Genomic DNA, 111,894 nt, shown 5'->3' with positions numbered 1-111,894 from the left:
TGCTGAGTGACGCTGACGATGCCGTCACGACCAATGGTGATACTCAGCGCGTTCGCCGGTATGGTGATCGCAGGCTGAACCTGGAAACCGCCCGCCGTCACCAGCTGGCCGTTCTGATCCACCTGGAACGAACCATCGCGGGTATAGGCGGAGGTCCCGTCAGGCAGCTGCACCTGGAAGAAACCCTGACCTTTAATGGCAACGTCTTTACTGTTGTTGGTCTGGGACAGGTTGCCCTGGCTGTGCAGACGCTCGGTGGCGACCGGGCGCACGCCGGTACCAATTTGCAGACCGGACGGCAGCGTGGTTTGCTCAGAAGACTGCGCCCCTGGCTGACGAATCGTTTGATAAAGCAAATCTTCGAAAACCGCACGCTGGCGCTTGAAACCATTGGTGCTGACGTTTGCCAGGTTGTTGGCAATCACATCCATATTGGTTTGCTGTGCGTCCAGACCGGTTTTCGCGATCCATAAAGAACTGATCATAGGGAGTCCTGTTAACTCATAGCCAGAAGTTGGTTAGCCTTGCCTGCGTTTTCATCGACGCTGCTGATGATTTTCATCTGCATTTCGAAGCGGCGGGCGCTGGCGATCATGTCGGTCATGGCTTCCACCGGTTTGACGTTACTGCCTTCCAGCACGCCGGACATCACGCGGATGGTCGGGTCGGCCTGTAACGTGGCGCCACGCGTGGCCTGCGCCGCCTGGGTCAGACGGAACATCCCGTCATCGCCACGCTGCACTTCGTTGCCTTCCGCTTTCACCAGCTTCAGACGACCGACAGGCGCAACGGTGTTCGCCGGGTCGCCCGGGTTTAACGCCGAGATCGTCCCGTCTGCCGCAATGGTCAGCTCGGACCCTTCCGGCACCGTCAACGGACCGGCTTCGCCCATCACCGGATGCCCCTGAATCGTCAGCTGCCCGGTGGCGCTTACCTGGATATTACCGTTGCGGGTATACCCTTCCCCGCCGTCCGCCGTTTGCACCGCCAGCCAGCCGTCCTGCTGAAGGGCAACGTCCAGCGGACGCGCGGTGTAATCCATCTGGCCTGGCGTCATGTCGGCGCCCGGCGTGGAGGCGGTGACCAGCGTACGCGTAGGCAATGACAGACCTTCTACCGGCACCGCACGCAGCGCGTTGAGCTGCGCACGAAAACCTGGCGTGGAGGCGTTTGCCAGGTTGCTGGCGGTAACAGCCTGCTGATTGAGCGTCTGGCTTGCTGCGCCCATCGCTGTATATATTGCGTGATCCATTGCGCTTTCCCGTCAGCTGCTTAACGCAGGTTAACCAGCGTGTTGAGGATCTGATCCTGGGTTTTGATGGTCTGCGCGTTGGACTGGTAGTTACGTTGCGCGACGATCATGTTCACCAGCTCTTTACTCAGATCGACGTTGGAGGCTTCCAGCGCGCCGTTAGTCAGCGTGCCGAAGTTACCGGAACCCGCGGTACCCAGCAGGGCAACACCGGAAGACTGCGTGGCAGACCAGACGTTATCCCCTTCGGATTTCAGGCCTTCGTTGTTGGCGAAGTTTGCCAGCACGATCTGGCCCAGCACCTGGGTCTGTTCGTTCGAATAGTTACCGACAACGGTACCGTCATCGTTGATCTGGTAGCTCACCAGATCGCCCGGCTTATAGCCGTTCTGGCTCGTCGCCACGATGTTGTTCGCACCGGTGTTTTGCTGCATGGAGCTCTGGAAACTCAGAGAGAACACGGCAGGATCCGCACCGCTAATGGTGCCTGTAGTGATATTGATAGCTGGGGTGGCATTTGGCGTAGCGCTTATTACGCCAGCAGCATTGTAGTTGTAAACTCCCGCCAGGTTACCGTTGCTGTCGAAGTTCATCTGTGCTGCTTTTCTTGCAGAAGCACCCGCTACGCTTCCATCCTGGGTATACACATCCCATTTGTTGTCAGCTGTTTTGACATAAAACAGGTTCATGTTGTGCGCATTACCCTGGCTGTCAAACACCGTCACGGTGCCTTTCTTGTTGTAAGAGTCAGGGTTGGACGGATCGAAGGCGACGGTTGGCGCGGTATCGGTGGAGTTCAGGTTGATCTGCTGAGAGGCCGTGGTGGTGGACTTCGCCGCCATCAGCGTCGTTGGGATGGAGATCGCCTGCGGATTCGCACCGGTTTGCACCGTAGGCGGCGTGCCGGCAACCGGATAACCGGTTAACTGAAGCCCCTGCATGTTCACCAGGTTACGGTTTTCATCCAGCTTGAACTGGCCGTTGCGGCTGTAGAACACGGAACCGTTGGCATCCACCATACGGAAGAAACCGTTCTGGCTGATGGCGACGTCCAGACCGCGACCGGTGTTGGTGGTCGTCCCGTCGGTGAAGTCCTGGGTGATACCCGCAACCTTCACGCCCAGGCCCACTTTAGAGCCTGCAAACATATCTGCAAAAGACGCAGAACCGGATTTAAAACCATAGGTCGCGGAGTTGGCGATGTTGTTGCCAATGACGTCCAGGTTGGTGGCCGCAGCATTCAGGCCGCTGACCGCTTGAGAAAAGGCCATGACTTACTCCTGATAAGTATTAAGGCTTAGATAATCTGCCGAACTTCGTCGAGTGTGGTGGTACCGGAGGTACCCAAATCCAGTTTGTTGCCATCGCTACCCTTGATGACGCCCTGAACCAGGGCAAACTGTAGCGGCTGAGCCACCAGCTGAGTGGTGCCGTTGCTGGCGCTAATCGCAACCTGATACGAGCCGTTAGGCGCTTTAGTGCCGTCGGTCAGGCTGCCATCCCAGGTAAAGGTATGAACGCCCGCTTTAAGCTCGCCAATCTCAATCGTGCGCACCACGTTGCCGCTGGCGTCTTTGATTGTGGCGGTGACTTTGTCGGCCGGCTGCTGCAACTCAACGCCAAACGGCGTCGTGGTGGTGGTGGACGTGCCATCGGTAGTGCTGGTGCCCGCCAGAATCGTGGTCCCCGGGATCATCACCCCGTGACCGATCAGGTTGGCGGCCTGCAAGGACTGGCTGTTATCGATTTGACCGGAGACCGAGCCGAGCGTGGTGTTCAGTTTCTCAATGCCGCTGACGGTACTGATCTGCGCAAGCTGCGTGGTCAGTTCGTTGTTCTGCATCGGATTGGTCGGGTCCTGATTTTTCAGCTGCGCCACCAGCAGGGTCAGAAAACTGCTCTGTAAATCGGAGGCATTGCTCCCGGTGAGAGAGCTGGAACCGGTCGCACTGCTGGTGCTGTTGACGCCGGTATTTGTCGGGTCATTCACGTTTACGGCGATGGACATGCGTGTCTCCTTTACTGGCCGAGAGTGAGTGTTTTGAGCATCATGCTCTTCACGGTATTAAGCACTTCGACGTTTGCCTGGTAGCTACGCGACGCGGACATGGAGTTCACCATCTCCCCGACCACATCCACGTTCGGCATTTTCACGTAGCCGCTGGCATCCGCGAGCGGGTTGCCTGGCTCGTAAACCAGCTTGTCGGGTGCCTGGCTCTCAACCACGTCCGCCACTTTTACGCCGCCCGTTGCCGCACCCGGTGCAGCATCAACCTGGAAGACAACCTGTTTAGCGCGATACGGTTGCCCGTCAGGGCCGGTCACGCTGTCGGCGTTGGCCAGGTTACTGGCGGCCACGTTCAGTCGTTTGGACTGCGCCGTTAATGCCGAACCGGCGATATCAAAAATATTCAGCAAGGCCATTTACTAATTGCCCCCCTGTAGGACGGTCATCATGCCTTTAATTTGCCCGCCGAGTAGCGTCAGACCTGTCTGGTATTGCAGGCTGTTATCGGCAAACTGTGTGCGCTCCCGGTCCATGTCGACGGTATTGCCATCAAGTGAGGGCTGATCGGGAATACGGTAAAGCAGGTCGGTCGTTGGCGCGGTCATCGCCTGAGCGGGAATATGACGTGAGGATGTCAGGGCCAGTGAGACACCCGTTCCTTCGGCACGTCCACGCTCCATCACTTTTTTGAGTTCACTGGAAAAATCAATATCGCGCGCCTGATACCCGGGGGTATCCGCGTTGGCGATATTGGCGGCTAAAATCTCCTGCCGCTGGGCGCGTAAATTGAGCGCTTCCTGCTGAAAACGTAACGCGGCGTCGAGTTTATCGAGCATGTCTCCTCCGCTGATGAGAAAATTTCAGTTCACAGCTTAAATCTCACCCCGTCTCCCCTATCGACGGAATAAGCGCAAAATGCGTCGCTATTTGTTGCGTTGATGGAAAACCACTGCGGGTAGAATTTGCTAAATTCTGGACATGGTGGAACGTGCGATGCGGACTTTTAAACGTGGCCTGGCGGCGACCCTACTGCTTTTAAGCCCTCTGGTGCAGGCTGAGGGGTTAGAGGACCAGCTCAATGCATTCTTTGCGCAGAAGCTGGCCGGTTTCAGCGATGACGTACGCGTGACCGTGCGCACCCCGCCTAACCTTTATCCTTCCTGCGAAGCCCCGTCATTTAGCGTGACCGGCAGCACCCGCTTATGGGGCAACGTGAACGTGCTGGCGCGTTGCGCCAATGAAAAACGCTACTTACAGGTTGCGGTTCAGGCGACGGGCAATTATGTTGTCGCCGCCGTTCCCATTCCCCGGGGCAGCCTGCTGCAACCTGACAGCGTAACGCTGAAGCGAGGCCGTCTGGATCAGCTTCCACCGCGGACGATGCTGGATATCAACCAGGCTCAGGAGGCGGTCAGCCTGCGCGATGTCGCTCCTGGACAGGCGATACAGCTATCCATGCTGCGCCAGGCGTGGCGGGTGAAAGCGGGACAACAGGTGATGGTGGTCGCCAATGGCGAAGGCTTTAGTATCAACAGTGAAGGAAAAGCGCTGAATAATGCCGCAGTGGCGCAAAATGCCCGGGTCAGAATGTCCTCAGGCCAGGTGGTCAGCGGCACGGTCGGTCCTGATGGGAATATTCTGATTAACCTGTAATCTTTTTAAAGATTTCGCAGCGACTGCCGATAAATATTCAACAAATGATGATGTCAGGCGCAAACGCCGCGAACCCTCGATGAGGACAACACTATGAGCATTGATCGTACATCAGCCCTGAAGCCGGTTAGCACTGTACAACCTCGCGAAACGAATGAGGCTGCCCCGCAAAAAACGCGTCTGGAAAAAACGTCGACGGCTAACAGCACCAGCGTCACGCTGAGCGATGCGCAGTCGAAGCTGATGCAGCCAGGCAGCAGCGATATCAATATGGAACGTGTTGAAGCGCTGAAAACGGCTATCCGTAACGGCGAACTGAAAATGGATACCAGCAAAATCGCTGATGCGCTGATTCAGGACGCACAGAGTTTCCTCCAGAGTAACTAACCGTATGAGTCGACTGTCAGAAATACTGGATCAGATGACGGTGGTCCTGAACGACCTGAAAACGGTGATGGATGCAGAACAGCACCACCTCTCTTCTGGTCAAATCAACGGCAGCGCGTTGCAACGCATAACTGAAGATAAAAGCTCGCTGCTGGCGACCCTGGATTATCTGGAAAAACAGCGACGCGCTGAGCAAGACGCGAAACGCAGCGCCAATGATGAGATCAACGAACGCTGGCAGACCATTACAGAAAAAACCCAGCATCTTCGCGATCTCAACCAGCATAACGGCTGGCTGCTGGAAGGACAGATTATCCGTAATCAGCAGGCGCTTGAAGTGTTAAAGCCCTATAAAGAGCCGGGGCTGTACGGTGCGGATGGTCAGACGGCCACGGCACGTATCACGGGTGGGAAAAAGATTTCGATTTGACGCAGTAGCGGCACGTCATGAAGCGGGGAGCACCTTCTGGTGAACTCCCCTTTTGGCGTTTATACCGTGCGGCGGGTGAACTCTTTCACTTTGAAGCCAAGCACCGCCAGCGTGGCAAAGTACGCCACCACACCGACCACCACCACGGCCATCAGACGCATCAGGCGGTAAGGCATGGTGCCCTGCGCCCACTCAGGCATGACATACAACATGCCAACCAGCGCGGCCGCCATCACCACTACCGCAATCGCCAGACGCAGCAGGAAGATTGCCCAGCCCGGCTGCGGTGTGAAGATATCCTGCTTGCGCAGCTGCCAGTACAGCAGCCCGGCGTTCAGACAGGCCGCCAGACCAATCGACAATGACAGCCCCGCGTGTTTCAGCGGTCCAATAAACGCCAGGTTCATCAGCTGCGTCATGATCAGCGTCACAATGGCAATCTTAACCGGCGTTTTGATGTCCTGACGTGAATAGAAACCGGGCGCAAGCACCTTCACGACAATCAGCCCCATCAGCCCCACCGAGTAGGCTACGAGCGCACGCTGGGTCATAGCGGCATCAAAGGCGGTGAACTTTCCATACTGGAACAACGACACCGTCAGCGGTTTCGCCAGGATCCCCAGCGCCACCGCGCTTGGCAGCGCCAGCAGAAAACAGAGACGCAGGCCCCAGTCCATCAGGCGGCAGTATTCATCGTGGTTGCCGCTGGCGAAACTTTTCGACAGCGACGGCAGCAGAATAGTCCCCAGCGCCACGCCCAGCACCCCGGATGGAAACTCCATCAGACGATCGGCGTAGTACATCCAGGACACCGAGCCCGACACCAGGAAAGAGGCGAAGATGGTATTGATGATCAGAGAGATCTGGCTAACGGACACGCCGAGTATCGCCGGTCCCATCTGTTTGATAACGCGCATTGCGCCCGCATCTTTGAAATTAATGCGCGGCAGAACCAGCATGCCGATCTTTTTCAGGTGCGGAAGCTGGTAAGCAAGCTGTAACACGCCGCCGACGGTCACGGCCCAGGCCAGCGCCAGCACCGGTGGGTTAAAATGCGGCGCGGCGAACAGCGCAAAGCCAATCATGCTGACGTTGAGGAACGTGGGGGCAAAGGCCGGAACGGAGAAGCGGTTCCAGGTATTCAGGATGGCACCCACCAGCGACGCCAGCGAAATCAGCAGAATATAGGGGAAGGTTATACGCAGCAGTTGGGTGGTCAGGGTAAATTTATCCGCTGTGTCAGCAAAACCCGGCGCCGTCACCATGATCACCCAGGGCGCTGCCAGCATCCCCAGGACGGTCACGATCGCCAGCGCCAGCGTCAGTAATCCGGAAACGTAGGCCACAAAGACGCGGGTGGCATCTTCGCCCTGTTTGCTTTTATATTCTGCGAGGATCGGAACAAATGCCTGTGAAAAGGCCCCTTCGGCAAAAATACGGCGCAGCAGGTTTGGCAGCTTAAAGGCGACGAAAAAGGCGTCAGTCGCCATCCCGGCGCCAAAAACCCTAGCCACAATGGCATCGCGCGCAAAGCCAAGCACGCGGGAAAACATGGTCATCGAGCTGACGGCCGCCAGCGATTTTAATAAGTTCATTAACGTGAAGTTCCACAACCCTACGGATTTCCAGGACGGGCAAGCGTTAGCGCCACCCGGCAAAGCCAACAAGCGGCGCTTAGTCTAACCGGATTTCAACGAATTACTATCGGCAGATGTTACAACGCGTTATTCCGACATGGCTTCGCGCCAGAGTCGTTCCACAATGCGCTGCGCCAGAATAGCCTGCTCCCCGGACGTTTCAGGAACCGTCTGATTCTGCACGCAGGTGATGAAGTGACGCGCGCAGCCCATAAAGCCACGCTGCTCCAGGGTGCTTTGCCAGCCGGGAACCGGTAACGCGACCACGCCATTGCCCTTCTCTTCCCGCCACTCTCGCATATCGGTGACGTCATACAGCGCGCCATCCGTAACGGCCTGCACGGACTCGCGCTGGCTGCCCGCCCGACGATGCATGCTGGTCGTCACCTGCAAATGCTCAACGGCAAAATGATGTTCGGCGTAAACCATCTCACCCTGCTCGTTGGTCAGCAGCGTGCCGCTTTGCAGCTGGGCTTTTCCGTTACTCAGCCACAGGGCCGTATCCACGACGTGGAGATAATCATCCAGCAGCGTGAAGCGCAGGTCGTTAGGCCCCACGCTGTCGGTACGGTGCTTATCCATACGCAGAGAGGCGAACGAGCCGGACTGCGCTTTAAGCTGCTGATAGAGCGGCGCAAAACGGCGGTTGAAGCCGACCATCAGCGTCAGCTTTTTACGCGCGGCCAGCTCAATCAGTCGCTCAGCATCCTGTACATTTTCCGCCAGAGGTTTATCCACGCAGACGTGAACGCCTGCGTTCAGCAACTCGCTCACCACCTGGTAGTGCGTCGCGGTTGAGGTATGCACAAATACTGCATCACATTCACGGGCTAAATCCTGTAGCGAACCGGCATAAGGGATGCGCCAGGTTTTGCAGATGCGCTCTGCTTTCTCGCGGGTGGGCGACCACGCCCCTTGCAGCGTCCAGTCGGACGCGGCGCCTAAAACGGGCAGCCAGGCTTTTTGCGCGATCCCTCCCAGCCCCACAACACCAATGCGTAATGTTGTCACGATTAATCTCCCAGATGTGCGAGTAACGCATCCAGACGCTGCTTCAGCCCGGCAACCTCGTCTTCCAGGGCCGCCACGCGCGCGTTCAGGCTGTCGTTTGATGCTGGCGTGTCGGATTCTACGGCCAGCGCAGAGGGCTCAACGTCGCCGCTAAAAAGGTGCATGTAGCGGCTTTCACGCTTGCCCGGCTCGCGTGGCAGACGCACCACGTAAGGACCGTCCTCGCGTGAGGCTAATCGCTCCAGCGTCTGTTCAACGTCCTGCATATCCTGAAACTCATGCATGCGGGAGGCGCGCGTGCGCAGTTCACCCGGCGTCTGCGCCCCGCGCAGCAGCAGCGTGGTGATCACTGCCACTTCCGCGGCACTGAGTTTTAAATCGCCAAATTCGGAATTACAAAAGCGCTGTTCATATTTAGTGACGCGATTACCGAAGCCGCTGACGGTGCGCAGGTAGTGGCGCTTCACCAGCTCATCAAGGATATCCTGCACCTCGTGCTCGCCAAGGTTCATCACCGGCTCACGGTTCGTCTTCTGGTTGCAGGCCATCGTGACGGAATTCACGGACAGAGGATACTGTTCCGGCGTGGTGACCTGCTTTTCCAGAAGGCAGCCGACCACGCGCGCTTCGGCGCCATTTAACTGATATTTCATTTTTTCTCCTTAACGACCCGCGGTCCACTCCTGGGTGGTGAGCGCGGTGAGCACATGGTCCCGCCACTCGCCGTCAATCAGCAGATAATCTTTGGCATAGCCCTCTTTCTCAAACCCCAGGCGGGCCAGCAGATCGCCGCTGCGCTTATTGTGCGGCATGTAGTTGGCCATAATGCGATGGATATGTTGCGTGCGCTGCATGTAGCGAATCGCCGCCGTCAGCGCCTCAAACATGAGCCCCTGCCCCTGCCATTTCTGACCGATGGAATACCCGAGGTAACAGGCGTGAAACGACCCGCGTACCACGTTTGAAAAATTGGCAATGCCAACGATCTCTTTCTCTTCCGGATCGAGAAGCGCGAAATAAAACGCACTTCCCTGTTTATGAAATTCCGCAATCATACTGAGGCGCGCCTGCCAGCCAGAGGGGTAGCAGTGGCTCTCGTCCCGAACGGGTTCCCAGGGTTTTAAAAACTGGCGATTCTCGGCGTAATAATCCGCCAGACGCCAGGCATCACGCTCATGCACCAGACGAACGACCAGCCTGTCCGTCGTCAGACGCACTTTTGGCACATTACTGCGATAGCCAAACATCGTTACCACTCCTTCCCGTCGCTTCTGCTCTGCCTGTTAGCTTTACTATACCTGCGCCTGTGCCTTCTGTGAAAACAGTGACATACCATTTTGATCGCTTTTCACATTTTTCGATGAGAACTCTCTATCAAAGCACCTTTTTGATAAAAAAATATTGTCGCCAGCGGGTATGGGAAAAAGCCCGGCGACACCGCAGAATGTTAGCGTGCTCACCTTTTATTTTCCCTGGAGGGAAAATGTCCCGCGTATCACAGGCCAGGAGCCTGGGTAAATATTTCCTGCTCGTCGATAACATGCTGGTCGTGCTCGGCTTTTTTGTCGTTTTTCCGCTTATATCGATTCGTTTTGTCGATCAAATGGGCTGGGCGGCATTGATGGTCGGGATCGCGCTGGGTCTACGCCAGTTTGTACAACAGGGTCTGGGCGTGTTTGGCGGCGCAATAGCCGACCGCTTCGGCGCGAAACCGATGATCGTCACCGGCATGCTGTTACGTGCGGCGGGATTCGCCACCATGGCAATCGCTCATGAACCCTGGCTGCTGTGGTTCTCCTGTTTCCTTTCCGGGATTGGCGGCACCCTTTTCGACCCACCGCGTACCGCGCTGGTGGTTAAGCTTATCCGTCCGCAACACCGGGGGCGCTTCTTTTCGATTTTGATGATGCAGGACAGCGCTGGCGCGGTGGTGGGCGCCCTGCTGGGAAGCTGGCTGCTGCAATACGATTTCCGCCTGGTCTGCGCCACCGGCGCGGTGTTGTTTATTCTCTGCGCGCTGTTTAACGGTCTGTTTCTGCCCGCGTGGAAGCTGTCGACGGTGAAGGCGCCTGTGCGGGAAGGGCTTGACCGCGTGCTGAGCGATAAACGCTTCGTCACCTATGTGTTAACCCTGACCGGCTACTACATGCTCGCCGTGCAGGTCATGCTGATGCTGCCCATTATGGTTAACGATATTGCCGGCACGCCGGCAGCGGTGAAATGGATGTATGCCATTGAGGCCTGCCTCTCTCTGACGCTGCTCTATCCGATTGCCCGCTGGAGCGAGCGCCGTTTCCGGCTTGAGCACCGTCTGATGGCCGGGCTGTTGCTGATGACGCTGAGCATGATGCCCATCGGCCTGGTGAGTTCGCTTCAGCAACTGTTTATGCTCATCTGCACCTTCTATATTGGCTCAATCATTGCCGAGCCAGCCCGTGAAACGCTGAGCGCGTCACTTGCCGACGCCCGGGCCCGCGGCAGCTACATGGGCTTCAGCCGTCTCGGGCTGGCGCTTGGCGGCGCACTGGGTTACACCGGTGGCGGCTGGCTGTTTGATGCCGGAAAAGCGCTCCATCAGCCGGAGCTGCCGTGGGTCATGCTCGGCATGGTCGGCTTTATGACGCTGATTGCCCTCTGGTGGCAGTTCAGTGATAAACGCAGCACCCGCGGGATGCTGGAGCCTGGCGCCTGACCCCTTTCATTATCAGTTTTTTCTGCTGGTTTCTGTTGGATCACCCTGACATACTGGCGTATCAGGACAGATGCGCCGATTTTATGTTGAGGAACGCCATGAAAAAGATCGTTATTGCCGCTGCGTTAATTGTCAGTGGTCTGCTGGTGGGATGTAACCAGCTTACGCAGTACACCGTCAGTGAGCAGGAAATTAATCAGGCGCTGGAAAAACATAATAACTTTTCAAAAGATATCGGCGTGCCCGGCCTTGCGGATGCGCATATGGTCCTGACGAATCTCGCCAGCCAGATTGGGCGCGAGGAGCCTAACAAAGTCACCCTTTCCGGCGATGCCAGCCTCGATATGACCTCGCTCTTCGGCAATCAGAAAGCGGATATCAAGCTGAAGCTCAAGGCGCTGCCGGTCTTTAATAAAGAGAAAGGGGCCATTTTCCTGCAAGAGATGGAAATCGTCGATGCAGTTGTGACGCCGGAAAAAATGAAACCGGTGCTGCAAACGCTGATGCCGTATCTCAACCAGTCGTTGCAGAACTACTTTAACCAACAGCCTGCCTATGTTCTGAGCGAAGACAAGAGCAAAGGCGAATCTCTGGCGAAAAAATATGCCAAAGGGATAGAGGTGAAGCCGGGTGAAATCATCATTCCTTTCACCGACTAAACACTCCGGGCGCTCAGGCGCCCGTTTTTTTTAACGGAATAGTGTGCAAACGAAAACGTTTCCGCTTATGATTTGTGTCCGGCAAAAACAGCCCTCTTATGACTGATCTCTTTCAAGCCGGAGCTTCCATGACTGTACAATCCCAGGTTCTCAAAATCCGCCGCCCAGACGACTGGCATATCCATCTTCGTGATGGCGACATGCTGAAAACCGTCGTGCCGTATACCAGCGAAATTTATGGCCGTGCGATTGTTATGCCTAACCTGGTTCCGCCAGTCACTACCGTCGAGGCCGCGATTGCCTATCGCCAGCGTATCCTTGACGCCGTTCCGGCCGGACACGATTTTACCCCATTGATGACCTGCTACCTGACGGACTCGCTGGATCCGAATGAAGTTGAGCGCGGGTTTAACGAAGGTGTATTCACCGCCGCGAAGCTCTACCCGGCGAATGCCACCACTAACTCCAGCCATGGGGTGACCAGTATTGATGCCATCATGCCTGTTCTGGAGCGTATGCAAAAACTGGGCATGCCGCTGCTGGTGCACGGGGAAGTGACCCACGCTGACATTGATATTTTCGATCGCGAAGCACGTTTTATCGAAACGGTCATGGAGCCGCTGCGCCAGCGTCTTCCGGGGCTGAAAGTGGTGTTTGAACACATTACGACTAAAGATGCCGCAGAGTATGTCCGGGATGGAAACGAGCTGATTGCCGCCACCATCACCCCGCAGCACCTGATGTTTAACCGTAACCACATGCTGGTGGGCGGCGTTCGCCCACATCTGTATTGTCTGCCGATCCTCAAGCGCAACATCCACCAGCAGGCGCTACGTGAGCTGGTCGCCAGCGGCTTCCCGCGCGCGTTCCTCGGCACGGATTCCGCCCCGCATGCCCGTCACCGTAAAGAGGCGAGCTGCGGCTGTGCAGGCTGTTTTAACGCCCCGACCGCCCTGGCAAGTTACGCAACCGTGTTTGAAGAGATGAATGCGTTAGACCATTTCGAAGCCTTCTGCTCCCTTAACGGCCCGCGTTTCTACGGTCTGCCGGTTAATGACACGTTCATTGAGCTGGAGCGCAAAGAAAGCCAGGTTGAAGCGTCGATTGCGCTCACCGACGATACGCTGATCCCCTTCCTGGCCGGTGAAACCGTAAACTGGACGGTAAAACGCTAAAAAAATCGCGCCCCCTGTTGTCAAACCGACAATATAACTGTATAAATAAACAGTATATTACACAGGGGGCATTTATGCGTATCGAAGTCACCATAGCCAAATCCACCGTCCTGCCTGCTGGCGCACTCGACGCTCTGGCGGGTGAACTATCCCGACGTATTAACAGCACTTTTCCTGAAAACGATGGTGCCGTAACGGTACGTTATGCGACAGCAAACCATCTTTCCGTCATCGGCGGCGCGAAAGAAGACAAAGAACGCATCAGCGAAATTTTGCAGGAAACATGGGAAAGCGCCGACGACTGGTTCATCACTGATTAAAATTTGCTCCCTCATTGTGTTTTTTTGCCGGGTCGCCCCGGCTTTTTTTCGTTTCGTCTCCTGAAAGTTCAAAATATTTCAGCATCTTCTTAGAAAATCGTGAACAAGATGGCGTTTTATTGTTCGAACAATCCTAAAAAGCATAAAAATGTGTTGCTACCCGTTTATTTTTTCCTTCTGAACCCTTATTAATTGATATACTGAAATTGCTTTCAGAAAAACATGCATTGAACCTCAAAGTCGTTGTCTTCTAACACGCATTAAGGGGGTTATAATGGAAAAGAATAGTGAAGTCATCCAGACCCATCCGCTTGTTGGCTGGGATATCAGCACCGTAGACAGCTACGATGCGCTGATGCTGCGTTTGCACTACCAGACCCCAAATCAGCAAAACCGTGATGAAGCGGAAGTTGGACAGACGCTGTGGCTTACAACAGACGTCGCCCGTCAGTTTATCTCTATTTTAGAAGCAGGCATCGCAAAAATAGAATCTGGCGACTATCAGGAAAATGAGTATAAACGGCATTGACCTTATGCCCCTTTTCACTCAACAGGCACCCTCGCGGTGCCTTATTTATTTCGCTCTTGTATAAGCCCACTTAGTTAATTACTCTGCTAACAAAGCGTTAGTAAAGAGAAGCCTATGAAATACGATTTAATCATTATCGGAAGCGGCTCCGTAGGATCTGCCGCCGGTTATTACGCCACGCAGGCGGGTCTGAAAGTGCTGATGATTGACGCCCACCTTCCCCCCCACTCTGAAGGAAGCCATCACGGCGATACCCGTCTGATCCGTCACGCTTACGGCGAAGGTGAACGTTATGTACCGCTGGTGCTTCGGGCTCAGACGCTGTGGGATGAGCTGGCCACACTCACCGAAGATCGCATTTTTGAGCGCACCGGGGTCGTTAACCTGGGGCCAGCCAGCTCCACGTTTCTGGCGACCGTCGAGGAGAGCGCGAAAGCCTACCGCCTGGACGTCGAGCGTCTGGATGCAAACGGCATCATGGCGCGCTGGCCGGAAATTTCTGTCCCTGACGACTACATTGGGTTGTTTGAAGCCAACTCTGGCGTGCTGCACAGCGAAACGGCCATTAAGACCTGGATTGATCTCGCCGCCAAAGCGGGCTGCGCGCAGTTGTTCAACTGTCCGGTCACGGGCATCACCCACCATGCAGAGGGTTCAACCGTCACCACCTCTGAAGGTGAATATACCGCCACGCGTCTGCTGGTGAGTGCGGGAACGTGGGTGACGAAACTGCTGCCGGACCTGCCCATCCAGCCGGTGCGAAAAGTCTTCTCCTGGTTCCAGTCTGACGGGCGTTACAGCAGCCAGAACAAATTCCCGGCGTTTACAGGCGAGTTACCCAATGGCGACCAGTTCTACGGTTTCCCCTCGGAAAAAGACGCGCTCAAGATTGGCAAACATAACGGCGGGCAGGTAATTTCCTCTGCGGAAGAACGCAAGCCGTACGGCGCTTATCCGCAGGATGGTTCCGAAGCCTTCACGTTCCTGCGTAATATCCTGCCGGGCGTAGGCGGGTTGCTTTACGGCGCAGCGTGCACCTATGACAACACCCCGGATGAAGACTTTATCATCGACACCCTGCCGGGACACGATAACACCCTGCTCGTAACCGGGCTCAGCGGTCACGGGTTTAAATTTGCCTCTGTGTTAGGTGAAATCGCCGCCCAGTTTGCGCAGGGGATCGCGCCTTCGTTTGATCTCAAGCCCTTCGCGCTCTCGCGCTTTAACCGATAATACCTCTACAGGCTCCGAATAACCGGGGCCTGTTTAGCGAGAGGGGCATGATGCGCAGACTGGTGAATTACCTTATCAATAACATCCGCGAGCATTTCATGCTCTACATTGTTCTTTGGTCGCTGCTGGCGATCATTGACGTTATCTATATTGTATTCTTCTGAAAATTCTCGCTGACGTTTATTGACACTCCTTTAAATTTATTTAACTTATATTTTTTAAAAAACGTCACCTCAAATTTATTGAACGAAGCGATTGAAATACATTGCGGAAACACATTCAAATTCGCTGAAATAAATTAAATAAAAAACATTATTCATTTTTTTCAGTTGCATTATTTATTTAACCCGTCCATTTTTATTGCTCAGTCATTTGAGAACGGAAATTCATATGCAATGGCGTAACTCCTCCCGTCGCTACGGAATAATATCCATGTGTTTACACTGGCTATTTGCACTTGCCGTTTATGCCATGTTTGGTCTCGGCCTCTGGATGGTGACATTAAGCTATTATGACGGTTGGTATCATCAGGCCCCCGAATTGCACAAAAGCATTGGGGTTCTGCTGATGATGGGTCTGGTTTTTCGCGTGATCTGGCGACATATCTCTCCGCCCCCTCCAGCGCCCAAAAGCCATGGCCGACTTACCCGCATAAGCGCTGTTGGCGCACATATCGCACTCTATGCCCTGCTGTTCGCCATTCTGATCAGCGGCTATCTCATTTCGACCGCAGACGGTAAACCGATCAGCGTGTTTGGGCTTTTTGACGTCCCAGCCACATTGGCTGACGCCGGTTCACAGGCTGACACCGCAGGTGTGGTTCATCTGTGGCTGGCATGGAGCGTGGTGATCCTGTCTGTCCTGCATGGCCTTGCGGCCCTGAAACATCACTTTATTGATAAAGACGATACGCTGAAGCGCATGCTTGGCCGTTCGTCAGTTGACTCTGGAGCATAAAATGAAAAAACGCCTGTTGGGTATCGCATTAGGTTCGCTGCTATTTACCACCGGTTCGGCCATTGCCGCTGACTATAAAATTGATAAGGAGGGCCAGCATGCCTTTGTCAATTTCCGTATTCAGCATCTGGGTTACAGCTGGTTATATGGCACATTCAATGATTTCGATGGCACATTTACTTTCGACGAGAAAAACCCTGCTGCCGATAAAGTGAACGTCACCATTAATACCAACAGCGTCGACACTAATCACGCCGAGCGTGATAAACATCTGCGCAGCGCTGAATTTCTGAACGTGGGCAAATTCCCGCAAGCTACTTTCGCGTCGACAGAGGTGAAGAAAGACGGTGATAAGCTCGCTATTACCGGTAATCTGACGCTGAACGGCGTAACAAAACCGGTCACACTGGATGCCAAATTAATTGGACAGGGCGACGATCCGTGGGGTGGCAAACGTGCTGGCTTTGAAGCCGCAGGCAAAATTCATCTGAAAGATTTTAATATCACCACGGATTTAGGCCCGGCATCGCAGGATGTTGAGTTGATTATTTCGGTGGAAGGCGTTCAGCAGAAGTCATAAAACAGGCCCGGCAGGCTTTCGCGCCGCCGGGCAGTGTTTTACTCCGGGTCCGGAATACCCAGTTTGGTATTCAGTCGGCCCCGGGATTTATTAAAGATCTTATTCCCGTTCTCGCGTCCGGCACGGCGACGACGTTGCTCTTCTTCAGGCAAGATACTCTCTTCACTGCACAGCTCGCTACAGCAGCCATTAAACTTCTCGGCACATGCAGGGCACTGAATAAACAGCAGATGACATCCGTCGTTTTTGCAGTTGGTATGCGTATCGCACGGCGTACCGCACTGGTGGCAGTGCGCGATCACGTCCTCTGAAATTCGCTCGCCCATACGCTCGTCAAACACAAAGTTCTTACCGATAAAACGCACCGGTAAACCCTGCTCACGGGCGCGACGGGCATACTCAATGATCCCACCCTCAATGTGCCAGACTTTATTAAACCCGTTGTGCTTCATCCAGGCGCTGGCTTTTTCACAGCGGATCCCCCCGGTGCAGTACATAACGATCTTTTTGTCTTTATGCTCCTGCATCATCTCAACGGCTTTTGGCAGTTGCTCGCGGAAGGTGTCGGCAGGAATTTCCATCGCATTCTCGAAGTGCCCCACTTCATATTCGTAGTGGTTACGCATATCAATGAACACCGCATCCGGATCGTCGAGCATCGCGTTCACTTCAGCGGCCTTGAGGTACTCCCCCACATTAGCAGCATTGAAGCTCGGATCGTCAATGCCATCCGCCACAATACGCTCGCGCACCTTCATGCGCAGCACCCAGAATGATTTACCGTCATCATCCAGCGCAATGTTCAGGCGTACGCCGTTAAGCGCCGGATCAAACCCGTAAAGGAGGTCGCGGAAAGCACTGACCTTGCTTTCCGGCACGCTGATCTGCGCGTTAATCCCCTCACGCGCCAGATAGACGCGACCAAACACGTTCAGGGCGGTAAAAGCCTGGTAAAGCGCATCGCGGGTCGCCTGGGGATCATCGATGGTGAAATACTTATAGAAAGAGATCGTTGTGCGCGGTTCGGTTTCGGCCAACATACGCGCTTTCAACATCTCATTCGAAACGCGGTTGTGTAACACTGGCATGGTGTACAAGTCCTGCAATCGTTGAGAATTAAAAATCGGTCGGCATGATATAGCAAACAAAGACAATTTACATCCACACAATTTACGCTACATTTCAGTCAACCTGATTAATCAGACTTAACATTTGCATATTCTTTCATGTTTCGATGACAGACATTTTGGCTATGCCTTAAAAAATGAGACAATATCCTTTCAGGACGTTAGAACACAGGACAGACATGACCCAGTTACCGAAATTTACTGCCGCGCTTTTGCATCCCCGCTATTGGTTAACATGGTCAGGCATTGGCTTGTTGTGGCTAATTGTACAGCTGCCTTATCCCGTCATTTTCCGCATGGGTAAAGGACTGGGCCGCATTGCTCAGCAGTTTATGAAGCGTCGCGCCAGGATCGCGTATCGTAACCTTGAGCTTTGTTTTCCTCAGATGAGTGAATCTGAGCGCCACGGCATGGTGGTTAAAAACTTCGAATCTGTCGGCATGGGGCTGATGGAGACCGGTATGGCCTGGTTCTGGTCGGATAAACGCATGGCGCGCTGGACGGAAGTGGCCGGGACCGGCATGGAGCCGGTGCATACTCTTCAGGCTAACCAGACTGGCGTCCTGCTGATTGGCGTTCATTTCCTGACGCTCGAAATTGGCGCGCGCATGTTCGGCATGCAGGCGCCGGGTATAGGCGTTTATCGTCCTAACGATAATCCGGTGATCGATTTGATCCAGACCAACGGACGCATGCGCTCCAATAAAAGCATGATCGATCGCAAAGACCTGAAAGGGATGATCCGCGCCCTGAAATCAGGTGAAGTGGTCTGGTATGCCCCGGATCATGACTATGGCCCGCAATCCAGCGTGTTTGTCCCGTTCTTTGCGGTGGAAGATGCAGCGACGACCACCGGGACCTGGATGCTGGCGCGGATGTCCAAAGCGGCTATCGTGCCGTTTGTGCCGCGCCGTAAACCAGACGGTTCAGGCTATCAGCTCATCATGCTGGAGCCGGAACTCGCGCCGCCGCTGATTGATGCAGAAACCACCGCGCGCTGGATGAACGGCGTTGTCGAGAAATGCATTATGCTCGCGCCGGAGCAGTACATGTGGCTGCATCGCCGCTTTAAAACTCGGCCTCAGGGCGTCCCTTCCCGGTATTAACCTGCGTGCGGCCTTCCGGGCCGCATGTTGTTTTAGCTTTAAAAGCTCCCCGTCATTGCGGCAATCATACCCCGGGCGCATAATTAGCAGGCTTATTACCTCACTGTTCACGGTGCCCTGCACCTCATTATGCGGATAGTTATGTCCCCCACAGATGCTCCCATAAACTGGAAACGTAACCTGACGGTTGCGTGGCTGGGTTGTTTTCTTACTGGCGCCGCCTTTAGCCTGGTGATGCCCTTCCTGCCCCTCTACGTTGAACAGCTCGGCGTCACCGGACATAGCGCCCTGAATATGTGGTCCGGCCTGGTGTTCAGCATTACGTTCCTGTTCTCCGCCATTGCGTCGCCTTTCTGGGGTGGGCTGGCGGATCGCAAAGGCCGCAAAATTATGCTGCTGCGCTCCGCGCTCGGCATGGCGATCATTATGCTGCTGATGGGGGTGGCGCAGAATGTCTGGCAGTTCCTGATACTACGCGCGCTTCTGGGCCTGCTCGGGGGATTTATCCCTAACGCCAACGCCCTGATCGCCACCCAAATCCCGCGCCAGAAAAGCGGCTGGGCGTTGGGCACGCTATCCACTGGCGGCGTAAGCGGCGCACTGCTGGGCCCACTGGCGGGCGGGCTGCTGGCCGACCACTACGGACTGCGGCCGGTATTCTTCATTACCGCCAGCGTGCTGTTCCTCTGCTTCCTGGTGACGCTTATCTGTATCCGCGAGAATTTCACGCCCGTGGCCAAAAAAGAGATGCTGCACGCCCGGGATGTGCTGGCCTCGCTGAAAAACCCAAAGCTGGTGCTGAGCCTGTTTGTAACTACCATGATTATCCAGGTGGCCACCGGTTCAATCGCGCCTATACTGACGCTCTACGTACGCGACCTGGCGGGAAACGTCAGCAATATCGCCTTTATCAGCGGCCTAATCGCCTCTGTTCCCGGCGTGGCGGCGCTACTGAGCGCGCCGAGGCTCGGCAAGCTGGGAGACCGTATCGGCCCGGAAAAGATCCTGATCTGCGCCCTGATCGTCTCCGTCCTGCTGCTGATCCCCATGGCGTTGGTGCAGTCTCCGTGTCAGCTCGGCGTCCTGCGCTTCCTGCTGGGGGCTGCGGATGGTGCGCTACTCCCGGCTGTACAGACGCTGCTGGTCTATAACTCCACCAACCAGATAGCCGGTCGTATTTTCAGCTATAACCAGTCGTTTCGCGATCTGGGTAACGTCACCGGACCGCTGGTTGGCGCGGGGATTTCGGCCAGCTTCGGTTTCCGGGCGGTCTTTATCGTGACGGCAGGCGTCGTGCTGTTCAACGCCGTTTATTCGTGGCTCAGCTTATCCCGGGCGCTACGCCCGGCGCGAATAAGACCACATCGTGACGGCTAATTTTCGCATTCATACTTGCAAAATCACATAATCAGCTATTCTTTCCCTGAATACCTTCACGAAAAACAGGGAGACACCAATGACCATGTACGCCACGCTGGAAGAAGCAATTGATGCCGCTCGCGAAGAGTTCCTCGCCGATAATCCCGGCGTTGAGGAAGAAGATGCTGACGTGCAACAACTCAATATCCAAAAATACGTCCTACAGGACGGCGATATTATGTGGCAGGCCGAATTCTTTGCTGATGAAGGTGAAGATGGTGAATGTCTGCCGATACTCAGTGGTGAAGGTGCGCAGGCGGTATTCGACGGCGACTATGACGAAATTGAGTTACGTCAGGAGTGGCTGGAAGAAAATACGCTGCACGAATGGGACGAAGGTGAGTTTCAGCTCGAACCGCCGCTGGATACCGAAGAGGGTCAGGCCGCAGCGGACGAATGGGACGAGCGATAAGTCACCGCTACTCGTAGGGGCCGTGGCTGGCATCGATGGGCAGCAGTAGCGTGTCGAAAATCAGAGAAAACGGCAGATCGAGCACGGTGAGATAGCGCCATGCGGAATCACGGACATCCCACTGTACGCCGGGGTAGTACTGATTCCCGTGGCCCTGCCCGGGGATGGTGCGGCTGATAATGCTGCCGCAACCGCTGAGCAGGCATGCCATCATGACGACAATGATTACTTTCATTTCTGACCTCTAAAAAAATACCGGCGATTAAGCCGGTATTTTATTTGGCGGGTGGCGCTTCGCTTACCCGCCCTACTTAACAACTTACTTCGCCTTCAGGGCCAGCGGATTGAGCTTCACGTCCTTGTAGTAGTTCACCCACGAAGAGTATCTCTCCGGAGAGGACCACACGCGGTAGTGAAGCCGTGCCATCGTCACCGGATCGCTCAACAACACCAGACGACGGTCGCGGTTAAGCTTTTCTGGCGTCTCGTTCAGCGCCTGCTCAACGTGGCGATCGCGGGCGATCTCCAGCACCTGGCTGGCGCGGTGACGCGCCGTCGCCATCGCGGTTGCCAGCGCGTTGAATGACGGGTTAAACACGGCATGCATAAAGCCATCATCCAGCGTGCGTTTGCGGTTCTGCTCCAGATAGGTATCGGTATCCACCAGCACCTGCGGCGGAGAATACTCTTCCGGGATCAGGAACAGCTTCCAGCGTTTGGTACGCAGGCCCACCGTGGAACGGCTGGAGATCACCGATACAAACGGCGACAGGATCAGCGAGAATACAATCGGCGCAAGCCAGAACAGGAAACGCAGATCCAGCCAGGCCATACCAACGGCCCACACCAGGCCCAGCAGCAGCTGAGAGCCGTGGCGCATAAAGGCTTCACTCCACGGCGTAGAGTCATCGTCACGCTGCGGTGAATTCCACACCACTTCCCATCCCAGGAACGCGCTCACCACAAACACCGTATGGAACAGCATACGCACCGGCGCCAGCAGGACCGAGAACAGCACTTCCAGCAGCAGTGAAAGGGTCACGCGGCAGAAACCACCGTACTCCTTCGAACCTTTGCACCAGATCAGAATGATACTGAGCAGCTTAGGCAGGAACAGCAGCACCATGGTCGACGCGAACAGCGCGATCGCAAGCTCCGGACGCCACTGCGGCCACACCGGGAACAGCTGGCGCGGTTGCAGGAAATACTGCGGCTCCGTCAGGGCATGCACAACCTGCAACGCGGTTGAGAGCGCCAGGAACATAAACCACAGCGGCGCAGACAGATAGGACATAACGCCCGTCAGGAACACCGCACGGTGAACAGGGTGCATCCCTTTCACCAGGAACAGGCGGAAGTTCATCAGGTTACCGTGACACCAGCGGCGGTCGCGTTTGAGCTCATCCAGCAGGTTCGGCGGCAGCTCTTCATACGAGCCAGGCAGATCGTAGGCAATCCAGACTCCCCACCCTGCACGACGCATCAGCGCGGCTTCCACAAAGTCATGCGACAGAATGGACCCGGCAAACGACCCTTCACCCGGCAGCGGCGCCAGGGCGCAGTGCTCGATGAATGGCTTCACGCGGATAATGGCGTTGTGGCCCCAGTAGTGGGATTCACCCAGCTGCCAGAAGTGCAGACCGGCAGTAAACAGCGGCCCGTAGACGCGGGTCGCAAACTGCTGGCAGCGCGCATACAGCGTGTCCATACCGGACGCTTTTGGCGAGGACTGAATAATTCCCGCGTTCGGGTTGGCTTCCATCAGACGGACCAGCCCGCTCAGGCAGTCGCCGCTCATCACGGAGTCTGCATCCAGTACCACCATGTAGCTGTACTGGTTACCCCAGCGACGACAGAAGTCATCAATGTTTCCGCTCTTACGCTTAACACGACGACGACGACGACGGTAGAAGATCTGCCCTTCGCCCTGCACCTCGGCAATCAGCTCCATCCAGGCTTTTTGCTCCGCCACGCAGATATCCGGATTGTAGCTGTCGCTCAGGATATAGACGTCGAAATGCGCCGCGTTACCGGTCGCCTTCACGGACTCCCAGGTAGCACGCAGCCCGGCGAATACGCGGTCAACGTCTTCGTTACAGATAGGCATGATCAGCGCGGTACGGTGCTCAGGATTGAGGGGCTCATCCCCGACCGTCGACGCGGAAATGCTGTATTTGTCACGCCCCATCAGCAGTTGCAGGAAGCCCATCAGCGCCGTCCAGAACCCGGCGGAGACCCAACAGAACAGCACCGCGAACAGCAGAAGAATGCCGCTCTGTAAAATATACGGCAGCAGCTGCATGAAGGAGACCCAGATATCCTGGCCAATCATGTCAGCAGGGTTAATCAACGCCCAGCCCTGGTACGGCAGAATGGTTTTCATGTACCAGGTGGCGACAACCGTCTGCGCCAGCGTCAGCAGCAGCAGAATGTAACGACGAATCGTTCCCACGGTACGCCATTTCTGCTCGGATGCCTGCTGTTCTTTGGTCAGACGTGACAGATAGCGCGGCGTCACGTCACGCCCACGCAGGCGATCCCAGAAGCGGCCCACCGGGTTGGTGCGCCACGGATCGGGGAACATGGAGGAACGCGTGGCCTTCGGCATCGCCTGTAGCTGGTCACGCCCTTCGTCATCCTTGATTAGCTGCCCTTCTGCCAGCGAGTCCGGCCATGCCTGCTCCAGACGTGCCTTCACTGACCCCAGCGGCGTATCATCATCACGGGAAAAGTGACGATGTTCACCATCCAGCGCGGTGTGAACCGCGCGGATGTCGCTCGCAGGGAGTGCCGCTTTTTCAATGTCCGTCAGCGGCATGGCATCAATATATTCAGATGTATTATTCATTGGCAGGTAGCTGATAGCTCCAGGTTTCACTCAGCGGCTTATCGTTACTGACCAGCGCGGCGCGCATTTCAGTGGTCTGTTTCGGATCTTTCACCTTCACGCGCAGGGTCAAACGCCACCCTTTGGTGACCGGGTTGTAACGCACGGCGTTCTCAACGATTTCACCGTTATCGCCAATGCTGGCCTGTGCCGTCACGGCAGTATCCGGGGCCAGTTTTTTCATATCCTGCCCGGTGAAGTCCACGATAAATGCCAGCGTGCCATCCGGCTGACGAATCAGGTTGGACTGCTTCACGTCACCCGTCGAACGACGCGTCTGCATTACATACGCGTTATCCGGTGCGTGCAGTTTGTCTTCGTCACGGCTGAAGGTGATCGCATACTTGAAGTTCATCTCTTTACCGGCTTCCGGCAGCTGATCCGGTGTCCAGTACGCCACAATGTTATCGTTGGTTTCATCGTTAGTTGGAATTTCAACCAGCTCAACCTTGCCTTTACCCCAGTCGCCTTTCGGCGTAACCCAGGCGCTTGGACGCAGATCGTAGCGGTCATCCAGATCTTCAAAGCGGGAGAACTGACGGCCACGTTGCAGCAGACCAAAGCCCTGCGGGTTTTCCATCGCAAAGCTGCTGACGGCGAGGTGTTTCGGGTTGTTCAGCGGACGCCAGATCCACTCGCCGTTACCCGCATGAATGGAGAGGCCGTTGGAATCATGCAGTTCAGGACGGAAATTGGTCGCCGGAGAGGGCTGGTTCGGCCCGAACAGGAACATGCTGGTCAGCGGCGCGACGCCCAGTTTGCCCACTTTATCGCGCAGGTAAACTTTAGACTGTACGTCAACCACCGTGTCACGCCCTGGCATGATCACGAAGCGATAAGCGCCTGTCGCACGAGGGGAGTCCAGCAGCGCATAAATTGTCAGACGTTTGTCGGTTGGTTTTGGACGTTCGATCCAGAACTCGCGAAAACGTGGAAATTCTTCACCTGATGGCAGCGCGGTATCAATTGCCAGACCGCGCGCAGAAAGCCCGTACACCTGCCCCGCGCCAATCACGCGGAAGTAGCTGGCGCCAAGCATGCTGACGATTTCGTCGTTTTTATCTTTGCTGTTAATCGGGTAAAGCACCTTGAAGCCTGCGAAGCCGAGGTCTTTCACCGTGTCTTTATCGTGTTGCACATCGCCAAAATTGAAATAATCCGGGCTGTACTTGATTTTGCGTACCGCGGTCGCCGTCACTTCGTTGATGGCAACCGGCGTGTCGAAGTACATACCCTGGTGGTAAAATTCAAGCTTGAACGGGGTTTTAATATTGTTCCAGTACGCTTTATCGTGATTGAACTGGATCTGCTGATAGTCCGCGTATTTCATGTCGCGGAAAACGGAGGGCAGGTTACTTTTTGGCGCTTCGTAGCTCTTGCCCGCCATCGATTTAGCCTGTTTTGCGACATCATCGATGTTAAAGGCCAGTGCAGATGAGGTATACAGTGACAACAGCACTGCTACACCCAACCAACGCATTTTCATCATTTGTGGTTTATGTTTCATAATAAGTAAGCACTTCCCCCTTTGTGTGCTTATATCGATCCGATCCATTTTAATGGAAACTCAGGCAATCCGACAACATTATCACTGCTTTGTTCAGCTCGCTGGCTCATGGATTAAGCAAATGAAAGAACCCGCTTTTCACTTTGCGTGCTTATCCTGGAGACAGGGTGTCGGTCTTGGTGTAGGGTTGGCTCCGAATGTAACCATTATGAGCCTTAGGGATAAGGCGAAAAGTCTGAGAATGCGCAAAGTTATATGAGCACAACCCCTGTACAACGTGAATATTTCCTCGACTCGATCCGCGCATGGCTCATGCTATTGGGGATCCCTTTTCATATTTCACTGATCTATTCCAGCCACACCTGGCACGTGAACAGCCAGATGCCCTCCTGGTGGCTGACGCTGTTTAATGATTTTATCCATGCCTTCCGCATGCAGGTGTTTTTTGTCATTTCCGGTTATTTCTCTTACATGCTCTTCTTGCGCTATCCCCTCAAACGATGGTGGAAAGTGCGCGTGGAGCGCGTGGGCATACCGATGTTGACGGCCATTCCGCTGCTGACGCTGCCGCAGTTCATCATGTTGCAGCATGTTAAAGGCAAGGCGGAAAACTGGCCGAATCTCTCCTTCTATGAGAAATACAACACCCTGGTCTGGGAGCTGATTTCCCACCTCTGGTTCCTGCTGGTACTGGTGGTGCTAACCACGGTGAGTTTGTTGATCTTCAGCCAGCTGCGCCAGCGCGCGAGCACCGCATCCTCGACCTTCTTCGCCAACATCACCCTGGGCAAGCTATCTCTGCTGTTTCTTGCGCTGGGGGTCGCGTATGCCGCCGTCAGGCGTACCCTGCTCATTGTCTACCCTCCCATTCTGAGCGATGGGCTGTTTAATTTCGTGGTGATGCAGACCCTGTTCTACATTCCCTTCTTCCTGATTGGGGCGCTGGCATTTATTCATCCCCGGCTTAAAGCGCTGTTTACCACCCCCTCCCCCTGGTGTGCGGTGGGTGCTGCGCTGGCCTTTGCCGCCTATCTTCTCAATCAGCGCTATGGCAGCGGGGACGCGTGGATGTATGAGACAGAGAGCGTGATAACGATGCTGATGGGCCTGTGGATGGTTAACGTAGTGTTCGCCCTTGGCCATCGTCTGCTGAATTTTAAATCCAGCCGCGTTACCTATTTCGTTAATGCTTCGCTGTTTATCTACCTGGTTCACCATCCGCTGACGCTGTTTTTCGGGGCGTACATTACGCCGCATATCGCCTCGAATGCGCTGGGCTTCTTCACCGGCCTGGTCTTTGTGGTTGGCATTGCCATCGTGTTGTATGAAATCCATCTGCGGATCCCGCTTTTGCGTTTCCTGTTCTCAGGCAAACCTCAGGTTAAAGCGGGATAACAAAACGGCGCCTCCAGGGCGCCGTTTTTGCACTTCAGACATCAAAATGCCTGGCTGCGCGCGGTCAAAATCCGCTGATACAGGTCGGCGGTGTGCTCATCGAAACAGACAAAAATGACTTTTTCCGGCATGGGTTTGAGGGAAAGGTAGTGATAAACGGTATTCACGGCGATTGTAGCTGCCGCTTCCTTTGGATAACCGTATACCCCGGTGCTAATGGCGGGGAACGCCATGGTCTTATACCCGTTATCCGCCGCAAGCCGCAGGCAGTTACGATACGCCTGCTCAAGAATCTCAGCCTCATGGCGGTCGCCACCGTGCCAGACGGGTCCAACGGTATGGATCACCGCTTTGGCCGGGAGATCGCCTGCAAGCGTAATAACAGCATGCCCCGGCGGGCACTCTCCCTGCTGCTGACGCACGGTTTTGCATGCTTCAAGGAGTTGAGGGCCTGCGGCCCGGTGAATGGCACCGTCCACCCCGCCCCCACCCATCAGGGAGGAATTGGCTGCGTTGACGATCACGTCAACGTGTACCGTCGTGATATCGCCATGAATAACGTCGATTTGCGGTCTCATAAACACCCTCTGCAACCCGCCTTTTTCATCAGTGTATCGCAGAGGGAGAAGGAGAAAAACTGCCGTGAAAAAAACGTCGGTTAGCGGTAATCCACCTGAACGACCGCAAGCGTTTTCTGTTCATTCAGGTATTTCATGCTGACAGCGGCCAGAGCTGAATGAGGATGATGGCCCCGGAGCGCCTCGTCATAACTGATGGTATGCGTTTTCATACGGTTATTTTCCGGACAGGAGATCGCAAACTGCTGATGCCGGGGCGTGACTTCGCACGGGTCAGCGACCACCGCGCCACGAAAATGAATCACCCCACCATTTTCTATAGTTGCTGAATAAGCCGGAGATAAAAAAGAGGACAGGATCAGTCCCAGACCAGAAATAATACACGCTGCGGATTTGAACATTATTTGTACTCCTCAATGAAATTCGTCCTTGAGGGGTAAAAACGCTCCGTTATGACGTATCAATTTAAGCAACCCGATGACTGGGTTCTTGATATCAGCATAGCTTACCTGTGCAGCGCCGCCACTTTATTAAATCATTGATTTCATGAATTATTAAAGCGTACTTACCGGTGCGTTCCACTGCTGTGATAAATGAAGCGATTTTCCATCGGAAACGGTGACGATTATTTTTACCGCATCCCCTGAACGAATATTTAAACTGATTCGCGTTAAATCAATCGGCTGATTAGCGGGTATAAAAAGAGTATTTTTCTGCCGCGATGTACTTTGTCCCGCTTGCCCCTGTCGGACAGATAACACCTCAACCTGACATTCGCAGGCGTCTGCCAGCGTGACCTGAGGAATAATGGTTGTCATATTTGCCTGCTGTGAGGTGCTGAACGTTATCTGGCTGGCAAGCGCAGCAAGGAGAATGAAGGTGCTCATGAGATCCTCCCGAAAAAAAACAGGGCACATGCCCTGTTTTTTGGTACAGAATTGAATCAGTACTGATGTGCGGTCGCGTTGTTGCCAAAGCCAACCTGGTGCACAGTCACCGTTGAGCCGGACGCTGTCTGGTCTACCGCCGCGCCGTTGCCGCCGCCGAACTGTTTCACGTTGATAACAGAGTCTTTGCTATTCCACTGGTCGATGGTGGCGCTGTTACCAAAGCCTTTTTGCAGCAGATCGATAGAACTGTCATCAGAGCCCTGACCAACATCTGCGCCGTTACCGCCACCGTGCTGGGTAATGGTCAATTCAGAATCTCGGGCGTCCGTCTGCAAAGCAAGCGCGGAGTTACCGCCGCCGTACTGGTAAATGCTCAGGGTTGAGTCAGGGCCGTTATTGCCGCCACCCCAGCCACCACCGTGGCCGCCGCCAAATTGTGGTACCGCACCTGCGAAAGCACTGCCAGAAACTACGATTGCTGCAATAACTGCCACTTTGAAAAGTTTCATGGTAAACCCCCATCGGATTGATTAAGGCGTCACACATCGCTAGCGTTGAATAACGCGAATAGCCATTTGCGACTGTCTCTGTACTACAACTGCTGTTTTCTGCGTACCATACTGCGTTATATTCGCCCTGTTACCCGAGCCTTTCTGGATAATCATGGCGGTGTTGCCAAAAGCGCCCTGCTTAATACTCGCATCGTTGCCGTTACCGGTCTGAACGATATAAGCAAGGTTATACGTCCCTGACTGATCAACATGCGCGCGGTTATTCCCGCCCTCCTGGGAAATAATGGACAGCAATTTAGAACCGCCCTGGCGTACATCAGCATTATTACCTGAGCCCTGTTGACCAATAATGGCTGCCTGATTGTATGAAGCTTTACTTAATTCATTTATCGCAAAATTATATTCAGAACTGGCTAAATCTGAATCACCTGCGATTACAAACCCAGGCGCACCCAGTAATGTAAACATCATAAACAACATTTTGTTTTTCATGCTGTCACCCTGGACCTGGCTATAAAATAGGTATGTCTTTACCCGTTAACGCGATTCGTTTTGTTAACGCCGCGTTACGGAAAAGAGTATGTCTGCCGAAACATATTTAATATCTCACCCGTGTGCCTTATTTTTATATGCTCATTCACCTCAAAGTCGTAAATCTCGCCTGAAACGACGCGACACACCACTAATGCAGAAATAAATTCTTGTCTGAGCGCCTGGACAACAGCGAGACAGGCTGTCCAACCTGTACCGGCTTCTACAGACAAACACGGCAATGTCTTTTGCCAGGGGCGTGACACGAAGCAAGTTTTCTTAAGAAAAATTTCCAGCTTAGAGAAGTCTTAACTTTTTAGCTGAGTTCATACTTTTTACCGGCTGGCTTACAATAATTAAAAGCCCAATAATTCAATTCGTTATAATATATTGTATGACTTTCAAAATCTGTGCACGTTTATACACCTGTACAACTTTCCCCTTATCTTAAAATCTATTCACCCTGCAAAATACACAACTTAATATCGAATTTTACATTCTGTTACATGATTAACACTTGCTTTAAAGTTTGCAATAGCTAGATTGAAAACAGCAGTACGTTATTTGTTTTTAATTTTACCGCCTCCTTTGGAGGAAGGTTTTTTAACTACACACAGCAGTGCCACACCTGTCAGTACTTCTGGTGCCCTTTTCAATAATACGAGGGCAGCTGCCGGGTGTCATAAATAACGTGGGGTTTCATCATGTTTAATGAAGTCCATAGCTTACCCGGTCATACATTATTGTTGATCACAAAACCTTCCCTACAAGCGACAGCGTTATTGCAGCATTTAAAACAATGCCTCTCGCTTAACGGGAAACTGCATAATATTCAACGTCCTTTTGATGATATCGCTCCTGGCAGCATCATTCTTCTCGATATGATGGAAGCGGATAAAAAACTGGTCCATTACTGGCAGGATAATTTAAGCAGGAAAAACAATAATATCCGCGTATTGTTATTAAATACGCCTGATGAGTATCCTTTCCGCGATATTGAGAGCTGGCCGCATATTAACGGCGTGTTTTACGTCACTGAAGAAGAAAACCGTGTCGTGGAGGGTTTGCAGGGCATATTGCGGGGGGAGTGTTATTTCTCGCAAAAACTGGCCAGCTACCTCATTACCCACTCCGGAAATTATCGCTATAACAGTTCAGAATCTGCACTTCTGACGCACCGTGAGAAAGAGATCCTGAACAAACTGCGTATTGGTGCTTCAAATATTGAAATCGCCCGTTCGTTATTTATCAGCGAAAATACGGTTAAGACGCATCTTTATAATCTTTTCAAAAAGATAGCTGTTAAAAATCGCACGCAGGCGGTGTCGTGGGCAAACGATAACCTCAGGCGTTAATAGCATGAAACGCACCCTAAGTTGGATTGCCGCCGCAGGCATTATGCTTGCTGCCGGAAACCTTCAGGCTGTTGAGGTGGAAGTTCCCGGACTGTTGACCGACCACACCGTCACCTCTGTCGGACACGATTTTTATCGTGCCTTCAGCGATAAGTGGGAAAGCGATTATCCGGGTAACTTAACCATCAACGAACGGCCCAGTGCGCGGTGGGGAAGCTGGATCACAATAACCGCTAATCAGGACGTTATTTACCAGACTTTTTTATTCCCAACGAAAAGAGACTTCGATCAGAACGTCGCTTTCGCGCTGGCACAAACAGAAGAAGCTATTAACCGCCTACAGTTAGACAAAGCCCTTTTGAGCACAGGCGATTTAGCAAAAGATGAGTTCTAGCAACGACACCTATTTCGGAGGCTGTAATGCGTCTCGCACACACAGTGATTTCGTTAATGCTCATTGCGCCGTTGAGCTGGGCCGGAAATATGACATTCCAGTTCCGCAACCCTAATTTTGGCGGCAACCCGAATAACGGAGCCTTTATGCTTAACCAGGCTCAGGCTCAAAACTCCTATAAAGACCCCAGCTATGACGATGATTTCGGTATCGAGACCCCGTCGGCCCTGGATAATTTCACTCAGGCCATCCAGTCGCAAATATTAGGTGGCTTATTAACCAACATTAATACCGGAAAACCCGGCCGGATGGTCACTAACGACTTTATCGTCGATATTGCCAATAAAGACGGGCAGCTTCAGTTAAATGTGACAGACCGAAAAACCGGTAAAACGTCGACAATCCAGGTTTCCGGTTTGCAGACCAGTTCAACTGATTTCTAAACAACCCCGAAATAAGGACAATTATTATGCAGCGCTTTTTTATTTTAGTTGCAGTGTGCTTATTAAGCGGTTGTTTAACTGCCCCGCCAAAAGAAGCCGCTAAACCCACCCTGATGCCTCGTGCCCAGAGCTACCGGGATCTGACGCATCTGCCGGTCCCTACCGGGAAGATATTCGTCTCGGTCTATAACATTCAGGATGAGACGGGCCAGTTCAAACCGTATCCGGCCAGTAACTTCTCGACGGCCGTACCGCAGAGCGCCACCGCGATGCTGGTCACCGCCCTGAAAGATTCTCGCTGGTTTATCCCGCTGGAACGTCAGGGGCTGCAAAACCTGCTTAACGAACGAAAAATCATTCGTGCCGCGCAGGAGAATGGTACCGTTGGCGTCAATAACCGCATGCCGCTACAGTCTCTCACCGCAGCCAATATCATGGTGGAAGGCTCGATTATCGGCTACGAAAGTAACGTGAAATCGGGCGGCGCGGGTGCGCGTTACTTTGGCATCGGGGCCGACACGCAGTATCAGCTGGATCAGATTGCCGTCAACCTGCGCGTGGTTAACGTGAGCACGGGTGAGATATTATCCTCCGTGACCACCAGCAAAACGATTCTCTCTTATGAAGTGCAGGCCGGGGTGTTCCGCTTTATCGATTACCAGCGTCTGCTGGAGGGTGAAATTGGCTATACCTCTAACGAGCCGGTCATGCTGTGTCTGATGTCGGCCATCGAAACCGGCGTGATTTTCCTGATTAATGACGGTATCGATCGCGGCTTGTGGGATCTTCAGAATAAAAGTGACGTGAGTAATGCGGTGCTGGTGAAATACCGAGAGATGTCGGTGCCGCCAGAGTCATAATCGGCGGCGCATAAAAAAGGCGAGATTTCCGTCTCGCCTTTTTTTATTTACTTACCGCAGGAACGCTTCGGCTCTTCTCGCGTCGGGCCGCAAGCCAGAGGCCGCTGTTCTTCATGGCGTAGCCAAACAGTAATCCCAGCATGAGCGAAGGGACCACCAGCTTCCAGTCCCCCTGCCCCGCAAAGGTCGCGCAGGCACCCATGAACGTGCCGGGCACAAAGGACAACAGCAGATGTTTTGCCTGAACGCACATCAGGAAGGCCACAATGCCGGTGATGGCGTACCCCAGGATTTCCACATGCGGCGCCAGCGCGCTGCCTTTCATAATGACCAGCGCCCAAATCACACCGCTCATCAGAGTACAGCCGGAGATGAAGAGCCCTTTGAGACCACCCTGCGGGCAGGCGAAATAGGCCGTGCAGCCAAGAAAACCAGCCCAGCTCAACAAGCCGAGAGAGACAGCCACCCAACCCCAGAGGCCGGAGAGGATGCCAGTCGTGATTGCAATACAAAGTAGTATGTTCATGGTGCGCATCTTAGCAGATGCGCACCATAGAAATGAGATCAGAAGCACATTACGTGCAAGTTGAAATGTATCGTTGCAGGATTTTTGTGATTCAAATCACTCTTCGTTCTCTTCTTCCAGCTCGTCCCACATGGCAGCGATGGCGTCACGCGTCAGCGGAGCCAGCGCTCTCCAGAACGGCGAGGTGGCATGGGCTTCAACTTTACCCAGGAAGGTGCCAACCCACGGAAGCAAATACGTTTCGAACAGGGTTTCAATCGCCTCGTTCTCATCATCACCTGCATTATCTTCAATCCAGGAGGCCGCCAGCAGCAGGGTACCGATATGATCGGCAGGCATATCCGTCAGCGGCATGCCCCGTTCTGAAAGAAACGTCCGAACTTCCGCTTCGGTCGCACCTTCCTGCCAGGCAGAACGATACGGCGACACGCGACACTCTTCCCCCACAAACAGCGCGTTGTAATCCGTTGAAATCTGCTGCATATCACAGCTTTTTTGCACGCGTTCCAGCAACTCATCCTGTTCCAGCGGCCAGCTCTGCGCCAGTTTACCTTCACGAATCAGGGTAAACAGCGGAACCAGCAGCGGATCCTGCGGCTGGCGGTAATATAAGGTGCCCAGCACGCGGCAAAGGATGGAAAACTCATTCATGTTTTTATTCCGTTATTAATTAAAGATCGGCAAATTCATCAATCGGCGCCATGCCGCGCGACTCAAGGAAGTCGAGCATACGACGCGGCGTGACGTTCAGGATCTGTTCTTCCGGGAAATTCACGTCCCGCAATATTTTCAGGCACTCGCTGAAATCACCCAGCGTGAAGGCCGTGTGTGAATCAGAGCCCAGCGCCACCATGCCGCCCGCGTCACGCACGGCCGCCGCCACTTCGCGGCAGTTGGCTTCACTGCCCTTACGCGAGTGAACAAAGGAGGAGTTGTTAATCTCCAGCGCCACGCGGTGCTTCGCTGCCGCCTGCGCCACGGCCTGAATATCAATCGGGTATTTCGGATTTCCCGGGTGGCTGATAATGTGCACGTTGCCGCTGGCAATAGTGGCAATCATCGCTGCGGTGTTGGTCTCTTTATCCTGGGGCGCAAAGACCGGCTCGTGGAAGCCGGCGAGGATCAGATCTAACGAGGTCAGCATCGGGCCGGTGCAGTCAATCTCACCGTCAGTATTTTTGATGTTCGCTTCGATGCCGCGCAGTATCCCGATACCGTCCACCAGGCGTGGCCAGATACGCATATTCACAAAATGCCAGTAGTGCGGCGCATCCGCCATATCCGGACCGTGATCGGTTATCGCAAACAGTTTAATGCCTTTCAGCTTCGCCTGAGCGATATAATCATGGAGGTTACTGTAAGCGTGGGTACTGGCGACGGTGTGCATATGCAGGTCAACGGGATACATCTTTCTCTCCTCTGCGGTTTTTCCAAAGGATAGCAGTTATCAGCGGCGAATATTAGCAAAAACCCGGCGAACGCCGGGTTTCTCTCAGTAGCCTCGCTGTCTGTCGACCTGTCCGGTCACCGCGTTGCCCTTCTCTATTTCGCTGATGGTATGCGAGATGTACGCCACGGCCTCCGCCGGTCGCGTCACGGCCGCAATATGAGGCGTCATCGCCACGCGCGGATGTGCCCAGAGCGGGCTGTCTGTCGGCAGCGGTTCGCGGCTATAGACATCCAGCATTGCGCCTTTCAGTTTACCGCTATCCAGCGCTTTCAGCAGATCGTCTTCCACAACGTGTACCCCGCGCGCCAGGTTCATTAAGTAGCTGTCTTCTGCCAACTGGTTGAGGAGCGTGCCATTGATAATGCCGACCGTTTCCGCCGTATTCGGCAGCAGGTTAATGAGGACGCGAGTCCCTTTCAGGAACGCCGGGAGTTCGTCCGTTCCGGCAAAGCTCTCGACGCCTGGATAATCCTTACGGCTCCGGCTCCAGCAGCGCAGTGGGAAGCCCCACGGCGCGAGCGCTTCGGCGACTTTCGAACCCAGTACACCCGCGCCGAGGATGCCGATGGTGAAATCTTCATGCTGATAATCCGGAAGCGGTTCCCAGTGGGATTGCTGTTTAAACGCCTGATAATCGTCGAAGCGGCGGAACCAGTGCAGCACCTGGCTCACGGCATATTCCTGCATCTGCTGCCCCATACCGGTATCTTCCAGACGAAACAGGGGAATATCCTCCGGCAGCATTTCAGGGTGTGCCTTCAGCTTACTGAGAATGGAATCCACACCCGCACCAAGAGCAAACACCGCCTTCAAACGGCGTCCCTGAAGCATTTCGACCGGGGGATGCCAGACCAGCGCGTAGTCGGCATGTTCATTATCGCCCTGTTTCCATTCGCGAACGCGTGCGCCGGGCAGTGCCGCCGTGAGCGCGTTAATCCAGTAAGCCGTATCAAAAGTGGGGTGATAGAAGATAATATCCATAGTCATTGCCTTTTATTGCGCTGTTTTATTTTCATTTTCAACTGGCTTGCCAGCATAACAAATTTATCGCTAAACCGCGTTGCTGATAAAAGAGGCGCATTTCGCACATTTCGGAATCAGGTTGCCTGAAGTTTGTCTAAACACGCTAAATTACTGAAAAAGTGGGTTGACGGCAGTACGGCTTTTCCTTACATTAGCGCCCGTCCCGACAACAACGGGATGACAATATGGTGAGGTGTCCGAGTGGCTGAAGGAGCACGCCTGGAAAGTGTGTATACGGCAACGTATCGGGGGTTCGAATCCCCCCCTCACCGCCATATTTCAAGAAGAGCTTGCATGAAAATGCGGGCTTTTTTTTCGCATGTTGCACGCCTGTGGGGGATTCGAACTTTGCAGCCTCTGCGGTAATTGTGTCGGGTGGCGCTACGCTTACCCGACCTACAAAAAGCTAGTCCTCAACCATCTTTGCATACTCTTCAGTCAGAAAATCCACCAGCGTCCTGACCGATGGCAGCAGGCCGCGCCGGGATGGATACACCGCGTGGATCACTTCCCGTCTGGGTTCCCAGGCATTCAGCACCCGAACAAGTTCACCTGAAGCCAGCTGATCCTTCACCATCAAAATGGGCAGCTGTACCACGCCCACGCCCGCCATCGCCGCCTCCCGCAGCGCCAGCATGTCGGTAGTCACCAGGCGCGGCGTGAAGTGAATTTCTGCCTTTGCGCCCTCCGGCCCGCTCAATTCCCACTTATGCAGGTGCTTGCCCGCCCCCATACTTAACCCCGGCCACTCGCTGAGTTCAGAGGGCATCGCCGGGTTGCCCATCCGTTCAATCAGTGCCGGCCCGGCAACCAGACAGTGCCCCCTGTCCGCCAGCACCCTTAATACCAGATCGCTGTCATCAAACGGGCGCGGACGAACGCGGATCGCCACATCCACCCCCTCCGCCACCAGATCGACCCGGCGGTTGGTGGCTTCAAGCTGGAGGTTGATCCCTGGATAGCGCGCCATAAACCGTGCCAGCATGGGCCCCACGTGAACGTGCAGCAAGGTGACAGGACAGGTGATCCGGACCATACCGCGCGGCTCAGCCTGTAAAGCAGCCACCGCCTCCTCCGCAGCTTCAGCTTCCACCAGCATGGCTTTACAGTGCTGATAGAATGTCTGCCCCACCTCCGTCACCGCAAACTGCCGCGTGGTACGTTGTATCAACCGAACGCCCAGGCGTTCTTCCAGCTGCGCAATCCGACGGCTCAGTTTCGACTTAGGCTGATCGAGCGCCCGCCCCGCCGCCGCAAAGCCGCCATGCTCCACCACCTTCACAAACCATACGAAATCATTGAGATCCTGCATACGCCTCCATTGTTCCATTTAAGGAACAGTGAATGTCATTTTTGCTATCTACCGGGATATTAGCCCTGAATATAAGCTAATTCCATCAACAGGACATCAGGAGTTAATCATGAAAAACGTAACAGGCGTGTATACCGCACCTCGTCCGCACTGGGTCGGTGACGGTTTTCCGGTTCGTTCGATGTTTTCTTACCAGACGCACGGCGAGCCCCTGAGCCCGTTCCTGCTGCTGGACTACGCCGGACCGCATACCTTCCCGGCGGACGGCGCGAAACGCGGCGTGGGCGAGCATCCTCATCGCGGTTTTGAAACGGTGACCATCGTCTACTCAGGCGAAGTGGAGCACCGTGATTCCACTGGCAGAGGCGGCGTTATTGGCCCAGGCGATGTGCAGTGGATGACGGCAGGCGCAGGCATTTTGCACGAGGAGTTCCACTCCAGCGCGTTTTCGCAGAAAGGCGGTGAACTGAAAATGATGCAGCTGTGGGTCAACCTGCCCGCTAAAGACAAAATGGCGACGCCTGGCTACCAGAGCATCACTCAGTCGGATATCCCGGTGGTCACCCTGCCGGATAACAGCGGAACATTGCGCGTGATTGCTGGCCGTTTTGGAGAGGTAACCGGCCCGGCGCATACCTTCTCACCGCTGAACGTGTGGGATCTCGCGCTGCGCCAGGGTAGCCATCTGACGCTCAATCAGCCCGAAGGCTGGAGCACGGCGCTGGTTGTCGTTGAAGGCAGCGTGACGGTGAACGGCACCACGCCTGCCGGTGAGGCGCAACTGGTCGTGCTGAGTCAGAGCGGTGACAAACTGCATCTCGAAGCCAGCAGCGATGCCAAAGTGCTGCTGATGGCCGGGGAGCCGCTGAATGAACCCATCGTGGGCTATGGCCCGTTTGTGATGAACAGTAAAACCGAAATTGCCGAGGCTATTCGCGATTTCAACTCCGGCCGCTTTGGCCAAATCTAAACGTAATAAGGAGCGCATTATGTCTACCCCTGCAAACTTCAACGGTGCACGTCCCGTTATTGACGTAAACGATGCCGTTATGCTGCTTATCGATCACCAGAGCGGGCTGTTCCAGACCGTAGGAGACATGCCAATGCCTGAGCTGCGCGCCCGTGCAGCAGCGCTGGCAAAAATCGCCTCGCTGGCGAAGATCCCGGTGATCACCACGGCGTCGGTTCCACAGGGACCGAACGGCCCGCTTATCCCGGAGATCCACGCCAACGCGCCGCACGCACAGTATGTGGCACGCAAGGGTGAGATCAACGCCTGGGATAACCCGGAGTTCGTGGCGGCGGTGAAAGCCACCGGGCGCAAAACGCTGATTATCGCGGGGACGATCACCAGCGTCTGCATGGCCTTCCCGTCCATCAGCGCGGTGGCGGACGGATATAAAGTGTTTGCGGTGATTGATGCCTCCGGCACCTACAGCAAAATGGCGCAGGAGATCACCCTGGCGCGCGTGGTGCAGGCAGGCGTGGTGCCGATGGACACGGCTGCTGTTGCTTCCGAAATTCAGCGCACGTGGAACCGTGAAGATGCGGGTGAATGGGCTGAGGTGTACACACACATCTTCCCGGCCTACCAGCTGCTGATCGAAAGCTACAGCAAAGCGCAGGACGTGGTGAAAAATAGCGAAGTGCTCGATTCGCAGCGTTAATCCTGCGCGCTGCGACATAAGCTGATTAAGGCTTAACCGAACAAGCACGAATGCTGAAAATCTGCTTGACCGTTTTAGCGCAACTCCCTATAGTAGCGCCCCGTTGCCCCCCAAGCGGTCAGGCAGCAAAACAATATGGTGAGGTGTCCGAGTGGCTGAAGGAGCACGCCTGGAAAGTGTGTATACGGCAACGTATCGGGGGTTCGAATCCCCCCCTCACCGCCATATTTGAAGAAGAGCTCGCATGAAAATGCGGGCTTTTTTTTTCGCATGTTGCACGCCTTTGGGGGGGATGAGAACCCCCGACCGGGGTTCGACAACTGGCGGCAGCCAGTTGGACAGACTGAGAGCATAGCGAACAGGCTGCCCGCAGGGCGAGCGAAGCGAGTCAATCCCCCCCGGTGCGACACGAGCTGCCTCACCTACAAAAAAAAGCCCGTACAAAAGCACGGGCCTGTCTCAACCATTCCTCAGCTATTCAGCTTTCCAGCCGGTTGCTTTCCCTCGGGAGCAAGTCTCTGGCCAATATTCAAACCCGCTTCATCCTTACGCTCCTCCAGCCAGTAATCCGCATTTTTAATCCCCAGCCGAACCGGGTCAAAGTGTGGATCCAACCCCTGTGCATTCTGGATTTCATAATCCTTCAGGCTGGCAAACGCTTTTTTATGCAACAGAACGATGGCAATAATGTTGAGCCATGCCATCAGCCCTACGCCGATATCCCCTAATCCCCAGGCCAGATCCGCGGTGCGTACCGTGCCATATACCGTCGAAGCCATCAGACACAGCTTGAGCAGGAACGTCAGCCACGGGCGATGAATCTTACGGTTGATGTAGGCGATATTCGTTTCAGCGATGTAGTAGTAAGCAATGATCGTGGTGAAGGCAAAGAAGAACAGCGCGATGGCAACAAAGTAATTACCGAAGCCCGGCATCATACTTTCCATTGCCGTCTGGACATATCCCGGTCCTGCGGCCACGCCTGCTATTCCGGTATAGAGCGCTGCGCCGTCGACGCCCTGCACGTTATACAGCCCGGTGATCAACAGCATAAACCCGGTCGCGGAGCAGACAAACAGCGTGTCGATGTACACGGAGAACGCCTGAACCAGCCCCTGTTTCACCGGATGGCTTACGGCCGCCGCCGAGGAGGCATGTGGCCCGGTACCCTGCGCCGCCTCGTTGGAATAGACGCCACGCTTCACGCCCCACATGATGGCCTGGCCCAGAATAGCGCCAAACCCAGCTTCAAGGCCAAAAGCACTTTTCCAGATCAGCAATATAACTGAAGGAAGCTGATCAATATTGATAGCGATAATCACGCACGCGACAATAATATAGCCGAGCGCCATAAACGGAACCACCATGCTGCTAAAGCTGGCAATCCTTTTTACGCCGCCAAAAATAATAAAACTCAACAGCACAGCAAGTAACGCCGCCGTGACATTTGGGCTCAGACCAAAGGCAATATCCAGGCTCGCACCAATAGAGTTTGCCTGCACACCTGGCAGTAATAATCCGCAGGAGAAAATCGTTACGATGGCAAATAACCATGCGTACCACTTCACGCCTAACCCTTTCTCAATATAAAAGGCAGGACCACCACGATATTCGCCGTTAATTTTCTCTTTATAAACCTGACCTAACGTGGATTCGACAAAAGCAGAGCTTGCCCCCAAAAATGCCACTATCCACATCCAGAAAAGCGCACCGGGTCCACCAAAGGTAATGGCGGTCGCTACACCGGCAATATTCCCTGTCCCCACGCGGCCCGCCAGCGTCATCGTCAGCGCCTGAAACGACGACACGCCTGCCTCGGTAGGACGCCCCTGAAACATCAGGGTAATCATAAGTTTTATATGCCGTAATTGCAGAAAGCGACTACGCAGCGAGAAATAGAGGCCGACACCCAGACATAAAAATATTAACGCCGGGCTCCAGATAACACCATTAATTGCACTAACCAGTTCGTTCATGTATGACCCTTAGCGTGATGTTCCAGAGGAAACGATCCCCTGGCGAGTTTCTTTTTAGAATTTTGTCTGAACAAGTACGAAACATAGATAATTACCCAAAAGACACCAACTTAATTTTTACTGCTTAGTCATGTTCTGTGACAACATTCACGTTTAATTTTAAACCAATAATTAGCATGATCATTATATTCATAGATATTTTGTGGGTATTATAAATACATATCACATTTTCGTGACCTGTATAAAAAGCGTTCGCAGCAAATTAACAGTAATATTATTATTACCGCAAAACGGGGCGTAAATCCTGTTGAATGCTATAGGAAATAAATATGATTTAAAAAAGCCACGCGTGCAGAGGGAATAAAGGAAGCTTCCCGGCATAACGCCGGGAAGAAATGACTTAAAATGTGAAATGATCTTAGTCGGAGTACACTTCCAGCGTTCGTTGGCACAGCGCTGAGCGGACGCAGTCCTCTTTTGTGAAGCGGACCACCCCTATCATCTCATCTTCCTCAAAACGTGACATGGCATCGCTCAGGCCGGACTTCACGCCCGACGGCAGGTCACACTGGGTAATATCGCCGTTGACGATAACCGTCACGTTCTCCCCGAGGCGCGTTAAAAACATCTTCATTTGCGCAGCGGTCACATTCTGAGCCTCGTCAAGAATAACGACCGCATTTTCAAATGTACGTCCGCGCATATAGGCGAACGGCGCGATTTCCACCTTGCCAATCTCTGGTCGCAGGCAGTACTGCATAAAGGAAGCGCCCAACCGCTTCACCAGCACGTCATAGACGGGCCTGAAGTACGGGGCAAACTTCTCGGAAATATCGCCGGGCAGGAAGCCCAGATCTTCATCCGCTTGCAGTACCGGACGGGTAACGATGATCCTTTCCACGTCCTTATGAATCAGCGCCTCCGCCGCTTTGGCGGCGCTGATCCAGGTTTTCCCGCATCCGGCTTCCCCGGTTGCAAAGATGAGCTGTTTACTCTCGATAGCATTCAGGTAGTGCGCCTGAGCTTCATTCCGCGCCACAATTGGCGATGCATCGCGGCTGTCCCGCGCCATGCCAATGGATTCTACGCCGCTCATCTGCACAAGCGAGGTGACCGATTCTTCTTCACGCTGCTTATGGCTACGTGAATCCCGTCTCAGCACACGTTTTGCTTCACGACGAGCTTTGATCACTGCTTTCTGTCTTCCCATGGATAGCACCTTGAGTTGTTGGTATTCATCACACGCGCCAGCATCGGCACGATTATGCGCACGAACATCAGAGGGTTGGCTTCCTTGTAAGCCATTGCTTGCATTACCGGATGACGATATACAACGGCTACGCGCACCGTTATGCACGTCGGTAGAAAAAGGTTCTTGAGGTGAAGGAGAGAATTTGGTGGTGAAGAAATCGCTGCCGGAGTCTGAGCCTCCGCGCCGGGTACTGCGGTTGATGTGTTTACCTTGTCCAGTACAGGACGCAACCATTCGCGATCTCCATAGTGAGTTAGCATCACTGCCGGGAACTACCGCTGTCTTCTCTTAAGTACATCAGGAATTATCATAAATGCAACATTTATTTTACCTGAATGCAACTTTTAGGACTGCCCCTACATGGAAAATCAGTCTTATATAGAAATATTACAGAAATATAACAATAAGATAGTCCTTCGAAAAAATAATGTCCCCGCGAACTGTCGCAGGGACGATTATCAGGCTTCTATCAGACCCTGAGCGAGCCAGGCGTTCGCGTTACGCGCGCCGGGCAGGGCAAAGAAATAGCCGCCGCCGATGGGCTTAATATATTCCTCCAGCGCTTCGCCGTTGAGCCGCTTCTGCACGGTGAGGAATCCCTTCTCCAGATCGTGCTGATAGCAGACAAACAGCAGTCCCATATCAAGCTGACCGGAGTTGGTCACCCCCAGCGAGTAGCTGTAGCCCCTGCGCATCATCAGGCTGGATTGCGTCTCTTTGGTGCGAGGATTGGCGAGGCGAATATGGCTGTCCAGCGCGATGACATCCCCGTTCGGATCGCGGGCGTAGTCGGGTTCATCGTGCTCGTGCTTCATGCCGAGCGGTGCGCCGGTTTGCTTATCGCGACCGAAGATAGTTTGCTGCTCTTTCAGCGGCGTGCGGTCCCAGAACTCCACGTGGAACTGAATGATACGCACCGCCTGATAGGTGCCTCCGACCGCCCAGGCCGGTTCGCCCTGATCCGCCGTCACCCATACCACGTTCTTCATCAACGCGGTATTGCTGCTGTCCGGGTTGGCGGTGCCGTCTTTGAAGCCCAGCAGGTTGACCGGCGTCTCTTTCCCTTTACTGCGCGCGGCGTGGTCAGAGATAAAACCTTCCCGCTTCCAGCGCACGCTCAGCAGATCCGGGGTGTGCTTGATAATATCGCGCAGGGCATGGATCACCGTATCCTGGGTATTAGCGCAGATCTGCAACAGCAGATCGCCGTGGCACAGCGCCGCGTCGAGAGAATCATTCGGGAATCGCGTCATTTTTTGCAGCGTTTTCGGCTTCTGCTTCGCCAGTCCGTAGCGATCATCAAACAGCGATTCCCCCACCGACACGGTGATGGTCAGATTATCGGGAGCGATAAACGCGCCGAGGATGCCGGAATCCATCGGCGGCAGGCGCGGATTCGGTGTTTCCGGTGCGGGACCGCCGGCGGTGAGGAAGGCAATACGCGTGGTCAACAGCCTGAACAGACGCTCAAGGTCGGCTTTATCACTCGCCAGCGAATCGAAAGCCACCAGCATCATCGAGGCCTGCTGCGGCGTCAGGATCCCCGCCTGGTGCTCACCATAAAACGGCTGCGTTTCCATACGCGCATCCGGGGAGAGCGTGCCAGGGGCGCTTTGCGGTTTTGCCGCATGCGCCACCGGACAGCCTCCCGCCAGGGCAAACGCGCCGCCCAGCGCCCCTACCCCTTTTAACAACCGACGTCGGGAAGGTTCCGCCACGTCGTATTCGTCATGCTTGTTCATCGCTTAATCCAGACCCAGTACGCCACGCAGCAGGGAGAGATCTTCCGCCAGGGTGGTTATCGGGCCTTTCAGCGCGTTACGGTCAGCATCGGTCAGCTTGTCGTAGGTTTCGAACCCGTCTTTGGTGCGGTATTTCGCCAGGATAGCGTCAACTTTCTTAAAGTTGGCATCCACTTTCGCCAGCAGCTCGCCGTTCTCTTTTTGCAGCTGAGGCCGCAGCAGATCGACAATTTTCTGTGCGCCGTCGACGTTCGCCTGGAAGTCCCACAGGTCGGTGTGGCTGTAACGATCTTCTTCACCGCTGATTTTGCTGGCGGCCACTTCTTCAATCAGGCCCGCTGCGCCACCCACCACTTTCGACGGTGGGAATGCCAGCTCGCTGATGCGTTTTTGCAGCTCCAGCACGTCGCTGTTGAGCTGCTCGGCGTATTTCTCCATCCCACTGGTGGAGTTATCGCCAAACAGGGCTTTTTCCAGACGGTGGAAGCCGGTGAATTTCGGATCGGCGGCCTTCTGCTCGTAGTCGTCTTCACGGGCGTCAATGCTGCCATCGAGGTCAGAGAACAGTTCGGCAATCGGCTCAATGCGCTCGTAGTGCTGACGGGTAGGCGCATACAGGGATTTCGCTTTTTCGATGTCGCCTGCTTTCACCGCGTCGGTAAAGGCTTTGGTGCCTGCCACCAGGTCCGCTGTCTCTTTGGTGACGTAGGCTTTATAGGCGGTAATGGCGTCGCCGAGGCTCAGCAGCGCCGTGCCTTTGGCCGCGTCCGCCGTCGCTGCGCCTTTGACGATCAGCTTACCTTTCGGGTTAGTCAGCAGGCCGCAGGTCATGTCATATTCCCCGGGCTGAAGATTTGCGGTCATCTTCTGGCTGAAGCCCGGCGCGATATTCTCGCGCTCTTCCACCACCATCACCCCTTTCAGGATTTCCCACTCCAGCGCCTTCTGGCTGTGGTTCTGAATAATAAACTGCGTTTTACCGCTGTTAACCGTGATGGTCATCGGCTCGCACTGTTTATCGTTGACGGTGACTTTTACCTGCGGAATATCTGCCGCCTGAGCGGTGAAGGCAGACACGAACAGCGCGGCAATGCCTGCGCATAACGCACTACGACGGAACTGAATGGCCATGACTCTTCCCTTTAAAAGTATGTTGTAACTAAAACAGCACTTACGGCGCTACCCGCGACGTCTGCGAGCCGGTACGCGGCGGCATAGCGAACAGGATCAGCGCCGGAACCAGATAGATAAAGTACATCGCCACTTCGCTGACGCTCGGCGTTTCCTGGTAGCCGAAGATCCCTTCGAGCAGGGTACCGGTCAGTGAATGGGTCGACAGGACGTTGCTGAGATCGAACGCCACGTCCTGGAAGTGGTTCCACAGACCCGCTTCGTGGAAGGCGCGGATCGCCCCTGCCGCCAGCCCTGCGGCCACCAGCAGAATAAACAGGCTGGTCCACTTGAAGAACGCGCCCAGGTTAAGACGAATGCCGCCCCAGTAGAGCAGGAAGCCAAGCACAACCGCCGTGGCCAGCCCGAGCACCGCGCCCAGCGGCGGCCAGATGCCCACGTCCTGCTGAAAAGCCGCGAGCAGGAAGAACACAGACTCCAGGCCTTCACGCGCCACGGCGAAAAAGACCATCATGATCAGCGCCCAGCCGTGGTGGTTGCCTTTTTGCAGGGCGTTATCCACCGCCTGCTCAAGCTGTACCTTCACGTTACGGGAGACCTTGCGCATCCAGAACACCATCCAGGTGAGGATCACCACCGCAATCACGGCGACGATCCCTTCAAACAGCTCCTGCTCTTTCTGCGGGAACTCCCCGGTGGTTTCGTTGATGAGGATACCGAGGCCCAGGCAGAGCGCCGCAGCAAGGAAAACCCCAACCCACATGACGCCAATCCAGCGTCCGCGCTGGGTACGCTTCAGATAACTGGCGATAAGGCTAACAATCAGGGCCGCTTCAAGGCCTTCACGTAACATAATGAGAAAAGGAACAAACATGCCGACACCTTAAATGTTTATCGCGGTCAACTGATGCAAAGAAAAGTAAATTCTTGTGATAGTGATTATCATTACGGCAACAAGAAAAACAAGCGAAATGTGTTGCGTTTTGATGACCAGATGTAAACGCATTGCGGAGTAATAATTGCCTGAGTAACCGTTACGTTTATAAGGTATAACGAAAATGCCCATTTACGGTTAACCGGGGCTGTGGCTAAATGTCCGCCTCGAAAACCAACTGAAAATAAGCCATGTTTAAAATTGTCCATTTCCTGCTGGCGCTGGTGATTATTCTTGCGCTCGCCTGGCTGGTGAGTTTCGACCGCCGAAAAATTCGTATTCGTTTCGTTTTACAGCTGATCGTGATCGAAATCGCGCTGGCGTTCTTTTTCCTCCACGCAGAAAGCGGCCTGTTTATTATTAAATACGTTTCCGGTTTCTTTGAGTCGCTGCTTAAATTCGCTGCCGAAGGGACGAATTTTGTCTTTGGCGGGATGGGTGAAAAAGGGCTGGCGTTCATTTTCCTTGGCGTGCTCTGCCCCATTATTTTTATCTCGGCGCTGATTGGTATTCTTCAGCACTGGCGTATTCTGCCGATCTTTATTCGGGTGATCGGGACGCTGCTGTCAAAACTGAACGGCATGGGCAAGCTGGAATCCTTTAACGCGGTGAGTTCGCTGATCCTCGGTCAGTCGGAAAACTTCATTGCCTACAAAGGCGTGCTGGGCGATCTCTCCTCGCGTCGTCTGTTTACGATGGCTGCCACGGCCATGTCGACGGTTTCGCTGTCGATTGTCGGGGCCTATATGACTATGCTCGACGCCAGGTTTGTCGTCGCGGCGCTGATCCTGAACATGTTCAGCACCTTTATTATTCTTTCGGTCATTAACCCGGCCCGCCCGGAAGCGGAGCCGGATATCAGGCTGGAAAAACTGCACGAATCCCAGAGCTTCTTTGAAATGCTGGGCGAGTATATTCTGGCCGGTTTTAAGGTGGCGATGATTATTCTGGCGATGCTGATTGGCTTTATCGCCCTTATTAGCGCCATTAACGCCCTCTTCTCCGGCATATTTGGCATGAGCTTCCAGCAGATTCTGGGTTATGTGTTTTATCCGCTGGCGTGGCTTATTGGTATTCCGCTGAGCGATGCCTTAAGCGCGGGGAGCATTATGGCAACTAAACTGGTGGCGAATGAATTTGTGGCGATGATCGAGCTGCAAAAAATAGCCCATCAAATGTCACCGCGCGGGCTGGGGATTTTGTCCGTGTTCCTGGTATCGTTCGCTAACTTCGCTTCCATTGGCATTGTGGCGGGGGCAATAAAAGGTCTGAATGAGCAACAGGGTAACGTGGTGTCGCGGTTTGGTTTACGCCTGGTATACGGGGCAACGCTGGTAAGCCTGCTGTCGGCGAGCTTTGCGGGGTTGGTGCTGTAAGTTTTGTGCCCGGCGGCGCTTCGCTTGCACGGGCCTACGATACAACAACGGCGGGTTATCCCGCCGTTTTCATTAAAACTGCACGCACACCGGCTGGTCGACCCGCATCACCGACTCCTGCGCGAAGCGTGACTTATAGATCCCGCGCAACGCTTCGATATTCTTCTCACTCTGCGCGTCTTTAGCGTGGATCAGCATCAATGCCTTGCTCGGCTCGCGCGCCACTTTTCCATCATTCCCCAGCCACTGACCGCGCGCATCAAATACCGTTAAACCATCGCGAAAGCGTGGCGTCACGTCCTGGTCGACAAACTGCTGCCATTCGTTGCCTGTGATTTGCGCCCCGGCAGGACGGTTTAAGCCGAAATAAAGCGTGGTCTGCTGCATCTGATTTTCTGCTTTGCAGGTTTCCACCGCCGCGTGCTGTGCGGGTGCGCTACAGCCCGCCAGCATCACGAATGCTGCCACCATTAACCCTGTTTTAATTCTCATTGATGAAGACTCACATAGATGAAAGGACTATCCCCTCTCCCCACCGGGGAGAGGGTTAGGGTGAGGGGAAAATTACTCAGCCTGGAGCTTAGACGGCGGCGCTGAGTGATAGTGCGCGTCCGCCTCCGCAAAGCGTTTCTGCATAGACGCAGACGGCGCTTTACCCAGCAGGCTAAACACCACGATACCGAGGCTGCCGAAGATGAAGCCCGGAATGATTTCGTACAGGCCCAGCCACGCGAACTGTTTCCAGACGATAACGGTTACCGCACCGATAATCATCCCCGCCAGCGCGCCGTTGCGGGTCATGCGTGACCACAGTACAGAGAACAGCACCACCGGACCAAATGCCGCACCGAAGCCCGCCCAGGCGTAGCTCACCAGCCCCAGGACGCGGTTTTCCGGGTTTGCCGCCAGCGCAATCGCCACCAGCGCAACCACCAGCACCATAAAGCGCCCTACCCACACCAGCTCTTTCTGGCTCGCGCCCTTACGCAGGAACGCTTTGTAGAGGTCTTCGGTGATGGCGCTGGAGCACACCAGCAGCTGACAGCTCAGGGTGGACATCACCGCCGCGAGGATCGCGGAGAGCAGAATACCGGCAATCCACGGGTTGAACAGGATCTGCGCCAGCTCGATGAACACGCGCTCGGCGTTCTGGTTCACCGCGCCCGCCTGCGCCGGGTTGTTGTTGAAGTACGCGATACCGAAGAAGCCGACCGCACACGCCCCCGCCAGACACAGGATCATCCACGTCATGCTGATACGACGCGCGTGAACGATGGTGTGGTGAGAATCCGCCGCCATGAAGCGCGCCAGAATGTGCGGCTGGCCGAAGTAGCCCAGGCCCCAGCCCATCAGAGAGACAATGGCGACGAAGTTCAGCCCTTTCAGCATATCGACGTTTTCGATGCTCTTCTGCTTGATCACTTCCAGCGATTCGCCAAAGCCGCCGACGGTGAAAATGACAATCACCGGAGTCAGGATCAGGGCGAAGATCATCAGGCTCGCCTGCACGGTATCGGTCCAGCTTACCGCCAGGAATCCGCCCACGAAGGTATAGAGGATGGTTGCTGCGGCGCCGGCCCACAGGGCGGTTTCATAGCTCATGCCGAAGGTGCTTTCGAACAGGCGCGCGCCCGCCACGATGCCGGAGGCACAGTAGATGGTGAAGAACAGCAGGATCACCACCGCGGAGATAATGCGCAGGATACGGCTGTTATCTTCAAAGCGTCCGGTGAAGTAGTCCGGCAGCGTCAGGGCGTTGTTGTTGGCTTCGGTGTGCACGCGCAGACGGCCTGCCACCAGCTTCCAGTTGATCCACGCGCCGACGGTCAGACCGATGGCGATCCAGCTTTCGGAGATACCGGAGATGAAAATCGCGCCCGGCAGCCCCATCAGCAGCCAGCCGCTCATGTCGGAAGCGCCCGCAGAGAGTGCGGTGACCATCGGGCCTAAGCTGCGCCCGCCGAGGATGTAGTCGTCAAAGTTTTTAGTGGAACGCCATGCCAAAAACCCTATCAGGATCATGCCAAAAATATAAACGAGAAATGTCACCAGCATCGGTGTGCTAATAGCCATTCAAATTCTCCAAAATGTCGAGCGACAACCGTCCGGGTTGCCTTGTTATGTCATCACCGGAACGTAGTGATGTGTGTATGTGTTTCCGTTGGGCGCGCTATCCTGCCGTATACGCATCCCACTGACAAACGATTTAACACTGCATTTACATGAATTTCATCCCTGGTTTTATACGTCTTTCCTATAGGTTGCACTCGCTCACGCTTTTACGGGTTGCACCTTTAAAAAGTGTTAAGCACCGCATAAAAACTAGGCTCAGAAACCGCCGCACGTTCTTTTTCACAGCTAACTAATCGTTAACAATCCATTCATTTTCCAGCTTGCAGACCAGGTCACATTTAACACGGTTGCACAAAGTTGCAACATGGTGGATATTTCACGCTATCAACAGAACGCTATTACAGAACAACAGGAGTTTTGGCATGGGGATGACCACCATGGGGGTTAAGCTGGATGACGCTACCCGCGAACGGATTAAAACCGCTGCGACCCGCATCGACCGCACACCGCACTGGTTAATCAAGCAGGCGATTTTTAACTATCTGGAAAGACTGGAGAGTGAAGAAGGTCTGCCGGAGCTGCCTGCCCTGCTGGCGGGTGCAGCGAACGAAAGCGAAGAGGCCGCGACGGCCGTTGAAGAGAACCACCAGCCGTTCCTGGAATTTGCCGAGCAGATCCTGCCGCAGTCCGTCAGCCGCGCCGCCATTACCGGCGCTTACCGCCGCGCCGAAACCGACGCCGTGCCGATGCTGCTGGAGCAGGCGCGCCTGCCGGAAGCCGTTGCCGCCCAGGCGCACAGCCTGGCGTATCAGCTCGCCGACAAGCTGCGTAACCAGAAAACCGCCAGCGGACGCGCCGGTATGGTGCAGGGTCTGTTGCAGGAGTTCTCCCTCTCCTCGCAGGAAGGCGTGGCGCTGATGTGTCTGGCGGAAGCGCTGCTGCGTATTCCGGATAAAGCCACCCGCGATGCCCTGATCCGCGACAAAATCAGCAACGGCAACTGGCACTCCCACATTGGCCGCAGTCCGTCCCTGTTCGTTAACGCCGCCACCTGGGGCCTGCTGTTTACCGGCAAGCTGGTCTCCACCCATAACGAAGCCAACCTGTCGCGCTCCCTGAACCGCATCATCGGCAAGAGCGGCGAGCCGCTGATCCGCAAGGGCGTGGACATGGCGATGCGCCTGATGGGCGAGCAGTTCGTCACCGGGGAAACCATTGCCGAAGCGCTGGCGAACGCCCGCAAGCTGGAAGACAAAGGCTTCCGCTACTCCTACGACATGCTGGGTGAAGCGGCGCTGACCGCCGCCGACGCGCAGGCCTACATGGTCTCTTACCAGCAGGCGATCCACGCCATCGGTAAAGCGTCCAACGGTCGCGGTATTTATGAAGGTCCGGGCATCTCTATCAAGCTTTCCGCCCTGCACCCGCGCTACAGCCGTGCGCAGTACGACCGGGTGATGGAAGAACTCTACCCGCGCCTGAAGTCCCTGACCCTGCTGGCGCGCCAGTATGACATCGGCATCAACATCGACGCCGAAGAGGCGGACCGTCTGGAGATCTCCCTCGACCTGCTGGAAAAACTGTGCTTCGAGCCGGAGCTGGCGGGCTGGAACGGAATTGGTTTCGTTATCCAGGCCTACCAGAAACGCTGTCCGTTCGTCATTGACTACCTGATTGATCTGGCCAGCCGCAGCCGTCGCCGCCTGATGATCCGTCTGGTGAAGGGCGCCTACTGGGACAGCGAAATCAAACGCGCCCAGATGGAAGGTCTGGAAGGTTATCCGGTCTATACCCGCAAGGTCTATACCGACGTCTCTTACCTCGCCTGCGCGAAAAAACTGCTCGGCGTGCCGAACCTGATTTATCCTCAGTTCGCCACCCACAACGCCCACACCCTGGCGGCGATCTACAGCCTCGCGGGTCAGAACTACTATCCGGGCCAGTACGAGTTCCAGTGCCTGCACGGCATGGGTGAACCGCTGTACGAGCAAGTGACCGGTAAAGTGGCCGACGGCAAGCTGAACCGTCCGTGCCGAATCTATGCCCCGGTAGGTACCCACGAAACCCTGCTGGCCTACCTGGTGCGTCGTCTGCTGGAGAACGGGGCGAACACCTCCTTCGTTAACCGCATCGCCGATACCACCCTGCCGCTGGACGAACTGGTGGCCGATCCGGTACAGGCCGTTGAGAAGATGGCGGCGCAGGAAGGCCAGATTGGTCTGCCGCATCCGAAGATTGCCCTGCCGCGCGAGCTGTATGGTGCAGGTCGCGTCAACTCGGCGGGTCTGGATCTCGCCAACGAACACCGTCTGGCGTCGCTCTCTTCTGCCCTGCTAAACAGCGCATTGCAGAAGTGGCAGGCCAGGCCGATCCTTGAGCAGTCCGTTGAGGACGGTGAAATGCAGCCGGTGATCAACCCGGCAGAGCCGAAGGATATCGTCGGCTACGTGCGCGAAGCCACGGAAACGGAAGTGGAGCAGGCCCTGGAGAGCGCGGTGAACAACGCGCCAATCTGGTTTGCCACCCCGCCGCAGGAGCGTGCCGCCATTCTGGAACGCGCGGCGGTGCTGATGGAAGATCAGATGCAGCAGCTTATCGGCATTCTGGTGCGTGAAGCGGGTAAAACCTTCAGCAACGCCATCGCCGAAGTGCGCGAGGCGGTCGACTTCCTGCACTACTACGCCGGTCAGGTGCGCGATGATTTCGACAACGAAACCCACCGTCCGCTCGGCCCGGTGGTGTGTATCAGCCCGTGGAACTTCCCGCTGGCGATCTTCACCGGCCAGATTGCCGCGGCGCTGGCCGCAGGCAACAGCGTGCTGGCAAAACCGGCAGAGCAGACCCCGCTGATTGCCGCCCAGGGCATTAACATTCTGCTGGAAGCGGGCGTACCGGCGGGCGTGGTGCAGCTCCTGCCAGGGCGCGGTGAAACGGTCGGGGCCAAACTGACCTCCGATAACCGCGTGCGCGGCGTGATGTTTACCGGTTCGACCGAAGTGGCCTCCCTGCTGCAACGCAACATCGCCACCCGTCTGGATGCGCAGGGCCGTCCTACCCCGCTGATCGCTGAAACCGGCGGCATGAACGCCATGATCGTGGACTCCTCCGCGCTCACCGAGCAGGTCGTCGTTGACGTGCTGGCATCTGCCTTCGACAGCGCGGGCCAACGCTGTTCCGCCCTGCGCGTACTGTGCTTACAGGATGACGTGGCTGACCACACGCTGAAGATGCTGCGCGGTGCGATGGCGGAATGCCGCATGGGCAACCCGGGCCGTCTCACCACCGACATCGGGCCGGTCATCGACGCGGAAGCCAAAGCCAACATTGAAAATCACATTCAGACCATGCGTGCCAAAGGCCGTCCGGTGTTCCAGGCGGTGCGCGAGAACAGCGAAGATGCCCGCGAGTGGCAGACAGGCACCTTCGTGCCGCCAACGCTGATTGAGCTGGCAAGCTTCGACGAGCTGAAAAAAGAGGTCTTCGGTCCGGTACTGCACGTGGTGCGCTACAACCGTAACAACCTCAACGAGCTGATCGATCAGATCAACGCCTCGGGTTACGGCCTGACGCTTGGCGTGCATACCCGTATCGACGAAACCATTGCCCAGGTGACCGGCAATGCTAAAGTCGGCAACCTGTACGTCAACCGCAACATGGTTGGCGCGGTCGTGGGCGTGCAGCCGTTCGGCGGTGAAGGTCTCTCCGGCACCGGCCCGAAAGCGGGCGGTCCGCTCTATCTGTACCGCCTGCTGGCAAACCGTCCGGAAAATGCGCTGGGCGTGACGCTGGCGCGTCAGGACGCGGAATATCCGGTAGATGCGCAGGTGAAAGCCGTGCTGACCCAGCCGCTGGACGCGCTGATTAAGTGGGCTGAAAATCGTCCCGAGCTGCATGCGATTGCACAGCAGTACGGCGAGCTGGCGCAGGCGGGAACACAGCGTCTGCTGCCGGGTCCAACCGGTGAGCGCAACACCTGGACGCTGATGCCGCGCGAGCGTGTGCTGTGCGTGGCGGATAACGAGGAGGATGCACTGGTGCAGCTGGCAGCCGCAACGGCAACGGGCTGTGAGGTGCTGTGGCCGGAAGATGCCCTGCATCGCGACCTCGCCAAACAGTTGCCAAAAGCGGTCTCGGCCCGCATTCGCTTTGCGAAGGCCGATGCCCTGCTGACCCAGCCGTTTGACGCGGTGATCTACCACGGTGATTCCGACCAGCTGCGCGAACTGTGCGAGCAGGTGGCGGCCCGCAGCGGCGCGATTGTCTCGGTGCAGGGCTTCGCCCGCGGGGAGACCAACCTGCTGCTGGAGCGCCTGTACGTTGAGCGTTCGCTCAGCGTTAACACCGCGGCGGCGGGCGGTAACGCCAGCCTGATGACAATCGGTTAATCGTGTAAACTCTCCCCGGTGACGCTACGCTTACCGGGGCTACAAAATAGCCCAGGCCGGATAAGCACAGCGTATCCGGCTTTTTTACATGGAGGGGATGATGAAAAGAGTATTTCTCGCAGGTGCAGCCCTGCTCATGAGCGCCAGCGCGCTGGCCGACGAGTGCGATAACGCGACCACCCAGCTTGAACTGAACACCTGTAGCGCGCAGCAGTACCAGGCCGCCGATAAAAAGCTCAACGAGACGTATCAGGCTGCCATCAAACGTGCGGCAGCGCCTCAGCGCGATCTGCTGAAAAAGGCGCAGCAGGCGTGGATCAACCTGCGCGATGCGGACTGTGCGTTTATCGGTTCGGGTACGGAAGGCGGGAGCGTTCAGCCAATGATCGTTAACCAGTGTCTGGCGGAGAAAACCGCGGAGCGCGAAGCGTTTCTGGCCACGCTGATGCAGTGTGAAGAGGGCGACTTAAGCTGCCCTCTTCCGCCGGGGAACTAGCGCACGCGGATCCCTTCGATAATCATCCGCTGTACGTTTTCCAGGGTGCTCTGGAAAAACGTCTCGTCCTGGAGCGTTTTACCGGTCACCGCCTCGACCTGGGCCGCGAAGTCAGCGTAGTGCTGGGTTGAGGCCCAAATCATGAAGATCAGATGATGCGGATCGACGGGCGCCAGTTTTCCGCTGGCGACCCATCCGGCAATAATGGCCGATTTATCGTCCACCAGCTGCTTTAAATCGCCGGTCAGCTCCGCCTGCAACAGCGGCGCGCCCTGCAACATCTCCAGGCAGAACAGCCTTGATGCCTGCGGGTAATCACGCGATACCTCCAGCTTCAGGCGTATGTACTCCTCTATCGCCACCAGCGGGGCCAGCTCTTCGCGAAATGCCTTGAGAGGTGCCAGCCAGATATCGAGGATCTGCTGCATCACCGCGATATAGAGCGCCTCTTTTGACGGGTAGTAGTAGAGCAGATTGGTTTTGGACACCCCGGCCTGCTCCGCCACCTGCTCAAGGCGCGTACCGTGAATACCAAACTGCGAAAATGTCTCCAGCGCAGCGCTGAGGATCGCCTGTTTCTTGGCGCTCACCGCCTGCGAACGTTTACCGGGTGTTTTCACTGCGCCTTGTGTCATTTTCGCTCTCCATTTTCTGTCCTGCGCTCAGCATAGCAAAACCCCCGTCTCGCCACGACCTTCTGCACCCTCAGCGCGCATGAGTGCCTGTTTTCTGTGCAATGATTTTGACCATCCAGTCCACATTTTCGCTGTTAATTTTAACAACCATCATTTAACACATTAATAACAAAGTGATTTTCAAAACTGGCACTGCCTTTGCAAAAACATCGTGACACCTGCGACGTAATGAAGAGAGGTTCGTGATGAAAATTGGCGTATTTGTACCGATCGGCAACAACGGCTGGCTTATCTCGACCACTGCCCCGCAATACATGCCGACCTTTGAGCTGAATAAAGCCATCGTGCAGAAAGCGGAGCACTACCACTTCGACTTTGCGCTCTCGATGATCAAGCTGCGCGGTTTCGGCGGTAAGACCGAATTCTGGGACCACAACCTGGAGTCTTTCACCCTGATGGCGGGCCTGGCGGCGGTAACCTCGCGCATCCAGATTTACGCCACCGCCGCCACCCTTACCCTTCCCCCGGCAATCGTGGCGCGGATGGCCTCCACCATCGACTCCATCTCCGGCGGGCGCTTTGGCGTTAACCTGGTCACCGGCTGGCAAAAGCCGGAGTACGAGCAGATGGGGATCTGGCCGGGGGACGATTACTTCTCCCGTCGTTACGACTACCTGACTGAATATGTGCAGGTGCTGCGCGATCTATGGGGCACCGGCAAAAGCGATTTCAAAGGCGACTTCTTTACCATGAACGACTGCCGCGTCAGCCCGCAGCCGTCGGTGCCGATGAAGGTGATATGCGCCGGACAGAGCGACGCGGGAATGGAATTCTCGGCGAAATACGCCGACTTCAACTTCTGCTTCGGCAAAGGCGTTAACACCCCGGCCGCCTTCGCGCCCACCGCGGCACGCATGAAAGCGGCCGCCGACAAAACCGGGCGCGACGTGGGCTCCTACGTGCTGTTTATGGTGATTGCCGACGAAACCGACGACGCCGCGCGCGCCAAATGGGAACGATACAAGGACGGCGCGGATGACGAAGCGCTGAGCTGGCTTACCGAGCAGAGCCAGAAGGATACCCGCTCCGGCGCGGACACCAACGTTCGCCAGATGGCCGACCCGACGTCTGCCGTCAATATCAACATGGGCACCCTGGTTGGCTCGTATGCCAGCGTGGCCAGAATGCTCGACGAAGTGGCTGCCGTGCCCGGCGCCGAAGGCGTGCTGCTGACCTTCGATGATTTTCTCACCGGCGTGGAAACTTTCGGCGAGCGCATTCAGCCGCTGATGCAGTGCCGCGCCCACATCCCTGCCGTGACGAAGGAGGTGGCGTAATGACGACCCTCAACGCTCGCCCGGAAGCCATTACCTTTGACGCGCAGCGCAGCGCGCTGATCGTGGTGGATATGCAAAACGCCTATGCCAGTAAAGGCGGGTATCTGGATCTGGCCGGGTTTGACGTCTCCACCACGCAGCCGGTGATTGAGAACATCAAAACCGCCGTGAGCGCCGCACGTGCTGCGGGCATGCTGATCGTCTGGTTCCAGAACGGCTGGGACGACCAGTACGTCGAGGCTGGCGGTCCCGGCTCACCCAACTTTCACAAATCCAACGCCCTGAAAACCATGCGCCAACGGCCCGAACTCCAGGGCACGCTGCTGGCGAAAGGCGGCTGGGATTATCAGCTGGTGGATGAGCTGGTACCGGAATCCGGCGATATCGTGCTGCCGAAACCGCGCTACAGCGGCTTTTTCAATACCCCGCTCGACAGCCTGCTGCGCAGCCGGGGCATTCGCCATCTGGTCTTTACGGGCATTGCCACCAACGTGTGCGTGGAGTCGACCCTGCGCGACGGCTTTTTCCTCGAGTATTTTGGGGTGGTGCTGGAGGATGCCACCCATCAGGCCGGGCCGGATTTTGCCCAGAAAGCCGCCCTGTTCAATATCGAAACCTTTTTTGGCTGGGTCAGTAACGTCAATGATTTCTGCGACGCGCTGGATCCCCCGCTCGCCCGCATCGCCTGAGGAGAACCGCTATGCCGAAATCCGTGATTATTCCGCCGGGCACCAGCACCCCGATTGCCCCGTTTGTCCCCGGCACCCTCGCCGACGGCGTGGTGTATGTCTCGGGCACGCTGCCGTTTGATAAAGACAACAACGTGGTGTTTATCGATGACCCAAAGGCGCAAACCCGCCACGTGCTGGAGACAATCAAAACCGTGATCGAAACGGCGGGTGGGACGATGGAGGACGTGACCTTCAACAGCATCTTTATCACCGACTGGAAAAACTACGCCGCGATTAACGAGATTTACGCGGAGTTTTTCCCCGGCGATAAACCGGCGCGGTTTTGCATCCAGTGCGGGCTGGTAAAGCCCGAAGCGCTGGTTGAAATTGCCACCGTTGCGCACATCGCGAAGTGAGGCGGCCATGATACTGTCCATTTCACCGCCCCCCTTTGCGGGCGCGCCCGTGGTGGTACTGATTGCCGGGCTCGGCGGCAGCGGCAGCTACTGGCTGCCCCAGCTCGCCGTGCTGGGGCAGGAGTATCAGGTGGTGTGCTACGACCAGCGGGGCACGGGGAACAACCCGGATACCCTGCCGGAAGACTACACCCTCGCACACATGGCCGACGAGCTTGCGCTGGCGTTAGCCGGGGCCGGGATCGCCCGTTACTGCGTGGTCGGCCACGCGCTGGGGGCGCTGGTCGGTCTGCGGCTGGCTATCGATAAGCCCGACGCCCTCACCGCGCTGGTCTGCGTCAACGGCTGGCTGACCCTCAATGCCCATACCCGCCGCTGTTTTGACGTTCGCGAACGTCTGCTGCATGCGGGCGGGGCGCAGGCGTGGGTAGAGGCACAGCCGTTGTTCCTCTACCCGGCAGACTGGATGGCCGCCCGCGCCCCGCGGCTGGAGGCCGAGGACGCGCTGGCGCTGGCCCATTTTCAGGGCAAAGCCAATCTGCTGCGCAGGCTGCATGCCCTTAAACAGGCCGATTTCAGCCGCCACGCTGCACGCGTTCGCTGCCCCGTGCAGATTATCTGTTCCACCGACGATCTGCTGGTGCCGTCCGTCTGCTCCGCTGAACTGCACGCCGCCCTCCCGCACGCCCGCAAAACGGTCATGCGCCAGGGCGGGCATGCCTGCAACGTTACCGCGCCGGACACCTTTAACACTCTGCTGCTGAACGGGCTTGCCAGCCTGCTGCACAGCCCAGAACCCGCTTTGTAAGGAGCTTGAATGAGCGAAGCCATCACGCCCGCCGCGCTGGAAACGCTGTTTACCGGCGCACGTACCCATAACGGCTGGCTGGATATACCGGTCAGTGACGAGACGCTGCGCGAGATTTATGACCTGATGAAATGGGGGCCGACGTCCGCCAACTGCTCCCCGGCGCGCATTGTGTTTGTGCGAAGCCCGGAAGGAAAAGAGAAGCTGCGCCCGGCGCTCACCAGCGGCAACCTGGAGAAAACGCTCACGGCCCCGGTCACGGCGATTGTCGCCTGGGACAGCGAGTTTTATGAGCGCCTGCCTGAACTGTTCCCGCACGGCGATGCCAGAAGCTGGTTTACCGCAAGCCCCGCGCTGGCGGAAGAGACCGCCTTTCGCAACAGTTCGATGCAGGCCGCGTACCTGATTTTCGCCTGTCGCGCGCTCGGGCTGGACACCGGGCCGATGTCGGGTTTTGACCGGGAAAAAGTGGACGCGGCCTATTTCACGGGCACGCTGCTCAAAAGCAATCTGCTGATTAACATCGGCTATGGCGATACGACCAAACAGTACGGACGCCTGCCGCGTCTGGCCTTTGACGATGCCTGCGGGCTGGCGTAAGGAGCGAATGTGATGACACCGGATAAACAAACCTTTCGCGACGCTATGGCCTGCGTCGGCGCAGCGGTCAATATCATCACCACCGACGGCCCGGCGGGAAAAGCGGGCTTCACCGCCAGCGCGGTATGCAGCGTAACCGATTCCCCGCCCACTCTGCTGGTTTGCCTCAACCGTGGCGCGTCCGTCTGGTCGACGTTTAGCGAAAACCGCACCCTGTGCGTTAACACACTGAGTGCCGGACAGGAGCCATTATCCAACCTGTTTGGCGGTAAAACGCCGATGGCGGAACGCTTTGCCGCCGCTCGCTGGCAAACGGGCGACACGGGCTGCCCGCGTCTGGAGGACGCGCTCGCCTCGTTCGACTGCCGTATCAGCCAGGTGGTCAGCGTCGGTACTCACGACATTCTGTTCTGCGACATTGTATCCATCGTACGCCACCCGGCGCCGCAAGGGCTGGTGTGGTTTGACCGCGGCTATCACGCACTTATGCGACCCGCCTGTTAATCCGCATTCAGGAGACAGATCATGTTCGGACTTCCCCACTGGCAGTTGAAATCGACCTCCACAGAAGCAGGCGTGGTCGCGCCGGATGAAAGGCTCCCGCTCGGGCAGACCATGGTGATGGGCGTGCAGCATGCGGTCGCGATGTTTGGCGCGACGGTGCTGATGCCCATGCTGATGGGGCTGGATCCTAACCTCGCCATTTTGATGTCGGGTATGGGTACCCTGCTGTTCTTTTTTGTCACCGGCGGGCGTGTGCCCAGCTATCTGGGCTCCAGCGCCGCCTTCGTGGGGGTGGTCATTGCAGCGACCGGGTTTAACGGTCAGGGTATTAACCCCAACCTGAGCGTGGCCCTCGGCGGCATTATCGCCTGTGGGCTAGTCTACACCCTGACCGGTCTGGTGGTGATGAAAGTCGGCACGCGCTGGATCGAGCGAATGATGCCCCCCGTCGTCACCGGGGCGGTGGTGATGGCGATAGGCCTGAACCTCGCGCCGATTGCGGTGAAGAGCGTATCCGGCTCGCCGTTTGAAAGCTGGATGGCGGTGATAACGGTGCTGTGCATCGGCGTGGTGGCGGTCTTTACGCGCGGCATGATCCAACGGCTGCTGATCCTGGTCGGGCTGATTGCGGCCTGTCTGATCTACGCGCTGCTGGCGAACGTGTTCGGTCTCGGCAAACCGGTTGATTTCACACTGATTCACCAGGCCGCCTGGCTCGGCCTGCCGCAGATGACCTCCCCCACCTTTAACGCTCAGGCGATGATGCTCATCGCGCCTGTCGCGGTGATTCTGGTGGCTGAAAACCTGGGCCACCTGAAAGCCGTAGCGGGAATGACCGGGCGCAATATGGATCCGTATATGGGGCGGGCGTTTGTGGGAGACGGTCTGGCGACCATGCTCTCCGGCTCGGTCGGCGGCAGCGGCGTGACCACCTACGCGGAAAACATCGGCGTGATGGCAGTGACCAAAGTCTATTCGACGCTGGTCTTCGTGGCGGCGGCGGTGATGGCGATGCTGCTCGGTTTTTCCCCAAAATTCGGCGCATTGATCCACACCATCCCGGCCCCCGTGATTGGCGGCGCCTCGATTGTGGTATTTGGTCTGATTGCCGTCGCGGGGGCACGCATCTGGGTGCAGAACCATGTTGATCTGAGCCAGAACGGTAACCTGATCATGGTGGCGGTAACGCTGGTGCTGGGGGCGGGTGATTTCGCCCTGACGCTGGGCGGGTTTACGGTGGGCGGGATTGGCACGGCGACCTTCGGCGCGATCCTGCTCAACGCCCTGCTGAGCCGCCGGAAAAGGGATGTACCGCAAGGAAAAGCCATCACCCCCTCCACCTGAAATACGTGCCGCTTTCTTGCCGGGTGACGCTACGCTTACCCGGCCTACAATTGGCAAGTAGGCCCGCGCAAGCGAAGCGCCGCCGGGCTAAACGGGCAGGCTGCGCGTTATTAGCTATCTGCCCCTTGTTCAGCGCTCAATCCGGCAGTCGCCTTACGTCGTTTTTTTAACTTCAACTCGCTCACCAGCACCCCGGCGATAATAAACGCCGCGCCCACCAGCGCCAGCAGCGGCAGACGCTCCCCGGCGAGTCGCCCGAAAATACCCGCCCATACCGGTTCACCGGTATAAATGACCGTCGCCCGAGTTGGGGATACGCTGCGCTGCGCCCAGTTCATGGTGACCTGGATAATGGCGCTGAAAATGCCCAGCCCCAGCGCCACGACGATAAGCCCGGTAGACATCGGCGGGACGGACTCCCCTGCCGGCACCATCGTCGCGAACGCCACCAGCGACGCGGTGGTAAGCTGCACCACCGTCACCCGCTTGACGTCCACTTTTCCTGCCCAGGCGCTAATCAGAATAATTTCTGCCGCAATGGCGACGGCCCCCACCAGAGTGATGATCTCCCCCGGCCCCAGCGCCAGCAGATTATTTTCCGGCCCGGCTAATAAAATAAGTCCGATGAACGCCAGCACGATGCCAATGCACGACATCAGGCCCGGCATTCTGCCGAGGCACAGCCACTGCAACAGCGGCACCAGCGGTACGTACATGGCGGTGATGAAGGCGGATTTACTGCTGGAGATAGACTGGAGCCCCCACGTTTGCAGGCTGTAGCCCATGGCAATCGCCACACCAATGGTGACACCCGCCTTAAGCTCTCTCAAGGTCAACCCGCGCAGGGTTTTCAGCGAAATAAGCGCCACGGCAATCGCCGCGGTTGCAAAGCGCAGCCCTACAAAGAAAAACGGATCGCTTATCGTGACCGCGTACTGAACGGCAAGAAAGGTTCCGCCCCAGAACATGGTGATCAAAATCAGGATCGCTTCCTGAGGCTTAATGGAGAAGGTAAAACGGGAAACGGACATGGGACACCAGCACGAAGAATCAATCCTGTAGTGTGCGATGCCTTTGATGACAGTTCAATGTAGCAGACATAAAAAAACCGCCGGGAAACCCGGCGGCAGGGAGTTAACCCGGCGTACTACTTGTTGCTGCCGTGGCTATTTTTACCCCCTTTTTTACCAGCCTCTGATGCGCGCTGAGGGTCGTTTTTGAAGTTGCCCCCGCTAGACTGGCCACCTTTACGACCTGCTTCTGATGCTCTTTCACGGTCTTCAGCGAAATTACCTGAACCACCACGATGGTTTGCCATCTCTAACCTCCAGAGTGTGAAACATTAGACATCATATTGCATTCAGTAAAAGAGGATTCTTTCACCTCGCGGCTCAAGGACAGTGCCTTTATCTGTGCCGCGTGAAACTAAGCTTAGTGTAATGCGGCTATCCGGCAAGCGAGAGGTAATATTCTGCAACATGATCTCAGCCTTTCGTATGAAATATCGGGGAAGTTATTCATAAGCCATTCTTATATTTTGAAAAATCCGCGCCGCGAAAGTTGTTTCATTTTGCTACAAGGCGCGTAACCAAAAGATATTGTTATATATCAAAGAAATGCCGTTCATTTTTGCAGTCTGGCTGTGATGTCATATCTTTAAAGGAACGCAGCGATCCGCTGTAAGAAAAACCAACGAGGAGTGATGCAAAATGGCAAAAGTTCTGGTGCTCTATTATTCCATGTATGGACACATTGAAACCATGGCTCACGCAGTAGCAGAAGGCGCAAACAGAGTAGACGGCGTTGAGGTCGTGGTTAAACGCGTACCGGAAACCATGCAGGCGGAAGCCTTCGCCAAAGCCGGGGGGAAAACACAAAACGCCCCGGTCGCCACCCCGCAGGAGCTCGCGGACTATGATGCCATTATCTTCGGCACCCCGACCCGCTTCGGCAATATGTCCGGCCAGATGCGCACCTTCCTCGACCAGACGGGCGGGCTCTGGGCCTCCGGCGCGTTATACGGCAAGCTGGCCAGCGTGTTCAGCTCTACCGGCACGGGCGGCGGCCAGGAGCAGACGATCACCTCCACCTGGACTACTCTTGCCCATCATGGGATGGTGATTGTGCCGATTGGCTACGGCGCGCAGGAACTGTTCGATGTTTCCCAGGTTCGTGGCGGGACACCGTATGGTGCGACCACCATTGCCGGTGGCGATGGTTCACGTCAGCCAAGCAATGAAGAACTTTCAATCGCCCGCTATCAGGGTGAATACGTCGCGGGTCTTGCCAAAAAACTGAACGGCTAACCCAACAGGAGGACAAGTATGCCAACTCAAGAATCCAAAGCTCACCACGTGGGCGAATGGGCAAGTTTACGCAATACCTCTCCGGAGATTGCCGAAGCCATCTTTGAAGTCGCCAATTATGACGAAAAGCTGGCTGAGCAGATTTGGGAAGAAGGCAACGATGAAGTGCTAGTTCGCGCCTTCGAAAAAACCGACAAAGACTCGCTGTTCTGGGGCGAGCAAACCATCGAACGTAAAAACGTCTGAACGTTCCCCCCGCCCACGCGGGGGGTTATCTTCTATTTCGCCGCGTTGTTCATCACCGCATTGAATTTATCGACAGGACAGAAGCCGTTGCCATCCACCGGACAGCCCTTCAGCTCCAGCGTCACGCGCTGCGCAGGGGATTGCAGCGACAGTACGCTGGCGTTACGCAGTTGCTCTGAACTCTGGTAGACATACTCAATTTTCATCAGCTCCTGATTAGTGTTTTTGTCATGCCAGCGCTGGAAGACAATTTTACCGCCAATCGGGGTTCTTTCCTGCTGGTCGTGCAGCTGATAAGGCCTGAAGTCCAGCGCGGTCAGCAGCGAGGCGATGTTGGAGTCGTGCCCCACCAGCAGGGTGATTTTTGGCGCTTTTGCCTGTTCGGTCACCAGCGCTTTATCAATGTACTTCACCAGCGGTTTAGCCACGTTCTGCGCCACCTCCGTCGACGTAAACAGCGAGTCCTGATAGCCGTTTTTCAGCTTCGACAGCACGCGCCACTGCTGATCGGTTTTGATTTCCCCCCAGGCCACCTGGTCTGTCGGGAAGCCTTCGTAATACTGAAGCGTGAACGCATCAACCAGCGAGTTACCCACCTTCAGCGGCCCAGAGACGCCCGGCTCTTTTTCATAATCGGCGCTGAACGTATCTTTCGCCTCCGTCAGGGAGCAGACTTTTTTCTCCTTGCAGGACGGCGATTCGCTGTAGTTTGTCAGCTGTTCCAGCAGTTTGTAGCTTTCATCCAGCTGCATTTTCTGCCGTTCCGTCTCCATCGCTTTCAACGCTTTCTCGCGAAACTCAGGGGAGTTATCGGTAATGACCGGATTGAAGGTGGGGTCCATGGTGCCCATTTTTTCCTGGTGATGCACAGGAACATCGCACCCGGGGAACGCGCCGGTGATAAAGAACTGCGCGGTCGCCACGGTGCGCTGGAGGCTGTTGGCGTAGGCATAGACGGCATCCGCTGGCGGGCATTCACCCGTCTTCACCATCCCCTGCTCTGCCAGCCACTCGCGCATATAGTGACCCATATACACTTCCAGTACGCCGCCTTTGGTGGTGAGCTGTCCACCCGGGACGTCCCACTCCGGCCACTGCTTCGGCGTGGACTGCTCCAGCACGCTGCCGTTATTGGCAAGCGGCGCGCGCAGGTTGTGGCGGCTCATGATGAGCACCTGTTCCAGCTGATAGCCGTCCGGCGTGTCCTGCGCCTGTGCGCCAAAGGTCACGGAAAGGGTACCTGCCACGGCAACTGCGAGTAGTGCTTTTCTCATCCCTAATTCCTCACACGTTTTTAATGTCGCCCTGAGTGTGACAGATCCGTGACAGGTTTTTCGGGAAGCATTTCTCAAACTGATGATTAACGTGCTTACGGCGTGTGCCGATGAGTTTTATAAAAAAACCATACCCCACCGGAGAATTCGCTGTGAAACGTACCCGCCTTGAAGAGAGCACCTGCCCCGTCGCCCGTTCGCTGGATATTATCGGCGACTGGTGGTCGCTGCTGATTGTTCGCGACGCGCGCTGCGGGGTCGCAGTCGATATTCTGGTGGCCTATCTCACCGATGAAGCGGGGATCCGCGCTACGTAAAACAGTAGCCTAACGCTGAAGCTGGTCGCCGTATTCGCTCATCCAGGCGGCCAGCGGCGAGAGTGCGTCCTGAAGGGTTAGCCCCAGCTCGGTGATCTGATACTCCACGCGCGGCGGGATCTCCGGGTAGACCGTTCGCGTCACCAGCCCGCGCTGCTCAAACAGGCGCAGCTGCTTCGTCAGCTCTTTCTGGGTGATGGGGGCAGCGGCACGCAGCAGATCGCCAAAGCGAACGGGCGTATTGAACACAATCAGGCGATAGAGAATGGGGATCGCCCACTTACCGGAAATCAGGTTCACAAACTGCGTCATCGGGCAGGTATACGCCTCAGATTTTTTTTCGCAGCACGCTTCCAGCAGCTCTGCCATTTCACACCTCTTGCCTCGTTAGTATCCATTTGGTACCTGGTTTCCTTTCGATACTAACGTTTCTATAGTGCTTTCTCCAGAGACATTTCAGGAGAAGAACATGGGTCGTTTAACCGATAAGTATACGTTGATTACCGGCGGCACCAGCGGTATCGGTCTCGCCACCGCGCAGGCGTTTATCGCCGAAGGGGCGCGCGTCGCCGTGACCGGACGCAACCCGGATACCCTCGTCGAAGCAGAGCGCATTCTGGGCGATAAGGCCTGGGTGATCCCAACCGACGCAGGCGATATTTCGTCGCAAAAAGCGCTGGCGGAGACCCTCACCGCCCGCTGGCCACGCCTGGATGCGGTCATTCTCAACGCCGGTGACGTAACGCACGCGCCGCTGGAAGCCTGGCAGGAAGAGGCCTGGGATCGTCTGATGAACATCAACCTGAAAGGACCGTTCTTTTTAATTCAGGCGCTGCTGCCGCTGCTGAATAACCCATCCTCGGTGATCCTCTGCGGCTCCGTGAGCGCGCGCATCGGCCTGCCCACCAGCAGCGCGTATGCCGCGAGCAAGGCCGCCCTGCTGTCGCTGGCGCGTACACTGTCGGCGGAGCTGCTGCCGCGCGGGATCCGCGTCAACGGTCTGAGTCCCGGTCCGGTGGAAACCCCGGCGTTTACGAAAACGGGCTTAAGCGACGAGGCGCTTAACGCGATGATGGCAGAGGTCATTAAGCTGGTGCCGCTGGGCAGAATGGGCTCGACGACCGAGCTGGCAAAAGCCGCACTCTATCTGGCCTCCGACGAGTCGAGCTACACGGTGGGAACGGAACTGCTGGTGGACGGCGGAATGGGGAGCCTGTAATTCAAAAGGCGCTGATGCCGGTGACCGCGCCGACATACAGCGCCGCCCACGCACAGGCGGAAAGCAGGCTGACGGCGTAGACCTTGACGGCGTTCAGCCTGAGCATCCCGGCCGCCAGCGGGACGATGTAACGCAACACCGCCAGGAAGCGCGACGTAAAAAGCACGATGACTCCGTTCTTTTGCAGCTGATGCTGGACCCGCAGGAACTTATTGGCATGCTTTGAGGTGAAGCGCGTGACCATCCGGGTATGCCCCATCAGTTGGCCGATATGGTAATTCAGCACCGAACCCGCCGTTGCCCCCATCACCACGGCGAGCCACGTCAGCGCAGGATGCATGCTCCCCTGGCTGACGGTAATGCCTGCCAGCAGCATCACCGACGCGGGCGGCAGCACGGAGGAGATCAGCACCGTCGATTTGCTCAGCGCCATCACGAATAACAGCACAAACAGATGTGCCGGATATAGCGCAAAATGATTCAGCAGGTTATCAAACCATGTCATTTTCCCCTCCCCCGTTAATAATTTAATTGTCCATTTAAAATGAATAACCTTAAATAAACCCTCAACATTTTATTAATAAGATTTACCTAAACCGTTCTTAAACATTATTTAATTTTCTGAGCACTAAATTTAAACAGGCGTATTATCCCTCTCGTTTTACAACGATCTCGTTATGGCGAGGCTCCTGTACAAATACACGTTATCGCTCTGGTGGGTTCGAGAGAACCGGCACAGGGTAAAACAGGCACTGTCGAATCAAGGCTTTGTCAGTATAACTTCCCTTGTGGGATACGGTGTACAGTGCTGAACCCAGGACGTGGGGATCTCCTTTCCGACATGCCCTGTCTTGCTCGCCCCTGAGAGATTTTATTATTCAAAGGGAATTTACTATGTCTTACGCTATTCACAACCAAAACCTGGCTTTTAATGACAGCGCCATCGCGCAATATATGAATACCGATTTTATCGTTATCGATATTTCATTATGCGTAGCTCTGGCACGCGAGCAGTTCTTTGAAAAATTAAAAGATGATGATATTCCGTCGCATATTTTTATCGAAGATAACGGTCGCCTCGCAGGTTTAATCGCCGTACGCAAATTATTGCAGGCCACGGATACCGTGCAGCCTGTTAAGGGGTTGATGATATCGGATTTTATTCAGCTCAAACCGGAAGATGAGCGGGCGGATGTCGCCGGGCTGCTGGCGCACGCGGGTGCGGATGTAGTGCCGGTGGTGACCCACGGCAAGCTGGTGGGCTGCCTTACCGAGCGTGAAATCGCCCATCTGCTGGAAGATGACGTTACTGAAGATGCCCAGCTTCAGGGGGCGACGCTGCCGCTGGAGAAGCCCTATCTGGAAACCAGCGCCTTCAGCCTGTGGAAGAAACGCTCCGTCTGGCTGCTGCTGCTGTTTGTTGCGGAAGCGTATACCAGTTCGGTGATCCAGCATTTTGAAGAGGCGCTGGAATCTGCCATCGCGCTGGCGTTCTTTATTCCGCTGCTGATTGGCACCGGCGGAAACAGCGGGACGCAGATCACCTCGACGCTGGTGCGCGCCATGGCGCTGGGTGAAGTCCACCTTCGCGATGTGGGTCGCGTGCTGCGCAAAGAGATCAGCACCTCGTTAATGATTGCCGCCACGCTGGGTCTGGCGGGCTGCGTTCGCGCCTGGATGATGGGTATTGGGATGGAAATCACGCTCATCGTCAGCCTGACGCTGGTCTGCATTACACTGTGGAGCGCCATCGTCTCGTCGGTGATCCCGATGGTACTGAAACGCTGCAAAATCGATCCGGCGGTAATCTCCGCACCGTTTATCGCCACGCTAATCGACGGGACCGGGCTGATTATCTACTTCAAAATCGCGCAGTATACGCTGGGGCTGGAATAACGAAAAAACCCTGCGATATTGCTATCGCAGGGTTTTCGAATTTGGCGGAAGCGTAGAGATTCGAACTCTAGAACCCTTTCGGGTCGCCGGTTTTCAAGACCGGTGCCTTCAACCGCTCGGCCACGCTTCCAAAGTGAGGCGCACTATAAACATCTCTGAGCATGATGTAAAGCACGAATTTGCATAACATTACACGTCTTCCGTCCTCCCCTTCCGTCCCGCTGATTTCTTCGCCATCGACTGGCTAAAATGTAAACATTTATTTTTACATTCATAACGTTTATTAGATTCGCGGGTGGTCATTTAGACTCTTTTTCGCACAACACCCATTAACCGTAGATCACTGCGATAAGAGATTAGCCATGACTTTATTTAACGACGATTATGAATTTTTTATTTATCAGTGATAACTATTACCTTTGCCATGGTGTATCAAGCTCCCTGACATCAACCCATTTGATTCGCGATGACGCGGATATTCACGATCTTGATGGGGTCGATCAGGCAATGGATTTTATCATTGCGATTGAACAGGATAAGTTACGCAATAAAACCATTCGGCAGGTCAAAAAAGTTAAGCGTGATTACATTGTCCTGATGCATGAGATAGAAGCCAACCGCGCAGTGAGAATCGATAATATTATCTATTCGTCGATGCATTTTACTGCTCACCCTTTTCAGCAGCTGATGCGCTTTTACCGGGCGCTCAGGACACACTCCTTTACGCGACGCGAATATGACGTGCTGAAGCTGTTTCATTTGGAAAACCATGAGATCGCGAAAAAGCTGCAACTGTCACAAAAAACGACCAGCACCTACCGCGTGAGGATCCTCGAGAAATTAAATATGCGCTCAAAAAACATTCTGGCGATGACCCGTGTAAAATCGGTGATCGTCGATTAAAAGCTGTAACATTTTGCCTTGCCACAAAAAAACCGGGCCGTCACGTTTCGCCCTGAGGGGGTTTGGCTGGCGCGGTATACCAGTTCTCTTTGGCAACCATTACGCTGCCCTCTGGCTGCATAACAAAATTCGGGGACATGATCTGCACGTTAAATTCGTTAAACACATCCTGTATCTGGCTATGCAGTTCATTGCGGGCAACCGCGAGGGACTGTTCGGGCAGCAGACGGACCTGCAATTCGTAAGCGATATACCAGTCCATTAACCCTAACTGGCGTACCAGCGGCGGCTCGGAAAGGTCAATCCCTTTTGCCCGTTTCGCGGCCAGCTCCAGCATGGCATGCACCTGACGCCATGGGGTGTCATAACCGATCGTGACGCTGACCGTCAGATTGAGGCTGCCATCGGGCTGTAGCGCGCTCAGATTGGTGATCTTACCGCTCACCACCACCGCGTTGGGCACGGTAACGACATAATTTTCCCGGGTAATAATTTTGGTCGCCAGCATGCCAATTTCACTGACCTTGCCTTCGTTATCCGCCACCCGAATGACATCGCCTTTGCGCAGAGCGCGGGAGTAAATCAGGACCAGACCGCTCATGGCATGGTTCATCACCCCTGCCGAGCCCAGCGTTAACATCAGGCCAAAGAAGACGCTAATACCTTTAAACGCCAGCGAGTTCGCACCGGGAAGAAACGGCCAGGCGGCGGAGAGAGCAAATAGCCAGACGGCAACGGAAATGAGCTTACGGGTAGCCCCCACGGTTTCCGGATGTACGCCGGGAAGTTGCAGACGACCAGCCTCCACCTGATTGAGCACCATCTTAAGAAGCTTCAGAATAAATGCGGTAATGAGGAAAATGATCAGCACAATCGTCAGCCCCGGCAAGGCCGAGACAATCGCCAGGGCGATTTGCTGCACCACGCGAAGCGTCCAGTCTCCCAGCGACGTGCCCCACACCCGCGTCCACGGAAACAGACTGAATGCCCAGCTCAGCCAGACGTAAAAGCCGATCAACCCCAGCAGGAACATCAGCAAGGCGTAAAGCCGAATCTCAATTGCGCCAATGTACCGCCGCCAGCTTTGCGGCACCCGGCTGCGATTCTCCACAATACGCCGACGGTAGACGCGCCGGAACCAGCGCCAGGATCGCCACGCGCCGTAGCAGAGCAGCAACAGCGCCAGCAGGCCAGCGGCTGTTTTTACCGTCGACAGCGCCAGCCAGCCGGTATCGTATTGATCGCGCAGCGCCATCCTCTGCGCTTCCATGCGCGCCAGCACGCGCTGTGCGGCCTGATCGAGGGTAAGATCGTCGCCTTCGTCTAAATCCCCTTCTGTCAGCAGCATCACAGGTTTACCGTTCATCACTATCAGCCGTCCCTGCTGGTTATAGCGGGTCACGGGGACGATGCTGAGCGGCTCACGCACATCCGCCTCGGTAAAATTGCGCAGGGTGTTGCGGATGCGTAAAACGCGCTCTTCCGGCGTGGTCAGGCCAAATTTCGCCTGGAGCATGACGATGGGCTGATGGAAGATGTAGACCGTTCGGGCGCGCTCCTGCTCCGTAGGCGCCTGGCGGGGCTCTGCGGCATACGATGAGAAGGCGCTCAGGGCGGCAAAACAGAACGCAAACGCGAGCAGGATCTTATTCATCCTCACTACCCCAGGTCAGAAATCTTGTTATTTTTCAGGCAACCCGCGAATGCCAGGTGGGTATGTTGAGAATAGTCCAGCCTTTCGTTTCTGCAACAAGCGAGGGTGAGCGTGTTGCTCTCAGTCACAATATATGTATTATGTTATAACATAACAATTTTGGATTGCGTTTTATGTTACTCAAAAAAGGGTTATTTCTGGCTTCACTGCTCACCATAGCGCCTGCCGCTTTCGCCGCTACCACCTGGCCACTCACGATTGAAAATTGCGGCGTAAAGCAGACCTTTACGCAGGCTCCTCAGCGCGTCGTGACCGTGGGTCAGCATGAAACAGAATTACTGCTCGCACTGGGGCTGGAGAAAACGATCGCCGCGACGTCAGTCTGGTTCGGCAAGCTCCCGGCCCCGCTGGAGGATGCCGGAAAAAACCTCCCCCGGCTTGCAGATAATTCCCCCTCCTTTGAAGCCGTGGCAGGGCAGAAACCTGAACTCGTTCTCGCGCAGTATCACTGGCACATTGGTCCGCAGGGAGAAGTGGGAACCCGTGAGCAGTTTGCCTCGCTGGGGATTAATACGTGGATCTCCCCTGCCGACTGCACGGATAAAACGGTAACGGAAACCTCAAACGCAGACGGAGCACGTAGCGCGCCGTTTTCACTGGCGGAAATTACACGGGAAGTGACGGATCTGGCGACGATTTTTGATGTTTCCGCGCGAGGTGAGCAACTCAATCGTGCGCTGACGGAACGTATTAAAAAGGCCCAGGCGCGCGCCTCCGCGAAACCACTTAGCGTTGTATTCTGGTTCTCCAGCAGCCGTCTGAATGGCGATCCCTGGGTGGCGGGGAATTACGGCGCGCCAGGCTGGATCAGCCGCACGCTGGGGTTGAAGAACATTATTGACTCTCACGACGAATGGCCCGCTGTAACGTGGGAACATATAGCCCGATCGCAGCCGGACATGATTGTTATCGCCGGGATGTCCCGCAGGCTCTACCCTGCCGATGACGTTGAGGTAAAAAAAGCGTTCTTGCGCAGTGACCCGGTGACAAAGAACATGCCTGCGGTCAGGAACAACCACATCATCGTGGTGCCAGCGATGTCGTTAAACCCTTCATTGCGTAACGTCGATGCGGTTGAGCTTATCAGCGATCGGCTGGCTACTTTCCGGGATGACAATGAGTCATTTCGCTTTTGACCGCCGCCAGCAGGGTTTACTGGCAGCAGGTGCCATGGCGCTGCCGCTGATGCTGGTCTTTGCCGCCAGTATCGGTGATATGCCGGTGTCGTATGCCAGTACCGGGAAAGCGATCCTCAACGGACTGGGTTTGACCTCTTATGCGTTGCCGCAAATGGAGGAAGGTATCGTCTGGCAATATCGCATGAGCCGGGCAGTAATGGCCGCGTGCAACGGCGGCGGCCTGGCGTTGTGCGGGCTGGTGTTACAGTCGATCCTGCGTAACCCTCTGGCTGAGCCTTATCTGCTGGGGATTTCCGCGGGCGCATCGCTGGGGGCCGTCTGCGTGATGCTTCTCGGCATCGGGGGTAGCGTGATTGGCGTAAGCAGCGGTGCGTTTGTCGGCTCGTGCGCCGCCTTTGCGCTCATCATGGTGATAACAAACGGGATGAGTGAAAGCCCGTCGCGCATTTTACTGGCCGGTATTGCAGGCACCCAGCTCTTCAACGCCATGACCGCGTACGTCGTCAGCACATCCGCCAATGCCGAGCAGTCCCGTAGCGTCATGTTCTGGCTGCTGGGAAGTCTGAGCGGCGTGCGCTGGCCTGACGCGCTGCTGGCGCTGGCCGTTACGCTTGCGGGTTTACTGGTGGTATTGCTCTTTTCACGGGCGCTGGACACCTTCACCTTCGGGGATGAGGTCTCCACCACGCTGGGGATCCCGGTTACCGCCGTGCGTATTGTCTTATTGCTGACCTGTGCCATTGTTACCGCAACGCTGGTGAGCGCCACGGGCGCAGTGGGGTTTGTCGGGCTGGTCATTCCCCATGTAACGCGCATGCTATGTGGGCCGGGCCATCGTCTATCTATCCCGCTGACGTTTCTTATCGGCGCCCACTTTATGATCCTCGCCGATATCGTCTCACGCACGCTGATTGTGCACCAGGTTCTGCCCATCGGGGTGGTGACTGCGCTGGTAGGCGCCCCCGTCTTTGTGGCGTTGCTTTATCAAAACCGAAAGGAGCATCCATGAATATTACTGTGGCCGGGTTAACCGTAACCCGACAAGCGCAGACGGTGCTTAAGGATATCGATCTCGACCTGCCATCCGGGCAGATTATCGGCCTGTTAGGGCCAAACGGCTCGGGCAAGTCGACGCTGCTGCGCTGTCTCGCCGGGCTGTTTCCACGACTCAGCGAACGCGTGGCGCTTAATGGCACAACGCTCGGCATGATGCCGCTGAAAAAACGCGCGCAGCACATGGCGTTTGTCCCGCAACATGCTGAGGTCGACGGAGAACTGACCGTTGAGGACATTGTCAGACTGGGGCGTACGCCCTACCGGAAAACATTCCAGAAAACCTCGCGCGACGATGAGGCTGCGGTTGAGCAGGCGATTGGCCTGATGCAGTTATGCCGCTTACGCCAGCGGCGATGGCACTCTTTGTCTGGCGGAGAGCGCCAGCGAAGCCAGATAGCCCGCGCGCTGGCCCAGCAGCCGCAGGTGCTGTTGCTCGATGAACCGACAAACCACCTGGACATTCAGCACCAGCTGGAGCTGATGCGGCTCGTTTCACAGCTGCCGCTTACGGTGGTGGTTGCACTGCACGATCTCAATCTTGCGGCCAATTATTGCCAGCGTCTGATCCTCCTGAAGGCCGGGCAGATCGCCGCCACGGGCGCGCCAGAAGCGGTTCTGACGCCGGCAAACATCGAGGACACCTGGTGCGTAAAAGCTCAGGTCTGCAAGGCCGACGCCGGGATCACGATAAGCTATAACATGGTGGCATGACGGAAGCCTGGCGCAAAAGCAAAAACCCCTGCGATATTGCTATCGCAGGGGTTTCGAATTTGGCGGAAGCGTAGAGATTCGAACTCTAGAACCCTTTCGGGTCGCCGGTTTTCAAGACCGGTGCCTTCAACCGCTCGGCCACGCTTCCTAAGTGAGGCGAACTATAAACACCTCACCGCGCGCTGTAAAGAGTGCGCGCATTCGTTCGCTTTAAAAATAGCCAAAATGCGTTTAATCGGTTGAATAGACGACAGATTGGCCGTTTTGGCAGCATAATATCCACTGCGGATCGTTAGTGCTTTTTGATGTACATATCTTTGGTGTAGTAGTACCCGAGCTTGTCTGGCGTGAAGCCCCCTACCCACGGTTTCACCAGGTGCGTGCGCACGTAATGATAGACCGGGATCGCCGGTACATCCCGTCCCAGCAGATCTTCTGCCTGCTGGTAGAATTTACCGCGCTCCTCCGCCGTTTTCGATTTCGCCGCGTTCACCAGTGCCCGATCGTAGTCCGGATTGCTGTACTGAGTGGTGTTTTGGCTGTCCCCGGTACGGAAGTTGTTCAGGAAGGTTGCCGCATCGTCGTAATCGGCAATCCAGGCGTAGCGTACCGCGTCAAAGTTATGGGTGTGCATGGTATCAAGCATGGTTTTCCACTCCTGATTTTGCAGCTTCGCCTCAACGCCGAGGTTCTTCTTCCACATTGAGCTGGCGGCAATGGCAATACGCTGGTGCGATTCCGAGGTGTTATAGAGGAGATTAAAGCTGAGCGGATGGCTGTCGTTAAATCCGGCTTCGGCCAGCAGCTTTTTCGCCTCGGCAATGCGTTTATCCATCGGCCAGCTGGCGTAATCCGGGTTCTGGAGCTTGACGCCGCCAATATCCGGCTGGCTGATCAGCCATGCCGGGCGCTGGCCCTGCCCTAATACTTTCCCGGCGATGATGTCTTTATCCAGCGCCAGGTTCAGCGCCTTGCGCACGCGGGCGTCGTTGAACGGCGGCCGGGTGGTGTTGAACTGATAATAATAGGTGGCAAGCTGCGGTGAAACGTCCAGCTCGCTCCCCAGCGTTTTCTTCAGCTGAGCAAACTGGTTGATCGGCACCGTGTAAACAATGTCGATTTCGCCCGCTTTGTAGCGGTTGACGTCAGCAGCTTCAGAGGAAATGGGCAGATAGGTCACCTTGTTGATGACGGTATGTTCGTTATTCCAATATTTCGGGTTACGCACCGCCACAATGCGTTCGTTAACCACCCACTGTGACAGTTTATAGGCCCCGCTGCTGACGAAGTGCTCCGGTTTGGTCCACTTATCACCGAAACGGCCTACCAGGACTTTATCAATTGGCACCAGAGACGGGTGAGCCAGCATCGCCAGGAAAGCGGCGTTAGGTTGCGTGAGCGTCACTTCCAGCGTGCTGTCATTGATGGCTTTCACCCCCAGCGACTCGGGCGCTTTTTTGCCTTCTGCGATATCAGTGCCGTTGACGATACGCATACTGCCGGGATAGCTGGCATACGGAGAGGCGGTTTTCGGGTCGACCAGTCGCTGCCAGCTCCAGACAATATCTTCCGCGGTGATGGGGGTTCCATCGCTCCAGGTAATGCCCGGACGCAGATGGAACGTCCAGACGGTGTTGTCTTTATTTTCCCATTTCTCCGCCAGGCGCGGCTGGATTTCACCTGCCGGAGAGACGCTGACCAGCCCGTCGAATAAATCGCTGATAATATTGAATTCGACATCGCTTTCGACTTTATGCGGGTCGAGCGAGGCGGGTTCACTGCCGTTGTTCCTGACCAGTTCCTGCTTATCTGCCAGCTGGGTTCCTGCCGGCACGTTAGCCGCCCAGGTTGCCGTGCTGGCGCACAGGATCCCTGCGGTTAACAAAGAGAGTGTAAAGTGCGTGCGTGTTTGTGGTTTCATTTCCTTCGCCTTATTGTCTGTTTTTATGACGATCCGGAAATAACTCTTAGCGACCTTAGGGAAATAACGCAATATTTTTCAGTGACCTATAAGAGGTTGATCTGAATACGCTCTACAAACCGCACTTCATTCTGAGTACAAAGGCTTTGCCAGAATAAAAAACCAGCATAATCCCTAAGGGGCTGAGTAAAGATGGGTAAAACCACTTTGCCTCTGCCGCGCCGTTTCCTATTCTTTGCGCTAATTACATCTGTCATAAGAGAGTGACTCATGGATCGTATAATTACTTCTTCACGCGACCGCACATCGCTACTCAGCACCCATAAGGTGCTGCGCAATACCTATTTCATGCTCAGCCTGACGCTGGCGTTTTCGGCGATCACCGCGACGGCCAGCACCGTACTGATGCTGCCTTCTCCGGGTCTGATCCTCACGCTGGTAGGTATGTACGGTCTGATGTTCCTGACCTACAAAACCGCGGATAAACCGGTGGGTATTCTCTCCGCGTTCGCCTTTACCGGCTTCCTGGGCTACATTCTGGGGCCAATCCTGAATGCCTATCTGTCTGCCGGAATGGGCGACGTAATTGGTATGGCGCTGGGCGGTACCGCGCTGGTGTTCTTCTGCTGCTCGGCCTACGTGCTGACCACCCGTAAGGACATGTCCTTCCTTGGCGGTATGCTGATGGCAGGTATCGTGATTGTGCTGGTCGGTATGCTGGCGAACATCTTCCTGCAATTGCCTGCGCTGCATCTGGCAATCAGCGCGGTGTTTATCCTGATTTCATCCGGCGCAATCCTATATGAAACCAGCAACATCATTCACGGCGGTGAGACGAACTATATCCGCGCCACCGTGAGCCTGTATGTGTCGCTGTACAACATTTTTGTCAGCCTGCTGAGCATCCTGGGCTTCGCCAGCCGCGATTAACTCGCCGTGCTGTGAACAGGGCCCCGCTTATGCGGGGCTTTGTTTTTTTGGTAGACTTAGGCAGTTTTTGACTAACGCGTGAATGAATATGTTGAATTTTGAAGGCAAAGAGATCGAAACCGATAACGACGGTTATCTGAAAGAGAGCAGCCAGTGGAGCGAAGCGCTGGCGGAGAAAATTGCGGAAAACGAAGGAATTACCCTCTCCCCGGAACACTGGGAAGTGGTGCACTTCGTGCGAGAATTTTACCTTGAATTCAACACCTCGCCGGCTATCCGCATGCTGGTCAAAGCCATGGCGAATAAATTTGGCGAAGAGAAAGGCAACAGCCGTTATCTGTATCGCCTGTTTCCGAAAGGCCCGGCTAAACAGGCGACAAAAATCGCCGGCCTGCCAAAGCCGGTAAAATGCATTTAATAGCGAATACTGAAGTCAGCGTATTCCCGGTCGGGTTGATGCGGTTCCGTTAGCACCTTATCAACCCGCGCGCTGCGCGGTCCGCCCGCTTTCAGCCACGCCACCAGCTTCTCAACCCGATCCGCCTCACCGCAGGCCACTACCTCCACGCTGCCATCATCCATGTTACGCGCATACCCTGTCAGCCCGAGCTGAAGGGCTTCGCGCTGGGTGCTGTAGCGGAATCCGACGCCCTGTACAAGGCCATGAACCCAGGCAATGGTGCAAACATTTGACATCATCCTTCTCCTTATCCGACTGGCGCGTTGCATTTCCTCACTGAAGTCGGGAAAATGGCGGCCATTTCATTCGAATCGACAGAATAGCAAATTATGAGTGTACGTTTAGTGTTAGCCAAAGGGCGCGAGAAGTCATTACTGCGCCGTCATCCCTGGGTCTTTTCCGGCGCGGTTGCCCGCATGGAAGGTAAAGCCAGCCTCGGTGAAACCATCGATATTGTTGACCATCAGGGGAAATGGTTAGCACGCGGCGCATACTCGCCAGCATCTCAGATCCGCGCGCGCGTCTGGACGTTCGATAAAGAAGAAACCATCGATATCGACTTCTTTGTCCGTCGTTTGCAACAGGCGCAGCAGTGGCGCGAGTGGCTGGCAAAGCGTGACGGGCTGGACAGCTATCGTCTGATTGCCGGAGAGTCCGACGGGCTGCCGGGCGTGACCATTGACCGCTTCGGCAATTTTCTGGTGTTGCAGCTGCTGAGCGCCGGGGCGGAATACCAGCGTGCCGCGCTGATTAGCGCCCTGCAAACCCTGTTCCCGGAATGTGCCATTTACGACCGCAGCGACGTGGCGGTACGTAAAAAAGAGGGCATGGAGCTGACGCAAGGCCCGGTCACCGGCGAACTGCCGCCTGCCCTGCTGCCTATTGAAGAGCATGGCATGAAGCTGCTGGTGGATATCCAGGGCGGCCATAAGACCGGTTATTACCTCGACCAGCGTGACAGCCGTCTGGCAACGCGCCAGTACGTTGCCGATAAACGCGTGCTGAACTGCTTCTCTTATACCGGCGGCTTTGCGGTCTCTGCCCTGATGGGCGGCTGTGCTCAGGTGGTGAGCGTCGACACCTCACAGGAAGCGCTGGACGTGGCGAAGCAGAACGTTGAGCTGAATAAGCTGGATCTGAGCAAAGCGGAGTTTGTGCGCGACGACGTATTCAAACTGCTGCGTAAATACCGCGACCAGGGCGAGAAATTTGACGTCATCGTGATGGACCCGCCGAAGTTTGTTGAAAACAAAAGCCAGCTGATGGGCGCCTGCCGTGGCTATAAAGACATCAACATGCTGGCGATCCAGCTGCTGAACCCGGGCGGCGTGCTGCTGACATTCTCCTGCTCTGGCCTAATGACGACAGATTTATTCCAAAAAATCATCGCCGATGCCGCAATAGATGCGGGTCGTGATGTACAATTTATAGAGCAGTTCCGTCAGGCCGCCGATCACCCGGTGATCGCTACCTACCCGGAAGGGCTGTATCTGAAAGGGTTTGCCTGTCGCGTCATGTAACTTGAAAAGAGAAATATTGCCCGCACATAGTGTGTATGTAATGTTTCCCGGGAGGTGACTATGATTGCCAGCAAATTCGGTATCGGCCAGCAGGTCCGCCACACCTTGCTTGGATATTTGGGTGTGGTCGTGGATATCGACCCGGAGTATTCCCTTGATGAACCGTCAGCAGACGATCTGGCCGTTGACGCAGAGCTTCGCGCCGCGCCCTGGTATCATGTGGTTATGGAGGGCGACGATGGTCAGCCTGTCCATACCTATCTTGCCGAAGCGCAGCTGAGTGGTGAACTACAGGATGAGCATCCGGAACAACCCACTATGGACGAGCTTGCTCAGACCATCCGCAAACAGTTACAGGCACCAAGACTGCGCAACTAAAGGTGTAAAAAAGCCCGTCAAACGGGCTTTTTTTTATTTTGCCAGCCCCAGCCGGGGAATATCGATTGCCGGACAGCGATCCATCACCACCTTCAGCCCGGCATCGCGCGCCAGCACGGCCGCCTGCTCATTAATCACGCCCAGCTGCATCCACAGCGTTTTCGCGCCAATGGCAATTGCTTCCTGCGCCACGCCCCAGGCCGCCTCTGAATTACGGAAAACGTCCACCATATCCACCTTTTCCGGCACGTCCGCGAGCGTCGCATAGCCCTGCTGGCCCAGCAGCGTTTTCCCCGCCACCTTTGGCGAGACCGGGATCACGTGATAACCCTGATCCAGAAGGTATTTCATGACCCGATAGCTTGGGCGATCCGGTTTATCGCTCGCGCCGACCAGCGCGATAGTGCGCGTGGACGTCAGAATCTCGACAATGTCGTTCTCTTTCATGCTCTTCCTCCTGGTTTTTTTCAAAGTGTACGTCAAAGCGAACATCTCAACCACGCATCCCATACAGAAGTATGAGGGCAAAACGGCAGAATATGTCTATATGTTAGTAAACGTGTTTATCGAAAACTTTTGATACATTCTTACCGGGGTAGTTTGTCTACAGGAGTCTGCTATGAAAACCGGCATTGCCTGGGCTGTGGTTGCGTTAATCATGCCGGTTTGTGTTTTCGCAACCACTCTCAGACTTTCAACCGACATTGACCTGCTGGTGCTGGACGGGAAAAAAGTCTCCAGCTCCCTGCTGCGGGGCGCAGACAGCATCGAGCTGGATAACGGCCCGCATCAGCTGGTTTTTCGGGTGGAAAAGACCATTCGCCTCACCGACAACGAACAGCAGGTGTACATTTCGCCTCCGCTGGTGGTCAGCTTTAATACCCAGCGTATCAGCAAGGTCAATTTTCGTCTCCCGCGCCTTGAGACAGAAAAGGAGTCACTGACGTTTGATGCCTCGCCGCGCATAGAACTGGTGGACGGGGATTCCATGCCCATCCCGGTAAAGCTGGATATTCTGGCGCTGACAAAAAGGCCAAAGGGAACAGACTATGAAGCGGACACCGAGACCTACAACAGGGCCAGCAGGCGCGCCTCGCTGCCCCAGTTCGCCACCATGATGGCGGATGACAGTACCCTGCTTTCGGGCGTATCGGAGCTGGATGTACTCCCCCCTCAGTCGCAGACCCTTACTGAGCAACGTCTCAAGTTCTGGTTCCAGAATGCCGATCCGGACACGCGCGCCCGTTTTCTGCAATGGGCGAAACAACAACCTTCGTCGTAAGCCACATTTTTTTGTCCTTTCTCTTGCAGCATCAGTCAGTTCCCGTCATCGTGTAGCGAGGTAACCTCACGGATAAGATTATGGAACTGACAACACGCACACTTCCGGCGCGCAAGCACATTGCTCTGGTTGCGCACGATCACTGTAAACAAATGCTGCTTAACTGGGTTCGTCGCCATCAGCCTCTTTTACAGCATCATGCCCTTTCTGCCACGGGAACAACCGGCAACCTGATCCACCGCGAAACCGGTCTGGAAGTGAATGCCATGCTGAGCGGCCCGATGGGGGGTGACCAGCAGGTAGGTGCTCAGATTTCAGAAGGTAAAATTGACGTTCTGATTTTCTTCTGGGATCCGCTGAACGCGGTTCCGCATGATCCGGACGTTAAAGCGCTGCTGCGTCTGGCGACGGTGTGGAACATTCCGGTAGCCACCAATCTTTCAACGGCAGATTTCATCATTGAATCGCCGCAGTTTAACGATCCGGTGGAGATTTTGATCCCGGATTATCAGCGTTATCTTGCGGAGAGACTGAAGTAGTTTTTTGCCCGGTGGCGCTGCGCTTACCGGGCCTACAGAATTTGCCCGGCGCGTTACGGCTTTCTCGCCACCGGCACGTCAATACTTTTCAAAATATCGACAAACACCGACGGCTCCTCTTTGTTGAACAAGAGCCACACGCGATGGCGCGCGCGGGTTATCGCCACGTACAGTAAACGCCGCTCCTCTGCATCCGGGAAATCTTCCGGAACAGGTAATAACGCCTCTTCCATCACGGATTCCCGCGCCGGTGCAGGGAAACCGTCGCTCCCCTCTTTTAGCCCCACCACAATCACGTAGTCGGCCTGCTGCCCTTTACTGGCGTGAATGGTCATAAAATCGAGCTGAAGTTTTGGCCAGCGCGTCGCCGCTTTTTCCAGCGCCGTCGGCTTGAGGTGATGATAACGCGCCAGGACCAGAATGCGCTCATCCGGTTTCGCATAGCCGCTCAGTTTATCCAGCAGCGGTTCCAGCTGATCGTCCGCCAGCAGCGTGACGGCCTTTTTATCACCCGACGTCAGGCTGTTAAGCGGTTTCGACAGCTGGTGCGGGTTCTGCTGAATAAAACGGTTGGCTATTTCGCCAATCCGCGCGTTGAAGCGGTAGGTGGTGTCCAGATCGCTGCGATCGCCTTCCCCAAAATAGTGGTGGAAGGCCGTCGTGAGGGATAGTTGCGCCCCGCTGAAACGGTAGATAGCCTGCCAGTCATCGCCCACGGCAAACAGCGACGTGTGTTTATTCTGCGCCCGCAGCGCCGAAAGCAGCGCAGCGCGCTGCGGCGAGATATCCTGAAACTCATCCACCAGAATGTGTTTCCACGGGCTGACGAAGCGCCCTTTCTCCAGAATGATGATGGCCTGATGGATCAGCCCCGAAAAATCGACCGCGTTTTCGTCTTTCAGCGCGGTTTTCCACGCTTTCAGCATCGGCGCCATCAGCTTAACCCGTTTAGAAAACACAGCGCGGATCGACTCCGGTGCGCTTTCTATCATCTCCGCCTGAGAGCCGCCGTGCATGCGCATCAGGCTTACCCACCGGTCGAGACGAGAGCCCAGCCGGCGCGCCAGCTTTTCATCCTGCCAGAAGCTGCCCTCCGGCACCTCCCAGTTGAGTTCCTCTTCAAGCCACTGACGCCAGCCTTTCGCCTGCGCCTTTTTTTCACTGCACTGCTGACGCCATGCCTTGATAAACAGCGCCTGGCGAGCCTGAGCGTCATTTTCCAGTTTGCTGACAACAGAAACTTTTTTGCTGCCCTGTTGAATGATGTGTAAAGCGAGGGAGTGGAACGTGCGCGCCGAGATATCCTGGGTATGCAAACGCGCCTGAATGCGCTCATCCATCTCCTGCGCAGCCTTGCGACCAAAGGCCAGCAGCAAAATCTGGTCTGCAACCGCCTCGCCCGTTGTCAGAAGCCAACCCGCGCGCGCCACCAGCACCGACGTTTTGCCGCTCCCGGCACCTGCCAGCACCAATAAAGACTGCTCGCCATTCACCACGGCGCGCGCCTGGGCAGGATTGAGGGGCGATGACTCCACCGTGCTGAAGAAGTCGGCATATTGCGTAAGCATCGCCTCAGTCCAGGCCTGGTTATGCGCCAGACGGCTTTTCTCGATATCGCTCAGCCAGGCCTGGCACTTTCGCCACGCGTCGCGGCAGTTATCAAATTCCTCAAGCCGCGCCACCGGTAAAGGCAATGCCGTCAGCGCCTGGGCGATTTTTTGCTGAAGCCCGGCGGTTTGCTGGCGCGTCAGCCACTTCTGCTGCGTATTGCTTAGCGCGATATCGTCCAGCACCTGTTGCAGAACCTGTGCGGCAATCACGCTCATCTCCTGGCTCCACTGCTGCCAGCGCGTGTTCAGATGATGGTGGAAGCGTTGGGTTTCCGCCCACTCGGTCCCGTGGAGTCGCACCACTTTGTCTGCCGGCAGGACGAACTCCAGCTCCCCCCATACCAGCCCTCGTTTACAATGAATGGCCAGTAGCTGATTAAACGGAATAAGGTATTCGTGGCGTTCACCGGAGACTTTCACTCCTGCATTGAGCAGGTCAATCTTGTCGTAAGGGTGCTGCGCCAGGCGTTTGCCCATTGAAGTTGCTTTCAGTTCCATATCCTGCCGGATCCACGAGGTCATAATTTGTCAGACAGTTTAACTGCCAGTTTTAAGGTGCTCCAGCCCAAAAAAACGTTACAATCACCGGGCGTTAATCATATCGAAGGAAATGAGGGTTTATGCGTACCGTTCTGAATGTGTTGAATTTTGTCCTTGGCGGTTTTGCCACCACCCTTTCCTGGCTTTTTGCCACCCTGGTGAGCATCGTGCTCATCTTCACCCTTCCGCTGACGCGCTCCTGCTGGGAAATCACCAAACTGTCCCTCGTTCCTTATGGAAATGAAGCCGTACACGTGGATGAGCTGGAGCCGGAAAGAAAAAACGCCCTGATGAATACCGGCGGCACGCTGCTGAATATTTTATGGCTGATCTTCTTTGGCTGGTGGTTGTGTCTGATGCATATCTTCGCCGGTATCGCCCAGTGCATCACGATTATAGGCATTCCGGTTGGCATCGCTAATTTCAAAATTGCTACCATCGCCCTGTGGCCGGTAGGACGCCGTGTTGTCCCGGTCGAAGTCGCGCAAGCCGCGCGTGAAGCCAACGCCCGTCGCCGTTTTCAGTAATAAGGACTGGCCGCACTCATGCTAAGCCCCCTGCTTCGTCGCTATACGTGGAACAGTAACTGGCTGTATAACGTCAGGATCTTTATCGCCCTCTGCGGCACCGTCGCTCTGCCGTGGTGGCTAAATGACGTGAAGCTCACCATCCCCCTCACGCTTGGGGTGGTGGCCGGCGCGCTGGCGGATCTCGACGACCGCCTGGCCGGTCGTTTGCGTAATCTGGTCATTACGCTGGTCTGCTTCTTTATTGCTTCCGCCTCCGTTGAGCTGCTTTTCCCCTGGCCCTGGCTGTTTGCCTTAGGGCTGACGGTGTCCACCAGCGGCTTCATTTTGCTCGGCGGCCTCGGGCAACGCTACGCCACTATCGCGTTTGGCGCCCTGCTGATTGCCATTTACACCATGCTGGGCGTCTCTCTTTACGATCAGTGGTATCAGCAACCGGTCCTGCTGCTGTTGGGCGCTATCTGGTATAACCTGCTGACCTTAACCGGACATCTTATTTTTCCGGTTCGTGCCTTACAGGACAACATTGCCCGCAGTTACGAACAGCTGGCCCACTATCTGGAGCTGAAATCCCGGCTGTTTGATCCGGATATTGAAGAGGACAGCCAGGCGCCCCTGTACGATCTGGCGCTGGCAAATGGCCAGTTGGTCGCCACGCTGAATCAGACCAAAGCGTCTCTGCTCACCCGTCTGCGCGGCGATCGCGGTCAGCGCGGTACCCGGCGCACACTGCACTACTACTTTGTTGCCCAGGATATTCACGAGCGCGCCAGCTCCTCGCATGTGCAGTACGCTGACCTGCGCGAGAAATTCCGCTACAGCGACGTGATGTTCCGTTTCCAGCGCCTGCTGTCGATGCAGTCTCAGGCCTGCCAGCAACTTGCGCGCTCAATACTGCTGCGCACGCCCTATCAGCACGATCCTCGCTTTGAACGCGCATTCAGTCATCTGGATGCGGCCCTCGATCGCGTTCAGGCCAGTGGGACATCGCCGGAACAGTTCAAAGCCCTGGGATTCTTGCTCAACAACCTGAGAGCCATCGATGCTCAGCTCGCCACCATTGAGTCTGAACAGGCGATGGCAATGCCGGGCAATGACGCCGACAACCAACTTGCCGACGACAGTCTCAACGGTTTCAGCGATATGTGGCTGCGCCTGAGCCGTCATTTTACGCCGGAATCCGCCCTCTTTCGCCATGCGGTAAGGATGTCGCTGGTTCTGTGCGTCGGCTATGCATTTATCCAGATAACAGGATTGCACCACGGTTACTGGATCCTGCTGACCAGCCTGTTTGTCTGCCAGCCGAACTATAACGCTACCCGCCATCGGCTCGCGCTGCGTATTGTCGGGACATTAGTCGGGGTCGCCATCGGGCTGCCGGTGCTCTACTTTGTGCCATCCGTAGAAGGGCAACTGATCCTGATTGTGATTACCGGTGTACTGTTTTTCGCCTTCCGCAATGTGCAGTACGCCCACGCCACGATGTTCATCACGCTGCTGGTGCTGCTCTGCTTCAATCTGCTGGGTGAAGGCTTTGAAGTGGCCCTCCCCCGCGTTATCGACACGCTAATCGGCTGCGCCATTGCCTGGGCGGCGGTGAGCTTTATCTGGCCGGACTGGCGTTTTCGTAACTTACCGCGCGTGTCCGACAGAGCAATGAACGCCAACTGCCGCTATCTGGATGCTATTCTTGAGCAATACCATCAGGGTCGCGATAACCGTCTGGCCTATCGGATTGCCCGTCGCGATGCGCATAACACGGACGCAGAGCTGGCTTCCGTTGTCTCGAATATGTCAACTGAGCCGCGCGCCACGGCAGAAATCCGGGAGACAGCCTTCCGCCTGCTGTGTCTGAACCACACGTTCACCAGCTATATCTCTACCCTTGGCGCCCACCGTGAGAAACTGACAAATCCGGGCATCCTGGCGCTGCTGGACGACGCCATTTGCTACGTTGATGATGCGCTTCATCATCAACCTGCGGATGAGCCACGGGTTCACCAGGCACTGGATGAACTGGTGCAACGTATCGCACACCTTGATCCTGGCACCGACAACAAAGCTCCGCTGGTCCTACAGCAAATTGGCCTGCTTATCGCTTTGCTGCCGGAAATTTGTCGGCTGCGACAGAAGATCGCTACCTGGCGGAATGATGGCCCTGCGACTCAGGCAGCGCATTAAACCACTCCATAAGCTCCCGGCGAATATCCGCCGGGAGTGCCGCTTCATGTAACCCTTCGATGGCGCCTTCAAGCGCGAACAATACCCGGATACTCAGCGCTTTATTCTTAGAGCGCATTTTCAGCCAGCTCGTCTTCGCCCCCAACTGTCGTAGCGTCTCTTCATTGGTAATGCCCGCCTCCATAAGCAGGACCTCAATCTGAAAGGTCAGGTTCGGCAGATCCTTAAGCCGGTTACGCTGATGGCGCTGGTAGCGCTCTTTCCTGGCGGCATCGAGCGCAAACGAGGAGAGCTGAAGCAGCTTTTCCCTGTTTTGCCACAGACCTTCATCCACACGGTAGTAATTAAGCAGCACTGGCCGTCCTCGTTTCATCAGGGTCAGAAAAGAGGAGGCGTTTTTTACACAGTATTTTGCACTTTGCTCACAGGCGCGAAGGTACAGCTCGCCGTCAGACACCATCGCGAACACCGCTTCATCCACGGCCAGGGTATAACCGCCAAACAGGGCGCGATGATGAATTTCGCCCAGCGGAGAGAGGTATTCCTGAGATTGATAAATCCGATCATAAGATATCTTTTTCATGATAATTCCATTAAAAATCATACAGTAAACACGATATTTCTTACTAACGGATCCGTTAGCAGGAAAATAGGCAACTTATTGCCGTTGGGCAAGATGATTTTTTCAGGTTCACCAGGAATGGATGAAATTTGCGAGTCGCTTTCCGAAAATGAGGTTGATCTTTATGCACACAGGGGTTACTGTATATCCATACAGTAACTACAGGGCTGGAATGAATATGTACACTTCAGGCTATGCAAATCACTTAACACCTTCCACTTCTGCCGCAGGCAATGCTGCGCAGAATTCTATCGGGCGTGTATCGACAGGGCTTATCAGTGAAGTGGTTTACCGTGAAGACCAGCCGCTGTTAACACAACTCTTACTCCTGCCGCTTTTGCAGCAGCTCGGGCAACAGTCTCGCTGGCAGCTCTGGCTGACGCCACAGCAAAAATTAAGTCGTGAATGGGTTCAGTCGGCTGGCCTGCCGTTAGCGAAGGTGATGCAGATTAATCAACTCTCCCCTTGCGATACGGTCGAGTCGATGGTCCGGGCATTACGTACCGGGAACTATAGCGTCGTGATTGGGTGGTTGCCTGAGGATCTGTCGCAAGAGGAACATTTGCGTCTGACTGAAGCGGCTGAAGAAGGTAACGCGATGGGTTTCATCATGCGGCCGGTTCGTGGAGATTCCTATCGCAGAGGACAACATCCCGGGCTAAAAATTCACTCAAATGTGTACCATTGAGTCATTTTAAGAGTTTTCCTGGAATTTTTTTCGACCGCAGTATGCAAAAAAAGTTCAACGCGCCAAAACTGCGGCAAGGCTTGTCTGACGCGGTTCTCGTTAATTTTACTGCACAAAATTCGTTCAAAAATTGTTAAATATTAGGTATACGGAACTTTTTTTTTCATATGCCTGACGGACTTCACACTTGTAAGTTTTCAGCTACGTTGTAGACTTTACATCGCCAGGGGTGCTCGGCCTAAGCCGAAGATATCGGTAGGTTTATATTTGACCACGCCCCCCGGTGAAGGATTTAACCGTGATTCCTCCGATGGAGATATTCATGGCAAATTTTGGATGATAACGAGGCGCAAAAAATGAAAAAGACAGCTATCGCGATTGCAGTGGCACTGGCTGGCTTCGCTACCGTAGCGCAGGCCGCTCCGAAAGATAATACCTGGTATGCAGGTGGTAAACTGGGTTGGTCTCAGTTCCATGACACCGGTTGGTACGACAGCGCAAACAACAATGATGGCCCAACTCATGAGAGCCAGCTTGGTGCAGGTGCGTTCGGTGGCTATCAGGTTAACCCGTATGTTGGCTTTGAAATGGGTTACGACTGGTTAGGTCGTATGCCTTACAAAGGCGACAACGTAAATGGCGCTTTCAAAGCTCAAGGCGTACAGCTGACCGCTAAACTGGGTTACCCAGTAACTGACGACCTGGACGTGTACACCCGTCTGGGCGGCATGGTATGGCGTGCAGACTCCAGCAACAGCCGTGCTGGTGACGACCACGACACTGGTGTTTCCCCAGTATTCGCTGGTGGTGTTGAGTGGGCAATGACCCGTGACATCGCTACCCGTCTGGAATACCAGTGGGTTAACAACATCGGTGACGGTGCTACCGTTGGCGTTCGTCCAGACAACGGCATGCTGAGCGTTGGTGTTTCTTACCGTTTCGGTCAGCAGGAAGATGCGCCAGTCGTAGCTCCAGCTCCGGCTCCAGCTCCAGAAGTACAGACCAAGCACTTCACTCTGAAGTCTGACGTTCTGTTCAACTTCAACAAAGCTACCCTGAAACCAGAAGGTCAGCAGGCGCTGGATCAGCTGTACACCCAGCTGAGCAACCTGGATCCTAAAGACGGTTCTGTAGTGGTTCTGGGCTTCACTGACCGTATCGGTTCTGACGCTTACAACCAGGGTCTGTCTGAGAAACGTGCTCAGTCTGTAGTTGATTACCTGGTATCTAAAGGTATCCCAGCTAACAAGATCTCCCCACGTGGTATGGGCGAATCTAACCCAGTTACCGGTTCTACCTGTGACAACGTGAAACCACGCGCTGCACTGATCGACTGCCTGGCACCAGATCGTCGCGTAGAGATCGAAGTTAAAGGTATCAAAGACGTTGTAACTCAGCCTGCGGCATAAGTTATCGTCTTATAAAAAAACCCCGCGATGCGGGGTTTTTTATTATCTGAAGAAAAGTAAAAAGCTTATTTTTTACCTAACAGTGCCTGTAGATCGTTCTTCAGCGTCGACATCTGGCTGGCATACTTCTCTTTGTGCTCGGCATCTTCAATCAGCTGCACCACCGTTTCCGACAGGGTTTTCCCGCGCCGCTGCGCAAGCCCGGCCAGACGCTGCCAGACCATGAACTCCAGGTCGATCGATTTCTTACGGGTGTGCTGATGCTCGGCATTGAAATGCCGTTTACGACGAGCACGGATAGTTTGCTTCATCCGGTTTAACAAGGCCGGATTAATGTGTTTCTCAATCCAGCCGTTGACCTGTACCGGTTCGTTTTCGAGGGTCAGCAACATATCCACAGCTTCTTGTGCCGCGCTGGCTTCGATGTAGCAGGTGATCAGCTCCCCTTCACGGTGCTTTTTGACCAGGTACTTCCATTTCCAGCCGCTTTCGAGGTTTTCCAGTTGTTGATATTTCATTGCGATCTCAGTGTTACCGTGTAACTCTGTTCAGAATATCAGTTTTTTGGCAATCTGCTGAAAAGAAATCATATCCTGTGAAACGCCGCAGGCGATCCGCATGACGAAAACCCGAATCCTGATTGGGCAGAGTGCGCCGCTTACGGTATACTCCACGGTTTTACTTCTGACTAAAAAACATCAACTTTGACCATTACGAAACTTGCATGGCGTGACCTGGTTCCGGATACCGAGAGCTATCAGGAGCTGTTTGCACAGCCAGACCTCACAAAAGAACACGAATTCATACTTAGCGATACACAACCGCGTTTGCATTACGCGCTGGAGCAGATGTCATCCCCATGGGCTACATCTCCTTTCATGCTGCTCAAAGCCCCGGAAGAAGCCGAGTATCTGACGCTTCTCGGTGATGCCATGCGCCAGTTGCATCCAAAAACGAATGCCGTTTTTGGTGGTCAGTATCATATTGCCGGACGTGACGTGACCTTCGAACCTGCCACGCAGGCAGACGGACAATTCGCTGCAAAAGGCGAAGTGATCACCGCCAACTGGGTGGAAGCAGAACAGCTGTTCGGCTGCCTTCGTCAGTTCAATGGCGATGTGTCACTGCAACCCGGTCTGGTACACCGCGCGAACGGTGGTGTGTTGCTCATCTCCCTTCGCACCCTGCTCGCACAGCCTCTGCTGTGGATGCGCCTGAAAACGGTGGTGATGCAGCAACGTTTTGACTGGATAGGCTACGACGATTCACGTCCGCTGCCTGTTTCCATTCCGTCTATGCCGCTGTCGCTGACCGTCGTGCTGACGGGTGACCGTGAATCTCTGGCTGATTTCCAGGAAATGGAGCCAGAACTCGCGGAGCAGGCGGTTTACAGTGAATTTGAAGACAATATTCAGATCGCCGATGCCAATGACATGGCGCAGTGGTGTCAGTGGGTTATGGCCGTGGCGGAACGTTTCGCGCTGCCCTCGCCTGCCGTGGATGCGTGGCCGGGCTTAATCCGCGAGGCCGTACGCTACACTGGCGATCAGGAAACCCTGCCGCTCTGCCCGCTCTGGATCGGTAAACAGCTGCGTGAAGTGGGCGTTATCAGCGGCAACGGTCCGTTTACCGGCGAGCAGCTTAGCCAGATGCTGGCCCAGCGTGAATGGCGTGAAGGTTATCTTGCTGACCGTATGCAGGATGAAATTCTGCTGGAACAGATTCTGGTGGAGACCGAAGGCGAACGTATCGGGCAAATCAACGCCTTGTCCGTCATCGAGTTCCCCGGACACCCGCGCGCCTTTGGCGAGCCTTCCCGTATCAGCTGTGTCGTGCACATTGGTGACGGCGAATTTACCGATATCGAACGCAAGGCCGAACTGGGCGGAAACATTCATGCCAAAGGCATGATGATCATGCAGGCATTCCTGATGTCTGAACTTCAGCTGGAGCAGCAGATCCCCTTCTCTGCCTCGTTGACCTTTGAGCAGTCCTACAGTGAAGTCGACGGCGACAGCGCCTCGATGGCAGAGCTGTGCGCCGTGATCAGCGCGCTTGCAGACGTACCGATTAATCAGAATATTGCGATTACCGGTTCCGTAGATCAGTTTGGTCGTGCTCAACCGGTGGGTGGACTGAATGAGAAAATCGAAGGCTTCTTTGCTATCTGCCAGCAGCGCGGTTTAAACGGCAAACAGGGCGTGATTATTCCGGCGCCTAACGCTCGCCATTTGAGCCTGAGCCAGGCGATTCTGGATGCGGTAGAGCAGGAACAATTCGCCGTCTGGGCCATCGAAGGGGTTGAGGATGCTCTACCCTTACTGACAAACCTGGTCTGGGACGGCGAAGGCCAGACAACCCTGATGCAGACCATTCAGGAACGTATAGCTCAGGCGACACAGCAGGATGCTCGTCATCGTTATCCGTGGCCGTTACGCTGGTTAAGTTGGTTTAGTGCTAACTGATCGGACTTGTTCAGCGTACACGTGTTAGCTATCCTGCGTCCTTCACTAAAATAAGGCTTACTGAGAACATGGTAGATAAACGCGAATCCTATACTAAAGAAGACCTTCTTGCCTCTGGTCGCGGTGAACTGTTTGGTGCGAAAGGCCCGCAGTTACCGGCCCCAAATATGCTGATGATGGACCGTGTCGTGAAAATGACCGAAACCGGCGGCAACTTTGATAAGGGTTACGTAGAAGCAGAACTCGATATCAACCCGGACCTGTGGTTCTTCGGTTGCCACTTTATTGGCGATCCGGTAATGCCTGGCTGCCTGGGCCTCGATGCCATGTGGCAGCTGGTTGGCTTCTATCTGGGCTGGCTTGGCGGTGAAGGTAAAGGCCGTGCGCTGGGCGTAGGCGAAGTGAAATTCACCGGTCAGGTTCTGCCTACCGCGAAGAAAGTCACCTACCGTATCCATTTCAAACGCATCGTTAACCGCCGCCTGATTATGGGCTTGGCGGACGGTGAAGTGCTGGTAGATGGTCGTCTTATCTATACTGCGAACGACCTGAAAGTGGGTCTGTTCCAGGATACCTCCGCTTTCTGATAACGGCATTTAGCCCCTTCCAGAAAGGCGAAACCTCCGCATTGCGGAGGTTTCTTTTTAAAGAGACGGTATCAAGCAAGTACTGCCCTGTCTCCGATGGCTTCTCGCCAGCCCCCTAGCCATTGGGACCTTTGATTCAGGGCCTGATAGGGACACATTTCTTTTGAACGTCCGGCGATGCCAGCCTGATAACCACGTTGATGAGCCCTTTCCAGGCGATCTCGTTTCTGTCTCTTCATGCCTCGTTTCCCTCATTCTTTTGTCTGGTGGAAAGAAAACAGTGATTGCAATATGTGCAAGCACAGTTAACGAATACCCCGAATCGGCGTCAGCGTCAACGTTCAAAATTCATACGGGTGTCATATTTGTGAGCTACATGGAAGATCGTTTGTACAAAAAATGTGACGCGGGACAAGTAACAAACTGAACATAAAACGAAAAAAAAGCCGCAATCAGCAAGAAGCTGAGTGCGGCTTTCGTCGATGAATTTTACTTATGGCAGCCGGGAAATCTCTCTTGCGATAGCAGCCGACTCCTGTGCCCACCCCTGAGCAAGCACTTTCACCATTTCGTCATAGCCATCTTTCTGCTGCTTCAGTTCCAGATGGAAAGGACGCTTAATCAGCTGGCCCTGATGATTCAAGAGCCACTCCCCGCTGATAACAACCGCACCATCATAGCGGCCATGGAATCCCGTCACGTTAACATTCAGAGTGTCCTGATCGCTTCCCAGAGGCTGCGAGGCGACTACCCAACCAGGAAGCTGGCTGCTCAGATTCGCCACCAGCGTATTGCGTAGCTGCTGATCCAGCGGGCTGGCCCACAGGTTATTGTTGGCGATAACGTACTGCACATCGCTGGTCTGGTAGACCACCCCGTTGCCCGCCAGATAATCTGGCACGGCAACCTGTTCAACCCACAGCAGACGGCTGCCCTGCGAGGTGCTACTCTGCGCACCGGATTGCGCGCTTAACGGCAACTGGTAGTAGCTTTTGTTATCGCTTCCAGAGCTACAGGCCGTTAATACCAGTGCGCCTGCGATGATTAGCCATTTTTTCATTGTTTCGCCCTCTTAGGCTCAGGATCCTTTTTGTCTTTCGCTTCAAACACCAGCGCGTTGCTCTTTTCATTGAGCGTTTTCAGAACGGGCTGTAGCTCGCGTAAAACCTGATCAAGACGTTGCATATCCGCCACCATCTTGTTGTAAGCCGCTGAGCCCGGCTGGAAGCCCTGCATACTGCGATTCAGTTCGCGCAACGTTTTCTGCATATCCTGCGGCAGCTGCTGCATGGACTGGTTGGCAGTGATCTTGTTGATATTATCCAGCGTGGTTTGCAGACGTTGCATCGTCGCCTGGCTCTGATGCAGTGATCCCGTCGCGGCCTCAAGCATTGGATTCAGCGGCAGATTGTTGATCTTATCCAGCGTTTCCATCAGGCGCTGTTGGATCTGCGCCAGGCCACTGCTGACCGTAGGAATAATTTTGTAGCCGCCAAATTCACGGATCCCCGTCATTGGTGGCGCTTTTGGATAGAAGTCCATATCGACATACAACGCCCCTGTGACCAGGTTGCCGGTTTTCAGCGAGCCACGCAGCCCGCGATTCAGAAGGTCGCTGATATGCTCCCCAATATCCTGGTCCTCACCTATCTGGTTAATCAAACGCTCAGGCTCAATGCGGATCAGCACCGGAATACGATAATCATCATCAAGCATCTGCTTCAGTCCCGGAACAAAGTAAGGCACTTGTCCCACTGTCCCCAGACGAATACCGCGGAACTCAACTGGTGCCCCTGGCTGCAAGCCGCGTACAGAGTCCTTAAAGAACATCAGGTAGTCGATGTGATCGGTATAGAGCGCATCCTGAATGCTTTTTTGATCGTCAAACAGCCTGAAGGCGGTTTTCTCCGCCACCGGTTGCCCGAGCTCCATGCCTTCCGGCACGTCAAAACTGACGCCCCCACCAAACAGCGTGGTGAGTGAACCCATCTCAACGCGCATTCCCGCAGAGGTGAGATCCACCGCGATCCCGCTGTCTTTCCAGAAGCGAACGTTGCTGGTCACCAGGCGGTCATTAGGCGCATTGATAAATAGCTGATAGCTGATGGTCCGTTTTTGCGGATCGAAGGTGCTTGTTTCAACCGAACCGACGCGATACCCACGGAACAGCACCGGATCGCCCGGCGATAGCTGCCCCGCTTTTTTGCTGTCCAGAATAACGCGGATCCCTTTAGCATCCGGTGGCGCAAGCGGCGGTGAATCCAGCAGCTGATAGTTTGCTGGCTGGGCGCCTTTGTTGCCGGGCTGGAGTTCAATATAAGCCCCGGACAATAGCGTCCCTAAGCCGCTGATCCCTTCTCTCCCGACCTGCGGTTTCACTACCCAAAAAACAGAATCTTCATGGAGCAGTTTTTCCATGCCGGCATTCAGGCGGGCCTTGATTTCAACATGGGTTAAATCATCCGTCAGGGTCGCGCTTTCCACGACACCCACATCCACGCTGCGGCTCTTGATGGTGGTTTTTCCGCCCTCAATCCCCTCTGCATTGGTGGTAATTAGCGTGACTTCCGGTCCCTGATGGCTGTAATGATAAAACAGGATCCATGCACCGATCAGCGCGGTCACGATGGGGAAAATCCACACCGGCGACCAGTTTCTGACCTTCTGCACTTTAGCCTCTCCACTCTTATTTTCCATGCTCTTACTCTTCCTCATGGCTTGAATCGGGCTCACGATCCCACGATAAACGAGGGTCGAAGGTCATGGCCGCAAACATGGTCATAATGACGACCAACGCAAACATCAGCGCTCCCATAGCGGGATAAATACTCATCAGCCCACCCATACGCACCAGCGCTGAGAGAACCGCAATCACGAACACGTCAATCATCGACCAGCGGCCAACAAATTCCACGACCTCATAAATCAGATGCATGCGCTCACTGTCTCGCTTACCGTGCCCTTTTGCATCCCAGCAAAGCCAGGCAATGGCAATCATCTTTAAGGTCGGAACCATAATACTGGCGAGGAATATGACGCCTGCCACAGGGTATGACCCCTCGCTCCACAGCAAAATCACCCCGGCCAGTATGGTCGAGGGCATTCTGTCGCCGAGCAGATCGGTGATCATGATCGGCAAGATATTGGCGGGCAGATAGAGCATGACAGAGGTCACCAGCAGCGCCATGGTCCATTGCAGGCTATTTTTACGCCGGACGTGACCTTTTGTTTCACAGCGCGGACACACCTCTACATCCGCAGGCAGCACGGCGGTGCAGCACGAGCAGGAGCGAAGCCCCTGACGGATACCCGGTACGCCTACCTTTACCGTCTGCGACAGCGTAGGCGCCGGGGCAATATCGTCCCAGGCCCAGCGTCGGTCCACGCACTGGAATGCGCGCAGTTGCAGCACGCAGTACAGACACCACGGAATAAAGCTGCTGCCAATCCCCACATCGCCGTAGGCCATCAGCTTCACGAAGCTGACCAGAATACCGGCGAGAAAAATTTCCGCCATCCCCCAGCTTTTCAGCTGGAACAGGATCCGCGCGAGTTTGATTTTAAGGACAGTGGGCATCCTGACGCGGTTGACCAGCAGCAGAATGACGACCAGGCAAAAAGCCGGGACGATCTGCACGAAAAGAAGAAAGAAGGTGCCAAGGCTGGCGTAATCTTCCGAGAACATCACGCCTGGAATTTCCAGTAAATCCACCTGGCTGGTCATCCCGCCCACTTTCATATAGATGAAAGGGAAGAGATTGGAGAGCAGTAACATGAATAAGGCTGCCAGCGCATACGCCGTAGGACGCTGCCTTGGCGCGTCCCACTCGGTCGTCAGCGTAGCGCCACAGCGCGGGCAGGCAGCCTTATGTCCGTGACCAAGCTCTGGCAACGCCACGAGCATATCGCATTGCGAGCATAATATATGCCGATCGGCATGGTGCTGGTCACACATAGATTATCCCTGTTTATGCGCCGTTTTTCAGAGACTCAAGGTACTCCCAGCGCTCAAATGCCTCTTCCAGCGCCTGTTCAGCCTGGGAGAGTTCAGCCAATACTTTCTGAGTATAGTCGTGAGGCTGCGTAAAGAATGACGCATCAGCGACCTGAATTTGCAGTGCTTCCAGTGCACCTTCCAGCTCTTCCAGACGCTGCGGCAGCCCCTCCAGCTCGCGCTGCAAGTTATAACTCATTTTAGCAGGAGACTTTTTGACAGTTTCTGCCTTTGCAACAACAGGTTCAGCGACATTTTTGGTCTTCGCCTGTTTTTGCGCCAGCGACTGCGATTGCTGTCCACGCGCGTCATGATAGCCGCCCACATATTGCCCGATGCGTCCTTCGCCTTCGAAGATCCAGCACTCGGTCACGGTGTTATCGACAAACTGACGATCGTGGCTGACCAGCATCACAGTGCCCTGATAACCATCAATCAACTCTTCCAGCAGTTCCAGCGTTTCGACATCCAGATCGTTAGTCGGTTCATCGAGAATCAATAAGTTACTGGGTTTCAGGAACAGACGCGCCAGCAAAAGACGGTTACGTTCTCCCCCGGACAGCGCGCGCACCGGCGTCATAGCGCGTTTCGGGTGGAACAGGAAGTCCTGAAGGTAGCCCAGCACGTGACGCGGCTTGCCATTAACCATGACCTCCTGTTTACCCTCGGCGAGGTTATCCATCACCGTACGGTCTGGATCCAGCTCGGCGCGGTGCTGGTCGAAGTACGCCACTTCCAGTTTGGTACCGCAGTGGATACGACCGCTGTCGGCCTGGAGCTGACCGAGCATCAGTTTCAGCAGTGTGGTTTTACCGCACCCGTTCGGGCCGATCAGCGCAATTTTGTCGCCGCGCTGAACCTGAGCGGAGAAATCGTTCACCAGCACTTTGCCGTCAACCGAATAATTCACGTTCTCCATTTCGAAGACAATCTTGCCCGAGCGGGACGCCTCTTCCACCTGCATTTTGGCGCTACCCATGACTTCGCGGCGTTCGCTACGTTCGCGGCGCATCGCCTTCAGGGCGCGAACGCGGCCTTCGTTACGGGTACGACGCGCTTTAATGCCCTGACGGATCCATACCTCTTCCTGGGCCAGCTTGCGGTCGAACTCGGCGTTTTGCAGCTCTTCCACGCGCAGGTTTTCTTCTTTCTCCAGCAGATAGGTATCGTAATCGCCCGGATAGGTCACCAGCTTGCCGCGATCGAGATCGACAATGCGCGTAGCCATGTTGCGGATGAACGAACGGTCGTGGGAGATGAAGATAATGGTACCGTTAAAGGTTTTCAGGAACCCTTCCAGCCAGTCAATCGCTTCGATATCCAGGTGGTTCGTCGGTTCGTCCAGCAGCAGCACCTTAGGCCCGCTCACCAGGGCACGACCCAGCGCCGCTTTACGCAGCCAGCCGCCGGAGAGCGCCGACAGCTCCATATCCGCTTCCAGGCCAAGCTGGGCCAGCACTTCATTAATGCGGTTTTCCAACTGCCACAGACCGTGGTGATCGAGCATCTCCTGCACTTTTGCCAGCTCGTTGAGATTCTTGTCGCTCGGGTCCGTCATCACCAGATGCGAAATCTCGTGGTAACGCTTGAGGTATTCCGCCTGCTCTGAAATCCCTTCGGCCACAAAATCGTACACGCTGCCGGTGACGTTACGCGGCGGATCCTGTTGCAGACGAGAGACGATCAGATCCTGCTCGTAAACAATACGGCCGTCATCCAGCCCCTGCTCACGGTTGAGGATTTTCATCAGCGTCGATTTACCTGCGCCGTTACGGCCCACCAGACAGACGCGCTCGTTATCTTCGATATGCAGCTCTGCATTATCGAGAAGCGGTGAGTCGCTGAAAGAGAGCCACGCGCCGTGCATACTAATTAAAGACATTTATTTTTCCTTTCAGACCGCGGAGATCAGCCAGCAGTTGTGGATTTGACGGTTACGGGCAAAGTCCTGAGACAGCGTTTTTTGGCTGATTTCTTGTGCTTTCAGTCCCAGTTCGGCCAGGCCGTCGTGATCCATGCGGAATCCGCGCTTGTTATTCGAGAACATAATGGTGCCGCCTTTACGCAGCAGACGCTTCAGGTCGGTCATCAGGCGCAGGTGATCGCGTTGAACATCAAAGCTATCCTCCATACGCTTGGAGTTAGAGAAGGTCGGCGGATCGATAAAGATCAGGTCAAACTGCTCGTCGGTATCGCGCAGCCAGCCCAGCACGTCGGCCTGTAACAGGCGATGCTGACGGCCGGTTAAGCCGTTAAGACGCAGGTTGCGCTCTGCCCACTCCAGATAAGTCCGGGACATATCTACCGTGGTGGTGCTACGCGCGCCGCCAAGCCCCGCATGAACGCTGGCGCTGCCGGTATAGGAGAACAGGTTCAGGAAGTCTTTGCCCTTGCTCATCTGGCCCAGCATGCGGCGGGCGATACGGTGATCGAGGAACAGGCCGGTATCAAGGTAGTCGGTCAGGTTAACCCACAGCCGCGCGTTATATTCGCCCACTTCGATGAAGTCACCCTTCTCGCCCATCTTCTGATACTGGTTTTTGCCTTTCTGACGCTCACGTGTTTTCAGCACCAGCTTGTTTGGCGAAATGCCGAGTACGGCGATGGTGGCCGCAATCACATCCAGCATACGCTGACGCGCTTTTTGCGCATCGATAGTTTTCGGCGGGGCGTATTCCTGAACCACCACCCAGTCCGCATAGCGGTCAACCGCAACGTTGTACTCGGGCAGGTCAGCGTCGTACAGGCGATAACATTCGATGCCTTCTTGCTTCGCCCACTTCTCAAATTTCTTCAGGTTTTTGCGCAGGCGGTTGGCGTAATCTTCCGCCACGCCTGACGGTTTGCTATCCGCCGCTACCTCTGCCAGATGGTAGTTTTTCTGCACGCAGTCCAGCGGGCCGTTTTTCGCTTTGAACTGGCGATCGGCACGCAATTGCAGGCAGCTCAGCAGCTCCGGCGAGGCGCTAAACAGGGAGAGGTTCCAGCCGCCGAAATGCGCTTTCATGTTGCGGCCCAGCAGGCTGTGCAGTGCAATCAGCGCCGGCTCGCTGTCCAGACGCTCACCATACGGCGGGTTGCTGATCACCGTACCGTACGGGCCTTTTGGCAGAGGATTGGTCAGATTCGCCACGTCCTTCACCTCGAAGGTCACCAGCTCGCCGATACCGGCACGACGGGCGTTGCTGCGCGCGCGTTCAATCACCCGTGCGTCGCTGTCCGAACCGTAAAAGTGAGAGGTGTACTCCGCCAGCCCTTTACGGGCGCGGGTCTGCGCATCGTCTTTGACCTCTTTCCAGATGGCCTCATCGTGCTGCGCCCAGCCTTTGAAGCCCCAGTGGCCGCGGTGCAGTCCTGGCGCACGGTCGGTGGCCAGCATCGCGGCTTCAATCAGCAGCGTACCGGAACCGCACATCGGATCGAGCAGCGGCGTACCTGGCTGCCATCCGGAGCGCATCACGATAGCGGCAGCCAGCGTTTCTTTGATCGGCGCCATCCCGGTGCGATCGCGATAGCCGCGCAGATGCAGGCCTGCGCCACTCAGATCCAGGGAAATACTGGCCGTATCGCCGTTCAGCCAGACGTTGATACGCAGATCCGGGTTTTCACGGTCAACGTTCGGACGTTCTTTATTGCGACGCGTGAAGCAGTCCACAATGGCATCCTTAACGCGCAGGGCACCGTACTGGCTGTTGCGGATCTCATCGTTGACGCCGTTGAAATGCACCGCAAAGGTAGCGTCCGGGGTGAAGATCTCTGTCCAGTCGATCATCTGTACGCCGGTGTAGAGATCAAGATCGCTGTAGACCTTGCACTCTTTCATCGGCAGCATGATGCGCGACGCCAGACGGCTCCACATCAGGCTCTGGTAAATAAGCCGCGTGTCGCCCTCAAAATGGACACCACCCTGAACCACCCGGCACTCTTTCGCGCCCAGGGCTTCCAGTTCAGTTTTTAACAGCTCTTCCAGCCCACGGGCCGTACTGGCAAACAGAGAATTCATATCGTCACTTTTACTCATAGAAAATTGTCGCGCATTATAGCTAATATGGCGTGTATGTCATAAAGTTGAAGGCTTATTTTCTTTAGCGGGAGTGTGCAGTGGCGACGTTATCCAGGCTTTTTATTCATCCGGTGAAATCCATGCGCGGCATCGGCGTCTCTCACGCGCTGGCCGATATGAGCGGATTCGCCTTTGATCGTATTTTTATGGTCACCGAGCCTGACGGTACGTTTATCACCGCACGTCAGTTCCCGCAGATGGTTCGCTTTACCCCTTCCCCGCTTCATGACGGGCTGCATTTGACTGCGCCGGACGGTTCAAGCGTCGTGATCCGCTTTGCTGATTTTGCGCCGCTTGATGCGCCAACGGAAGTGTGGGGCAATCATTTTACCGCGCGTATCGCGCCGGATAACATTAACCAGTGGCTGAGCGGCTTTTTCTCCCGTGACGTTCAGCTGCGCTGGGTTGGGCCTGCGCTGACCCGTCGCGTGAAGCGCCACGATGCGGTTCCTCTCTCCTTCGCGGATGGTTTTCCCTTCCTTCTGACCAGCGAGGCCTCGCTGCGTGATTTACAAAACCGTTGCAAAGCCAGCGTGCAGATGGAGCAATTTCGCCCGAATCTGGTGGTGACCGGAGCGAATGCCTGGGATGAAGATACCTGGAAAGTGATCCGCATCGGCAGCGTTATTTTTGATGTCGTGAAGCCGTGCAGCCGCTGTATTTTTACCACCGTCAGCCCGGAGAAAGGCCAGAAACACCCTTCCGGCGAACCGCTGAAAACCTTGCAGTCATTTCGTACCGCGCAGGATAACGGCGATGTCGACTTCGGCCAGAACCTGATCCCCCGCTCCAGCGGCGTGATCCGCGTGGGCGACGAGGTCGAAATTCTCACCCGCGGGCCTGCCAGGGTGTACGGCGCAGGTCAGGAAGAAGAGATGGTTGACGTTGTCACCAACGTCGCTTCCGCGGTGGATATTCACTGGGAAGGCAAAGTTATCCGTGGTAACAATCAGCAGGTGCTACTGGAACAGCTGGAACAGGCAGGTATCCGCGTACCGTATTCCTGTCGCGCGGGGATTTGCGGATGCTGTCGCATTAAACTGGTCGATGGTGAAGTAAGTGCCCTGAAGAAATCTGCGATTGGCAGTGACGGCACGATCCTGTGCTGTAGCTGTGTCCCGAAAACATCCGTACAGCTGGAAGCTTAAACTGCCTGTTCAAGGCTGAAGGAATCAACGCGCAGCTGTGGCTTCAGCCTGTCATTCATCACTTTGATGGCATCACCTAACTGCATAACTCGCCCGGCAATGGTCACGCCGGGTTGGGCCAGCAAACAGAGCGCAGCGTTTTCACCGGGTTCAACCACCAGCAAATTCACCTCTTCTTCGGTATCGCTCAGATTTACGCTCGCCGCATCGCCGATAGCCGGGGTCCAGCACATGCCGTGGGCGAGAAAATGCCAGCTTTTCGGCATTTGCGGTTTCAGGAAACGGATCGCCACCAGCGCATTTAGTACCAGTTCAGCGCGCTGTTCTTTGGAGAGATCGAACTCGCGGCATTTTTCTTCAAAAGAGAAATAGAGTGCAGCGTCGTCAACGCAAAAGCCTGAGGGAGCAAACGCGTCTGGCGTTAACATTCGGCGCGCAAAACGAGAGCGAAACAACATGCCATTGGCTAAGTCGAGCATCATACGGTCATGCTCGTCACAAAAATACCAGCGCCAGTTATCGTCAGGTTTAATTCGCATGTTTCTCTCCCGTCCCCTAAACGTCCTGTACTAAAAATGTCCTGTTTGCCGCTTCGCTTATAACACTAGTAATAAAAGACTATAATGTTTAAATAAGCAACAATGACGGAATATAAAACAACCAGGGCTGGAAATAAAGCCCTGGTTGTCTGATTAAGAGAAAAGATTAGATATGCGTGACGATTTCTTTAATCAGCGGCGGCCCTTTAAAAATAAAGCCGGAATAAATTTGCACCAGCGATGCACCTGCCGCCATCTTCTCACGTGCAGCGATGACAGAGTCAATGCCACCCACGCCAATAATCGGCAGCTGACCTTTTAATTCTGCGGAGAGTGCGCGAATAATTTCGGTGCTTTTTAATTGTACCGGACGGCCACTTAATCCACCCGCTTCGTCACAGTTTTTCATTCCCTGAACGAGAGAGCGATCGAGTGTTGTATTGGTTGCAATCACACCATCAATATTATGGCGAACTAAACTGTCGGCAACCTGGATCAATTCTTCTGCCGAAAGATCCGGGGCGATCTTAACCGCGACCGGAACATATTTATGGTGGATCGCCTGTAGCGCCGTTTGTTTATTTTTAATGGCGCTAAGAAGATCGTCGAGCGCTTCGCCATATTGTAATGAACGCAGTCCTGGGGTGTTAGGCGAAGATATATTCACCGCAATATAACCGGCATAGGCATAGACTTTTTCCATACAAATCAGATAGTCATCTTTACCCTGCTCGACCGGCGTGTCTTTATTTTTGCCAATATTAATACCCAGCACGCCATCAAAATGGGCTTTCTTAACGTTCTCAACCAGATGATCGACGCCAAGGTTATTAAAGCCCATGCGGTTGATCAGCCCCTCGGCTTCAACCAGGCGAAACAGACGTGGCTTGTCATTTCCCGGCTGCGGACGCGGCGTCACCGTCCCGATTTCGATCGAGCCAAAGCCCATCGCACCGAGTGCATCAATGCATTCGCCATTTTTGTCCAGACCGGCCGCCAGGCCCAGTGGATTTTTGAAAGTCAGGCCCATGCACTGAACTGGTTTTTCCGGCACGTTTTGACGCACCAGCGCGGCCAGAGGCGTTCCTGTAATACGGCGTAACTGCTGAAATGTAAATTCATGAGCGCGCTCAGGATCGAGCTGGAAAAGGGCTTTACGAACGAAGGGGTAGTACATGAACTCTCCTGGATTCCCGGTGTGCAAACCGGGAGGGGATTATGTGCGATCCCGCCCGGAAAGGGAATTGACCTGTGGCAAAAAAAGCCACGTAAAACGCAATCGTTTACTTATCGGTTCGCTTCTTATGCATTTTTCTGCATTCATCCTGAGGATAAATCATTTAGTGGAATAACCACGCAATGTCACACTCCTGAAAATTGTTATGAATGTTAGATAAAAGCAAACAATTAGTTATAAGGAGCAACCATGCGCGTCATTACCCTGGCCGGAAGCCCCCGCTTCCCCTCTCGCTCCAGCGCACTGCTGGAATACGCTCGCGAAAAGCTTAATGCTCTGGATGTCGAAGTGTGTCACTGGAATTTGCACAATTTCGCGCCTGAAGATCTGCTCTACGCCCGTTTCGACAGCCCGGCGCTGAAAACCCTGATCGAACAACTTAAGAGTGCTGACGGGCTGGTCGTCGCGACACCGATTTACAAAGCCTCTTTTTCCGGCGCACTGAAAACGCTGCTCGATCTGCTGCCCGAACGCGCGCTGGACGGTAAGGTCGTCCTGCCGCTGGCCACAGGCGGTACGGTAGCCCATTTACTGGCGGTGGATTATGCCCTCAAGCCGGTTCTGAACGCGCTGAAAGCGCAGGAGATCCTGCATGGCGTCTTCGCTGACGACTCACAGGTAATCGACTACCAGCATAAACCCCATTTCACGCCGAATCTGCAAACCCGCCTCGACAGTGCGCTCGAAACCTTCTGGCACGCCCTGAACCGTCGGGATCGCCACGCGGCAGCATTTCATCAATCACAAGGAGTGGCGCATGTTTAAAACAGTTACCCGTATCGGGCTGGCAGGTCTGCTGGCAGTGGCGTCGCTGGCTCAGGCGGCGGAGAAAGCGCCGGAGAGCCTGCGTATCGGTTATCAGAAAGGCAGCGTCAGCATGGTGCTGGCGAAAAGCCATGCGTTGCTTGAGAAGCGTTTCCCGGAGACCAAATTCTCATGGGTCGAGTTCCCTGCCGGACCACAGATGCTGGAGGCGCTGAACGTCGGGAGTATTGATTTAGGCAGCACCGGCGATATCCCGCCAATCTTTGCGCAGGCTGCCGGGGCGGATCTGGTTTACGTTGGCGTTGAGCCCGCCAAGCCGAAGGCAGAGGTTATTTTGGTGCCGGAAAACAGCGAGATCAAAAGCGTCGCCGACCTCAAAGGCCATAAGGTTGCTTTCCAGAAAGGTTCAAGCTCGCACAACCTGCTGCTGCGCGCGTTGCAGGAGGCCGGCCTTAAATTCACCGATATCCAGCCCGTTTACCTGACGCCTGCCGATGCGCGCGCGGCGTTTCAGCAAAAAAATGTTGATGCCTGGGCTATCTGGGATCCGTACTACTCCGCCGCACTGTTGCAGGGCGGTGTGCGGGTGCTGAAAGACGGCACCACCCTGAAGCAGACCGGTTCGTTCTACCTGGCGGCACGTCCTTACGCTGAGAAAAATGGCGCATTTATTCAGCAGGTGCTGGATACCTTCTCTCAGGCCGATGCGCTGACCCAAAGCCAGCGTCAGCAGAGCATCACGCTGCTGGCAAAAACCATGGGCCTGCCTGAACCGGTGATCGCCACCTATCTTGACCACCGTCCTCCCACCACCATAGCACCGATTGACGCCCACGTTGCCGCTCTCCAGCAGCAAACGGCAGACCTCTTTTATCAAAACCGCCTGGTTCCAAAGCAGGTGAATATTCGCGAACGCATCTGGCAACCCGCTGGCATTGAAGGAAAAAAATCATGAGTCTGAATCTTTTCTGGTTTTTACCCACCCACGGTGATGGACACTATCTTGGCACAGAAGAAGGCGCCCGCCCGGTCGATCACGGCTATCTACAGCAGATCGCCCAGGCGGCAGACCGCATCGGTTTTACCGGGGTACTGATCCCTACGGGCCGCTCGTGTGAGGATGCGTGGCTGGTTGCCGCGTCAATGATCCCCGTCACCCAGCGTCTGAAATTCCTGGTAGCCTTGCGCCCGAGCGTGGTGTCGCCCACCGTCGCGGCGCGTCAGGCGGCAACGCTGGACAGGCTTTCCAATGGCCGTGCGCTGTTCAACCTGGTGACGGGCAGCGATCCGCAGGAGCTGGCGGGCGATGGCGTCTTCCTCGATCATACCGAGCGCTATGAAGCCTCCGCAGAGTTCACCCGCGTCTGGCGACGTCTGCTGGAAGGGGAAACCGTCACCTTCGAAGGGAAACATATCCACGTTCGCGATGCACAGCTCTACTTCCCGCCGGTACAGCAGCCGCGCCCTCCCCTCTATTTCGGCGGATCGTCGGACGTGGCGCAGGAGCTGGCGGCTGAGCAGGTCGATCTCTATCTGACCTGGGGCGAGCCACCGGAGCTGGTGAAAGAGAAAATTGCTCAGGTACGCGCTAAAGCCGCAGAACATGGCCGTACGGTACGCTTTGGTATTCGCCTGCACGTGATCGTACGTGAAACCAACGACGAGGCCTGGCAAGCCGCCGACCGTCTGATCGCTCATCTGGACGACGACACTATCGCCAAAGCACAGGCGGCGTTTGCCAAAACCGACTCCGTGGGCCAGCACCGGATGGCTTCCCTGCACAACGGCAAGCGTGAAAATCTTGAGATCAGCCCGAACCTGTGGGCCGGGGTAGGTCTGGTGCGCGGCGGCGCCGGCACGGCACTGGTCGGCGACGGTCCAACCGTAGCGGCACGCATTAATGAATACGCGGCGCTGGGGATCGACAGCTTTATCCTGTCTGGCTACCCACATCTGGAGGAGGCGTACAAGGTGGGTGAACTGCTGTTCCCGCACCTGGATGTCGCTATCCCGGAAATTCCGCAGCCACGTCAGCTTCAGTTGCAGGGCGAAGCCGTGGCAAACGCGTTTATCCCGAGAAAAGTCGCGCAAAGCTAAGGAGCCACCATGTCTGCAACCGCACAAAAATGGCTGCTGCGCGCCGCGCCGTGGTTTCTGCCCGTCGGCATTGTCCTCGTCTGGCAACTGGCGTCTTCAACTGGCTGGCTGTCGAGCCGTATTTTGCCCTCTCCGGAGGGCGTTGTGGAAGCGTTCTGGTCGCTAAGCGCCAGCGGTGAGCTGTGGCAACATCTTGCCATCAGCTCCTGGCGCGCGGTAATTGGCTTTTCGATTGGCGGAAGCATCGGCCTGACGCTGGGGCTGATCAGCGGCCTGTCACGCTGGGGTGAGCGGCTACTGGATACCTCCGTTCAGATGCTGCGCAACGTGCCGCATCTGGCGCTTATTCCGCTGGTTATCCTGTGGTTTGGCATTGATGAGAGCGCCAAAATTTTCCTCGTGGCGCTGGGAACGTTATTCCCGATTTATATCAATACCTGGCATGGGATCCGTAATATCGATCGCGGTCTGGTGGAGATGGCCCGCAGCTATGGCCTGTCAGGTTTTGCCCTGTTTACCCATGTGATCCTGCCGGGCGCCCTGCCCTCCATTATGGTTGGGGTGCGTTTTGCGCTCGGCCTGATGTGGCTAACCCTGATCGTGGCGGAAACCATTTCGGCTAACTCCGGCATTGGTTATCTGGCGATGAACGCCCGCGAGTTCCTGCAAACGGACGTGGTGGTGGTTGCCATTATCCTTTATGCCCTGCTCGGCAAACTTGCGGACGTCAGCGCCCAGTGGCTGGAACGTAGCTGGCTGCGCTGGAACCCGGCCTACACCGCTCAGGAGGCGAAAGCATGAATACTGCACGACTGAACCAGGGAACACCGTTACTGCTGAACGGCGTGACCAAACGCTACGGCGACAACACCATTCTGAATGCACTGGATCTGCATATTCCTGCCGGACAGTTCGTGGCCGTTGTCGGCCGCAGCGGTGGCGGCAAGAGTACCCTGCTGCGTCTTTTAGCCGGGCTGGAAGCGCCAAACAGCGGTGACATTCTGGCAGGCACTACGCCGCTGGCCACGATTCAGGATGATACGCGCATGATGTTTCAGGACGCGCGTCTGCTGCCGTGGAAAACGGTGATGGATAACGTCGGGCTGGGCCTGAAGGGCAGCTGGCGGGAGGACGCCCGGCAGGCACTCGCAGCGGTAGGGCTGGAGAATCGCGCGGGAGAGTGGCCTGCGGCCCTGTCGGGTGGACAAAAGCAGCGCGTAGCGCTGGCACGCGCGCTGATTCACCGTCCCGGCCTGTTGCTGCTCGATGAACCGCTCGGCGCGCTTGATGCCCTGACGCGGATCGAGATGCAGGATCTGATTGAAACCCTCTGGCAGGCGCACGGCTTTACGGTACTGCTGGTGACGCATGATGTCAGTGAAGCCGTGGCAATGGCAGACAGGGTGCTGTTAATAGAAGAGGGCAAAATTGGTCTGGATCTGACGGTAGATATTCCACGTCCTCGCCGCGTGGGATCGGCCAGACTGGCGGAGCTGGAAGCCGAAGTACTGGATCGGGTGATGAAACGTGGGGAAGCGGAGATTCAGCGGATAAAGGCTAATGCCTGATGCCCTCACCCCGGCCCTCTCCCACAGGGAGAGGGAGAAAACCGATGCCCCGCGACCCCACGTAGGCCCGGTAAGCGTAGCGCCACCGGGCTTTTTTACATCAGGCCAGCGCCTTAGCAATCTTCTCGTACAGATCGCCAGACAGATTGTCCAGCCCTTTCAGCTGCTCAAGCGCGGCGCGCATTTTCGCCTGACGCTGCGCATCGTAACGTTTCAGGCGGATCAGCGGCTCAATCAGACGAGACGCCACCTGCGGGTTACGGCTGTTAAGCTCGGTCAGCATTTCAACCATGAACTGATAACCGCTGCCGTCTTCGGCATGGAACGCGGCCGGGTTGCTGCTGGCGAAGGCACCAATCAGAGAGCGGACGCGGTTCGGGTTGCTCATGGTGAACGAACGGTGCTTCAGCAGGCTGCGTACTTTGCTGAGTACATCGGCTGCCGGGCTGGTGGCCTGAAGGATGAACCACTTGTCCATCACCAGACCATCCTGATGCCACTTGTCGTCGTACTCCTGCATCAGCGCATCGCGGCACGGTAGCTCGGCGGCAACGCTTGCGGCCAGCGCGGCCAGGGCATCCGTCATGTTATCGGCTTCGTGGTACTGCTTGCTGACCAGCGTGTTCGCCAGCTCTGCCTCACCAAACGCCAGATAGCGCAGGCAGGTATTGCGCAGGGAACGTTTACCGATATCCGCATGTTCCACCCGATACGCGTCCAGCTTGTTGGCGTTGTAAATGGCGAGGAACTCATCTGCCAGTTCGGTCGCCAGCGTGCGGGTCAGCGCTTCACGCACGGCGACGATGGCAATCGGGTCGATGATGTCAAACAGCTCGGCGATTTCAGTCGCAGACGGCAGCGTCAAAATTTCAGCCGCCAGCGCCGGGTCAATGTTCTCATCCAGCAGGATGGCACGGAACGCGTCTGCCACATGAACCGGCAGCGTCAGCGGCTGGCCCTGCTGGTAACGGTTGACGTTCAGCTTGATGTAGGTCGCCAGCAGGCTTTGTGCCGCATCCCAGCGCGAGAAATCGTTGCGCGCGTGACGCATCAGGAACGTCAGCTGCTGATCGCTCCACTTATATTCGAGTTTCACCGGCGCGGAGAATTCGCACAGCAGGGCAGGAACGGGCTGGAAATAGACGTTATCGAAGATAAAGGTCTGCTCTGCCTGGGTCACGTTCAGCACGTTATGCACCGGGTGGCCGCCCTTCTGTAACGGGATCACGTTGCCTTCGTTGTCGTACAGCTCAACGCTGAATGGAATGTGCAGCGGATGTTTCTCTTCCTGCTCGGCCGTTGGCGGCGTGCGCTGGCTGATGGTCAGCGTGTACTGCTCGGTTTCCGGGTTGTAGTCGTCTTTGACCGTCACAATCGGCGTACCGGCCTGGCTGTACCAGCGGCGGAAATGAGACAGATCGACGTTAGAGGCGTCTTCCATCGCCTGAACAAAATCGTCGCAGGTGGCCGCACTGCCGTCGTGACGCTCAAAGTAAAGCTGCATCCCTTTCTGGAAATTCTCTTCACCCAGCAGGGTGTGGATCATACGGATAATTTCAGCGCCTTTTTCATACACCGTCAGGGTGTAGAAGTTATTCATCTCAATGACTTTATCCGGGCGGATCGGGTGCGCCATTGGGCTGGCATCTTCTGCAAATTGCAGACCACGCATGGTGCGCACGTTGTTGATGCGGTTCACCGCCCGCGATCCCAGATCGGAGCTGAACTCCTGATCGCGGAAGACGGTTAAGCCCTCTTTCAGGCTCAGCTGGAACCAGTCGCGACAGGTGACGCGGTTCCCGGTCCAGTTATGGAAATATTCGTGGCCGATAACGCGTTCGATATCGAGGTAATCTTTATCCGTGGCGGTATCGGTACGCGCCAGCACGTATTTAGAGTTAAAGATGTTAAGGCCTTTATTCTCCATCGCGCCCATGTTGAAGAAATCGACCGCAACGATCATATAGATGTCGAGGTCATATTCGAGGCCAAAGCGCGTTTCATCCCACTTCATGGAGTTGATGAGGGAGGTCATTGCCCACGGTGCGCGGTCAAGGTTGCCACGGTCCACGAACAGCTCCAGCGCGACTTCACGGCCAGAGCGCGTTTTAAAGGTGTCGCGCAGGACATCGAAATCTCCCGCCACCAGCGCAAACAGATAGCAGGGTTTCGGGAACGGATCCTGCCACTGTACCCAGTGACGGCCATTCTCCAGTTCCCCTTCAGCAATCCGGTTGCCGTTGGAAAGCAGGTACGGGTACAGCGTTTTGTCGGCAATAATTTTGGTGGTAAAGCGCGCCAGGACGTCCGGGCGATCCAGATACCAGGTAATGTGGCGGAAACCTTCGGCTTCACACTGGGTACACAGGGCTACGCCTGACTGGTAAAGTCCTTCCAGCGCGGTATTGGCGGCAGGGCTAATTTCATTCACGATGCGCAGGGTAAAGCGTTCCGGCAGGTTGTCGATGACCAGCTGGTTGCCTTCTTCTTTATAGTCTGACCAGGCTTCATCGTTAATATGCAGGGAAACCAACGTCAGGTCTTCACCATCCAGACGCAGCGGCACGGCAGTCGCGCTCTGGCGCGTCACCTGGCTTATCGCCGTCACCACGGTTTTTGTGGCATCCAGGTCGAAAGTCAGATCGATATCGCTTATCAGGTATTCCGGCGCACGATAGTCGTGGCGGTATTTAGCTTGTGGCTGTTGTGTCATAGAAAACCTTATGCATCGTTTGTCGAGTAACGATTCAATATATTCCTGTTGTGTAAAACGCGCTATGCAGAATGTTCATCTTTTCAGGCACAACGCCCTTTTTAGCTACATTTTTATAACACGGGGCACGAAATGCTCTCGAACATAAAGTGTGCTTATGTTGTGATCGGGGTTCAATAAATCACTAAACAGGGTATACTCCGGAGTTGTTTATTGTACTAAACGCTCCCGTGAGAGGATGCTACAGCGCACCTATGACTCAATTCGCTTCTCCGGTTCTGCATACGTTGCTGGATACCGACGCGTACAAGCTGCATATGCAGCAAGCCGTGTTTCACCACTATCATGATGTCCATGTTGCGGCGGAATTTCGCTGCCGGGGTGACGACTTGCTGGGTATCTACGCAGATTCCATTCGTGAACAGGTCGAGGCCATGCAGCATCTGGCGCTCACCGATGACGAATATCAGTGGCTTTCAGGCCTGCCTTTCTTTAAAGCGGATTATCTGAACTGGCTGCGTGAGTTCCGCTATAACCCGGAACAGGTCACCGTCACCAATGATAACGGCAAGCTGGACATTCGTCTGACCGGCCCGTGGCGTGAGGTGATCATGTGGGAAGTGCCGCTTCTGGCCGTGATCAGCGAGCTGGCCCACCGCTATCGCTCCCCTGAAACCGGTGTGACGCAGGCGGTTGCCGCTCTGGAGAATAAACTCGTTGAGTTTTCCAGACTGACCGAAGGGCTGGATATGTCCCGATTCCGTCTGATGGACTTTGGCACGCGCCGCCGCTTCTCTCGCGAGGTTCAGGAAGCCATTGTCAGACGTCTGCAACAGGAGCCGTGGTTCGTTGGCACCAGTAACTACGATCTGGCACGTCGCCTTGATTTAACGCCTATGGGCACCCAGGCACACGAATGGTTCCAGGCGCACCAGCAGATCAGCCCTGACCTTGCCAACAGCCAGCGCGCCGCCCTCGCCGCGTGGCTAGAGGAATACCCGGATCGGCTGGGTATTGCCCTTACCGACTGCATTACCATGGACGCGTTCCTGCGCGACTTTGGCCCTGAGTTTGCCGAACGCTACCAGGGTTTGCGCCATGATTCCGGGGACCCGGTTGAATGGGGTGAGAAAGCCATCGCCCATTACGAAAAACTGGGCATCGACCCCATGAGTAAGGTGCTGGTCTTCTCCGATAACCTTGACCTGGCGAAAGCCGTCGACCTTTATCGTCATTTCTCATCGCGGGTGAACCTGAGTTTCGGGATTGGTACGCGGTTAACCTGTGATATTCCTCAGGTGAAACCGCTGAACATCGTCATAAAACTGGTGGAATGTAACGGTAAGCCGGTCGCGAAGCTCTCCGACAGTCCGGGCAAAACCATCTGCCATGACAAAGCGTTTGTCCGCGCATTACGTAAAGCCTTCGATCTGCCTCAGGTTAAAAAAGCCAGCTAACGGCTTCGGGGGAGCCTTCATGGCTCCCCTTCTCTTATTAATTTCTTATTTCTTCTCTTAAGACGGTGAAATTTACTTGTCTGATAGCGGATGGCAGGTAACATAGATATCCCCCCTATAAGGGCGGACAAGTGTTTATTTTTTCCGACTATTAACAGAGAGAATATTATGAGCGTTGTGCCTGTAGCCGACGTACTCCAGGGCCGTGTCGCCGTTGACCAGGAGGTCACCGTGCGCGGATGGGTGCGTACTCGCCGAGATTCTAAAGCTGGCATCTCCTTCCTCGCCGTCTATGACGGTTCCTGCTTTGATCCTGTACAGGCCGTCATTAATAATTCTCTGCCCAATTACAATGATGACGTTCTGCACCTGACAACCGGCTGTTCCGTGATCGTCACCGGTGTTGTGGTGGCCTCTCCGGGCCAGGGTCAGAGCTACGAAATTCAGGCGACCTCGGTGGAAGTGACCGGCTGGGTTGAAGATCCGGACACCTACCCGATGGCTGCGAAGCGTCACAGCATCGAATATCTGCGTGAAGTCGCGCACCTGCGTCCGCGCACCAACCTGATTGGTGCGGTTGCCCGCGTGCGTCATACGCTGGCGCAGGCGCTGCATCGCTTCTTTGACGAGCAAGGTTACTTCTGGGTTTCTACTCCGCTGATCACGGCTTCCGATACCGAAGGCGCAGGTGAAATGTTCCGCGTTTCAACGCTGGATATGGAAAACCTGCCGCGTACGCCGGAAGGTAAAGTCGATTACGACAAAGACTTCTTTGGTAAAGAAGCCTTCCTGACGGTTTCCGGCCAGCTCAACGGTGAAACCTACGCCTGTGCGCTGTCTAAGATCTATACCTTCGGCCCAACCTTCCGTGCGGAAAACTCCAACACCAGCCGTCACCTGGCGGAATTCTGGATGCTGGAGCCGGAAGTGGCCTTTGCCGATCTGAATGACGCGGCAGCCCTGGCAGAAGCGATGCTGAAATACGTGTTTAAAGCCGTTCTCGAAGAGCGCGCAGACGACATGAAATTCTTCGCTGAGCGTGTCGATAACGACGCCATCGCCCGTCTTGAGCGCTTCGTCTCCGCAGACTTCGCGCAGGTGGATTACACCGACGCGGTCGCTATCCTGGAAAAATGCGGTGAGAAATTCGAAAACCCGGTTTACTGGGGCGTGGATCTCTCCTCCGAGCACGAACGTTATCTGGCAGAGAAGCACTTTAAAGCACCGGTTGTGGTGAAAAACTATCCGAAAGACATTAAGGCGTTCTATATGCGCCTTAACGAAGACGGTAAAACCGTTGCCGCGATGGATGTCCTGGCGCCGGGCATTGGTGAGATCATCGGTGGCTCCCAGCGTGAAGAGCGCCTGGATGTGCTGGACGCGCGTATGCAGGAGATGGGCCTTAACCCGGCGGACTACAGCTGGTATCGCGATCTCCGTCGCTACGGCACCGTTCCACACTCCGGCTTTGGCCTGGGCTTCGAACGTCTGATTGCTTACGTAACAGGTGTTCAGAACGTACGTGATGTGATTCCGTTCCCACGCACACCGCGTAACGCAAGTTTCTAACCGACCAAATCATTAATGGCCAGCAAATGCTGGCCATTATTTTATCCTGCAATGTCAGTTTTCGTCAGTCAGAAGTAAGCGTATTTAAACCACAACCCCGCTATTACCTCTACCTGTTACGTTTTGTTTCCACGAAATATCCTGAGACAAAAAAATAACCCCATTCTTATTGCGCTTAAAACAATTCTTACGCATTAGCATAAAAAACAACCAATTTCACAGCCATCTGGATGGCTTTTGTCGATCATAAGAAAAAATGAGCCGTTTAACTTCTGTTTATACGAAAGGCCTTTAGCTAAATTAAACATAAGGAAATCATATATATAAGAATAAAGCGGATGTTTAATTCGCCAGGCGGCACTGAAATTTGAGGTGCTTCACAAAGTTCCCAAAAATACATATTTGGTTACACATATTTTCTTTTGGTAACTGAATCTTGAAGATTGTAGCACTTTCAGTGTAGCGAAACGGTTCTATGAATGGAAAGATGCCTGTCAGACACATAAAGACACCTAACTCTCATCAATAGTTCCGGAAATATTTATTGACAGAATTTATTGGCGGCAGTGGCGAGTGTCATAAAAAAACGGCTATTTGCAAACTAAGGTTGGAATTCCATCATTCTAGCCTTAGATCTTTGATCAAGTGAAGTTGCTCACTTGGTTGGATTTTACCGTTTCCTGACGGCTTTTCAGAAGCGAGGGCTG

General features: G+C 55.3%; 113 protein-coding genes, 4 tRNA genes, 1 pseudogene and 1 riboswitch (1 of these 119 only partly in view). Of the genes and pseudogenes, 63 read left to right on the top strand and 55 right to left on the bottom strand.

The window, feature by feature from the left end:
- The 6 genes in view from flgG to flgB are tightly spaced (at most 26 nt apart) and all read right to left on the bottom strand, a layout consistent with a single transcriptional unit that may run on beyond the window.
- Positions 1-485: the 5' portion of a flagellar basal-body rod protein FlgG gene (gene flgG / locus ACOTX5_RS11510; RefSeq protein WP_000625853.1), read on the bottom strand. Its footprint begins 298 nt before the window's first position; only the first 485 of its 783 coding nucleotides appear in the window; its start codon is at positions 483-485; its stop codon lies off the left edge, out of view.
- A gap of 11 nt (positions 486-496) precedes the next feature.
- Positions 497-1,252, bottom strand: a complete 756-nt coding sequence (locus ACOTX5_RS11505) for a flagellar basal body rod protein FlgF (protein ID WP_003857990.1) — start codon at positions 1,250-1,252, stop codon at positions 497-499.
- Between the two features lie 20 nt (positions 1,253-1,272).
- Complete coding sequence (gene flgE, locus ACOTX5_RS11500; protein WP_045615689.1) at positions 1,273-2,523, bottom strand: flagellar hook protein FlgE; 1,251 nt, start codon at positions 2,521-2,523, stop codon at positions 1,273-1,275.
- 26 nt (positions 2,524-2,549) lie between these two features.
- Positions 2,550-3,260, bottom strand: a complete 711-nt coding sequence (flgD, locus tag ACOTX5_RS11495; RefSeq protein ID WP_003857994.1) for a flagellar hook assembly protein FlgD — start codon at positions 3,258-3,260, stop codon at positions 2,550-2,552.
- 11 nt (positions 3,261-3,271) lie between these two features.
- On the bottom strand, positions 3,272-3,676 hold the full coding sequence (gene flgC, locus ACOTX5_RS11490; RefSeq protein WP_003857997.1) for a flagellar basal body rod protein FlgC: 405 nt from the start codon (positions 3,674-3,676) through the stop codon (positions 3,272-3,274).
- 3 nt (positions 3,677-3,679) lie between these two features.
- Positions 3,680-4,096, bottom strand: a complete 417-nt coding sequence (gene flgB, locus ACOTX5_RS11485) for a flagellar basal body rod protein FlgB (RefSeq protein ID WP_003857999.1) — start codon at positions 4,094-4,096, stop codon at positions 3,680-3,682.
- Positions 4,097-4,253: 157 nt separating this feature from the next.
- Between flgB and flgA the strand changes: the two genes are divergently transcribed.
- From flgA to flgN, 3 genes are all read left to right on the top strand, one after another.
- Complete coding sequence (gene flgA / locus ACOTX5_RS11480) at positions 4,254-4,913, top strand: flagellar basal body P-ring formation chaperone FlgA (protein WP_023296301.1); 660 nt, start codon at positions 4,254-4,256, stop codon at positions 4,911-4,913.
- A 93-nt stretch (positions 4,914-5,006) separates the two neighbouring features.
- Positions 5,007-5,300 carry a flagellar biosynthesis anti-sigma factor FlgM gene (gene flgM, locus ACOTX5_RS11475; RefSeq protein ID WP_003858002.1) on the top strand — a complete coding sequence of 98 codons (294 nt, stop codon included), beginning with the start codon at positions 5,007-5,009 and terminating at the stop codon, positions 5,298-5,300.
- Positions 5,301-5,304: 4 nt separating this feature from the next.
- Positions 5,305-5,730, top strand: coding sequence for a flagella biosynthesis chaperone FlgN (gene flgN, locus ACOTX5_RS11470; protein ID WP_003858003.1), 426 nt, complete (start codon positions 5,305-5,307; stop codon positions 5,728-5,730).
- A gap of 59 nt (positions 5,731-5,789) precedes the next feature.
- On the opposite strand, the gene murJ is transcribed toward flgN, so the two are convergent.
- The 4 genes from murJ to rimJ all read right to left on the bottom strand — a co-directional run bounded on the left by murJ (position 5,790) and on the right by rimJ (position 9,625).
- Positions 5,790-7,325, bottom strand: a complete 1,536-nt coding sequence (gene murJ / locus ACOTX5_RS11465; protein ID WP_047727482.1) for a murein biosynthesis integral membrane protein MurJ — start codon at positions 7,323-7,325, stop codon at positions 5,790-5,792.
- A gap of 129 nt (positions 7,326-7,454) precedes the next feature.
- Positions 7,455-8,378, bottom strand: a complete 924-nt coding sequence (locus tag ACOTX5_RS11460) for a Gfo/Idh/MocA family protein (protein ID WP_047727483.1) — start codon at positions 8,376-8,378, stop codon at positions 7,455-7,457.
- A gap of 2 nt (positions 8,379-8,380) precedes the next feature.
- A complete protein-coding gene (locus ACOTX5_RS11455) occupies positions 8,381-9,031 on the bottom strand; it encodes a YceH family protein (RefSeq protein WP_023303423.1) in 651 nt (216 codons plus the stop codon).
- Positions 9,032-9,040: 9 nt separating this feature from the next.
- On the bottom strand, positions 9,041-9,625 hold the full coding sequence (gene rimJ / locus ACOTX5_RS11450; protein ID WP_003858007.1) for a ribosomal protein S5-alanine N-acetyltransferase: 585 nt from the start codon (positions 9,623-9,625) through the stop codon (positions 9,041-9,043).
- Between the two features lie 236 nt (positions 9,626-9,861).
- On the opposite strand from rimJ, the gene mdtH reads away from it, so the two are divergent.
- The 9 genes from mdtH to ACOTX5_RS11405 all read left to right on the top strand — a co-directional run bounded on the left by mdtH (position 9,862) and on the right by ACOTX5_RS11405 (position 16,523).
- Positions 9,862-11,070 carry a multidrug efflux MFS transporter MdtH gene (gene mdtH / locus ACOTX5_RS11445; RefSeq protein ID WP_003858008.1) on the top strand — a complete coding sequence of 403 codons (1,209 nt, stop codon included), beginning with the start codon at positions 9,862-9,864 and terminating at the stop codon, positions 11,068-11,070.
- A 98-nt stretch (positions 11,071-11,168) separates the two neighbouring features.
- Entirely contained in the window at positions 11,169-11,729 is a 561-nt protein-coding gene (locus ACOTX5_RS11440) for a lipoprotein (protein ID WP_234101233.1), read from the top strand.
- A gap of 128 nt (positions 11,730-11,857) precedes the next feature.
- Complete coding sequence (gene pyrC / locus ACOTX5_RS11435) at positions 11,858-12,904, top strand: dihydroorotase (protein WP_017384740.1); 1,047 nt, start codon at positions 11,858-11,860, stop codon at positions 12,902-12,904.
- Between the two features lie 74 nt (positions 12,905-12,978).
- A complete protein-coding gene (gene dinI, locus ACOTX5_RS11430; protein ID WP_003858011.1) occupies positions 12,979-13,224 on the top strand; it encodes a DNA damage-inducible protein I in 246 nt (81 codons plus the stop codon).
- Between the two features lie 274 nt (positions 13,225-13,498).
- Entirely contained in the window at positions 13,499-13,753 is a 255-nt protein-coding gene (gene bssS, locus ACOTX5_RS11425; protein WP_015570838.1) for a biofilm formation regulator BssS, read from the top strand.
- 114 nt (positions 13,754-13,867) lie between these two features.
- The gene (gene solA, locus ACOTX5_RS11420) at positions 13,868-14,986 is read left to right on the top strand and encodes an N-methyl-L-tryptophan oxidase (RefSeq protein ID WP_045911609.1); all 1,119 of its coding nucleotides are present in this window, start codon (positions 13,868-13,870) and stop codon (positions 14,984-14,986) included.
- Positions 14,987-15,036: 50 nt separating this feature from the next.
- Positions 15,037-15,150 carry a YceO family protein gene (locus ACOTX5_RS11415; RefSeq protein ID WP_003858014.1) on the top strand — a complete coding sequence of 38 codons (114 nt, stop codon included), beginning with the start codon at positions 15,037-15,039 and terminating at the stop codon, positions 15,148-15,150.
- A gap of 226 nt (positions 15,151-15,376) precedes the next feature.
- Positions 15,377-15,943, top strand: a complete 567-nt coding sequence (locus tag ACOTX5_RS11410; protein ID WP_017384743.1) for a cytochrome b — start codon at positions 15,377-15,379, stop codon at positions 15,941-15,943.
- Position 15,944: 1 nt separating this feature from the next.
- Positions 15,945-16,523 carry a YceI family protein gene (locus tag ACOTX5_RS11405; RefSeq protein ID WP_017384744.1) on the top strand — a complete coding sequence of 193 codons (579 nt, stop codon included), beginning with the start codon at positions 15,945-15,947 and terminating at the stop codon, positions 16,521-16,523.
- A gap of 38 nt (positions 16,524-16,561) precedes the next feature.
- Here ACOTX5_RS11405 and ACOTX5_RS11400 read toward each other — a convergent pair whose 3' ends face one another.
- Entirely contained in the window at positions 16,562-17,611 is a 1,050-nt protein-coding gene (locus ACOTX5_RS11400; protein WP_017384745.1) for a rhodanese-related sulfurtransferase, read from the bottom strand.
- Between the two features lie 218 nt (positions 17,612-17,829).
- Between ACOTX5_RS11400 and ACOTX5_RS11395 the strand changes: the two genes are divergently transcribed.
- The 3 genes from ACOTX5_RS11395 to ACOTX5_RS11385 all read left to right on the top strand — a co-directional run bounded on the left by ACOTX5_RS11395 (position 17,830) and on the right by ACOTX5_RS11385 (position 20,587).
- Positions 17,830-18,756, top strand: coding sequence for a Kdo(2)-lipid IV(A) acyltransferase (locus tag ACOTX5_RS11395; protein ID WP_045911608.1), 927 nt, complete (start codon positions 17,830-17,832; stop codon positions 18,754-18,756).
- A gap of 141 nt (positions 18,757-18,897) precedes the next feature.
- Entirely contained in the window at positions 18,898-20,133 is a 1,236-nt protein-coding gene (mdtG, locus tag ACOTX5_RS11390; RefSeq protein ID WP_234101232.1) for a multidrug efflux MFS transporter MdtG, read from the top strand.
- Between the two features lie 79 nt (positions 20,134-20,212).
- Complete coding sequence (locus ACOTX5_RS11385; RefSeq protein ID WP_015570844.1) at positions 20,213-20,587, top strand: MysB family protein; 375 nt, start codon at positions 20,213-20,215, stop codon at positions 20,585-20,587.
- A 7-nt stretch (positions 20,588-20,594) separates the two neighbouring features.
- Here ACOTX5_RS11385 and ACOTX5_RS11380 read toward each other — a convergent pair whose 3' ends face one another.
- From ACOTX5_RS11380 to mdoG, 3 genes are all read right to left on the bottom strand, one after another.
- On the bottom strand, positions 20,595-20,822 hold the full coding sequence (locus ACOTX5_RS11380) for a YceK/YidQ family lipoprotein (RefSeq protein ID WP_003858030.1): 228 nt from the start codon (positions 20,820-20,822) through the stop codon (positions 20,595-20,597).
- A gap of 84 nt (positions 20,823-20,906) precedes the next feature.
- Positions 20,907-23,435, bottom strand: a complete 2,529-nt coding sequence (gene mdoH / locus ACOTX5_RS11375; protein WP_003858032.1) for a glucans biosynthesis glucosyltransferase MdoH — start codon at positions 23,433-23,435, stop codon at positions 20,907-20,909.
- A complete protein-coding gene (gene mdoG, locus ACOTX5_RS11370) occupies positions 23,428-24,981 on the bottom strand; it encodes a glucans biosynthesis protein MdoG (RefSeq protein WP_015570847.1) in 1,554 nt (517 codons plus the stop codon). The genes mdoH and mdoG overlap by 8 nt, the downstream gene beginning before the upstream one ends.
- A 255-nt stretch (positions 24,982-25,236) precedes the next feature.
- Between mdoG and mdoC the strand changes: the two genes are divergently transcribed.
- Positions 25,237-26,376 (top strand): glucans biosynthesis protein MdoC, encoded by a 1,140-nt coding sequence (gene mdoC / locus ACOTX5_RS11365; protein WP_017384749.1) that lies wholly within the window; start codon positions 25,237-25,239, stop codon positions 26,374-26,376.
- A gap of 41 nt (positions 26,377-26,417) precedes the next feature.
- On the opposite strand, the gene ymdB is transcribed toward mdoC, so the two are convergent.
- The 5 genes from ymdB to csgB form a co-directional block, all read right to left on the bottom strand.
- Positions 26,418-26,954, bottom strand: a complete 537-nt coding sequence (ymdB, locus tag ACOTX5_RS11360; protein ID WP_015570849.1) for an O-acetyl-ADP-ribose deacetylase — start codon at positions 26,952-26,954, stop codon at positions 26,418-26,420.
- Between the two features lie 80 nt (positions 26,955-27,034).
- Entirely contained in the window at positions 27,035-27,355 is a 321-nt protein-coding gene (locus tag ACOTX5_RS11355; RefSeq protein ID WP_017384751.1) for a type 1 fimbrial protein, read from the bottom strand.
- Between the two features lie 153 nt (positions 27,356-27,508).
- Positions 27,509-27,841 carry a curli assembly chaperone CsgC gene (gene csgC, locus ACOTX5_RS11350; protein WP_017384752.1) on the bottom strand — a complete coding sequence of 111 codons (333 nt, stop codon included), beginning with the start codon at positions 27,839-27,841 and terminating at the stop codon, positions 27,509-27,511.
- A gap of 56 nt (positions 27,842-27,897) precedes the next feature.
- Complete coding sequence (gene csgA / locus ACOTX5_RS11345; protein ID WP_003858043.1) at positions 27,898-28,353, bottom strand: curli major subunit CsgA; 456 nt, start codon at positions 28,351-28,353, stop codon at positions 27,898-27,900.
- A gap of 39 nt (positions 28,354-28,392) precedes the next feature.
- A complete protein-coding gene (gene csgB, locus ACOTX5_RS11340) occupies positions 28,393-28,848 on the bottom strand; it encodes a curli minor subunit CsgB (RefSeq protein WP_045911607.1) in 456 nt (151 codons plus the stop codon).
- A gap of 743 nt (positions 28,849-29,591) precedes the next feature.
- Between csgB and csgD the strand changes: the two genes are divergently transcribed.
- From csgD to csgG, 4 genes are read left to right on the top strand one after another with little or no spacing between them, the layout of a single operon-like run.
- Entirely contained in the window at positions 29,592-30,242 is a 651-nt protein-coding gene (csgD, locus tag ACOTX5_RS11335) for a biofilm master transcriptional regulator CsgD (RefSeq protein ID WP_045911606.1), read from the top strand.
- A gap of 4 nt (positions 30,243-30,246) precedes the next feature.
- Entirely contained in the window at positions 30,247-30,636 is a 390-nt protein-coding gene (gene csgE / locus ACOTX5_RS11330) for a curli production assembly/transport protein CsgE (RefSeq protein ID WP_003858052.1), read from the top strand.
- Between the two features lie 26 nt (positions 30,637-30,662).
- Positions 30,663-31,079 (top strand): curli production assembly/transport protein CsgF, encoded by a 417-nt coding sequence (gene csgF / locus ACOTX5_RS11325; protein WP_003858054.1) that lies wholly within the window; start codon positions 30,663-30,665, stop codon positions 31,077-31,079.
- 26 nt (positions 31,080-31,105) lie between these two features.
- The gene (gene csgG / locus ACOTX5_RS11320) at positions 31,106-31,939 is read left to right on the top strand and encodes a curli production assembly/transport protein CsgG (protein ID WP_003858055.1); all 834 of its coding nucleotides are present in this window, start codon (positions 31,106-31,108) and stop codon (positions 31,937-31,939) included.
- Between the two features lie 43 nt (positions 31,940-31,982).
- Here the strand turns inward: csgG and ACOTX5_RS11315 are convergent, their stop codons facing one another.
- From ACOTX5_RS11315 to ghrA, 4 genes are all read right to left on the bottom strand, one after another.
- Positions 31,983-32,465, bottom strand: a complete 483-nt coding sequence (locus ACOTX5_RS11315) for a DUF1097 domain-containing protein (RefSeq protein WP_072206705.1) — start codon at positions 32,463-32,465, stop codon at positions 31,983-31,985.
- A 96-nt stretch (positions 32,466-32,561) separates the two neighbouring features.
- Positions 32,562-33,116 (bottom strand): TorD/DmsD family molecular chaperone, encoded by a 555-nt coding sequence (locus ACOTX5_RS11310; protein ID WP_045911604.1) that lies wholly within the window; start codon positions 33,114-33,116, stop codon positions 32,562-32,564.
- 19 nt (positions 33,117-33,135) lie between these two features.
- The gene (locus tag ACOTX5_RS11305) at positions 33,136-33,873 is read right to left on the bottom strand and encodes a phosphatase (protein ID WP_003858061.1); all 738 of its coding nucleotides are present in this window, start codon (positions 33,871-33,873) and stop codon (positions 33,136-33,138) included.
- Positions 33,874-33,957: 84 nt separating this feature from the next.
- Entirely contained in the window at positions 33,958-34,896 is a 939-nt protein-coding gene (gene ghrA, locus ACOTX5_RS11300; protein WP_017384758.1) for a glyoxylate/hydroxypyruvate reductase GhrA, read from the bottom strand.
- 229 nt (positions 34,897-35,125) lie between these two features.
- Here ghrA and ACOTX5_RS11295 point away from each other — a divergent pair.
- A tRNA-Ser gene (locus ACOTX5_RS11295) sits at positions 35,126-35,213 on the top strand.
- Positions 35,214-35,344: 131 nt separating this feature from the next.
- Here ACOTX5_RS11295 and ACOTX5_RS11290 read toward each other — a convergent pair.
- Positions 35,345-36,250 (bottom strand): LysR family transcriptional regulator, encoded by a 906-nt coding sequence (locus ACOTX5_RS11290; RefSeq protein ID WP_017384759.1) that lies wholly within the window; start codon positions 36,248-36,250, stop codon positions 35,345-35,347.
- 109 nt (positions 36,251-36,359) lie between these two features.
- Between ACOTX5_RS11290 and ACOTX5_RS11285 the strand changes: the two genes are divergently transcribed.
- The 3 genes from ACOTX5_RS11285 to ACOTX5_RS11275 all read left to right on the top strand — a co-directional run bounded on the left by ACOTX5_RS11285 (position 36,360) and on the right by ACOTX5_RS11275 (position 38,142).
- On the top strand, positions 36,360-37,220 hold the full coding sequence (locus ACOTX5_RS11285) for a pirin family protein (protein WP_015570855.1): 861 nt from the start codon (positions 36,360-36,362) through the stop codon (positions 37,218-37,220).
- Between the two features lie 19 nt (positions 37,221-37,239).
- The gene (locus ACOTX5_RS11280; protein WP_003858068.1) at positions 37,240-37,917 is read left to right on the top strand and encodes an isochorismatase family protein; all 678 of its coding nucleotides are present in this window, start codon (positions 37,240-37,242) and stop codon (positions 37,915-37,917) included.
- A 137-nt stretch (positions 37,918-38,054) separates the two neighbouring features.
- Positions 38,055-38,142 (top strand) — tRNA-Ser (locus tag ACOTX5_RS11275).
- 245 nt (positions 38,143-38,387) lie between these two features.
- Here the strand turns inward: ACOTX5_RS11275 and ACOTX5_RS11270 are convergent.
- From ACOTX5_RS11270 to efeU, 5 genes are all read right to left on the bottom strand, one after another.
- Positions 38,388-39,893: an alanine/glycine:cation symporter family protein gene (locus tag ACOTX5_RS11270; RefSeq protein WP_017384761.1), complete on the bottom strand. Its 1,506-nt coding sequence runs from the start codon at positions 39,891-39,893 to the stop codon at positions 38,388-38,390.
- Between the two features lie 418 nt (positions 39,894-40,311).
- Complete coding sequence (gene phoH, locus ACOTX5_RS11265; protein ID WP_017384762.1) at positions 40,312-41,103, bottom strand: phosphate starvation-inducible protein PhoH; 792 nt, start codon at positions 41,101-41,103, stop codon at positions 40,312-40,314.
- A 500-nt stretch (positions 41,104-41,603) separates the two neighbouring features.
- A complete protein-coding gene (efeB, locus tag ACOTX5_RS11260) occupies positions 41,604-42,887 on the bottom strand; it encodes an iron uptake transporter deferrochelatase/peroxidase subunit (RefSeq protein ID WP_045911603.1) in 1,284 nt (427 codons plus the stop codon).
- Between the two features lie 3 nt (positions 42,888-42,890).
- The gene (gene efeO / locus ACOTX5_RS11255; protein ID WP_023303411.1) at positions 42,891-44,018 is read right to left on the bottom strand and encodes an iron uptake system protein EfeO; all 1,128 of its coding nucleotides are present in this window, start codon (positions 44,016-44,018) and stop codon (positions 42,891-42,893) included.
- A gap of 40 nt (positions 44,019-44,058) precedes the next feature.
- Positions 44,059-44,892, bottom strand: coding sequence for an iron uptake transporter permease EfeU (efeU, locus tag ACOTX5_RS11250; protein WP_017384765.1), 834 nt, complete (start codon positions 44,890-44,892; stop codon positions 44,059-44,061).
- A gap of 251 nt (positions 44,893-45,143) precedes the next feature.
- Between efeU and ACOTX5_RS11245 the strand changes: the two genes are divergently transcribed.
- Positions 45,144-46,328 carry a NupC/NupG family nucleoside CNT transporter gene (locus ACOTX5_RS11245; protein WP_017384766.1) on the top strand — a complete coding sequence of 395 codons (1,185 nt, stop codon included), beginning with the start codon at positions 45,144-45,146 and terminating at the stop codon, positions 46,326-46,328.
- Positions 46,329-46,400: 72 nt separating this feature from the next.
- On the opposite strand, the gene ACOTX5_RS11240 is transcribed toward ACOTX5_RS11245, so the two are convergent.
- Positions 46,401-46,820, bottom strand: a complete 420-nt coding sequence (locus ACOTX5_RS11240) for a DUF3574 domain-containing protein (protein WP_033487255.1) — start codon at positions 46,818-46,820, stop codon at positions 46,401-46,403.
- A 72-nt stretch (positions 46,821-46,892) separates the two neighbouring features.
- Positions 46,893-48,401: a sodium/proline symporter PutP gene (putP, locus tag ACOTX5_RS11235; RefSeq protein ID WP_017384768.1), complete on the bottom strand. Its 1,509-nt coding sequence runs from the start codon at positions 48,399-48,401 to the stop codon at positions 46,893-46,895.
- A gap of 422 nt (positions 48,402-48,823) precedes the next feature.
- On the opposite strand from putP, the gene putA reads away from it, so the two are divergent.
- A complete protein-coding gene (gene putA, locus ACOTX5_RS11230) occupies positions 48,824-52,786 on the top strand; it encodes a trifunctional transcriptional regulator/proline dehydrogenase/L-glutamate gamma-semialdehyde dehydrogenase (protein ID WP_032670923.1) in 3,963 nt (1,320 codons plus the stop codon).
- A 100-nt stretch (positions 52,787-52,886) separates the two neighbouring features.
- Positions 52,887-53,282 carry a lysozyme inhibitor LprI family protein gene (locus tag ACOTX5_RS11225; protein ID WP_045911602.1) on the top strand — a complete coding sequence of 132 codons (396 nt, stop codon included), beginning with the start codon at positions 52,887-52,889 and terminating at the stop codon, positions 53,280-53,282.
- Here the strand turns inward: ACOTX5_RS11225 and rutR are convergent.
- A complete protein-coding gene (rutR, locus tag ACOTX5_RS11220) occupies positions 53,279-53,917 on the bottom strand; it encodes an HTH-type transcriptional regulator RutR (RefSeq protein WP_045911601.1) in 639 nt (212 codons plus the stop codon). The genes ACOTX5_RS11225 and rutR overlap by 4 nt on opposite strands.
- A gap of 245 nt (positions 53,918-54,162) precedes the next feature.
- Between rutR and rutA the strand changes: the two genes are divergently transcribed.
- The 7 genes from rutA to rutG are packed head-to-tail and all read left to right on the top strand — an operon-like array spanning position 54,163 to position 59,597.
- On the top strand, positions 54,163-55,254 hold the full coding sequence (rutA, locus tag ACOTX5_RS11215) for a pyrimidine utilization protein A (protein WP_003858092.1): 1,092 nt from the start codon (positions 54,163-54,165) through the stop codon (positions 55,252-55,254).
- Complete coding sequence (rutB, locus tag ACOTX5_RS11210) at positions 55,254-55,943, top strand: pyrimidine utilization protein B (protein WP_045911600.1); 690 nt, start codon at positions 55,254-55,256, stop codon at positions 55,941-55,943. Before rutA ends, rutB begins: the two co-directional genes overlap by 1 nt.
- Before the next feature lie 11 nt (positions 55,944-55,954).
- Positions 55,955-56,341, top strand: a complete 387-nt coding sequence (gene rutC / locus ACOTX5_RS11205) for a pyrimidine utilization protein C (protein ID WP_015570870.1) — start codon at positions 55,955-55,957, stop codon at positions 56,339-56,341.
- A 7-nt stretch (positions 56,342-56,348) separates the two neighbouring features.
- On the top strand, positions 56,349-57,149 hold the full coding sequence (gene rutD, locus ACOTX5_RS11200; RefSeq protein WP_045911599.1) for a pyrimidine utilization protein D: 801 nt from the start codon (positions 56,349-56,351) through the stop codon (positions 57,147-57,149).
- A 9-nt stretch (positions 57,150-57,158) separates the two neighbouring features.
- Entirely contained in the window at positions 57,159-57,749 is a 591-nt protein-coding gene (locus ACOTX5_RS11195) for a malonic semialdehyde reductase (protein WP_017384774.1), read from the top strand.
- A gap of 12 nt (positions 57,750-57,761) precedes the next feature.
- Positions 57,762-58,253, top strand: coding sequence for an NADH-dependent FMN reductase RutF (gene rutF / locus ACOTX5_RS11190; RefSeq protein ID WP_040117474.1), 492 nt, complete (start codon positions 57,762-57,764; stop codon positions 58,251-58,253).
- 21 nt (positions 58,254-58,274) lie between these two features.
- Entirely contained in the window at positions 58,275-59,597 is a 1,323-nt protein-coding gene (rutG, locus tag ACOTX5_RS11185) for a pyrimidine utilization transport protein G (RefSeq protein ID WP_047727484.1), read from the top strand.
- 110 nt (positions 59,598-59,707) lie between these two features.
- Here rutG and ACOTX5_RS11180 read toward each other — a convergent pair whose 3' ends face one another.
- Both ACOTX5_RS11180 and ACOTX5_RS11175 read right to left on the bottom strand, forming a co-directional pair.
- Positions 59,708-60,628, bottom strand: coding sequence for a DMT family transporter (locus tag ACOTX5_RS11180; protein ID WP_045911597.1), 921 nt, complete (start codon positions 60,626-60,628; stop codon positions 59,708-59,710).
- Between the two features lie 116 nt (positions 60,629-60,744).
- Entirely contained in the window at positions 60,745-60,915 is a 171-nt protein-coding gene (locus ACOTX5_RS11175) for a general stress protein (RefSeq protein WP_001273664.1), read from the bottom strand.
- A 391-nt stretch (positions 60,916-61,306) separates the two neighbouring features.
- Between ACOTX5_RS11175 and wrbA the strand changes: the two genes are divergently transcribed.
- Both wrbA and ACOTX5_RS11165 read left to right on the top strand, forming a co-directional pair.
- Positions 61,307-61,903 carry an NAD(P)H:quinone oxidoreductase gene (gene wrbA, locus ACOTX5_RS11170; protein WP_006809323.1) on the top strand — a complete coding sequence of 199 codons (597 nt, stop codon included), beginning with the start codon at positions 61,307-61,309 and terminating at the stop codon, positions 61,901-61,903.
- Positions 61,904-61,921: 18 nt separating this feature from the next.
- On the top strand, positions 61,922-62,149 hold the full coding sequence (locus ACOTX5_RS11165; protein WP_006809324.1) for a YccJ family protein: 228 nt from the start codon (positions 61,922-61,924) through the stop codon (positions 62,147-62,149).
- 32 nt (positions 62,150-62,181) lie between these two features.
- Here the strand turns inward: ACOTX5_RS11165 and agp are convergent, their stop codons facing one another.
- Positions 62,182-63,423, bottom strand: a complete 1,242-nt coding sequence (agp, locus tag ACOTX5_RS11160; protein WP_045911596.1) for a bifunctional glucose-1-phosphatase/inositol phosphatase — start codon at positions 63,421-63,423, stop codon at positions 62,182-62,184.
- Positions 63,424-63,575: 152 nt separating this feature from the next.
- Between agp and ACOTX5_RS11155 the strand changes: the two are divergent.
- Positions 63,576-63,683: pseudogene (locus tag ACOTX5_RS11155) on the top strand (winged helix-turn-helix transcriptional regulator); the annotation flags it as partial.
- Positions 63,684-63,749: 66 nt separating this feature from the next.
- Here the strand turns inward: ACOTX5_RS11155 and ACOTX5_RS11150 are convergent.
- The gene (locus tag ACOTX5_RS11150; protein ID WP_017384779.1) at positions 63,750-64,109 is read right to left on the bottom strand and encodes a winged helix-turn-helix transcriptional regulator; all 360 of its coding nucleotides are present in this window, start codon (positions 64,107-64,109) and stop codon (positions 63,750-63,752) included.
- A 100-nt stretch (positions 64,110-64,209) separates the two neighbouring features.
- Here ACOTX5_RS11150 and ACOTX5_RS11145 point away from each other — a divergent pair, with 100 nt between their 5' ends.
- Positions 64,210-64,959 carry an SDR family oxidoreductase gene (locus ACOTX5_RS11145; RefSeq protein ID WP_234101231.1) on the top strand — a complete coding sequence of 250 codons (750 nt, stop codon included), beginning with the start codon at positions 64,210-64,212 and terminating at the stop codon, positions 64,957-64,959.
- Between the two features lies 1 nt (position 64,960).
- On the opposite strand, the gene ACOTX5_RS11140 is transcribed toward ACOTX5_RS11145, so the two are convergent.
- On the bottom strand, positions 64,961-65,464 hold the full coding sequence (locus ACOTX5_RS11140; RefSeq protein ID WP_015570881.1) for a DedA family protein: 504 nt from the start codon (positions 65,462-65,464) through the stop codon (positions 64,961-64,963).
- A gap of 159 nt (positions 65,465-65,623) precedes the next feature.
- Positions 65,624-65,793: riboswitch (M-box (ykoK) riboswitch) on the top strand.
- A gap of 60 nt (positions 65,794-65,853) precedes the next feature.
- On the opposite strand from ACOTX5_RS11140, the gene ACOTX5_RS11135 reads away from it, so the two are divergent.
- Entirely contained in the window at positions 65,854-66,855 is a 1,002-nt protein-coding gene (locus ACOTX5_RS11135; protein WP_047727486.1) for a magnesium transporter, read from the top strand.
- Positions 66,856-66,897: 42 nt separating this feature from the next.
- Here the strand turns inward: ACOTX5_RS11135 and ACOTX5_RS11130 are convergent.
- Positions 66,898-66,985 (bottom strand) — tRNA-Ser (locus ACOTX5_RS11130).
- A gap of 254 nt (positions 66,986-67,239) precedes the next feature.
- Here ACOTX5_RS11130 and ACOTX5_RS11125 point away from each other — a divergent pair.
- Positions 67,240-67,758 carry a LuxR C-terminal-related transcriptional regulator gene (locus ACOTX5_RS11125; protein WP_047727487.1) on the top strand — a complete coding sequence of 173 codons (519 nt, stop codon included), beginning with the start codon at positions 67,240-67,242 and terminating at the stop codon, positions 67,756-67,758.
- Between the two features lie 40 nt (positions 67,759-67,798).
- Here ACOTX5_RS11125 and ACOTX5_RS11120 read toward each other — a convergent pair whose 3' ends face one another.
- Positions 67,799-69,412: a mechanosensitive ion channel family protein gene (locus ACOTX5_RS11120; protein WP_045911593.1), complete on the bottom strand. Its 1,614-nt coding sequence runs from the start codon at positions 69,410-69,412 to the stop codon at positions 67,799-67,801.
- A 173-nt stretch (positions 69,413-69,585) separates the two neighbouring features.
- On the opposite strand from ACOTX5_RS11120, the gene ACOTX5_RS11115 reads away from it, so the two are divergent.
- The 3 genes from ACOTX5_RS11115 to ACOTX5_RS11105 are packed head-to-tail and all read left to right on the top strand — an operon-like array spanning position 69,586 to position 72,378.
- Positions 69,586-70,608, top strand: coding sequence for an ABC transporter substrate-binding protein (locus ACOTX5_RS11115; protein WP_045911592.1), 1,023 nt, complete (start codon positions 69,586-69,588; stop codon positions 70,606-70,608).
- A complete protein-coding gene (locus tag ACOTX5_RS11110; RefSeq protein WP_045911591.1) occupies positions 70,589-71,620 on the top strand; it encodes a FecCD family ABC transporter permease in 1,032 nt (343 codons plus the stop codon). The genes ACOTX5_RS11115 and ACOTX5_RS11110 overlap by 20 nt, the downstream gene beginning before the upstream one ends.
- Positions 71,617-72,378 carry an ABC transporter ATP-binding protein gene (locus ACOTX5_RS11105; RefSeq protein WP_015570887.1) on the top strand — a complete coding sequence of 254 codons (762 nt, stop codon included), beginning with the start codon at positions 71,617-71,619 and terminating at the stop codon, positions 72,376-72,378. The genes ACOTX5_RS11110 and ACOTX5_RS11105 overlap by 4 nt, the downstream gene beginning before the upstream one ends.
- A gap of 60 nt (positions 72,379-72,438) precedes the next feature.
- On the opposite strand, the gene ACOTX5_RS11100 is transcribed toward ACOTX5_RS11105, so the two are convergent.
- Together ACOTX5_RS11100 and ACOTX5_RS11095 are read right to left on the bottom strand one after the other, a co-directional pair.
- Positions 72,439-72,526 (bottom strand) — tRNA-Ser (locus tag ACOTX5_RS11100).
- A 144-nt stretch (positions 72,527-72,670) separates the two neighbouring features.
- Positions 72,671-74,299 (bottom strand): ABC transporter substrate-binding protein, encoded by a 1,629-nt coding sequence (locus ACOTX5_RS11095; protein WP_045911589.1) that lies wholly within the window; start codon positions 74,297-74,299, stop codon positions 72,671-72,673.
- 270 nt (positions 74,300-74,569) lie between these two features.
- Here ACOTX5_RS11095 and yccA point away from each other — a divergent pair, with 270 nt between their 5' ends.
- Positions 74,570-75,229, top strand: coding sequence for an FtsH protease modulator YccA (gene yccA / locus ACOTX5_RS11090; RefSeq protein ID WP_003858127.1), 660 nt, complete (start codon positions 74,570-74,572; stop codon positions 75,227-75,229).
- An 88-nt stretch (positions 75,230-75,317) separates the two neighbouring features.
- Positions 75,318-75,647 carry a sulfurtransferase TusE gene (tusE, locus tag ACOTX5_RS11085; RefSeq protein ID WP_045911588.1) on the top strand — a complete coding sequence of 110 codons (330 nt, stop codon included), beginning with the start codon at positions 75,318-75,320 and terminating at the stop codon, positions 75,645-75,647.
- Here tusE and yccX read toward each other — a convergent pair.
- Positions 75,644-75,925 carry an acylphosphatase gene (gene yccX / locus ACOTX5_RS11080; protein ID WP_017693676.1) on the bottom strand — a complete coding sequence of 94 codons (282 nt, stop codon included), beginning with the start codon at positions 75,923-75,925 and terminating at the stop codon, positions 75,644-75,646. The two genes, tusE and yccX, sit on opposite strands and share 4 nt — an antisense overlap.
- 93 nt (positions 75,926-76,018) lie before the next feature.
- Here yccX and rlmI point away from each other — a divergent pair, with 93 nt between their 5' ends.
- Together rlmI and hspQ are read left to right on the top strand one after the other, a co-directional pair.
- Entirely contained in the window at positions 76,019-77,209 is a 1,191-nt protein-coding gene (rlmI, locus tag ACOTX5_RS11075) for a 23S rRNA (cytosine(1962)-C(5))-methyltransferase RlmI (RefSeq protein WP_015570890.1), read from the top strand.
- A gap of 60 nt (positions 77,210-77,269) precedes the next feature.
- Positions 77,270-77,587, top strand: a complete 318-nt coding sequence (gene hspQ / locus ACOTX5_RS11070; RefSeq protein ID WP_003858136.1) for a heat shock protein HspQ — start codon at positions 77,270-77,272, stop codon at positions 77,585-77,587.
- Between the two features lie 33 nt (positions 77,588-77,620).
- On the opposite strand, the gene ACOTX5_RS11065 is transcribed toward hspQ, so the two are convergent.
- On the bottom strand, positions 77,621-78,034 hold the full coding sequence (locus ACOTX5_RS11065) for a CoA-binding protein (protein WP_006809337.1): 414 nt from the start codon (positions 78,032-78,034) through the stop codon (positions 77,621-77,623).
- A 172-nt stretch (positions 78,035-78,206) separates the two neighbouring features.
- Here ACOTX5_RS11065 and csgI point away from each other — a divergent pair, with 172 nt between their 5' ends.
- Both csgI and mgsA read left to right on the top strand, forming a co-directional pair.
- Positions 78,207-78,869: a curli synthesis inhibitor gene (csgI, locus tag ACOTX5_RS11060; RefSeq protein ID WP_045911587.1), complete on the top strand. Its 663-nt coding sequence runs from the start codon at positions 78,207-78,209 to the stop codon at positions 78,867-78,869.
- 80 nt (positions 78,870-78,949) lie between these two features.
- Positions 78,950-79,408 carry a methylglyoxal synthase gene (mgsA, locus tag ACOTX5_RS11055; RefSeq protein WP_003858146.1) on the top strand — a complete coding sequence of 153 codons (459 nt, stop codon included), beginning with the start codon at positions 78,950-78,952 and terminating at the stop codon, positions 79,406-79,408.
- 53 nt (positions 79,409-79,461) lie between these two features.
- On the opposite strand, the gene helD is transcribed toward mgsA, so the two are convergent.
- Positions 79,462-81,516 (bottom strand): DNA helicase IV, encoded by a 2,055-nt coding sequence (gene helD, locus ACOTX5_RS11050; RefSeq protein ID WP_045911586.1) that lies wholly within the window; start codon positions 81,514-81,516, stop codon positions 79,462-79,464.
- 122 nt (positions 81,517-81,638) lie between these two features.
- On the opposite strand from helD, the gene ACOTX5_RS11045 reads away from it, so the two are divergent.
- Together ACOTX5_RS11045 and yccS are read left to right on the top strand one after the other, a co-directional pair.
- Positions 81,639-82,085 carry a YccF domain-containing protein gene (locus ACOTX5_RS11045; RefSeq protein WP_003858149.1) on the top strand — a complete coding sequence of 149 codons (447 nt, stop codon included), beginning with the start codon at positions 81,639-81,641 and terminating at the stop codon, positions 82,083-82,085.
- Between the two features lie 18 nt (positions 82,086-82,103).
- Positions 82,104-84,266: a YccS family putative transporter gene (gene yccS, locus ACOTX5_RS11040; protein ID WP_045911585.1), complete on the top strand. Its 2,163-nt coding sequence runs from the start codon at positions 82,104-82,106 to the stop codon at positions 84,264-84,266.
- Here the strand turns inward: yccS and ACOTX5_RS11035 are convergent.
- Positions 84,223-84,849, bottom strand: a complete 627-nt coding sequence (locus tag ACOTX5_RS11035; protein ID WP_017384804.1) for a TfoX/Sxy family DNA transformation protein — start codon at positions 84,847-84,849, stop codon at positions 84,223-84,225. The genes yccS and ACOTX5_RS11035 overlap by 44 nt on opposite strands.
- Positions 84,850-85,066: 217 nt before the next feature.
- Between ACOTX5_RS11035 and sulA the strand changes: the two genes are divergently transcribed.
- Entirely contained in the window at positions 85,067-85,576 is a 510-nt protein-coding gene (gene sulA, locus ACOTX5_RS11030; protein WP_026094322.1) for an SOS-induced cell division inhibitor SulA, read from the top strand.
- A gap of 356 nt (positions 85,577-85,932) precedes the next feature.
- Positions 85,933-86,985: a porin OmpA gene (ompA, locus tag ACOTX5_RS11025; protein ID WP_108376575.1), complete on the top strand. Its 1,053-nt coding sequence runs from the start codon at positions 85,933-85,935 to the stop codon at positions 86,983-86,985.
- Positions 86,986-87,050: 65 nt separating this feature from the next.
- Here ompA and matP read toward each other — a convergent pair whose 3' ends face one another.
- Positions 87,051-87,503 (bottom strand): macrodomain Ter protein MatP, encoded by a 453-nt coding sequence (matP, locus tag ACOTX5_RS11020; protein ID WP_006809347.1) that lies wholly within the window; start codon positions 87,501-87,503, stop codon positions 87,051-87,053.
- 186 nt (positions 87,504-87,689) lie between these two features.
- Here matP and ACOTX5_RS11015 point away from each other — a divergent pair, with 186 nt between their 5' ends.
- Both ACOTX5_RS11015 and fabA read left to right on the top strand, forming a co-directional pair.
- Positions 87,690-89,450 carry an AAA family ATPase gene (locus tag ACOTX5_RS11015; RefSeq protein WP_045911584.1) on the top strand — a complete coding sequence of 587 codons (1,761 nt, stop codon included), beginning with the start codon at positions 87,690-87,692 and terminating at the stop codon, positions 89,448-89,450.
- A 68-nt stretch (positions 89,451-89,518) separates the two neighbouring features.
- On the top strand, positions 89,519-90,037 hold the full coding sequence (gene fabA, locus ACOTX5_RS11010) for a bifunctional 3-hydroxydecanoyl-ACP dehydratase/trans-2-decenoyl-ACP isomerase (protein ID WP_000227926.1): 519 nt from the start codon (positions 89,519-89,521) through the stop codon (positions 90,035-90,037).
- A 71-nt stretch (positions 90,038-90,108) separates the two neighbouring features.
- On the opposite strand, the gene rmf is transcribed toward fabA, so the two are convergent.
- The 6 genes from rmf to rlmKL all read right to left on the bottom strand — a co-directional run bounded on the left by rmf (position 90,109) and on the right by rlmKL (position 98,034).
- Entirely contained in the window at positions 90,109-90,276 is a 168-nt protein-coding gene (gene rmf / locus ACOTX5_RS11005; protein WP_003858162.1) for a ribosome modulation factor, read from the bottom strand.
- A gap of 254 nt (positions 90,277-90,530) precedes the next feature.
- Entirely contained in the window at positions 90,531-91,097 is a 567-nt protein-coding gene (gene pqiC / locus ACOTX5_RS11000) for a membrane integrity-associated transporter subunit PqiC (protein ID WP_017384809.1), read from the bottom strand.
- Positions 91,094-92,734 (bottom strand): intermembrane transport protein PqiB, encoded by a 1,641-nt coding sequence (gene pqiB, locus ACOTX5_RS10995; protein WP_032647911.1) that lies wholly within the window; start codon positions 92,732-92,734, stop codon positions 91,094-91,096. Before pqiB ends, pqiC begins: the two co-directional genes overlap by 4 nt.
- Before the next feature lie 4 nt (positions 92,735-92,738).
- A complete protein-coding gene (pqiA, locus tag ACOTX5_RS10990) occupies positions 92,739-93,992 on the bottom strand; it encodes a membrane integrity-associated transporter subunit PqiA (RefSeq protein ID WP_017693685.1) in 1,254 nt (417 codons plus the stop codon).
- A 13-nt stretch (positions 93,993-94,005) separates the two neighbouring features.
- Complete coding sequence (locus ACOTX5_RS10985; RefSeq protein WP_045911583.1) at positions 94,006-95,913, bottom strand: ABC transporter ATP-binding protein; 1,908 nt, start codon at positions 95,911-95,913, stop codon at positions 94,006-94,008.
- Positions 95,914-95,925: 12 nt separating this feature from the next.
- Positions 95,926-98,034 (bottom strand): bifunctional 23S rRNA (guanine(2069)-N(7))-methyltransferase RlmK/23S rRNA (guanine(2445)-N(2))-methyltransferase RlmL, encoded by a 2,109-nt coding sequence (gene rlmKL / locus ACOTX5_RS10980; protein ID WP_026080728.1) that lies wholly within the window; start codon positions 98,032-98,034, stop codon positions 95,926-95,928.
- 98 nt (positions 98,035-98,132) lie between these two features.
- Between rlmKL and ACOTX5_RS10975 the strand changes: the two genes are divergently transcribed.
- Positions 98,133-99,242 (top strand): YcbX family protein, encoded by a 1,110-nt coding sequence (locus ACOTX5_RS10975; protein WP_017384813.1) that lies wholly within the window; start codon positions 98,133-98,135, stop codon positions 99,240-99,242.
- On the opposite strand, the gene zapC is transcribed toward ACOTX5_RS10975, so the two are convergent.
- Together zapC and pyrD are read right to left on the bottom strand one after the other, a co-directional pair.
- Positions 99,239-99,781, bottom strand: coding sequence for a cell division protein ZapC (gene zapC, locus ACOTX5_RS10970; protein ID WP_015570906.1), 543 nt, complete (start codon positions 99,779-99,781; stop codon positions 99,239-99,241). The genes ACOTX5_RS10975 and zapC overlap by 4 nt on opposite strands.
- 166 nt (positions 99,782-99,947) lie before the next feature.
- Positions 99,948-100,958, bottom strand: coding sequence for a quinone-dependent dihydroorotate dehydrogenase (gene pyrD / locus ACOTX5_RS10965; RefSeq protein ID WP_015570907.1), 1,011 nt, complete (start codon positions 100,956-100,958; stop codon positions 99,948-99,950).
- A gap of 249 nt (positions 100,959-101,207) precedes the next feature.
- Here pyrD and ssuE point away from each other — a divergent pair, with 249 nt between their 5' ends.
- Genes ssuE through ssuB form a run of 5 tightly spaced genes read left to right on the top strand, consistent with a single transcriptional unit; the run spans position 101,208 to position 105,448 of the window.
- Positions 101,208-101,783, top strand: a complete 576-nt coding sequence (gene ssuE / locus ACOTX5_RS10960; protein ID WP_003858180.1) for an NADPH-dependent FMN reductase — start codon at positions 101,208-101,210, stop codon at positions 101,781-101,783.
- Positions 101,776-102,738, top strand: coding sequence for a sulfonate ABC transporter substrate-binding protein (locus tag ACOTX5_RS10955; RefSeq protein WP_023296266.1), 963 nt, complete (start codon positions 101,776-101,778; stop codon positions 102,736-102,738). The genes ssuE and ACOTX5_RS10955 overlap by 8 nt, the downstream gene beginning before the upstream one ends.
- The gene (gene ssuD / locus ACOTX5_RS10950) at positions 102,735-103,880 is read left to right on the top strand and encodes an FMNH2-dependent alkanesulfonate monooxygenase (RefSeq protein WP_017384817.1); all 1,146 of its coding nucleotides are present in this window, start codon (positions 102,735-102,737) and stop codon (positions 103,878-103,880) included. Before ACOTX5_RS10955 ends, ssuD begins: the two co-directional genes overlap by 4 nt.
- 9 nt (positions 103,881-103,889) lie before the next feature.
- On the top strand, positions 103,890-104,681 hold the full coding sequence (gene ssuC / locus ACOTX5_RS10945) for an aliphatic sulfonate ABC transporter permease SsuC (RefSeq protein ID WP_003858185.1): 792 nt from the start codon (positions 103,890-103,892) through the stop codon (positions 104,679-104,681).
- Entirely contained in the window at positions 104,678-105,448 is a 771-nt protein-coding gene (gene ssuB / locus ACOTX5_RS10940) for an aliphatic sulfonates ABC transporter ATP-binding protein (protein WP_032653150.1), read from the top strand. Before ssuC ends, ssuB begins: the two co-directional genes overlap by 4 nt.
- Before the next feature lie 100 nt (positions 105,449-105,548).
- Here ssuB and pepN read toward each other — a convergent pair whose 3' ends face one another.
- Positions 105,549-108,161, bottom strand: a complete 2,613-nt coding sequence (pepN, locus tag ACOTX5_RS10935; RefSeq protein ID WP_023296264.1) for an aminopeptidase N — start codon at positions 108,159-108,161, stop codon at positions 105,549-105,551.
- A gap of 254 nt (positions 108,162-108,415) precedes the next feature.
- On the opposite strand from pepN, the gene pncB reads away from it, so the two are divergent.
- Together pncB and asnS are read left to right on the top strand one after the other, a co-directional pair.
- On the top strand, positions 108,416-109,618 hold the full coding sequence (gene pncB / locus ACOTX5_RS10930; protein WP_015570954.1) for a nicotinate phosphoribosyltransferase: 1,203 nt from the start codon (positions 108,416-108,418) through the stop codon (positions 109,616-109,618).
- 168 nt (positions 109,619-109,786) lie between these two features.
- The gene (gene asnS / locus ACOTX5_RS10925; protein WP_015570955.1) at positions 109,787-111,187 is read left to right on the top strand and encodes an asparagine--tRNA ligase; all 1,401 of its coding nucleotides are present in this window, start codon (positions 109,787-109,789) and stop codon (positions 111,185-111,187) included.
- Positions 111,188-111,894: the final 707 nt, after the last annotated feature.

This window comes from Enterobacter cloacae complex sp. IR5441 (genome assembly GCF_049238215.1).
GTDB lineage: Bacteria > Pseudomonadota > Gammaproteobacteria > Enterobacterales > Enterobacteriaceae > Enterobacter > Enterobacter hormaechei_C.
This window is presented reverse-complemented; position numbering and strand designations above follow the sequence as displayed.

Bases quoted from the DNA above. Each gene is read 5' to 3' on its own strand.
- ACOTX5_RS11505 (WP_003857990.1), bottom strand. From the start codon at position 1,252: ATGGATCACGCAATATATACAGCGATGGGCGCAGCAAGCCAGACGCTC.
- flgE (WP_045615689.1), bottom strand. From the start codon at position 2,523: ATGGCCTTTTCTCAAGCGGTCAGCGGCCTGAATGCTGCGGCCACCAAC.
- flgD (WP_003857994.1), bottom strand. From the start codon at position 3,260: ATGTCCATCGCCGTAAACGTGAATGACCCGACAAATACCGGCGTCAAC.
- flgC (WP_003857997.1), bottom strand. From the start codon at position 3,676: ATGGCCTTGCTGAATATTTTTGATATCGCCGGTTCGGCATTAACGGCG.
- flgB (WP_003857999.1), bottom strand. From the start codon at position 4,096: ATGCTCGATAAACTCGACGCCGCGTTACGTTTTCAGCAGGAAGCGCTC.
- flgA (WP_023296301.1), top strand. From the start codon at position 4,254: ATGCGGACTTTTAAACGTGGCCTGGCGGCGACCCTACTGCTTTTAAGC.
- flgM (WP_003858002.1), top strand. From the start codon at position 5,007: ATGAGCATTGATCGTACATCAGCCCTGAAGCCGGTTAGCACTGTACAA.
- flgN (WP_003858003.1), top strand. From the start codon at position 5,305: ATGAGTCGACTGTCAGAAATACTGGATCAGATGACGGTGGTCCTGAAC.
- murJ (WP_047727482.1), bottom strand. From the start codon at position 7,325: ATGAACTTATTAAAATCGCTGGCGGCCGTCAGCTCGATGACCATGTTT.
- ACOTX5_RS11455 (WP_023303423.1), bottom strand. From the start codon at position 9,031: ATGAAATATCAGTTAAATGGCGCCGAAGCGCGCGTGGTCGGCTGCCTT.
- rimJ (WP_003858007.1), bottom strand. From the start codon at position 9,625: ATGTTTGGCTATCGCAGTAATGTGCCAAAAGTGCGTCTGACGACGGAC.
- mdtH (WP_003858008.1), top strand. From the start codon at position 9,862: ATGTCCCGCGTATCACAGGCCAGGAGCCTGGGTAAATATTTCCTGCTC.
- ACOTX5_RS11440 (WP_234101233.1), top strand. From the start codon at position 11,169: ATGAAAAAGATCGTTATTGCCGCTGCGTTAATTGTCAGTGGTCTGCTG.
- pyrC (WP_017384740.1), top strand. From the start codon at position 11,858: ATGACTGTACAATCCCAGGTTCTCAAAATCCGCCGCCCAGACGACTGG.
- dinI (WP_003858011.1), top strand. From the start codon at position 12,979: ATGCGTATCGAAGTCACCATAGCCAAATCCACCGTCCTGCCTGCTGGC.
- bssS (WP_015570838.1), top strand. From the start codon at position 13,499: ATGGAAAAGAATAGTGAAGTCATCCAGACCCATCCGCTTGTTGGCTGG.
- solA (WP_045911609.1), top strand. From the start codon at position 13,868: ATGAAATACGATTTAATCATTATCGGAAGCGGCTCCGTAGGATCTGCC.
- ACOTX5_RS11415 (WP_003858014.1), top strand. From the start codon at position 15,037: ATGCGCAGACTGGTGAATTACCTTATCAATAACATCCGCGAGCATTTC.
- ACOTX5_RS11410 (WP_017384743.1), top strand. From the start codon at position 15,377: ATGCAATGGCGTAACTCCTCCCGTCGCTACGGAATAATATCCATGTGT.
- ACOTX5_RS11405 (WP_017384744.1), top strand. From the start codon at position 15,945: ATGAAAAAACGCCTGTTGGGTATCGCATTAGGTTCGCTGCTATTTACC.
- ACOTX5_RS11400 (WP_017384745.1), bottom strand. From the start codon at position 17,611: ATGCCAGTGTTACACAACCGCGTTTCGAATGAGATGTTGAAAGCGCGT.
- ACOTX5_RS11395 (WP_045911608.1), top strand. From the start codon at position 17,830: ATGACCCAGTTACCGAAATTTACTGCCGCGCTTTTGCATCCCCGCTAT.
- mdtG (WP_234101232.1), top strand. From the start codon at position 18,898: ATGTCCCCCACAGATGCTCCCATAAACTGGAAACGTAACCTGACGGTT.
- ACOTX5_RS11385 (WP_015570844.1), top strand. From the start codon at position 20,213: ATGACCATGTACGCCACGCTGGAAGAAGCAATTGATGCCGCTCGCGAA.
- ACOTX5_RS11380 (WP_003858030.1), bottom strand. From the start codon at position 20,822: ATGAAAGTAATCATTGTCGTCATGATGGCATGCCTGCTCAGCGGTTGC.
- mdoH (WP_003858032.1), bottom strand. From the start codon at position 23,435: ATGAATAATACATCTGAATATATTGATGCCATGCCGCTGACGGACATT.
- mdoG (WP_015570847.1), bottom strand. From the start codon at position 24,981: ATGAAACATAAACCACAAATGATGAAAATGCGTTGGTTGGGTGTAGCA.
- mdoC (WP_017384749.1), top strand. From the start codon at position 25,237: ATGAGCACAACCCCTGTACAACGTGAATATTTCCTCGACTCGATCCGC.
- ymdB (WP_015570849.1), bottom strand. From the start codon at position 26,954: ATGAGACCGCAAATCGACGTTATTCATGGCGATATCACGACGGTACAC.
- ACOTX5_RS11355 (WP_017384751.1), bottom strand. From the start codon at position 27,355: ATGTTCAAATCCGCAGCGTGTATTATTTCTGGTCTGGGACTGATCCTG.
- csgC (WP_017384752.1), bottom strand. From the start codon at position 27,841: ATGAGCACCTTCATTCTCCTTGCTGCGCTTGCCAGCCAGATAACGTTC.
- csgA (WP_003858043.1), bottom strand. From the start codon at position 28,353: ATGAAACTTTTCAAAGTGGCAGTTATTGCAGCAATCGTAGTTTCTGGC.
- csgB (WP_045911607.1), bottom strand. From the start codon at position 28,848: ATGAAAAACAAAATGTTGTTTATGATGTTTACATTACTGGGTGCGCCT.
- csgD (WP_045911606.1), top strand. From the start codon at position 29,592: ATGTTTAATGAAGTCCATAGCTTACCCGGTCATACATTATTGTTGATC.
- csgE (WP_003858052.1), top strand. From the start codon at position 30,247: ATGAAACGCACCCTAAGTTGGATTGCCGCCGCAGGCATTATGCTTGCT.
- csgF (WP_003858054.1), top strand. From the start codon at position 30,663: ATGCGTCTCGCACACACAGTGATTTCGTTAATGCTCATTGCGCCGTTG.
- csgG (WP_003858055.1), top strand. From the start codon at position 31,106: ATGCAGCGCTTTTTTATTTTAGTTGCAGTGTGCTTATTAAGCGGTTGT.
- ACOTX5_RS11315 (WP_072206705.1), bottom strand. From the start codon at position 32,465: ATGAACATACTACTTTGTATTGCAATCACGACTGGCATCCTCTCCGGC.
- ACOTX5_RS11310 (WP_045911604.1), bottom strand. From the start codon at position 33,116: ATGAATGAGTTTTCCATCCTTTGCCGCGTGCTGGGCACCTTATATTAC.
- ACOTX5_RS11305 (WP_003858061.1), bottom strand. From the start codon at position 33,873: ATGTATCCCGTTGACCTGCATATGCACACCGTCGCCAGTACCCACGCT.
- ghrA (WP_017384758.1), bottom strand. From the start codon at position 34,896: ATGGATATTATCTTCTATCACCCCACTTTTGATACGGCTTACTGGATT.
- ACOTX5_RS11290 (WP_017384759.1), bottom strand. From the start codon at position 36,250: ATGCAGGATCTCAATGATTTCGTATGGTTTGTGAAGGTGGTGGAGCAT.
- ACOTX5_RS11285 (WP_015570855.1), top strand. From the start codon at position 36,360: ATGAAAAACGTAACAGGCGTGTATACCGCACCTCGTCCGCACTGGGTC.
- ACOTX5_RS11280 (WP_003858068.1), top strand. From the start codon at position 37,240: ATGTCTACCCCTGCAAACTTCAACGGTGCACGTCCCGTTATTGACGTA.
- ACOTX5_RS11270 (WP_017384761.1), bottom strand. From the start codon at position 39,893: ATGAACGAACTGGTTAGTGCAATTAATGGTGTTATCTGGAGCCCGGCG.
- phoH (WP_017384762.1), bottom strand. From the start codon at position 41,103: ATGGGAAGACAGAAAGCAGTGATCAAAGCTCGTCGTGAAGCAAAACGT.
- efeB (WP_045911603.1), bottom strand. From the start codon at position 42,887: ATGAACAAGCATGACGAATACGACGTGGCGGAACCTTCCCGACGTCGG.
- efeO (WP_023303411.1), bottom strand. From the start codon at position 44,018: ATGGCCATTCAGTTCCGTCGTAGTGCGTTATGCGCAGGCATTGCCGCG.
- efeU (WP_017384765.1), bottom strand. From the start codon at position 44,892: ATGTTTGTTCCTTTTCTCATTATGTTACGTGAAGGCCTTGAAGCGGCC.
- ACOTX5_RS11245 (WP_017384766.1), top strand. From the start codon at position 45,144: ATGTTTAAAATTGTCCATTTCCTGCTGGCGCTGGTGATTATTCTTGCG.
- ACOTX5_RS11240 (WP_033487255.1), bottom strand. From the start codon at position 46,820: ATGAGAATTAAAACAGGGTTAATGGTGGCAGCATTCGTGATGCTGGCG.
- putP (WP_017384768.1), bottom strand. From the start codon at position 48,401: ATGGCTATTAGCACACCGATGCTGGTGACATTTCTCGTTTATATTTTT.
- putA (WP_032670923.1), top strand. From the start codon at position 48,824: ATGGGGATGACCACCATGGGGGTTAAGCTGGATGACGCTACCCGCGAA.
- ACOTX5_RS11225 (WP_045911602.1), top strand. From the start codon at position 52,887: ATGAAAAGAGTATTTCTCGCAGGTGCAGCCCTGCTCATGAGCGCCAGC.
- rutR (WP_045911601.1), bottom strand. From the start codon at position 53,917: ATGACACAAGGCGCAGTGAAAACACCCGGTAAACGTTCGCAGGCGGTG.
- rutA (WP_003858092.1), top strand. From the start codon at position 54,163: ATGAAAATTGGCGTATTTGTACCGATCGGCAACAACGGCTGGCTTATC.
- rutB (WP_045911600.1), top strand. From the start codon at position 55,254: ATGACGACCCTCAACGCTCGCCCGGAAGCCATTACCTTTGACGCGCAG.
- rutC (WP_015570870.1), top strand. From the start codon at position 55,955: ATGCCGAAATCCGTGATTATTCCGCCGGGCACCAGCACCCCGATTGCC.
- rutD (WP_045911599.1), top strand. From the start codon at position 56,349: ATGATACTGTCCATTTCACCGCCCCCCTTTGCGGGCGCGCCCGTGGTG.
- ACOTX5_RS11195 (WP_017384774.1), top strand. From the start codon at position 57,159: ATGAGCGAAGCCATCACGCCCGCCGCGCTGGAAACGCTGTTTACCGGC.
- rutF (WP_040117474.1), top strand. From the start codon at position 57,762: ATGACACCGGATAAACAAACCTTTCGCGACGCTATGGCCTGCGTCGGC.
- rutG (WP_047727484.1), top strand. From the start codon at position 58,275: ATGTTCGGACTTCCCCACTGGCAGTTGAAATCGACCTCCACAGAAGCA.
- ACOTX5_RS11180 (WP_045911597.1), bottom strand. From the start codon at position 60,628: ATGTCCGTTTCCCGTTTTACCTTCTCCATTAAGCCTCAGGAAGCGATC.
- ACOTX5_RS11175 (WP_001273664.1), bottom strand. From the start codon at position 60,915: ATGGCAAACCATCGTGGTGGTTCAGGTAATTTCGCTGAAGACCGTGAA.
- wrbA (WP_006809323.1), top strand. From the start codon at position 61,307: ATGGCAAAAGTTCTGGTGCTCTATTATTCCATGTATGGACACATTGAA.
- ACOTX5_RS11165 (WP_006809324.1), top strand. From the start codon at position 61,922: ATGCCAACTCAAGAATCCAAAGCTCACCACGTGGGCGAATGGGCAAGT.
- agp (WP_045911596.1), bottom strand. From the start codon at position 63,423: ATGAGAAAAGCACTACTCGCAGTTGCCGTGGCAGGTACCCTTTCCGTG.
- ACOTX5_RS11150 (WP_017384779.1), bottom strand. From the start codon at position 64,109: ATGGCAGAGCTGCTGGAAGCGTGCTGCGAAAAAAAATCTGAGGCGTAT.
- ACOTX5_RS11145 (WP_234101231.1), top strand. From the start codon at position 64,210: ATGGGTCGTTTAACCGATAAGTATACGTTGATTACCGGCGGCACCAGC.
- ACOTX5_RS11140 (WP_015570881.1), bottom strand. From the start codon at position 65,464: ATGACATGGTTTGATAACCTGCTGAATCATTTTGCGCTATATCCGGCA.
- ACOTX5_RS11135 (WP_047727486.1), top strand. From the start codon at position 65,854: ATGTCTTACGCTATTCACAACCAAAACCTGGCTTTTAATGACAGCGCC.
- ACOTX5_RS11125 (WP_047727487.1), top strand. From the start codon at position 67,240: ATGAATTTTTTATTTATCAGTGATAACTATTACCTTTGCCATGGTGTA.
- ACOTX5_RS11120 (WP_045911593.1), bottom strand. From the start codon at position 69,412: ATGAATAAGATCCTGCTCGCGTTTGCGTTCTGTTTTGCCGCCCTGAGC.
- ACOTX5_RS11115 (WP_045911592.1), top strand. From the start codon at position 69,586: ATGTTACTCAAAAAAGGGTTATTTCTGGCTTCACTGCTCACCATAGCG.
- ACOTX5_RS11110 (WP_045911591.1), top strand. From the start codon at position 70,589: ATGAGTCATTTCGCTTTTGACCGCCGCCAGCAGGGTTTACTGGCAGCA.
- ACOTX5_RS11105 (WP_015570887.1), top strand. From the start codon at position 71,617: ATGAATATTACTGTGGCCGGGTTAACCGTAACCCGACAAGCGCAGACG.
- ACOTX5_RS11095 (WP_045911589.1), bottom strand. From the start codon at position 74,299: ATGAAACCACAAACACGCACGCACTTTACACTCTCTTTGTTAACCGCA.
- yccA (WP_003858127.1), top strand. From the start codon at position 74,570: ATGGATCGTATAATTACTTCTTCACGCGACCGCACATCGCTACTCAGC.
- tusE (WP_045911588.1), top strand. From the start codon at position 75,318: ATGTTGAATTTTGAAGGCAAAGAGATCGAAACCGATAACGACGGTTAT.
- yccX (WP_017693676.1), bottom strand. From the start codon at position 75,925: ATGTCAAATGTTTGCACCATTGCCTGGGTTCATGGCCTTGTACAGGGC.
- rlmI (WP_015570890.1), top strand. From the start codon at position 76,019: ATGAGTGTACGTTTAGTGTTAGCCAAAGGGCGCGAGAAGTCATTACTG.
- hspQ (WP_003858136.1), top strand. From the start codon at position 77,270: ATGATTGCCAGCAAATTCGGTATCGGCCAGCAGGTCCGCCACACCTTG.
- ACOTX5_RS11065 (WP_006809337.1), bottom strand. From the start codon at position 78,034: ATGAAAGAGAACGACATTGTCGAGATTCTGACGTCCACGCGCACTATC.
- csgI (WP_045911587.1), top strand. From the start codon at position 78,207: ATGAAAACCGGCATTGCCTGGGCTGTGGTTGCGTTAATCATGCCGGTT.
- mgsA (WP_003858146.1), top strand. From the start codon at position 78,950: ATGGAACTGACAACACGCACACTTCCGGCGCGCAAGCACATTGCTCTG.
- helD (WP_045911586.1), bottom strand. From the start codon at position 81,516: ATGGAACTGAAAGCAACTTCAATGGGCAAACGCCTGGCGCAGCACCCT.
- ACOTX5_RS11045 (WP_003858149.1), top strand. From the start codon at position 81,639: ATGCGTACCGTTCTGAATGTGTTGAATTTTGTCCTTGGCGGTTTTGCC.
- yccS (WP_045911585.1), top strand. From the start codon at position 82,104: ATGCTAAGCCCCCTGCTTCGTCGCTATACGTGGAACAGTAACTGGCTG.
- ACOTX5_RS11035 (WP_017384804.1), bottom strand. From the start codon at position 84,849: ATGAAAAAGATATCTTATGATCGGATTTATCAATCTCAGGAATACCTC.
- sulA (WP_026094322.1), top strand. From the start codon at position 85,067: ATGTACACTTCAGGCTATGCAAATCACTTAACACCTTCCACTTCTGCC.
- ompA (WP_108376575.1), top strand. From the start codon at position 85,933: ATGAAAAAGACAGCTATCGCGATTGCAGTGGCACTGGCTGGCTTCGCT.
- matP (WP_006809347.1), bottom strand. From the start codon at position 87,503: ATGAAATATCAACAACTGGAAAACCTCGAAAGCGGCTGGAAATGGAAG.
- fabA (WP_000227926.1), top strand. From the start codon at position 89,519: ATGGTAGATAAACGCGAATCCTATACTAAAGAAGACCTTCTTGCCTCT.
- rmf (WP_003858162.1), bottom strand. From the start codon at position 90,276: ATGAAGAGACAGAAACGAGATCGCCTGGAAAGGGCTCATCAACGTGGT.
- pqiC (WP_017384809.1), bottom strand. From the start codon at position 91,097: ATGAAAAAATGGCTAATCATCGCAGGCGCACTGGTATTAACGGCCTGT.
- pqiB (WP_032647911.1), bottom strand. From the start codon at position 92,734: ATGGAAAATAAGAGTGGAGAGGCTAAAGTGCAGAAGGTCAGAAACTGG.
- pqiA (WP_017693685.1), bottom strand. From the start codon at position 93,992: ATGTGTGACCAGCACCATGCCGATCGGCATATATTATGCTCGCAATGC.
- ACOTX5_RS10985 (WP_045911583.1), bottom strand. From the start codon at position 95,913: ATGTCTTTAATTAGTATGCACGGCGCGTGGCTCTCTTTCAGCGACTCA.
- rlmKL (WP_026080728.1), bottom strand. From the start codon at position 98,034: ATGAATTCTCTGTTTGCCAGTACGGCCCGTGGGCTGGAAGAGCTGTTA.
- zapC (WP_015570906.1), bottom strand. From the start codon at position 99,781: ATGCGAATTAAACCTGACGATAACTGGCGCTGGTATTTTTGTGACGAG.
- pyrD (WP_015570907.1), bottom strand. From the start codon at position 100,958: ATGTACTACCCCTTCGTTCGTAAAGCCCTTTTCCAGCTCGATCCTGAG.
- ssuE (WP_003858180.1), top strand. From the start codon at position 101,208: ATGCGCGTCATTACCCTGGCCGGAAGCCCCCGCTTCCCCTCTCGCTCC.
- ACOTX5_RS10955 (WP_023296266.1), top strand. From the start codon at position 101,776: ATGTTTAAAACAGTTACCCGTATCGGGCTGGCAGGTCTGCTGGCAGTG.
- ssuD (WP_017384817.1), top strand. From the start codon at position 102,735: ATGAGTCTGAATCTTTTCTGGTTTTTACCCACCCACGGTGATGGACAC.
- ssuC (WP_003858185.1), top strand. From the start codon at position 103,890: ATGTCTGCAACCGCACAAAAATGGCTGCTGCGCGCCGCGCCGTGGTTT.
- ssuB (WP_032653150.1), top strand. From the start codon at position 104,678: ATGAATACTGCACGACTGAACCAGGGAACACCGTTACTGCTGAACGGC.
- pepN (WP_023296264.1), bottom strand. From the start codon at position 108,161: ATGACACAACAGCCACAAGCTAAATACCGCCACGACTATCGTGCGCCG.
- pncB (WP_015570954.1), top strand. From the start codon at position 108,416: ATGACTCAATTCGCTTCTCCGGTTCTGCATACGTTGCTGGATACCGAC.
- asnS (WP_015570955.1), top strand. From the start codon at position 109,787: ATGAGCGTTGTGCCTGTAGCCGACGTACTCCAGGGCCGTGTCGCCGTT.